79 protein-coding genes and 2 pseudogenes are annotated in these 85,313 nt (G+C 71.9%); 24 read left to right on the top strand and 57 right to left on the bottom strand.

Annotated features, from left to right (window positions below; translation table 11 throughout):
* The 14 genes from ACFYYJ_RS37520 to ACFYYJ_RS37455 all read right to left on the bottom strand — a co-directional run.
* Positions 1-1,169: homocysteine S-methyltransferase family protein (locus ACFYYJ_RS37520; protein WP_389138926.1), on the bottom strand; the 1,169-nt coding region annotated here is incomplete at its 3' end.
* Positions 1,166-2,158, bottom strand: a complete 993-nt coding sequence (locus ACFYYJ_RS37515; RefSeq protein ID WP_385126535.1) for a carbohydrate kinase family protein — start codon at positions 2,156-2,158, stop codon at positions 1,166-1,168. The genes ACFYYJ_RS37515 and ACFYYJ_RS37520, both read right to left, overlap by 4 nt.
* Positions 2,159-2,238: 80 nt before the next feature.
* On the bottom strand, positions 2,239-3,447 hold the full coding sequence (gene metK / locus ACFYYJ_RS37510) for a methionine adenosyltransferase (protein WP_385360275.1): 1,209 nt from the start codon (positions 3,445-3,447) through the stop codon (positions 2,239-2,241).
* Between the two features lies 1 nt (position 3,448).
* Complete coding sequence (locus ACFYYJ_RS37505; protein ID WP_389138923.1) at positions 3,449-5,383, bottom strand: condensation domain-containing protein; 1,935 nt, start codon at positions 5,381-5,383, stop codon at positions 3,449-3,451.
* A 58-nt stretch (positions 5,384-5,441) separates the two neighbouring features.
* Positions 5,442-6,290: a 4'-phosphopantetheinyl transferase family protein gene (locus tag ACFYYJ_RS37500; RefSeq protein WP_385126530.1), complete on the bottom strand. Its 849-nt coding sequence runs from the start codon at positions 6,288-6,290 to the stop codon at positions 5,442-5,444.
* Positions 6,287-8,068, bottom strand: coding sequence for an acyl-CoA dehydrogenase (locus ACFYYJ_RS37495; protein WP_389138921.1), 1,782 nt, complete (start codon positions 8,066-8,068; stop codon positions 6,287-6,289). The genes ACFYYJ_RS37500 and ACFYYJ_RS37495 overlap by 4 nt, the downstream gene beginning before the upstream one ends.
* A gap of 21 nt (positions 8,069-8,089) precedes the next feature.
* Positions 8,090-9,004 carry an aromatase/cyclase gene (locus tag ACFYYJ_RS37490; RefSeq protein WP_389138919.1) on the bottom strand — a complete coding sequence of 305 codons (915 nt, stop codon included), beginning with the start codon at positions 9,002-9,004 and terminating at the stop codon, positions 8,090-8,092.
* 187 nt (positions 9,005-9,191) lie between these two features.
* A complete protein-coding gene (locus tag ACFYYJ_RS37485; RefSeq protein WP_389138917.1) occupies positions 9,192-9,464 on the bottom strand; it encodes an acyl carrier protein in 273 nt (90 codons plus the stop codon).
* Positions 9,465-9,498: 34 nt separating this feature from the next.
* On the bottom strand, positions 9,499-10,728 hold the full coding sequence (locus tag ACFYYJ_RS37480; RefSeq protein ID WP_385126524.1) for a ketosynthase chain-length factor: 1,230 nt from the start codon (positions 10,726-10,728) through the stop codon (positions 9,499-9,501).
* The gene (locus ACFYYJ_RS37475) at positions 10,725-11,990 is read right to left on the bottom strand and encodes a beta-ketoacyl-[acyl-carrier-protein] synthase family protein (RefSeq protein WP_385126523.1); all 1,266 of its coding nucleotides are present in this window, start codon (positions 11,988-11,990) and stop codon (positions 10,725-10,727) included. The genes ACFYYJ_RS37480 and ACFYYJ_RS37475 overlap by 4 nt, the downstream gene beginning before the upstream one ends.
* Before the next feature lie 100 nt (positions 11,991-12,090).
* On the bottom strand, positions 12,091-13,047 hold the full coding sequence (locus ACFYYJ_RS37470; RefSeq protein ID WP_389138915.1) for an aromatase/cyclase: 957 nt from the start codon (positions 13,045-13,047) through the stop codon (positions 12,091-12,093).
* Positions 13,047-13,850: an SDR family NAD(P)-dependent oxidoreductase gene (locus ACFYYJ_RS37465; protein ID WP_385360289.1), complete on the bottom strand. Its 804-nt coding sequence runs from the start codon at positions 13,848-13,850 to the stop codon at positions 13,047-13,049. Before ACFYYJ_RS37465 ends, ACFYYJ_RS37470 begins: the two co-directional genes overlap by 1 nt.
* Positions 13,847-15,544 (bottom strand): FAD-dependent oxidoreductase, encoded by a 1,698-nt coding sequence (locus ACFYYJ_RS37460; protein ID WP_389138912.1) that lies wholly within the window; start codon positions 15,542-15,544, stop codon positions 13,847-13,849. Before ACFYYJ_RS37460 ends, ACFYYJ_RS37465 begins: the two co-directional genes overlap by 4 nt.
* 51 nt (positions 15,545-15,595) lie before the next feature.
* Entirely contained in the window at positions 15,596-17,152 is a 1,557-nt protein-coding gene (locus ACFYYJ_RS37455) for a class I adenylate-forming enzyme family protein (protein ID WP_389138910.1), read from the bottom strand.
* 105 nt (positions 17,153-17,257) lie between these two features.
* Between ACFYYJ_RS37455 and ACFYYJ_RS37450 the strand changes: the two genes are divergently transcribed.
* A complete protein-coding gene (locus ACFYYJ_RS37450; RefSeq protein WP_389138907.1) occupies positions 17,258-17,725 on the top strand; it encodes a nuclear transport factor 2 family protein in 468 nt (155 codons plus the stop codon).
* A gap of 6 nt (positions 17,726-17,731) precedes the next feature.
* On the opposite strand, the gene ACFYYJ_RS37445 is transcribed toward ACFYYJ_RS37450, so the two are convergent.
* The 11 genes from ACFYYJ_RS37445 to ACFYYJ_RS37395 form a co-directional block, all read right to left on the bottom strand.
* Positions 17,732-18,616: a hypothetical protein gene (locus ACFYYJ_RS37445; protein WP_389138906.1), complete on the bottom strand. Its 885-nt coding sequence runs from the start codon at positions 18,614-18,616 to the stop codon at positions 17,732-17,734.
* Positions 18,609-18,923 carry a hypothetical protein gene (locus ACFYYJ_RS37440; RefSeq protein WP_389138904.1) on the bottom strand — a complete coding sequence of 105 codons (315 nt, stop codon included), beginning with the start codon at positions 18,921-18,923 and terminating at the stop codon, positions 18,609-18,611. The genes ACFYYJ_RS37445 and ACFYYJ_RS37440 overlap by 8 nt, the downstream gene beginning before the upstream one ends.
* Before the next feature lie 1,091 nt (positions 18,924-20,014).
* On the bottom strand, positions 20,015-21,271 hold the full coding sequence (locus ACFYYJ_RS37435; protein WP_389138902.1) for a beta-ketoacyl-[acyl-carrier-protein] synthase family protein: 1,257 nt from the start codon (positions 21,269-21,271) through the stop codon (positions 20,015-20,017).
* Entirely contained in the window at positions 21,268-22,017 is a 750-nt protein-coding gene (locus tag ACFYYJ_RS37430; protein WP_389138900.1) for a thioesterase II family protein, read from the bottom strand. The genes ACFYYJ_RS37435 and ACFYYJ_RS37430 overlap by 4 nt, the downstream gene beginning before the upstream one ends.
* Before the next feature lie 33 nt (positions 22,018-22,050).
* Positions 22,051-22,872, bottom strand: coding sequence for a BTAD domain-containing putative transcriptional regulator (locus ACFYYJ_RS37425; RefSeq protein ID WP_385126508.1), 822 nt, complete (start codon positions 22,870-22,872; stop codon positions 22,051-22,053).
* 264 nt (positions 22,873-23,136) lie between these two features.
* On the bottom strand, positions 23,137-23,952 hold the full coding sequence (locus ACFYYJ_RS37420) for a 4'-phosphopantetheinyl transferase family protein (protein WP_389138897.1): 816 nt from the start codon (positions 23,950-23,952) through the stop codon (positions 23,137-23,139).
* A gap of 10 nt (positions 23,953-23,962) precedes the next feature.
* On the bottom strand, positions 23,963-25,747 hold the full coding sequence (locus ACFYYJ_RS37415) for a polyketide synthase (protein ID WP_389138895.1): 1,785 nt from the start codon (positions 25,745-25,747) through the stop codon (positions 23,963-23,965).
* Positions 25,748-25,763: 16 nt separating this feature from the next.
* Positions 25,764-26,480, bottom strand: a complete 717-nt coding sequence (locus ACFYYJ_RS37410) for a phosphopantetheine-binding protein (protein ID WP_389138893.1) — start codon at positions 26,478-26,480, stop codon at positions 25,764-25,766.
* A gap of 32 nt (positions 26,481-26,512) precedes the next feature.
* The gene (locus ACFYYJ_RS37405) at positions 26,513-27,352 is read right to left on the bottom strand and encodes a ScbR family autoregulator-binding transcription factor (protein WP_389138891.1); all 840 of its coding nucleotides are present in this window, start codon (positions 27,350-27,352) and stop codon (positions 26,513-26,515) included.
* Between the two features lie 13 nt (positions 27,353-27,365).
* Positions 27,366-28,217 (bottom strand): BTAD domain-containing putative transcriptional regulator, encoded by an 852-nt coding sequence (locus ACFYYJ_RS37400; protein ID WP_385126498.1) that lies wholly within the window; start codon positions 28,215-28,217, stop codon positions 27,366-27,368.
* A 238-nt stretch (positions 28,218-28,455) separates the two neighbouring features.
* A complete protein-coding gene (locus ACFYYJ_RS37395; protein ID WP_389138888.1) occupies positions 28,456-29,076 on the bottom strand; it encodes a ScbR family autoregulator-binding transcription factor in 621 nt (206 codons plus the stop codon).
* Between the two features lie 459 nt (positions 29,077-29,535).
* Here ACFYYJ_RS37395 and ACFYYJ_RS37390 point away from each other — a divergent pair, with 459 nt between their 5' ends.
* Positions 29,536-30,537, top strand: coding sequence for a ScbA/BarX family gamma-butyrolactone biosynthesis protein (locus ACFYYJ_RS37390; protein ID WP_389138886.1), 1,002 nt, complete (start codon positions 29,536-29,538; stop codon positions 30,535-30,537).
* A gap of 108 nt (positions 30,538-30,645) precedes the next feature.
* Here ACFYYJ_RS37390 and ACFYYJ_RS37385 read toward each other — a convergent pair whose 3' ends face one another.
* Positions 30,646-31,491, bottom strand: coding sequence for an NAD(P)H-binding protein (locus ACFYYJ_RS37385; protein ID WP_389138884.1), 846 nt, complete (start codon positions 31,489-31,491; stop codon positions 30,646-30,648).
* Between the two features lie 130 nt (positions 31,492-31,621).
* Here ACFYYJ_RS37385 and ACFYYJ_RS37380 point away from each other — a divergent pair, with 130 nt between their 5' ends.
* Complete coding sequence (locus ACFYYJ_RS37380; RefSeq protein ID WP_385360315.1) at positions 31,622-32,293, top strand: ScbR family autoregulator-binding transcription factor; 672 nt, start codon at positions 31,622-31,624, stop codon at positions 32,291-32,293.
* On the opposite strand, the gene ACFYYJ_RS37375 is transcribed toward ACFYYJ_RS37380, so the two are convergent.
* Complete coding sequence (locus ACFYYJ_RS37375) at positions 32,236-33,876, bottom strand: FAD-dependent monooxygenase (RefSeq protein ID WP_389138881.1); 1,641 nt, start codon at positions 33,874-33,876, stop codon at positions 32,236-32,238. The genes ACFYYJ_RS37380 and ACFYYJ_RS37375 overlap by 58 nt on opposite strands.
* 283 nt (positions 33,877-34,159) lie before the next feature.
* On the opposite strand from ACFYYJ_RS37375, the gene ACFYYJ_RS37370 reads away from it, so the two are divergent.
* Positions 34,160-34,657: a DUF1772 domain-containing protein gene (locus tag ACFYYJ_RS37370; RefSeq protein WP_384578511.1), complete on the top strand. Its 498-nt coding sequence runs from the start codon at positions 34,160-34,162 to the stop codon at positions 34,655-34,657.
* A 115-nt stretch (positions 34,658-34,772) separates the two neighbouring features.
* On the opposite strand, the gene ACFYYJ_RS37365 is transcribed toward ACFYYJ_RS37370, so the two are convergent.
* Both ACFYYJ_RS37365 and ACFYYJ_RS37360 read right to left on the bottom strand, forming a co-directional pair.
* The gene (locus tag ACFYYJ_RS37365) at positions 34,773-35,342 is read right to left on the bottom strand and encodes a DUF1772 domain-containing protein (protein ID WP_385360322.1); all 570 of its coding nucleotides are present in this window, start codon (positions 35,340-35,342) and stop codon (positions 34,773-34,775) included.
* A 284-nt stretch (positions 35,343-35,626) separates the two neighbouring features.
* Positions 35,627-37,075 (bottom strand): multicopper oxidase family protein, encoded by a 1,449-nt coding sequence (locus ACFYYJ_RS37360; protein WP_385126486.1) that lies wholly within the window; start codon positions 37,073-37,075, stop codon positions 35,627-35,629.
* Between the two features lie 201 nt (positions 37,076-37,276).
* Here ACFYYJ_RS37360 and ACFYYJ_RS37355 point away from each other — a divergent pair, with 201 nt between their 5' ends.
* From ACFYYJ_RS37355 to ACFYYJ_RS37345, 3 genes are read left to right on the top strand one after another with little or no spacing between them, the layout of a single operon-like run.
* The gene (locus tag ACFYYJ_RS37355; RefSeq protein WP_385360324.1) at positions 37,277-38,665 is read left to right on the top strand and encodes a pyridoxal phosphate-dependent decarboxylase family protein; all 1,389 of its coding nucleotides are present in this window, start codon (positions 37,277-37,279) and stop codon (positions 38,663-38,665) included.
* 44 nt (positions 38,666-38,709) lie between these two features.
* Positions 38,710-39,324: a hypothetical protein gene (locus ACFYYJ_RS37350; protein ID WP_385360326.1), complete on the top strand. Its 615-nt coding sequence runs from the start codon at positions 38,710-38,712 to the stop codon at positions 39,322-39,324.
* Positions 39,321-39,956, top strand: coding sequence for a DUF6875 domain-containing protein (locus ACFYYJ_RS37345; RefSeq protein ID WP_385126481.1), 636 nt, complete (start codon positions 39,321-39,323; stop codon positions 39,954-39,956). Before ACFYYJ_RS37350 ends, ACFYYJ_RS37345 begins: the two co-directional genes overlap by 4 nt.
* A gap of 617 nt (positions 39,957-40,573) precedes the next feature.
* On the opposite strand, the pseudogene ACFYYJ_RS37340 reads toward ACFYYJ_RS37345, so the two are convergent.
* Positions 40,574-41,430 (bottom strand): annotated as a pseudogene (locus ACFYYJ_RS37340) (helix-turn-helix domain-containing protein).
* A 14-nt stretch (positions 41,431-41,444) separates the two neighbouring features.
* A pseudogene (locus ACFYYJ_RS37335) lies at positions 41,445-41,843 on the bottom strand (DUF6879 family protein); the annotation flags it as partial.
* Between ACFYYJ_RS37335 and ACFYYJ_RS37330 the strand changes: the two are divergent.
* On the top strand, positions 41,816-42,334 hold the full coding sequence (locus ACFYYJ_RS37330; RefSeq protein WP_389138877.1) for a Uma2 family endonuclease: 519 nt from the start codon (positions 41,816-41,818) through the stop codon (positions 42,332-42,334). The pseudogene ACFYYJ_RS37335 and the gene ACFYYJ_RS37330 overlap by 28 nt on opposite strands.
* Here ACFYYJ_RS37330 and ACFYYJ_RS37325 read toward each other — a convergent pair.
* The 12 genes from ACFYYJ_RS37325 to ACFYYJ_RS37270 all read right to left on the bottom strand — a co-directional run bounded on the left by ACFYYJ_RS37325 (position 42,331) and on the right by ACFYYJ_RS37270 (position 53,509).
* Positions 42,331-43,185: an alpha/beta hydrolase gene (locus tag ACFYYJ_RS37325; protein ID WP_385126465.1), complete on the bottom strand. Its 855-nt coding sequence runs from the start codon at positions 43,183-43,185 to the stop codon at positions 42,331-42,333. The two genes, ACFYYJ_RS37330 and ACFYYJ_RS37325, sit on opposite strands and share 4 nt — an antisense overlap.
* The gene (locus tag ACFYYJ_RS37320; protein ID WP_384578519.1) at positions 43,182-43,904 is read right to left on the bottom strand and encodes an indole-3-glycerol-phosphate synthase; all 723 of its coding nucleotides are present in this window, start codon (positions 43,902-43,904) and stop codon (positions 43,182-43,184) included. The genes ACFYYJ_RS37325 and ACFYYJ_RS37320 overlap by 4 nt, the downstream gene beginning before the upstream one ends.
* Entirely contained in the window at positions 43,901-44,647 is a 747-nt protein-coding gene (locus tag ACFYYJ_RS37315; protein ID WP_389138874.1) for an N-(5'-phosphoribosyl)anthranilate isomerase, read from the bottom strand. Before ACFYYJ_RS37315 ends, ACFYYJ_RS37320 begins: the two co-directional genes overlap by 4 nt.
* Positions 44,644-45,789 (bottom strand): acyl-CoA dehydrogenase family protein, encoded by a 1,146-nt coding sequence (locus ACFYYJ_RS37310; RefSeq protein ID WP_385126461.1) that lies wholly within the window; start codon positions 45,787-45,789, stop codon positions 44,644-44,646. Before ACFYYJ_RS37310 ends, ACFYYJ_RS37315 begins: the two co-directional genes overlap by 4 nt.
* A gap of 76 nt (positions 45,790-45,865) precedes the next feature.
* Entirely contained in the window at positions 45,866-46,240 is a 375-nt protein-coding gene (locus ACFYYJ_RS37305) for an ectoine synthase (RefSeq protein ID WP_376656247.1), read from the bottom strand.
* A 92-nt stretch (positions 46,241-46,332) separates the two neighbouring features.
* Positions 46,333-47,208 (bottom strand): tryptophan synthase subunit alpha, encoded by an 876-nt coding sequence (gene trpA / locus ACFYYJ_RS37300; protein ID WP_385360336.1) that lies wholly within the window; start codon positions 47,206-47,208, stop codon positions 46,333-46,335.
* Complete coding sequence (locus tag ACFYYJ_RS37295; RefSeq protein ID WP_389138870.1) at positions 47,201-48,295, bottom strand: hypothetical protein; 1,095 nt, start codon at positions 48,293-48,295, stop codon at positions 47,201-47,203. Before ACFYYJ_RS37295 ends, trpA begins: the two co-directional genes overlap by 8 nt.
* A 45-nt stretch (positions 48,296-48,340) precedes the next feature.
* Complete coding sequence (locus ACFYYJ_RS37290) at positions 48,341-48,598, bottom strand: phosphopantetheine-binding protein (protein ID WP_376656250.1); 258 nt, start codon at positions 48,596-48,598, stop codon at positions 48,341-48,343.
* A gap of 11 nt (positions 48,599-48,609) precedes the next feature.
* Positions 48,610-50,148: an AMP-binding protein gene (locus ACFYYJ_RS37285; RefSeq protein ID WP_385360341.1), complete on the bottom strand. Its 1,539-nt coding sequence runs from the start codon at positions 50,146-50,148 to the stop codon at positions 48,610-48,612.
* Positions 50,145-51,002, bottom strand: a complete 858-nt coding sequence (locus ACFYYJ_RS37280; RefSeq protein ID WP_385126455.1) for a MaoC/PaaZ C-terminal domain-containing protein — start codon at positions 51,000-51,002, stop codon at positions 50,145-50,147. Before ACFYYJ_RS37280 ends, ACFYYJ_RS37285 begins: the two co-directional genes overlap by 4 nt.
* Complete coding sequence (locus tag ACFYYJ_RS37275; protein WP_389138868.1) at positions 50,999-52,252, bottom strand: beta-ketoacyl-[acyl-carrier-protein] synthase family protein; 1,254 nt, start codon at positions 52,250-52,252, stop codon at positions 50,999-51,001. Before ACFYYJ_RS37275 ends, ACFYYJ_RS37280 begins: the two co-directional genes overlap by 4 nt.
* Positions 52,253-52,297: 45 nt before the next feature.
* Positions 52,298-53,509 carry an aminotransferase class I/II-fold pyridoxal phosphate-dependent enzyme gene (locus tag ACFYYJ_RS37270; RefSeq protein ID WP_385360345.1) on the bottom strand — a complete coding sequence of 404 codons (1,212 nt, stop codon included), beginning with the start codon at positions 53,507-53,509 and terminating at the stop codon, positions 52,298-52,300.
* Positions 53,510-53,705: 196 nt separating this feature from the next.
* Between ACFYYJ_RS37270 and ACFYYJ_RS37265 the strand changes: the two genes are divergently transcribed.
* On the top strand, positions 53,706-54,599 hold the full coding sequence (locus tag ACFYYJ_RS37265) for a BTAD domain-containing putative transcriptional regulator (protein WP_385126451.1): 894 nt from the start codon (positions 53,706-53,708) through the stop codon (positions 54,597-54,599).
* A 181-nt stretch (positions 54,600-54,780) separates the two neighbouring features.
* Here ACFYYJ_RS37265 and ACFYYJ_RS37260 read toward each other — a convergent pair whose 3' ends face one another.
* The 3 genes from ACFYYJ_RS37260 to ACFYYJ_RS37250 are packed head-to-tail and all read right to left on the bottom strand — an operon-like array spanning position 54,781 to position 56,782.
* Entirely contained in the window at positions 54,781-55,533 is a 753-nt protein-coding gene (locus ACFYYJ_RS37260; protein ID WP_385126449.1) for an SDR family NAD(P)-dependent oxidoreductase, read from the bottom strand.
* Positions 55,530-56,516 (bottom strand): 3-oxoacyl-ACP synthase III family protein, encoded by a 987-nt coding sequence (locus ACFYYJ_RS37255; protein WP_385126447.1) that lies wholly within the window; start codon positions 56,514-56,516, stop codon positions 55,530-55,532. The genes ACFYYJ_RS37260 and ACFYYJ_RS37255 overlap by 4 nt, the downstream gene beginning before the upstream one ends.
* Before the next feature lie 11 nt (positions 56,517-56,527).
* The gene (locus ACFYYJ_RS37250; protein WP_219665194.1) at positions 56,528-56,782 is read right to left on the bottom strand and encodes a hypothetical protein; all 255 of its coding nucleotides are present in this window, start codon (positions 56,780-56,782) and stop codon (positions 56,528-56,530) included.
* 205 nt (positions 56,783-56,987) lie between these two features.
* Here ACFYYJ_RS37250 and ACFYYJ_RS37245 point away from each other — a divergent pair, with 205 nt between their 5' ends.
* The 6 genes from ACFYYJ_RS37245 (at position 56,988) to ACFYYJ_RS37220 (ending at position 63,048) form a co-directional block, all read left to right on the top strand.
* The gene (locus ACFYYJ_RS37245) at positions 56,988-57,884 is read left to right on the top strand and encodes a class I SAM-dependent methyltransferase (protein ID WP_385126445.1); all 897 of its coding nucleotides are present in this window, start codon (positions 56,988-56,990) and stop codon (positions 57,882-57,884) included.
* A gap of 19 nt (positions 57,885-57,903) precedes the next feature.
* The gene (locus ACFYYJ_RS37240; RefSeq protein WP_385363379.1) at positions 57,904-59,457 is read left to right on the top strand and encodes a flavin-containing monooxygenase; all 1,554 of its coding nucleotides are present in this window, start codon (positions 57,904-57,906) and stop codon (positions 59,455-59,457) included.
* Between the two features lie 13 nt (positions 59,458-59,470).
* A complete protein-coding gene (locus tag ACFYYJ_RS37235; RefSeq protein ID WP_389138863.1) occupies positions 59,471-60,994 on the top strand; it encodes an FAD-binding protein in 1,524 nt (507 codons plus the stop codon).
* Positions 60,995-61,094: 100 nt separating this feature from the next.
* The gene (locus tag ACFYYJ_RS37230; protein ID WP_385126441.1) at positions 61,095-61,568 is read left to right on the top strand and encodes an SRPBCC family protein; all 474 of its coding nucleotides are present in this window, start codon (positions 61,095-61,097) and stop codon (positions 61,566-61,568) included.
* Positions 61,565-62,401 (top strand): alpha/beta fold hydrolase, encoded by an 837-nt coding sequence (locus ACFYYJ_RS37225; protein ID WP_389138861.1) that lies wholly within the window; start codon positions 61,565-61,567, stop codon positions 62,399-62,401. Before ACFYYJ_RS37230 ends, ACFYYJ_RS37225 begins: the two co-directional genes overlap by 4 nt.
* Positions 62,398-63,048, top strand: a complete 651-nt coding sequence (locus tag ACFYYJ_RS37220; protein WP_385363376.1) for a 4'-phosphopantetheinyl transferase — start codon at positions 62,398-62,400, stop codon at positions 63,046-63,048. The genes ACFYYJ_RS37225 and ACFYYJ_RS37220 overlap by 4 nt, the downstream gene beginning before the upstream one ends.
* On the opposite strand, the gene ACFYYJ_RS37215 is transcribed toward ACFYYJ_RS37220, so the two are convergent.
* The 4 genes from ACFYYJ_RS37215 to ACFYYJ_RS37200 all read right to left on the bottom strand — a co-directional run bounded on the left by ACFYYJ_RS37215 (position 63,034) and on the right by ACFYYJ_RS37200 (position 66,222).
* Positions 63,034-64,032 carry an AraC family transcriptional regulator gene (locus tag ACFYYJ_RS37215; RefSeq protein WP_385126436.1) on the bottom strand — a complete coding sequence of 333 codons (999 nt, stop codon included), beginning with the start codon at positions 64,030-64,032 and terminating at the stop codon, positions 63,034-63,036. The genes ACFYYJ_RS37220 and ACFYYJ_RS37215 overlap by 15 nt on opposite strands.
* A 115-nt stretch (positions 64,033-64,147) precedes the next feature.
* Positions 64,148-64,642: a DUF1772 domain-containing protein gene (locus tag ACFYYJ_RS37210; protein WP_384749992.1), complete on the bottom strand. Its 495-nt coding sequence runs from the start codon at positions 64,640-64,642 to the stop codon at positions 64,148-64,150.
* On the bottom strand, positions 64,639-65,274 hold the full coding sequence (locus ACFYYJ_RS37205) for a hemerythrin domain-containing protein (RefSeq protein WP_385126434.1): 636 nt from the start codon (positions 65,272-65,274) through the stop codon (positions 64,639-64,641). Before ACFYYJ_RS37205 ends, ACFYYJ_RS37210 begins: the two co-directional genes overlap by 4 nt.
* 129 nt (positions 65,275-65,403) lie before the next feature.
* Positions 65,404-66,222 (bottom strand): NAD(P)H-binding protein, encoded by an 819-nt coding sequence (locus ACFYYJ_RS37200; protein ID WP_384589359.1) that lies wholly within the window; start codon positions 66,220-66,222, stop codon positions 65,404-65,406.
* Between the two features lie 356 nt (positions 66,223-66,578).
* Here ACFYYJ_RS37200 and ACFYYJ_RS37195 point away from each other — a divergent pair, with 356 nt between their 5' ends.
* Complete coding sequence (locus ACFYYJ_RS37195; RefSeq protein WP_389138857.1) at positions 66,579-67,571, top strand: AMP-binding protein; 993 nt, start codon at positions 66,579-66,581, stop codon at positions 67,569-67,571.
* An 88-nt stretch (positions 67,572-67,659) separates the two neighbouring features.
* On the opposite strand, the gene ACFYYJ_RS37190 is transcribed toward ACFYYJ_RS37195, so the two are convergent.
* Complete coding sequence (locus ACFYYJ_RS37190) at positions 67,660-68,466, bottom strand: SDR family NAD(P)-dependent oxidoreductase (RefSeq protein WP_385126429.1); 807 nt, start codon at positions 68,464-68,466, stop codon at positions 67,660-67,662.
* 80 nt (positions 68,467-68,546) lie between these two features.
* Positions 68,547-69,911 carry an NADP-specific glutamate dehydrogenase gene (gene gdhA, locus ACFYYJ_RS37185; protein WP_385126427.1) on the bottom strand — a complete coding sequence of 455 codons (1,365 nt, stop codon included), beginning with the start codon at positions 69,909-69,911 and terminating at the stop codon, positions 68,547-68,549.
* A gap of 295 nt (positions 69,912-70,206) precedes the next feature.
* Here gdhA and ACFYYJ_RS37180 point away from each other — a divergent pair, with 295 nt between their 5' ends.
* Together ACFYYJ_RS37180 and ACFYYJ_RS37175 are read left to right on the top strand one after the other, a co-directional pair.
* Positions 70,207-70,683, top strand: coding sequence for a GNAT family N-acetyltransferase (locus tag ACFYYJ_RS37180; RefSeq protein ID WP_385126425.1), 477 nt, complete (start codon positions 70,207-70,209; stop codon positions 70,681-70,683).
* A 38-nt stretch (positions 70,684-70,721) separates the two neighbouring features.
* On the top strand, positions 70,722-71,270 hold the full coding sequence (locus tag ACFYYJ_RS37175) for a flavoprotein (RefSeq protein ID WP_385363369.1): 549 nt from the start codon (positions 70,722-70,724) through the stop codon (positions 71,268-71,270).
* Here the strand turns inward: ACFYYJ_RS37175 and ACFYYJ_RS37170 are convergent.
* From ACFYYJ_RS37170 to ACFYYJ_RS37160, 3 genes are all read right to left on the bottom strand, one after another.
* Positions 71,267-72,421, bottom strand: coding sequence for an epoxide hydrolase family protein (locus tag ACFYYJ_RS37170; protein WP_389138853.1), 1,155 nt, complete (start codon positions 72,419-72,421; stop codon positions 71,267-71,269). The genes ACFYYJ_RS37175 and ACFYYJ_RS37170 overlap by 4 nt on opposite strands.
* Before the next feature lie 352 nt (positions 72,422-72,773).
* A complete protein-coding gene (locus tag ACFYYJ_RS37165) occupies positions 72,774-73,502 on the bottom strand; it encodes a GNAT family N-acetyltransferase (protein WP_385363367.1) in 729 nt (242 codons plus the stop codon).
* Positions 73,503-73,628: 126 nt separating this feature from the next.
* A complete protein-coding gene (locus tag ACFYYJ_RS37160) occupies positions 73,629-74,381 on the bottom strand; it encodes a TetR/AcrR family transcriptional regulator (protein WP_389138850.1) in 753 nt (250 codons plus the stop codon).
* Between the two features lie 250 nt (positions 74,382-74,631).
* Here ACFYYJ_RS37160 and ACFYYJ_RS37155 point away from each other — a divergent pair, with 250 nt between their 5' ends.
* The 6 genes from ACFYYJ_RS37155 to tpg all read left to right on the top strand — a co-directional run bounded on the left by ACFYYJ_RS37155 (position 74,632) and on the right by tpg (position 82,276).
* Positions 74,632-75,867 (top strand): FAD-dependent monooxygenase, encoded by a 1,236-nt coding sequence (locus tag ACFYYJ_RS37155; RefSeq protein WP_389138848.1) that lies wholly within the window; start codon positions 74,632-74,634, stop codon positions 75,865-75,867.
* A gap of 206 nt (positions 75,868-76,073) precedes the next feature.
* On the top strand, positions 76,074-76,727 hold the full coding sequence (locus tag ACFYYJ_RS37150) for a ScbR family autoregulator-binding transcription factor (RefSeq protein ID WP_389138846.1): 654 nt from the start codon (positions 76,074-76,076) through the stop codon (positions 76,725-76,727).
* A gap of 218 nt (positions 76,728-76,945) precedes the next feature.
* On the top strand, positions 76,946-78,202 hold the full coding sequence (locus ACFYYJ_RS37145) for an AAA family ATPase (RefSeq protein ID WP_385126416.1): 1,257 nt from the start codon (positions 76,946-76,948) through the stop codon (positions 78,200-78,202).
* Complete coding sequence (locus tag ACFYYJ_RS37140; protein WP_389138843.1) at positions 78,199-79,104, top strand: ParB/RepB/Spo0J family partition protein; 906 nt, start codon at positions 78,199-78,201, stop codon at positions 79,102-79,104. The genes ACFYYJ_RS37145 and ACFYYJ_RS37140 overlap by 4 nt, the downstream gene beginning before the upstream one ends.
* Positions 79,105-79,228: 124 nt before the next feature.
* Positions 79,229-81,715 carry a telomere-associated protein Tap gene (tap, locus tag ACFYYJ_RS37135; RefSeq protein ID WP_389138841.1) on the top strand — a complete coding sequence of 829 codons (2,487 nt, stop codon included), beginning with the start codon at positions 79,229-79,231 and terminating at the stop codon, positions 81,713-81,715.
* A gap of 6 nt (positions 81,716-81,721) precedes the next feature.
* Positions 81,722-82,276, top strand: a complete 555-nt coding sequence (gene tpg, locus ACFYYJ_RS37130) for a telomere-protecting terminal protein Tpg (protein ID WP_385126412.1) — start codon at positions 81,722-81,724, stop codon at positions 82,274-82,276.
* Positions 82,277-82,378: 102 nt separating this feature from the next.
* On the opposite strand, the gene ACFYYJ_RS37125 is transcribed toward tpg, so the two are convergent.
* Both ACFYYJ_RS37125 and ACFYYJ_RS37120 read right to left on the bottom strand, forming a co-directional pair.
* Positions 82,379-82,852 (bottom strand): MarR family transcriptional regulator, encoded by a 474-nt coding sequence (locus tag ACFYYJ_RS37125; RefSeq protein WP_384589314.1) that lies wholly within the window; start codon positions 82,850-82,852, stop codon positions 82,379-82,381.
* Positions 82,849-83,595 carry a hypothetical protein gene (locus tag ACFYYJ_RS37120; RefSeq protein WP_384589311.1) on the bottom strand — a complete coding sequence of 249 codons (747 nt, stop codon included), beginning with the start codon at positions 83,593-83,595 and terminating at the stop codon, positions 82,849-82,851. Before ACFYYJ_RS37120 ends, ACFYYJ_RS37125 begins: the two co-directional genes overlap by 4 nt.
* Positions 83,596-85,313 lie beyond the last annotated feature (1,718 nt).

Genomic DNA, 85,313 nt, shown 5'->3' with positions numbered 1-85,313 from the left:
TCACGGCCCACGTAGTCCACGCACAGGTCGAGCATGTGCGCGCCCTCGCGGATCTGATCGCGCGCCATCTCGACACAGTCGTCCCAGCGCGCCTCTAACATCGCCTCGCGGAACTTCTTCGACCCGTTCGCGTTCGTCCGCTCACCGATCGCCATGTACGAGGTGTCCTGCCGGAACGGCACCGTCTGGTACAGCGACGCCGCACCCGGCTCCGGACGCGGGGTCCGTGCGGTGATCGCCGCGCCGCGCACCCGGTCGACCACCTGGCGCAGGTGCTCGGGCGTCGTACCGCAGCAGCCGCCGACCAGCGAGAGCCCGTACTCGCGGACGAAGCTCTCCTGCGCATCGGCCATCTCGGAGGCCGACAGGGGGTAGTGCGCGCCGTCCTTCGTCAGTACGGGCAGGCCGGCGTTGGGCATGCAGGAGATCGGAACGCGCGAGTTACGGGCGAGGTAGCGCAGGTGCTCGCTCATCTCCGCCGGTCCGGTCGCGCAGTTCAGACCGATCATGTCGATGCCGAGCGGCTCCAGCGCGGTCAGCGCCGCACCGATCTCCGAGCCCAGCAGCATCGTGCCGGTGGTCTCCACCGTCACCGAGCAGATCAGCGGCACGGACACCCCGAGGGCGGCCATGGCGCGGTGGGCTCCGATGATGGCCGACTTCGTCTGGAGCAGGTCCTGCGTGGTCTCCACGAGGAGCGCGTCGGAGCCGCCGGACAGCAGACCCTCGGCGTTGACCTGGTAGGCGTCGCGGATCTTGTCGTACGTGATGTGCCCGAGCGTGGGCAGTTTCGTCCCCGGCCCCATGGAGCCGAGCACCCAGCGCTGCTGTCCGGTGGAGGCGGTGAACTCGTCGGCGACCTCGCGGGCGATCCGGGCGCCCGACTCGGACAGCTCGAAGTTGCGTTCGGCGATCTCGTACTCGGCGAGCGCCGCGTAGTTCGCACCGAAGGTGTTCGTCTCGACGCAGTCGACACCCACCGAGAAGTACGCCTCGTGGACCGTGCGCACGATGTCGGGCCGCGTCACGTTCAGGACCTCGTTACAGCCTTCGAGCTGCTGGAAGTCGTCCATCGAGGGGTCCTGCGCCTGGAGCATCGTCCCCATCGCCCCGTCGGCGACGACCACGCGCGTGGCGAACGCCTCTCGGAGGGCGTCGACCCGGTTCACGAGGTGCCTCCCCGCGGGCCCAGTACGGCTTCCAGCTGCTGCTCGGCCTCGCGCCCGTACACCGTCCGTACCGTGCGGAGCAGTTCGGCGGGGTCCGCTTCGTACGACTGAGAGCCGACGGCGCGCAGCACCAGGGCGGCCATCGCGCAGCCGAGGCGGGCGGCGGCCTCCAGCGGCAGGTCCTTGGCTGTAGCGGCGAGGAAGCCGGAGCGGAAGGCGTCCCCGACGCCGGTCGGGTCCTCGGCGGGCACGTCGGGGATGGCGTCCACGACGACGGTCGGGGCGCCCCGGCGTTCGATGCGCACGCCCTTCGAGCCGAGGGTGGTCACCCAGGTGTCGACGCGGGCGAGCACCTCCTCCGCCGTCCAGCCGGCGCGTTCGCGCAGCAGCGCGGACTCGTACTCGTTCGTGAAGAGCCAGCGGGCGCCCTCGACCAGGCTGCGCACCTCGTCGCCGGAGAGCCGGGCGAGCTGCTGGGAGGGGTCGGCGGCGAAGGGGATGCCGAGGGCGCGGCACTCCTCGGTGTGGCGGACCATCGCCGCCGGGTCGTTGGGGGAGACGAGGACGAGGTCCAGGGTGCCGCCGTCGGCGACGAGCCCCCGCAGGTCGATGTCGGCGGCCTCGGCCATGGCGCCGGCGTAGAAGGAGGCGATCTGGTTGGAGTCCTGGTCGGTCATGCACATGAAGCGGGCGGTCTGGTGGTCGGCGGAGACGTGCACTCCGCCGGTGTCCACACCGTGTTCCTTGAGCCAGACCTCGTACTCGCCGAAGTCCGGGCCCACGGCACCGACGAGCAGCGGGGCGAGCCCGAGCACTCCGAGGCCGTAGGAGATGTTGGCCGCCACCCCGCCCCGCCGGACCTCCAGGGAGTCGACGAGGAAGGACAGCGAGACGTGTTCCAGCTGGTCGGGAAGGAGCTGGTCGACGAACCGGCCCGGAAAGGCCATGAGGTGATCCGTCGCGATGGATCCTGTCACCGCAATACGCACGGGTTCTCCTGGGGCGTGTCGGGCCGGGCTCTCGCTGTCGGCGGGGTGGGGCGGCTGCGGATGGGGAGGAGGGTGGGCCGTCAGCGGCCGGCGGCGGCCTTGAGGGCCTCGGCGCGGTCGGTGCGCTCCCAGGTGAAGTCCGGCAGCTCGCGGCCGAAGTGGCCGTAGGCGGCGGTCTGGGCGTAGATCGGGCGCAGCAGGTCGAGATCGCGTATGATCGCGGCCGGGCGCAGGTCGAAGACCTCGGAGATCGCGGCCTGGATCTTGGTGATCTCGGTCTTCTCCGTGCCGAAGGTCTCGACGAAGAGGCCGACGGGCTCGGCCTTGCCGATGGCGTACGCGACCTGGACCTCGCAGCGCGAGGCGAGACCGGCGGCGACCACGTTCTTGGCGACCCAGCGCATCGCGTAGGCGGCGGAACGGTCGACCTTCGACGGGTCCTTGCCGGAGAACGCGCCGCCACCGTGGCGGGCCATGCCGCCGTAGGTGTCGATGATGATCTTGCGGCCGGTGAGGCCGGCGTCGCCCATCGGGCCGCCGATCTCGAAGCGGCCCGTCGGGTTGACCAGCAGGCGGTAGCCCTCGGTCTGGAGCTTGATGCCGTCCTCGGCGAGCTGGGCGAGGACGTACTCGACCACGTGCTCCTGCACGTCGGGGGCCAGCAGCCCCTCCAGATCGATGTCGGCGGCGTGCTGCGAGGAGACGACGACGGTGTCGAGGCGGACGGCCGTGTCGCCGTCGTACTCGATGGTGACCTGGGTCTTCCCGTCCGGGCGCAGGTAGGGCAGCGTGCCGTTCTTGCGGACCTCGGAGAGCCGGCGGGAGAGCCGGTGCGCGAGGTGAATGGGGAGGGGCATCAGCTCGGGTGTCTCGTCGGTGGCGTAGCCGAACATCAGGCCCTGGTCGCCCGCGCCCTGCTTGTCGAGCTCGTCCTCATCCCCCTCGACCCGGCTCTCGTACGCGGTGTCGACGCCCTGCGCGATGTCCGGGGACTGCGCGCCGATGGAGACGGACACGCCGCAGGAGGCGCCGTCGAAGCCCTTCTGCGAGGAGTCGTAGCCGATCTCCAGGACCTTCTCGCGGACGAGCTTGGCGATCGGCGCGTACGCCTTCGTCGTCACCTCGCCCGCTATGTGCACGAGGCCGGTGGTGATGAGGGTCTCCACCGCGACGCGCGAGGTCGGGTCCTCGGCGAGGAGCGCGTCGAGGATCGTGTCGCTGATCTGGTCGGCGATCTTGTCGGGGTGGCCCTCGGTCACGGACTCCGAGGTGAACAGACGGCGGGACATGTCACTCCTGGTGGTTGGGAACGGAGGGGACTGAGGGGGCTGAGGGGGCTGAGGGGTCCGGGGGCGGCACCGCTGGCACGGAGCCGGACGCCGGGGCGGTGGACGCGAAGCGCGGACTACACACCACGGCCGCCAGCGCACGGGCCAGCGTCCGCAGCGGGCCCGGGCCGCCGTCGGCGGACCCGGCGATGGCGACCGGCGGCGCGGGCCAACCGTGCGCGGCGACGCGTTCGGCGGCCTGCCGGGCGGCGTCGCCGGCTCCGGAGAAGCCGCCGAGCAGCACCGGTTCGCCCCGGGCGAGCGCGGGCCGCAGGGCCCGCAGGCACCGGACCGCGTCCTGCCCGTCGGGCGCGGTGCCCAGGGTGGCCAGGGCCTGTGGGCCGTCGTAGAGCTCGGGCAGCCCGTCGTAGCAGCCGGGCGGTGCACCCGGCGGCGGCAGCAGGCAGATCGTGCCCGCCCCGGGCCGGGCGGCCGCCCGCAGGATCCGCGCCGGAGCGGCCGGTCGGGGCCGTGCCAGGGGTACGGGCACGCCGTCGAGCAGTTCCAGGGCCCCGGCCACGTCCTGGGCGGTCCGCCCGTCGGGCAGGGAGCTCAGCAGCATGGCGGCCTGGGCGAGCAGGGCGGCCGCGGCGGTGTCCGGGAGGCCGTCGCGGTCGTGGATGCCGGTCAGGAGGAGCCCGCCCCCGGAGTCGTGGTGGGCGACGAGGGTGAAAGGCACCGCGGCGTGCCCTTCGATCACCTCGGGCGCGTCCACCCGCACGCCCTCGGCGGCGAGTTCGTGCGCGACGGCGTCGAGGGCGGCGTCGGTCCCGTAGCCCGGTTCGAGGACGACGAGGGACTCGACGGGCGGCGGCGTCGGCGCGGCCTCCGTGCCGTCGTGCCGGCCCGCCCACTCCTCGATCTGGCCCGCGGACACCCATTCGTACGCCGCCCGGTCCAGCGCCTGCCCGCCGAGCTCCTCCAGCAGCAGCGCCAGCGGCGTCGAGGCGCGCAGGCGCACCGACAGCGGGAGCGAGCTGCGCAGCGTTCCGGAGAGCAGCTCGGCGCCGGCGAGGCCGATGCCCCGGCCGGAGACGGCCGCGGAGAACGCGACGGGCACCGGGTCCGGGTGCCCGCCGTCGACGGCGGCCCGGTACAGCAGCAGCGCCCACACCGCGTGCAGGGCCGTCGACTCGCTCGCCCCCCGGCCCGCCGCCCAGGCCCGCAGCCGCTCGGCCTCGGACCGGGTGAGCCGTTCCCGGCTCCACCCGTGGCCGGCCCGGTCCGGCTCGCCCGCGAGCGCGGAGCGCAGCGCGGGCAGGGTCGCGGCCCCGGGCGGCGGGGCGGCGTGCGCCCAGAACTCCCGGGCGGCGGAGGTGTCCTGACGGGCCAGCCAGTGCGCGTGGTCGCGTACGTCGGGCCGGCGCTCGCCGCCCAGCGGACGGCCGTCGGCGGCGTAGGCGCGCAGGAACGCCCGCAGCAGCCCGCGCACGCTGCGCCCGTCGAGGAAGGCGTGGTGGTAGGTGAACAGGATCCGCGTGGCCCCGGGCGGCGCGGTCCCCTCCAGCAGCAGGATGCGCAGCTGCCCCGGCCGGCGCAGGTCGAACTCCCGCAGCCGCTCGGCCTGGACGAGGGTGTGCCAGTCGGCGCCGTCCGGGTCCGCGCGCGTGATACGGGGTTCGACCCGGGGGTGGACGGCCATCGCGGGCAGCCCGCCCGCGGGGTCGGCGAGCGCGGTGCGCAGGGCGGCGTCGGAGTCGTGGAGCGCCTGCCAGGCCGCGGTGAACCGGTCCGCGTCCAGGGGCCCGTACCAGCGCACCAGCAGCTGCCCGGTGTGGACGCCGGCGCCCGGGCGGACCAGCGTGTCGAGCAGCAGGTCCCGTTGGAGGGCCGAGGCGGGTACGGGCAGCGGGCGCGGGCCGGTGCCCGTGCGGAAGCTCTGTCTGGCCGCGCTCATCGCGTTCGTTCCTCCTCTCCTGTCGGGTACCTGGGGGGTGTCGGCGGTCTCGGGGGTGTCAGCCGGCTTCGAGTTCGGCCTCCACGGCTTGCATGAAGCCCTCGTCGAACATCGTGTCGACGGCCGTGTCCCCGGCGGGGTCCAGTCCCGCGTCGGAACAGGCCGTGCTGAGCAGGTACCGCCCCAGCACGCGGTGCGTGGCGAACCACCAGGAGGCCTCCCCCGCCGCCGGCCGGCCGTCCGGCCCGAGGAACGCGCCGTCGGACAGGCCGAAGCCGAACTCCGTGAACCCCAGCCTCAGTCCCTGTCCCAGGGCCTTGGTGTAGGCCTCCTTGAGGGTCCACAGCCGGAGCATCTCGGCGGCCTGCCGGTCCGGGGGCATCCGGCCGAGTTCGGCGGCCTCGGAGGGGATGCACACGCGGTCCCGCAGCAGTTCGAAGGACATCCGCCGGCCGGCCGGTTCCACGTCCACGCCGATCCGGCCGACCCGGCTGAGCCCCACGGCGATGATGTCCTCGGTGTGGCTGAGGCTGAGGTCGATCTGGCTCATGCCGCGGATGTACGGGCGCCCGCCGATCCGGTACGAGAGGTCGAGCGCGGCCGGTTCGGTGCGCAGCGCCGCGGCCGCCGTGTACTTGACGACCATGCGCGAGGTGACGAAGCGGTAGCGGACCGCCGCGTCGGGGGTGCGCCGGTAGCGCTGCCAGTCCCGGCCGAGCAACGGGCGCAGCGAGGTGTCGGCGAGGGCGGCGGTCAGCCACTCCCCCCAGGTCGCGTACACGACGACGCTACCGCGCGCCTCCAGCCCTGCGGAGACCTCTTCCCAGGGCCCGCCCGGGCCGGTTACGTGCACGGGCGGCGCCGCCGCCGGGTTGACCGGTGCCGGATCGACGGGTGCGGGGTTCATCGGATGAGCTCCGTCCCGTCCAGGTCGTAGCTGCGGCCCGCGAGGTGGCGGCGGATCAGCTCGTCGAGCACCTGGGCGAGGCAGCCCTCGGGCAGGTCGGGCACGGCGATGCCGAGGCGGCTGCCGATCCGGGTGAGCGCGAGCACCGCCCACGCCGGGTCGGCGAGGAAGGGGTCGGAGCCGTCCTGCGCCTCCCAGATGCCGAGGACCGAGGCGGCCGCCAAGACCAGCGCGTACCGGTCGGCGAGCACCGCCACTCCGGGGCCGGCCTGCGTGGCCCGGCCCGCCGGCAGGGCCGCGCACCGGGTGCGCAGTTCGCGCAGCTCGCCGACGAACCCGTCGGCGAGTTCGGCGAGCGCGGCCATCTGGCCGCCGAACGACCGGGCCCCGCCGAGCCGGTCGGCGGCGCCGACGAGGGTCGCCGCGAGGAAGTCGTCGCCGCCGGCGATGCCCAGCTGCCGGTAGTCCAGGGCGGGCAGCTGCGCCCCGCCGCCGAAGAGGCCGGGCGGCGGCTCGGGCATGCGGAACCAGGAGCGTTCGGCGAGGGTGCGCAGCTGGGGCACGATGACGGCCTGGCAGGCGGCGGTCCCGGCGTGGCCGAGGCCGGCCACCGGCAGGTCGCGCACCAGCTTGTCGAGGGCCCCGTACTGGGCGTCGCCGCGCACGTAGCCGTGGCCGCCGAGGACACCGGCCAGCTCCTCCAGGTCCTCCCGGATCATGTCGGGTACGACGTACTTGACGGCCGCGGCCAGTACGTTGACGTGCTCGGGCAGCAGGCCGAGGGCGCGCAGCGACACGGTGGCCATGCTGTCGGCGGCCAGCAGGTCGGCGAACACCCCGGCGAGCGGCTTGTGCCAGCGCCGGGCCAGGGGCGCGGTGCGGCCCTCGGTGACGGCCCGTACGGCGGAGTGCAGGACGGTGTCCGCCGCGGCGACGGCCAGGGAGGGGATCAGGCAGCGGTTGACCTGGAAGGTGCGCAGTGCCAGGGCCACGCCCTGGCCCTCGGCGCCCACCAGGGCGTTCCCGGGCAGCGGGAAGTCCTCGAACCGCAGTCCGGAGAAGAGGCCCCCGCGCATGCCGTTCATGGGGACGCGGGGCAGATGGGTGAGCCGGCCCGCCGCGCGGGCGTCCGCGATGGCGTCCGTGCCGAGCAGGAAGACGGAGTGGCTGCGCGGGCCTCGGGCCGGGGCGGTGCGCGCGTAGACGACGTACGCCCCGGAGCGGGCCGCGTTGAGGATGACGTCCTTGCTGCCGCCGAGCCGGTAGCCGGCGGGCTCCGGTTCGGCGGTGAACTCGTCGCGCAGGATGCCGTTGGCGTGGGCGAGCTCGTGGTGCACGATCGACGCCCGGCCCCCGCCCAGCAGCACCGCCGCGAGTTCCGCGCGCTGCTCGGGGCCGCCCTCGGCCCATACGGGGGCGGCGGCGAACAGCGAGGTGATGCCGTACCCGAAGCCGAGGGCCACGTCGCGCCGGAACACGGGGCGCAGCACCTGCGCGAGCAGGTCGGCGCGGGTGAGCCGGCCGCCGTCCCCGGCGGGCACGAACTCGGCGCCGAGCCGCGCCCCGGCGAGCAGTTCCTCGGTGGCGGCCGGGGGCGTGCGCCGGGAGTCGGCTTCGGCGAGGGCCGCGATCCCGTGCGGGTTCGCCGGGTCGTGCGGGTCGCCGAGGAGCGTTTCGAGGCGGGCCGCCCGGGCGGCCGCCTCGGGGGCGCCCAGCTGCCCGGCGACGGTGACGGGCGGGCCGGCGTGCGGGCCGGCGGGGGCCAGGGAGGTCGTCATGTGCGGAGGTCAACTCCCCGTTCAGAGGCTGCGGACGGCGGATTCCGCGTGCTGTGCGGCGACGGCCAGCGTGGCCGTGCTGTCGCGGCCGAGTGCCTGGCGGACGTACGCGCGGGCGTCGGCGAGGTTCGCACCGGGGCCGAAGACAGACTCGACGGCTTCCTCGCGCAGCAGGACGCTGTGCCGGGAGACGGCGGTGACGCCGGTCTCGTCGGGGAACAGCGCCCACTCGCCGGTGTGCGCGGCGAACAGCGGGGTGGCCGGGGTCTCCTTCCAGACGAGCCGGTAGGCGGCCGGGAAGCAGATCCGTACGGATTCGGTGGTCTGGCGGACGCCGTCGGCGCCGAGGGTGTCGGTGGTGAGGTGCTGGATGCCGGGGGCGTCCTCGGTGACCTCGGCGCGGGTGACGTGGGACAGGTGCGCGGGCCAGGCGTCGACCCGGTACAGGAAGTCGTAGACGAGCTCAGGCGGCGCCTGGACCTTGATCTCGTCCTCGAAGGTGAGGACCAGGTCGTCGAGGCGCTCCCAGCGCTCGGCGGCCTCCTTGATCCGGTCGAGTTCGGCGCGGCTGTTGGTGTCGGTGGCGAGGCCCACCCAGGCGGCGTCGTCGGGCCGGTCCTCCGCCACGGTGAAGTCGTGGTCGAGGGTGAGGCGGGACCGGCCGGTGCCGAGCTCCTCGACGGTCCAGCGGCCGCCGAGGCTGAGCGCGGGCGCCGCGGGGGTCTCCTGGCGGAACTCGACGCGCCGGCCCACGGGGTCCATGGCCCGGCGGGAGAACCACGACTTCACCTCGCCGTTGGCGGTGACCCACATCTGGAACCGGTCCTCGGTCCCGTCGAAGTCGAGCCGCTCCACGTGCACGCTCGGCGGCATGAGCAGGGGCCACTGGGTGGTGTCGGCGATCAGTCCGTACACCACGCCGGCGGGTGCGTCCATGTCCACCGTGTAAGCCCTGTGATGTGTCCGCTCGAGTGACATCGGTCCACCTCTCTCGCCCTGGGGTCACGAATGTGCCGGAGCGCGCCGGAAGGCGGCTGGAAGGCCGCTTGAGGACCGTTCGGGGAGGGGTCGACGGGTTGCCGGGCCGACCCGGCGGTCGGTGCGGTCGGTGCGGTCGGTGCGCTCAGACGGCGGCCCGCGAGGCGGCCAGTGCCCGGTTGACCATGTCGAGGTAGCGGCGCGGGGTGTACGCCTCGTCGAGCTCCTCCTCGTCGAGCACGACGGCGTGGTCGCGCTCGACGCGGCCGGTGGTCTCCAGCATCGCCAGCGAGTCGTAGCCGAGGTCCCCGAACGACGCGTCGAGGATGTCGCCGTCGAGGTCGGCCCCCTCGGCCTCGCCCGCGCATTCGCGCAGCAGCCTGACCAGGTCCGCCAGTTCGAACCGCTCCTGTCCCATGGAACTGCCTCTCTTCCGTTGCGTGTGTCGTGTGTCAGGCGGCGCGGACGACGGCCGCCGCGTTGAAGCCGCCCCGGCCCCGGGCCAGCACCAGCGCGGTGCGCAGCGCCTTCCCGGTGCGCGGGGTGCCGGTGACCAGGTCCACTGGGCAGTCGGCGGCGGGCCGCACGGTACCGGTGGTCGGCGGGACCACCTGGTCGCGCAGGGCGAGCAGGGCGGCCGCGAGGTCGAGGGCGGCTCCGCCCGAGGAGAGCCGTCCGGCCATGCTCTTGGGCGCGGTGACGGGCACCGCGTACGGGCCGAACACGGCGGCGATGGCCTCGGCCTCGGCCCGGTCGGCCGCCCGTTCGCCCGCGGCGTCCGCGAAGACCATGTCGACGTGGGCCGGTCCGATCCCGGCGTCGGCGAGCGCGAGCCGTGCGGCGTCGGCGAGGCGCGGCTCGTGCGGGGAGGCGTCGAAGGTGGCCGCGTGCCCGGCGAGGCTGCCGTAGACGCGGGCGCCGCGGGCGGCGGCGCTCGCGGCGTCCTCCATGACGAGCAGCGCGCCGCCCTCGCCGACCACGTGGCCGGAGGCGTCCTCGTCGAAGGGCAGGTAGGCCCGGGCGGGGTCGGGGACGGTGCTCATGGAGCCGCCGGCGAGGTGGGCGGCCCAGCCCCAGGGGCACAGGGTGGAGTCGAGGCCGCCGGTCACCACGAGTCGGGCTCCCTTGCGGAGCTGGCGGCGGGCGTGCGCCACCGCGTCGAGGCCGCCGGCCTGTTCGGAGACGACGACGCCGGAGGCACCGCGCAGCCCGTGCTTGATGGAGATCTGGCCGCTGTTGACGGCGTAGAACCAGGCGAAGGACTGGTACGCGCTGACGTGCTGCGGGCCCTGGCTCCACAGGGCCTGGAGTTCGCGGTGGCCGAACTCGAAGCCGCCGGAGGAGTTCGCGGTGACCACGCCCGCCGCGTACGGGGGCAGGGCGGCGATCTCGGCGCCGGAGTCGTCGATGGCCTCCTGCGCTGCGGCCAGCGACAGCCTGGTCACCCGGTCGGTCTGTGGCAGGAGCCGGCTGGAGACGTGGTCCTCGTCGACGAAGCCGGGCACTTCCCCGGCGATGCGGACGGGGTACGGGGAGGCGTCGAAGCGGGTGACGGGGCCGATGCCGCTCTCGCCGCGCAGGACGGCGGCCCACCAGGCCGCGGTGCCGAGCCCTCCGGGGGCCGCGACTCCGATCCCGGTGAAGACGGCGGTGGTCGCGGGCGCTGCGAGGACGGCGTTCATGCGGCTGCCTTCAGGCTCGGGCGGGTCAGGATCATGGCGCTCTGGAAGCCGCCGAAGCCGCTGCCGACCGTCAGGACGGTGTCCGTGCGCTGTTCGCGGGCGGTGAGCGGGGTGTAGTCGAGGTCGCAGGCCGGGTCGGGCTCGTGCAGGTTCGCGGTCGGCGGGACGACGCCGTGCTCGATGGTGAGGGCGCAGGCGGCCACTTCGAGGGCGCCGACCGCGCCGAGGGAGTGCCCGATCATCGACTTGATCGAGCTGACGGGTACCTGGTGGGCGCGTTCGCCGAGGCTGCGCTTGAAGGCGTCGGTCTCGTGCCGGTCGTTCTGCTTGGTGCCGGAGCCGTGCGCGTTGACGTAGTCGACGGCGCCCGGGTCCAGCCGTGCCTCGTCGAGCGCGAGGCGGATCGCCTCGGCCATCTCCGTGCCCTCGGGGCGCAGTCCGGTCATGTGGTAGGCGTTGCTGCGGGAGGCGAAACCGGCGATCTCGGCGTAGACGTGCGCGCCGCGCCGCCGGGCGTGTTCCAGTTCCTCGACGACGAGGACGGCCGCGCCCTCGCCGAGCACGAATCCGTTGCGGGTGCGGTCGAAGGGCCGTGAGGCGCCGGCCGGGTCGTCGTTGCGGGGCGTGGTCGCCTTGATCGCGTCGAAGCAGGCCAGGCTGATGGGTGAGATCGGCGCCTCGGCGGCCCCGGTGACCATCACGTCGGCGCTGCCCTCGCGGACCAGGTCGACGGCGTGCCCGATGGCGTCCAGGCCGGAGGTGCAGCCGGTGGAGACGAGGGAGACCGGCCCCCGGGCCCCGGCGGCGCGGGCGACCTCGGCCGCCATCGAGGAGGGCACGAAGAAGTCGTAGAGCTGCTCGGCGGCCCGGGCGTGGTCCACGAGCCACCGTTCGCCGCGGTCGCTGACGGTGGCGTACTCGCGTTCCAGGCCGGTGGTGCAGCCCAGCGCGCTGCCCAGGGTCACCCCGCACCGGGTGGGGTCGAGCGACCCCGCCACCCCGCTGTCGGCCAGCGCCTCGCGCGCGCTGACCAGGGCGAACTGCGCCGCCCGGTCGAGCCGATGGACATCCGACGGTCCGAAGCCGTGCTCCAGCGGGTCGAAGTCTGCCTCGGCGGCGACCTGAGAGCGGTAGGGGGCGGGGTCGAGGAGGGTGATGGTGCGGGTCGCGGTGCGCCCGGAGGTCAGCAGGGACCAGAACTCCTTGGTACCGGGCTTGCCCGGGGCGACGACCCCGATGCCGGTGATGACCACGCGTCTCATCGCTGCCCCCCGCGAGTTGGTTGCCCGTACCGGTCTTCGAGCGTCGACGACCGCACTGGAGGACGGCTGGAGCCGCCGCCGCCCTCCGGCAACAGACCCGCTAGCGGTCCTCTGCGTACCGCTTCGCGAAATTGAGCGTGGCGGTGCTGTTGCGGCCCAGTGCCGTACGGACGTAGGAGCGCGCCGAGCGCAGATCGGCGTCCTCGCCGAGCACGGCGGTGATGTTGTCCTCGCGCAGGACGACGCTGTGCCGGGAGGTGGCGGCGGTGCCGTGCGCGTCGCCGGTCACGGTCCAGGAGCCGGTGTGGGCCTCCATCAGGGCGGGGGTGCGGGTCTGCTTGTAGACGATGCGGCCGGCCTCGGGGAAGCAGACGCGCACCGAGTCGGTGGTGTGCGCGGAGCCGTCGGCGGTCAGCGTGTCCATCGACATCACCTGCACCGGGCCGTCCTGCGTCACGTCGAGCCGGGAGACGTGCGGGAGCAGCTTCGGCCACTCGCCGACGTTCTCCAGGAAGGCGTAGACGTCCCCGGGGGGCGCCGCCACGTGGACGGTGTCCTCGAAGGACATGACGAGCGCGTCGAGCCGGCCCCAGCGCTCCCCGAGGCGGGCGATGTTGCCCAGCTCGGCGCGGCTGTTGGTGTCGGTGGCCCGGTTCACCCAGTCCACGTCCTCGGACCGGTCGCCGGCCACGGAGAACTCGTGGAGCAGGGTCAGCCGGGAGCGTTCGGCGCCCAGCGCCTCCACGCCCCAGGTGCCGGTCATCGCCGACAGCGGGGCGGCGGGCACCTCCTGCCGGAACTCGATCCGGCGGGCGGCCGCGTCGAGGACGCGGCGGGAGGTCCACGACGTGGTCCGGCCGTTGGCGGTGGCCCACACGGCGAGGTGCTCGTTCACCCCGTCGAAGGCGAGCCGCTCCACGTGGACGTTGGGCGGGAAGTACAGCGGCCACTTGGCGGCGTCCGCGATCAGGCCGTAGACCACGCCCGCGGGGGCGGCGACCTCGATCGCGTGCGAGGTGCGGTGCAGGCGCCCGGTCTCCGGGAGGGAGGTGGTCATCAGAAGTTCCCCAGCCCGCCGCAGACGTTGAGCGCCTGGGCCGTGATCGATGCCGCGAGCGGCGTGGTCAGGTAGCCGACGAGGGCCGCGACCTCCTCGGGGGTCGAGTAGCGGCCCAGCGGGATCTTCGCCTCGAACTCCTCCAGGACCTCCTCCTCGGTCTTGTTCCAGACGCCCGCGTACCCGGCGCGCACCCGGGCGGCCATCGGCGTCTCGACGTATCCCGGGCAGACCGCGTTGACGGTGGTGCCGGTGGTGGCGAGTTCCTTGCCGAGGGACTTGGTGAAGCCGACGACGGCGTGCTTGGAGGCCGTGTACGGGGCGCCGAGCACCACGCCCTGCTTGCCCGCGGTGGAGGCGATGTTGATGATCCGGCCGTACGGGCCGCTGCCGAGTCCGCCGCCCCGCAGCGCCTCGCGGGTCACCAGGAAGACGCTGTTGAGGTTGGTGTCGATGATGTCGTACCAGAGGTCGTCGGCGATGTCGGCGGTGCGGCCGCCACCGCTTCGACCGGCGTTGTTGACCAGGACGCTCAGGGGGCCGAAGGTCTCGACGGCCGCCGCGACGAGCCGTACGACGTCCTCCTTGACGCGGACGTCGGCGGCCGTGCCCTCGACCTCCAGGCCCTCCGCGCGCAGGTCCTCGACGGTCTGCTTGACGGCCACCCGGTCGCGGGCGCACAGGAACACCCGGTGGCCGCGCCGGCCCAGGTCACGGGCCACGGCCAGGCCGATCCCGCTGGTCGCACCGGTGACCAGGGCCACGGGGGTGGCGGGCACCGCGTCGTCAGTCGTCGCCGTCATCGTCGTCCCTCCAGGACTCGGGTGGTTGTCCTGACCGTGTCCCGATCCGCTGGGGAGGCGTTCGAGGAGCGGTGGAGGAGCGCTGGACCGAGCACCGCCAGGGCGTCCTCCAGCCGCCGCGCGGTGAGGCTGCGGCCGCCGGCGGCGAGGTAGCCGTCGGGGCGGATCAGCACCCAGCCGCCGGAGGCCAGGCCCAGTGCGTCGCGCAGCCTGCCGTCGGGGTCGGGCAGCGGCCAGGGCGCGCTGCCGGCGCCGGCGCCGACGGCCCGGACCGAGAGCCAGTCCCGGGCGGTGGCGGCGGCGCCCTCGGCGGCGGCGCTCGCCTCGTCGCCGTCGGGCGCGTACAGCAGGGTCCAGCGGATGTCGCGGAGTTCGGCGTGCAGCGCGGTGGCCGCCGGGCCGGCGGGGAGGGCGGCCGCGACGGCGGCGGCACGCGATCCGGCGGGGACCCGCAGCTCCTCGTCACCGGCCGCGTTCAGGGAGGAGTCGGGGTAGCCGAGGAGCAGCCCGGACATCCCGCCGAGGACCTTGCGCTGGATCTTGCGGCGCAGCGGCGGCGCGCTCCGTACGACGGAGAAGAGGGCCGGGAGCATCACCCCGGCCAGGTTGTTCTTGAGCTGGACGAGGAAGGTCGCCTGCTTGGTGGAGCCGAGGAGCCTGCGCCCGACGGGGACGCGTTCCTCCGAGTACGTGTCGAGCAGTGCCCGCCCCGCGCGGCCGTGCGCGGTCATGGCGAGCTTCCAGGCGAGGTTGTAGGCCTCCTGGATGCCGGTGTTCATGCCCTGGCCGGAGGCGGGGCTGTGGACGTGCGCGGCGTCGCCGGCGACGAAGACGCGGCCTTCGTGCATGCGGGGCACCATGCGCTGCTGGAAGGTGAAGACGGAGGTCCACTCGGGCCGGCCGACGCGTACCTCGCGGCCGAGGCCGGCGCTGAGCCGGGCGGAGAATCGTTCGGCGCTCGCGAGGTCGTGGGCGGCGCCGGTGGTGCCGGCGCGGGCGGTGGGCGCGGTGTCGAGGAGGCGCCAGTGGCCGTCGCGCAGGTAGGGCACCATCATCAGGGCCTGGCCGCCGGTGTGCACCCAGTAGATGGTGTCGGGCGGCAGGTCGAAGTCGACCTGGGCGTCGGCCAGTTCCCAGGTCTCGCTGGATTCGCCGATGAGCTCCAGCCCGATCTCCTTGCGGACGGTGCTGTGGCCGCCGTCGCAGCCGACGAGCCAGCCGGTCGCGTACTCCTCGGTCCGGCCGTCCGCGTGTTCCAGGCGGGCCCGCACTCCGTGCTCGTCCTGGCGCAGGCCGGTCAGCCGCACTCCCCATTCGGGGGTGACGCCGAGCCGTCCGCAGGCCTCGCGCAGCAGTTCCTCGGTGCGGGTCTGCTCGATGACGACGGTGAACGGGAAGCGGGTGGGCATCGAGGAGTAGTCGGCTTCGAGCCGCACCAGGCGCCGCCCGCCGGCGTACATGGTGAAGGCCTTGTTGTGGCGGCCGCTCTCCAGCACCGGCCCGACCACGCCCATCTGGTCGAAGGTCTCCAGGGTGCGCGGGTGGACGGCGACCGCGCGACTGGTCGCGGCCGGTCCGGGCGCCGCGTCGACGAGCCGTACGCGGATGCCCCGGCGGGCCAGTTCGTGGGCGGCGGTGAGGCCGACGGGCCCCGCTCCCACGACGAGCACCGAGGTCTGGTCGGACATCACCATGGCGGTCCCTCTCTCTCGGGGCGGTGCTTGTGGCACGTGCTGCGGAACGGCTCAGACGGCGGCTTCGAGGGCGGCCCGGCTGTGCAGGGCCTGCCGCAGCCGGCGCCGCTCCGGCTTGCCGACGGGGGTGCGGGGCACGGCGTCGACGACCTCGACACGGCGGATCCGCTCGAAGCGGGCCAGGCGCCGGTTGGCGCCGTCGACGATCGAGTCGAGGGTGTCGAGGAGGCGTGGTGCGTACGGTTCGCGCAGCACGATCCCGGCCCAGGTGACGGCGCCGTGGACGGGGTCGGGCCAGCCCGTGACCACGCAGTCGGCGACCCGCGGGTCCTCGGCGAGGACGCTCTCGACGGTGGTGGGCGAGACGAGTTCGTTGTCGTACTTGAAGACGTCCCCGATCCGGTCGACGAGGAACAGCTCGCCGTGCTCGTCGACGTATCCGATGTCCCCGGTGGACAGCCAGCCCTCGGCGTCGACCCCGGAGTCCTCGGCGGGGTCCAGGTATCCGGCCATCAGCTGGGGTCCGCGGACCTGGACCTCGCCGGTGGCGCACACGCCCAGCGGCCGGCGGCCCTCCAGGTCCACGACCCGGCATTCGGTGCCGGGCACGGCCCGGCCGACGGAGCCCGCCGGGCCGCCGTCGGTGCTCTGGCTGTGCGAGAGCGGCGACAGTTCGGCCATCCCGTAGCCCTGGACGACGGGTACGCCGAGCCGAGCGGAGAGCGCCGCGGCCGTGGCGGGCGCGAGGGCGGTGCCGCCGGAGAGGACCGCCGTCAGCGCGGGCCCGGCGGGCACCCCCTCGGCCCCCGGGCCGGCCTGCGCGAGCTGCCCGGCGAGCCGGTGCAGCCGGGCGGGCAGCCCGTAGTAGTGGGTGGCTCCCGTACGGGCGGCCAGCGCGAGGGAGGCCAGCGGGTCGGGGCTGGTGCACAGCACCTGGGTGGCGCCCGCGAACACGGCCGAGTTCAGGTGCATGGTGTGGAAGAGCGGCAGGTGGTTGAGGGTGACCGAGCCGCCGTCCAGCCGGTGCGCGGCGGCGGTCTGCGCGGCGTTCGCCACCAGGTTGCGGTGGCTGAGCCGGACCCCGCGGGGCCGTCCCGTCGTACCGGTGGTGAACTGCACGCAGGCGTCCGCGCCCGGATCGGCCACCGGGAACCTCGCCCCGGTGAGCCCGCCCGGAAGCCCGTCCGCCTCCGGCCCGACCACCACCACCGCACGCAGCGCCGGCAGCCGCTCGCGCAACCCGCCGAGCAGTTCCGCGGTGGCGGCGGGCACGAAGGCGACCTCGACGGCGGCGGCCGAGAAGACGTGCAGCAGCCCCGCCTCCTTGATGAGCGGGTTGACGAGCACGGCCGTGCCACCGCCGCGCACGGCCCCGTAGTAGGCGGCGGGGAACTCCGGCCCGAGGGTGTTGGCCACCCCGATCCGGGCCCCCGGCCGCCCTGTCAGATGCGCGACGCACGCCGCGAACCGGTCGGTGAGCGCGTCGAGTTCGGCGAACGTGAGCGCGCCCTCGGCGGTCCTGAGGGCGCAGCCGTCCGGATCGCGCTCGGCGGCCCGGCGCAGCAGCCCGTCGAGGGGCAACCGCGGGAACGTGATGGAACTCTGCACGGCAGGGCCCTCCTCATCCTCCTCATCGGACGTGCCCCACCCTCGGCGGGGTCGCTTGAGAAGGATTCGAAGCGGGCTCGATGTCCGGTGCAGAAGCTGTGCACCATGACCCCGACCACGACGATCGACGCGATGGACCGGTCCGCGCGGGAACAGGTGGAGTTCGGCGTCCTCTATGCCGAGATCCAGCAGTTCTACGCGCACCAGATGCAGCTCTTCGATTCGTTCCGGGCCGAACCGTGGGCCGCGACCTTCACCGAGGAGGCCGTCTTCGACGTCCCGACCCTCCCGGAGCCGGTCCGCGGGCGGGCCGAGCTGGCCGCGTGCGTACGCCACAACGAAGAGGTGGCGCGGCGCACGGGCGAACGGCTGCGGCACTGGCTCGGCATGCTCGACGTACAGCCCCGCCCCGACGGCACGGTCCGCACGCGCGCCTACGCGCTGGTGTACATGACCCCGCCGAACGGCATCCCGAAGGTGCACCGGGTGTGCGTCATGGAGGACACCCTGGTCCGCTCCCGCGGCCACTGGCGCACCGCCCACCGCCTGGTCTCCCGCGACGACCTGCCGTAGGGGGTCTCAGCGTGAGGTGCCACGGCGACGCCGGACCAGGGCGCAGGCCCACACCCCTGCCAGGCCCAGAACGGTGGCGGCGCCGATGAGCCAGGGTGCCCGTCCGCCGGCCGGTGCGAACGCGGACTCCGCGGCCTGGGCGGCCTGGCAGGAGAGGCGGTCCGCGGTGTCGATCGGCGTCACCCGGTAGCGGGCCCAGACCTCGCCCCCGCCCGCCCAGCGCACCTCGTACAGCCCGGGTTCGGCATCGCAGCGGATCGTCACCGTCCCCTTCAGGCCCTTGCTCCCGCGCATGACGGGCCGGCTGACGAAGCCCCGCGAAGTGAGGGGCTCGCCGAACCTCGGTTCCCCGTCCGAGTACCCGACCGTCCCCCGTTCACCGGGCCGGAACGTCGCCACGTCCCAGGGCGACCGCGGCCAATCGTCAACCCCCGCCACCCAGTGCTCCTCCTGCTCGACCGGGGGCAGGGCAGCCACCTTCGCGGGGCAGGCCCTGCGTTCGGCCTCGCCGATGTCCGCGACCTCGACGGTCACCCAGGTGTCACTCGTGGAGCCGTCACCAGGACCACGGGGACCGGTCCGCACGACCGGATAGACGCCCGGAGGGGTGTCACAGGCAACGGTGGCCTCGGCGGTGATGAGCGGGTCGTTCATCCTCAGCGTCCCGTGCTCGACGAAGACGTCGGAGACGACCCAGTCCCCGTTCATGCCCGGCAGGTACGAGGCCACCGAGAGCGTGAGCCGTTCGCCGGGGCGCGCGGACAACCGGGCCCCGTCGACCGTCGGGGCCGGCGGCCCCGGGGCCGGCGCCGCAAAGGCGCTCCCGGCGGTCTGTATCAGCAGCAGCGCCAGCACAGCGACCCCGCCGACCCTCGTCTCCACGTCAGCCACGCGCCCGCCGCAGAGGAACGATCACGCGCCGACCGGTGGCTTTGGCCCCCAAACGGAAGAACTTCACCTGGCCCTGCTTGTGCGTGAACTCCATCCACCCCTCCAGCTCCAGCTCGCGCCGGCTTCGGGAGAAGTGCGAAGCGGGAACGCCGACGATCTCGGCCAGCTCGGCGGCCGTCACCTCCACGGAGTGCTCCATCCCGCCGAAGATCGCGTACGTCATCAGCAGGTTCTGCTTGAGGTGCGACAGACCGCTTATCCGCAGACGCAGAGCTTCGAGCTCGGGGTACGGGCTTCGGCGTGACATGGCGTTCGTCCTTCGCTGCTGCGCCGGGTCTCCCCGGGAGAGTCGGCAGGTGGTAGGCGGCTGCTGCTTCCGACTGTTCTTCGCCGGTGAGGCTGGACACGATGTGGGGGCTGGTCCGGTACTTGATCGTGCGGCCCACGGTCTCGGCGACGAGCAAAATCTTGTTCTCTGCCAGCTTCTTCGCGATCCTCCTCGTTCCCTGAGGCGTCAGCCCAAGGTACGCGGCGGTCTCGATCGCCGTGGCCCCGCCCTGCTCGTAGGTCTGGATCGCGCAGTAGAAGAACACCCGCAAGTCGTCACCGGTCAGACCGGAGTCCTTGCCCAGCATGGCCATGACCCGGGCGAAGGAGAACTGCCCGAACCGGCCGCCGAGGTTGTACGAGCGGCGCGAAGTCTCGTCTTCCCACAGCTCGTGCAGTTCACCGGTCTGCCTGTTGACCAGCTCCCGGCGGGTGCTGCGTGGATTCCTCGGCAATTCCGACCCCCGACCTGTGCGATCCGAACTCTTTGAACATTACTGCAGACGTCATGTCGCCAGTGGTAACCGAACGAATCCCGAAGTTCCCTCCATTACGACCGAGGACATGACCACACGCGCCATGTAATGGCATCCTAGGGTGCCGATATAGGCATCCTAGGATGCCTATACTTTCCGAGTTTCCGCAGGTCAAAGCCCTGCGGGGGCTGCGCCCTCTATGGGCGTCATCAGGAACAGGAACACCTGTCGAGCCGTCACGGGCCGGGGTTCGCGAGGTCCGGCCCCGCATACCAGCCGGAGCTACGACACCAGTCGGCGGTGGCTGCTCGCCCTATCGCTCCGCGACAGCGCTCCCAGGTGGGTCCACAGCCCGGCAGTCACCAGGGCCCTCCACCGGGGCTGGGGAGCACGAGCAAAACATGGCGTGGCTGATACCGGGGCTGGCTGATGCCCACATTGCCACCGGTACCCGCATGGCGGGCATCGTCGTGGCTCGCTTTCTGTGGCTGCTGTTCCGACTTGGCCCACGGCGGTCCGAATGCTGCGGGAGGTGGCAGGCTGAGCACCGTACGCGGGCAGGATCTCCTTCGACGGCCTCGCGGGCGTCCCGGACTCAAACCCGGGTCACCAGCAGCGCGCTGTGCGTGCCCGCGAAGCCGCTGCCCACCGTGAGGGCCGCCCCGACGCGCTGTTCGCGGGCGGTGACCGGGGTGTAGTCGAGGTCGCAGACCGGGTCGGGTTCGTGCAGGTTCGCCGTCGGCGGGACCACGCCGTGCCGGACGGCCAGCAGGCAGGCGGCCACGGCGAGGGCGCCGAGCGCGCCCAGCGAGTAGCCGATCATCGAGGCGACCGCGCTGACCGGCACCCGGTGGGCGTGGGCGCCGAGGGCCCGCTTGAGGGCGACCGTCTCGTGCACGTCGCCGCTGCGGGTGCCCGAGCCGTGCGCGGCCACGTGGTCGACGGCGGCCGGGTCGAGGCGGGCCTCGTCGAGGGCGGCCCGGACGGCTTCCGCGAGGTCGGCGCCGCCGGTGCGCAGCGCGGTCATGTGGAAGGCGCTGCTGCGCGAGCCGAACCCGGCGATCTCGCCGTACGCGCGGGCCCCGCGGCGCCGCGCGTGTTCGAGTTCCTCGACGACGAACAGGGCCGCGCCCTCGCCCAGTACGAACCCGTCGCGGGTGCGGTCGAAGGGCCGGGCGGCGGCCGCCGGGTCGTCGTTGCGGTGGTGGGAGGCGATGCGGACGGCGTCGAAGGAGGCCAGCGTCATCGGGGAGATCGGCGCCTCGCTCGCCCCGGCGACCACCACGTCGGCGATGCCCTCGCGGATCAGGTCGAGGGCGTGCCCGAGGGCGTCCAGGCCGGAGGTGCAGCCGGTGGACAGCAGGGACACCGGGCCCTGCGCGCCGACGGCGCGGGCCACTTCCGCGGCCATCGAGGAGGGCACGAAGTAGTCGTGGAGCCGCTCCGCCGCACGCGCGTGGCCGAAGGCCGTACCGGCGGCCGTCGCGGCGGCGGCGAACTCCCGGTCCAGGGAGCTCGCGCAGCCGAGGGCGCTGCCCAGCGACACCGCGCGGCGCGTCGGATCCGCGGCCCCGGCGGGGCCGGCGAGCCCGCTGTCGATCAGCGCCTCCCGCGCGCCCGCCACCGCGAACTGCGCCACGCGGTCGAGCCGCAGCGCCTCCGTCAGGCTGAGCCCGCGGCCCAGTTCGTCGAACTCGGCCTCCGCGGCGACCCGTGAGCGGAACCCGGACGGGTCGAAGCGGGTCAGCGCTCCCGTGGCGGTGCGCCCGGCGGTGAGCAGGTCCCAGTAGCCCCGCACCCCGGTCCCGCCCGGGGCCACGACGCCCAGGCCGGTGACGACGGCCCGCCTCACCGGCTCCTCACCACGGCGGACGCGGGCCCCGTGACCCGCTCCACGACCCGCGCGGCCCGCCCGATCAGCCCCGGCAGGACCCGGTCGCGTACGAAGAAGTGCCCGCCCGGCACCGTGCGGTGGACGAACGGGCCCGTGGTCCAGCGGGCCCAGCCCGCCACCACCTCGGGGGTGACCAGCGGATCCTCGCGTCCCGAGACCGCCAGGACCGGCACCGGCAGCGGATTCCCGTCCTCCCGGGCCGCGGTGCGCAGGGCGGCGGCGAGCCGGAGGTCGTCGCGCAGGACGGGGAAGACCATGCGGTGCCAGAGGTCTCCGGGTTCGGTGCCGTCCGGCACCGCGTCGAAGGTGTCGAGCAGCCCGAGCAGGGCCGCGTCGGGCAGGTCGGCGGAGGCCGCGAGCGCGGCGGGCCAGTCGGGCGGCGGCACGGCGCCGAGGGCCAGCAGGGCCGGCAGCGGCAGTCCGCGCTCGTACAGGTGCCGGGTGAGGGTGTGGGCGACGATCCCGCCGAGACTGTGCCCGTACAGCACGTACGGTTCCGCCGACCGCGCGAGCGACGCGACGAGCGGCGCGAGGTCCTCCAGGAGCGCGGCCCGGTCGGTGACCCGTGCCTCGCGGCGGCGCCGGTCCCGCCCGGGCAGCGGCCACGCGTCGGGCTCCACGCCCGGCCCGAGCAGCCTCGGCCAGTGGTGGAAGGCCGAAACCCCGGCCCCCGCGTGCGCGAAGCACCACACCCGTACGCCCATCCTCGTGCCCCCTCCCGTGCCGGATCGGGCCGCTCAGGCCGCGTACAGGTTGAAGGTCGAGCCTCCCCGCGGTCCGGCGGCCACGTCGAGCGCCGGGTCGACGGCGAGCATCGCGTGGTGCAGCCGCTGGAGCTGCGGCGAGGGCTCCACCCCGAGGTCCTCTATCAGCCGGGCCCGCATTCTGCGGTAGATGTCGAGGCCGGTGGCCTGGCGGCCCGAGCGGTAGAAGGCCACCATCGCCTGCGAGTGCAGCCCCTCGTGCTGCGGATGACGGGCGATCAGCTCCTTCAGTTCGGCGAGGAGTTCGGTGTGCCGGCCCAGGCGCAGGTCGGCGTCGATGCGCCGCTCGGTGGTGACGAGCCGGCTCTCCTCCAGGCGCATGACCTCGATCTCCAGGATCGGCCCCACGCGCACGTCGACGAGCGCGTTGCCGTTCCACAGGCCGAGGGCCTGGCGCAGCAGGGTGGCCGCGGTCTCGTCGTCCCCCTGTTCGAAGGCGCTCTGGCCGCGCGTCACGAGCTGCTCGTACTCGTGGACGTCGACGGACTCGGGCGCGATCTGCAGGAGGTATCCGCCGTGGCGGGTGGCGAGCACCTCCTTGGCGTTGCCCGGGGCCCCCGGACCCATGGCGGTGCCGAGGCGCCGGCGCAGCTGGAGTATGTAGGTCTGGAGGGTGGTGAGCGCGCTGTGCGGCAGCTGCGTCCCCCATATCTCCTCCATCAGTGTCGGTACGGGCATGACCCGGCCGGGGTACAGCGCGAGCAGTGCGAGGATCTGGCGCGGCTTGCGGGCGGTCGGAACAATCGAGCCCCCGTTGACCTCGGCGCTCAAGGGACCCAGAACCTGAATCTGCATGGTCTCCTCCGTCACTTTCGTCGAGTTCCCCTCGATTTCCAGCCTTGACCCGTGCACGGTAGCGGGACTCCGCGAATAACCTCCGGAAGCTTGAGCAGCCGTCGAGTGCGCTTCCAATTGCCCTGTCAGATAAGGGAGTTGATGCTGGCGAAGGCCGTATGTGCAAGGGCCCGCACCCCGATTCCGCATTGCCACGAGCCGTTCGAACGACGCTTGAATGCCCCTGGAACGAGGGGCTGTTTCCAGTCACGCGAGCGATGCAGGTCAGGTCAGGCGCAGCACCCGGGACGCCGGGCGCGCCCAGGGGAATCCCTGCCTCAGGTGCACGGCCGGCGGGCCGCCCGCCGGTCGCTCGATCCGCACGGCGACCGCGGCGAGCGTCTCCGGCACCGGCTCGAACTCCAGGAAGCACCACCGGTCCGCGTCGCCCTCCCCCCGCCCGTCCACGGTGAAGGCGAACGTGCCGCCCTCGTCGGCGCGCGTGAAGGTGTACGTCGACGGGGGCGCGGCCGCGTCCGGTCCGGCGCCGCCCTCCGCGCCGCGCTCCGCCGCGCCGCCCTCGGCGTCGCACGCCTTCGCGTACGCCTGCCGCAGCGTCCACAGCCGCAGGGCTCGGCGGGTGCGCGCCCGGCCCCGGGGCGCCGCGCCGATCCAGTCGCGCTCCGCCCGCGGGAAGCCCTCGACGATGCCGTCCAGGGCCGCAGCGCCCCGACCGAGGTGTTCCACGTCCACTCCGATGCGGTGGCCGCGGGCCACGCCGACGAGGGTGTGGCCGGGCGTACGGGCAAGGTTGAAGTCCAGCGCGGCGCCGCCGCGCGGGAGTCCGCCCGGCGGCGGCTGGAGGTGGGGCCTGCCGTAAGGGGAGCGCCGCAGGACGGCCTCCGCCTCGGGGATCCCGGTCTCCATGGCCAGCACCCGGCGCAGCAGGGTGTGCGCCACGAGGTACTGGCGCCGGTCCCGTTCGAAGAGGAAGCGGGAGGCGGTCTCCCTTTCCCGCTCGTCGAGCCAGTGCGCGGCGAGGGTCGCCGAGACCGCCGGGGCGAGGTCGGCGTCGGGGCAGAACCAGAGGCTGATGCTCACCGGCCGACTCTCACCGCGCCGGCAGCCACAGCGCGGTGCGCAGCAGGGCGGACGGCGGGATCGGGACCGACACGGCCGCGGCGCCCGACGCCGCCTCCAGCGCGGCCCAGTCCACGTCCACACCGGTCAGCCACAGGTCGCGCAGCTGCCCGAGCCGGCCGCCGTGCCACAGGGCGGCGAGGTAGTCGGCGCTCTCGGGGGCCTCGCCGAGGCGCATCGGGTCCCGGCGCCCGCCGCGCAGGTCCGCGCACGGTGCTTCCGCCTCCTCCAGGAGCCGTACGAGTTCCTCCACGCCGTGGACGACGAAGGCGAGCCGGCAGTCCATGGCCGCGCGCCCGGTCCGCAGTCCGCGCGCCACCGCCGCGAGGCCGGGCACCTCACCGCCCCCCGGCACTTCGCACCCCGACACTTCACGGCCCGGGGCCCCCCGGCCCGCCCGCAGCCACGCCCCGAGCCGCCGTGCCGTGGCCCGCGCGTGCTCCGGAGTGGGTCCGGACACCAGTACGAGTTCCGCACGCCCGGTCGGGAGCACCTGGACCGGCGGCACCGGAGCCGCGTACTCCTCCAGCACCACCTGCGCGTCCACTCCGCCCGCGCCGCGCAGGCCCGCGACCACCCGGCGGGGTACCGCGGGGTCCGTCGGGTCGGGACGGCCCCAGGGTTCGGCGGCCTCGCGGCCCGGCGCGGGGAGCAGGACGCCGTGGCACAGCTGGAGGACGGCCCGGGTCAGCAGCGCCAGTCCGGTGGCCGGGCCGCCGTCCCCGACGGAGGGCCGCGCGCACGGCGCGGTCTCCCGCAGGCCCGGTTCCTGCTCGGCGAGCCCGGCCCGGTCCAGGGCCGCCGCGAGGGCCGCCCCGCCCCGGGCGTGGGCCGCCGCGCTACCCCGGACGACGGCGTGCACGGTGTCGCCGTCCGCGAGGGCCCGGTCCAGCGGCTTCAACAGCAGTGCCCCCACCGCCTCGCCAACGCCCGGCCGTCGGCTCCGGGGGTGCAGCATCAGGTGGACGCCTCCGACGAGGGCGGCCGTGCACTCCCCGCGTTCCAGGGCGGCGAGCGCGAGGTGCAGCGCCGTCGGCACGGAGGCCTCGGCGGTGTCCACGCACTGGCTGGGGCCCGTCAGGCCGAGCACCCGGGACACCCCGTTGGCGATGTCCCACTGGCCGCCCCGCGAGTCCGTACCCGCCTCGGCGGCGAGCAGCGGCCAGTCGCCCGCTCCCGCGCCGACGAACACCCCGACGTTGCGGGGCGTCCCGTCCGCGGCGCGCAGCGCGTCGAGCCGGCTGCCGGTGCATCCGCCGTCCTCGAAGGCCTCCCAGGCGGTCTCCAGCAGCAGCCGCTCCCGGGGGTCGGTCAGCGCGGCCTCCTTCGGGTCGAGCCCGAAGAACTCCGCGTCGAACTCCCCGACCCGCTCCAGGTAGTGCCCCGGTTCACCGCCGGGCCGGCCGGGCGGCGGCGCCGCGACCGTATCGCGGCCGTCGCGCAGCAGGCGCCAGAACGTGGTCAGGTCGGGGGCCCCGGGGTAGCGGCCGGCCATCCCCACGACGGCCACGGGGGCTGCCCGCGGGGGCAGTTCGCGCACCGCAGGCCCGTACGGCGGCGAAGGCTCGACCGTCACGACCATGCCGTCGGCACCGCCGAAGGCGTCGAGGGCGTTAACGCCGTTAACGCCGTTAACGCCGTCGGCGGTCATCCCGAACGTGCCGACCGGGCCGACGGCCGGCGCCAACAGGGCGACCGCCTGTCTCCGGTCCAGGGTCCCGTCCTTGAACCGGGTGAGAATCTCCCGCTCGTCCATCCCGGCCCGTCTCCCGTCAGACCTGGGCTCGACGCGGCAGCAGCAGGAGCGCCTCGGCGACGCTGAGCCGCCCGTCCTGTAGGGCGTCCAGCAGCAGTTCGAGCTCACGGACGGCCGGTGGGGCGGTCCGGACCCCGGTCTGCCGGCCCACGTACGCCGCGAGCGCGTCCAGCGTCTGGTACTCGTGCAGCACCACGGCCCGCTCGCTCAGCCCGAAGACCCGGTTGACGACGGAGACGAACTCCGCGCCGAGGAGCGAGTCCACTCCCAGCCGCGGGAACGGCGTGTCCGCGTCCACGTCCCAGCTGTCGCAGCACAGGATCGCGGTGAGCTGCTCGCGCAGTACGTCGACGATCTCCGTGCCCGGAACCACCGGATTCCACGGAGCCGGCACGACCGGAGTGACCGGCACGACCGGCGTGACCGTCGGAGCGAGGGGAACGGCCGGAACGACCTGCAGCGCCACCGGCTCGGCCGCCCGCACCACCTCCCGCGCGAAGGCCGCCGGAGTGGGGTGGTCGTAGAGGTCGCTCGGGCACAGGGCGGTCCCGTAACGGGCGTTGACCACGGCCACGAACTCCGCGATCAGCAGCGAGCCGAGGCCGAGGAACTGGAAGGTCTGCTCGGGGTCGATCTTCTGCGGGTCCACCTTCAACACGTCGCCGAGCACCCGGATGATGTCGGGCAGCACGTCGGCGGAGCGTGGCGGAGCGGAAGAACGGTCGTTCGTCATCGGTGACTCCTCCAAACCGGCGCCGCCGGGGGTCAGCCGGCGCTGCCCGAGAATCCGTGTGCGTACGCGGCCCTCGGCGCCGCCGTACGGAAGCCGTCCGCCGTGCCCTCGGGTACGAGGCCGGGCAGCAGCAACGTCCACAACGCGGCCACCCTGCGCTGGAGCTCCGCGCCGGGCATTCCGGTGCCCGCCATCACCTCGATCCCGCACACGGTCGCGGCAACGAGCGATTCGGCGCTCTCCCAGGAGCACCCCTCGCGAAGTTCGCCCGCGTCCCGGGCCCGGCGCAGCAGCCCGCAGGCCGCCGAGACCCAGACGCGGTGGAAGTCGGCGAGGCTCGGCAGGGTGTCCGCGCACTCCTTGGTGAGGCGGAAGCTGGCGGGCACGGCCGGCTCGTCGAGCAGGGACCGGGCCAGCCAGTGCGTCGCGTCGACCAGCGACTGGAGCGGGGAGAGCCCGGACGCCTCCAGGGCCCGCAGTGATTCGTCGAGCAGGGCGCGGCCCCGCTCCTGGACGGCCACGGCGAGTTCGTCCTTGGAGGCGAAGTGGAAGTACAGCGCCCCCTTGGTCACTCCGGCCGAGCCGGCGATCCCGCTGAGCGTGGCGTTCGCGTAGCCGTGGCGGTGGAACCATTCGGCTCCCGCGTGCACGAGCTTGCGGCGGGTCCGTTCCGACCGCTCCTGCACGATGCTGCCGTCCCGGCCCGCGCTCCGGCCCCGGGGCCGTGCCGCGACGCGGACCGCGGTCCGGGCCGTCGTACGGGTCGTCGTCGGGGATGTCGTACGGGCAGCCGTCCGGTCCGCAGGCCGGTCCGACGTACGGTCCGCGGTGCGGTCCGCCGTGCGGTCCGCCGTCTGAGGTGTCGCCCTCACGCGCGCGGCCATGTCAGCCCACGCGTACCAGTCGTCCGCCACCCGCCTCCGGCACCTCTGCCAGGCCGTCGGGGCTGGCCATGAGGATGGAGCGCTGGAGCCGGCGCAGCGAGGTGGAGGGTTCGAGGCCCAGTTCCCGTACGAGCGTCGCGCGCAGCCGCTGGTAGACGTCGAGGGCCTCGCCCCGGCGGCCGGAGCGGTGCAGGGCCAGCATGAATTGGCCGTGCAGGTTCTCGTGCGTGCGGTACTGGCTGACGAGCACGGTCAGCTCGGCGAGCAGCTCGCGGTGCCGGCCGAGTCGCAGGTCCGCCTCGATGCGCTGGTCGAGGGCGCAGAGCCTGGTCTCCTCCAGCCGCCGGGTCTCCATGTCCAGCTGGATCCCGCCCTGTACGTCGGCGAAGGCGGGGCCGGACCACAGTGCCAGCGCCTCGCGCAGCTTGCGGGCCGCGCCGGGGAAGTCTCCGGCGTCCATGGCCCGGTAGCCCATTCCGGAGAGCCGTTCGAACTCGCGTATGTCGCTGAGGCCGCCGCCGCTGTCGAGCAGGTAGCCGCCGGGCAGGGTGACGAGCACGTCCTTGGCCGTGCGCCGCCGGCCCCCGTCCCCGTCCTCGCCCTCGACGGGCGGGCTCTGCTCCAGGGCCGTCGCGATGAGCGTCCTCAACTGCAGTACGTAGGTCTGGAGCGTGGTGCGGGCGCTGCGCGGCGGGGTGCCCGCCCACAGCTCCTCGATCAGTGCCGACACCGGGACCACCTGGTCGGCATGGAGCGCCAGTATCGCCAGTACCTGTCGCGGCTTCGGGGCGGTCGGCGTGACGGAGATCCCCTGTTCCCGCACGGCCAGTGTGCCCAGTACTTCGATGTCCACGCCGTACTCCCCTGTCCTTGGATGAGCCGATCTCAGTTAAAAACAGGACCCACGGTTTGTCAATACAAAACCGACCGTGCTGTTTTGAGTTCATCACCCATCGATCACCGCCCCAAACATGGCTCTGACCTGCAAAGATCCAAGCCGATCAGGGTTCGACGACCCCCACAGGAAGACTCCAGGGCCGCTCCAGAACAGGCCTATACAGTGGGAAAACAAACCGGCTGCGCCGTACTGTCTACGGGGTGCCGGTCCCGGCGGCCTCCAGGTCGGCGAGCAGCGCCGGCGTCACCAGCGTCGGCAGCAGCAGGCGCCAGAACCGGGTGACCGTCCCGGCCGAGAGCCACTCCGCGTCCCGGGCCCCGAGCACCTCCAGGCCCACGGTCGCGGCCACCACGGCACCACCCGCGTCACCCGCGGCCACCTCGGGACGCAACTCGCCCCCGGCATCGGCCCGTTCCAGGGTCTCCTCGACCCAGTGCCGCCACCGTCCGCGCAGATCGACCCGGGGCGAGCGCGACACCTCGCCGCTCAGCTCGAATCCGGCCCGCAGGACGACGTCCCCGCGCAGCGCGCCGGCCAACCCGTGGGTGACGTCCACGAGGAGTTGCACCCGGCTCGCCCCGCTCGCGGGCTCGGCTCCGGTGACGGCCAGCAGCCTGGTCAGCGCCGCCCCCTCGACGGCGTCGGCCAGCACCGCCTTGCTGGCGAAGTGGAAGTGCAGCGCCCCGTTGCTCACTCCGGCCAGCGAGCTGATCGCGGTGAGCGACGCGACCGGGAAGCCGTCGCGGTCGAAGACCTCGGCGGCCGACCGGATCAGGGAGTCGCGCGTGCGCGCGGCACGTTCCTGCTTGACCATGGGCTGCTCCGTCACTGCGAGAGAGGGCGCGCCCGAGAGGCGGGCAGGGCAAAGGTGCCGCGGAGCTGCGCGAGGAGGCGGTCCCGCTCAACGGGACACTATAACAAACCGCCTGTGCGGTTTTTGTGTGGGCGGGCCACGGTCCGTTGTGACTCGGCTACGGGGAGCCGCCCGGCCGAGGGCGTCCGGCCACCTTCGACACCGGCGCTCAAGACCGGCTCGCGCCCCGCTAGAGCGGCCTATGCCCGCAGCAATCCCTGAATTCGGGAAGGAAGTCGGGGCCGAAGGGGGGACAAGCCGCCCGACCAGGAGTAAGAGGTAACCAAGAGAAGATCCCTCCACTTCACCCGATAGCGGATGGTCGGGTACCGCTAGAGATTAAACCGGCTGGTCTGTATCTTCCTGGCCCAGAGACACCGAGGCACAAGCCCTTCTCGCCAGCGCAGCCTAGGGGGAGCCATGTCCGCCAGCACGTTTCGCGTCGAGTCCACGGTCAACACCGCAGCGGGAGAGTCCTCTTCTCTCCTGACCCTCCAGAACGGCTTCCGGTTCCCGTCCCTCACGGTCACCGTTCCGAAGGAACTCGTCCACCGGGCGTCCGTCGCCGAGGTCGTGCTCACCGACTGGCAGCGGCTGACGGAGGACCGCTTCCTCGTGTCCGCCCAATGGCCCCGCGCCCACAGCTTCTTCACCCCCGTGGCGGACGGCTACCACGATCCGCTCATCATGTGCGAGACGGTGCGCCAGTACAGCATCCTGCTCGCCCACGCCGAGTTCGGGGTCCCGCTGGGCCACCAGTTCATCATGTGGGACCTCGGCATCACGGTCCGGCCCGAGCACCTGCGCGTGGGCTGGGAACCCGCCTCGCTCGACATCGAGATCACCTGCACCGAGGTGGAGCGGCGCGGCAAGAACATCTCGAAGCTCCGCTTCGAGTCGGTCGTATGGCGCGACGGCTACGTCGTCGCCACCGGAGGCGGCTCGTGCTCCTGCATGCCGCCGGCGGTCTACCGGCGCATACGGGGCGCGCAGGCCCTCGGCGAGGACTGGCACCAGCTCCCGCTCACCAGCCCGGCGGCCCCGCAGAGCGTGGGACGCATGTCCCCCATGGACGTCGTCCTCTCCCCCACGGCCGAGCCGGACCGCTGGCAGTTGAGAGTGGACACCCGCCACCCCGTCCTCTTCGAACACGCCGTGGACCACGTCCCGGGCATGCTGCTCCTGGAAGCCGCCCGGCAGGCCACGGCCGCCCTGCTCGGCCGCTCCTCCTACCTCCCGCTCTCTGTCGAGAGCCAGTTCATGCGCTACGCCGAGCTGAACTCCCCCTGCATGATCGAGGCCCGCAGGATCCCCGGCGCCGCCTCCGCGTCCGCCGACGAGGAGACCGTGCTGGTCACCGCGCACCAGGACGGCGTCCTCGTCTTCAGCGCCACGGTGACGGCGGGCACGCACGGCTGCTGACCGCGCGCACGCCCCGCGCGTGTCCGTGCCGGTGCCCCTGCGCACCCCTCCGCACACCGTTCCGCACATCGTTCCGCATGCCCCTCCGCATGCCGTCGCGTTCGTGCCTCACGAGGCCCCGAACGCCCCCAGGTGATCACCGGCCCACGACCGGAAGGATCCGGCCGGCCGGCCGAGCAGGGCGGGAACCGTGTCCTCGACCCGCCCCTTCCCGGCCTGGACCTGACGCCCCGCCCGGTACACGAGGGCGTCGGCCACGGCCTCGGGGTGGACCCGGCGCAGCGCGGTGCGCGCCTGCTCCGGCTCCAGTGCCGCACAGCGCAGCGGGCGGCCCAGCAACTCGGCGAGCTGGGCCGTCTGCTCGACGGCCGTGAGCGCCTCGGGTCCGGTCAGCGTGTAGGTCCGACCCGCGTGCCCGTCCTCGGTGAGCGCCCGCACCGCCACCTCCGCCACGTCCCGCGGATCGACACAGGCGACGGACGCCTCCGGGTGCAGGGCCCGGACCACTCCGTCCTGCCGCACGGACGCGGCCCAGGACAGGCTGTTGGACATGTACGCGCGGGGGCGCAGCAGCGTCCACTCCATGCCGGAGCCGCGCACCTCCTCCTCCTGGGCGCGCTGGCCCCGGGAGACCACGTCGTCGGCTCCGGCGTCCGTGACGGCGGCGGCGGACAGCTTCACCACGTGGCGCACCCCGGCCGACCGCGCGGCCCGCACGATGCGGGCGTCGTCCTCTCCCATCCGGTTGGTGACCAGGAAGAGGGCCGTCACCCCGGTCAGCGCCGACGCGAGCGACCGCGGGTCCTCGTAGTCCCCGTAGACGGTCCGGGCCCGCCGCGGGGCACCCGTGACCCGCTCCGGATCCCTGGCCATGATGCGGACCGGCCGGTCGGCGGGGAGCCTCCGGACGACCTCGCGCCCGATCGTCCCGGTGGCCCCAGTGACGAGGATCATGCTTCTCCTCCCGCATTCAACATCTTGTGCCCCATGGATCGGACGTAGACCATTGGCTTCTGTAAGATACGAACTGAGCGGTTTTTTTTATTGACCCCGAGATCACGACCCCGGGGAAGGGAGAGCCGGCGTGGCAGAACAACTCCGAGCCGTCCGTACACGTCAGGCGATCCTGATGGCGGCGGCGAAGATCTTCGAGGAGTACGGGTACCAGGCTGCGACGATTTCGCAGATCCTCAGCGAGGCGGGGGTGACCAAGGGCGCCCTGTACTTCCACTTCCAGTCGAAGGAGGACCTGGCGCAGGGGGTGCTCGCCGAGCAGGACCAGAACCTGGTCCCGCCCAACCGGGCCACCAAGATCCAGGAGCTCGTCGACGCGGTGATGCTCCAGGCGCATCGCCTGGCGACCGAACCCATCGTGCGCGCGGGCGTCCGCCTGACGATGGACCAGCGGGCGCAGGGCCTGGACCGCAGCGGACCGTTCCTGCGCTGGAGCGAGGTCGGCGTCCACTTCCTCCAGCAGGCGCAGGAGCAGGGCGAGCTGCTGCCCCACGTCGTGCCGGCCGAGACCGCGGACGTCATCGTGGGCTCCTTCGCCGGCGTGCAGTCCATGTCCCAGGCCATCTGCGACTACTCCGACCTGGTGCGCCGGGTCTCCGCGCTGATGCGGCACGTGCTGCCCAGCGTGGTGGTGCCGTCCATCCTCGCCTCGCTCGACCTCTCCGAGACCCGGGGTGCCACGGTCTACGCCGAGGCGCTGAAGGCGGCCGAGGAGCAGGAACTCGCGGGCGCCGTCGGCTGACCCCCCGGGCCCGGCCGAACCCCCGGGCCCGGCTTCGCCTCCCCACCGGGCCGTCCCTCCGCACCGGGCCGCCCCGCCACGCCCGGCCGCACCTCCGAGGCCGGGCCTCCCGCCGCGCCCGGTCGTCCGACGTACTGCGACACCGCGGCCGACAGTTCCGTGGTCCCCGGCGTCCACGCGAGGTAGCCGTCGGGTCTCACCAGCAGCGCGTCGTACGGCACTTCGGGCGTGGGGAGCGCCCGCACCACGTGCAGCGCCCCCTCCCACGCACGCGCCTCCGCCTCCCGGGAGGCGCTCTGCTCTCCCAGCAGCAGGAGCAGCGGGCGGCCGTCGCGCAGGAGCCCGATCACATCCGTCGCCCCGGTCCGCGTGTGCAGCGGCGCGTTGTAGAGAAACGTTCCGGCGTCGGTCGAGGCACGCTCGGCGGAGACCGGGAGCACCGTGTCCTGGGCGCTGATCATGCCGCTGAGCCGGCCCTGACCGCCGCCCGCGGCCAGCAGCTCGGTGAACACCGTGCGCAGGGCGTCCGGTTCGGGTCCCGGCCGCATCAGGGCGAGCTGGGCCCGGGTGTTGCCGATGACCCGCTCGGCGGCCGGCCTGCGCTCCGCGTCGTAGGTGTCGAGCAGCTCCCCGGACGCCCTGCCGTGCACGGCGAGCGCCAGCTTCCAGCCGAGGTTCAGGGCGTCCAGGACCCCGGTGCTGAGGCCCTGGCCGCCGATCGGGAAGTGCACGTGCGCCGCGTCCCCCGCCAGGAAGACCCGGCCCGCCCGGAAGGCCCTGGCCAGCTTGGTCGCATCGCCGAACCTGCTCAGCCAGCGCGGGTCCGCCATGGCGACCTCGTGGCCGGCGATCCGGGACACCTCCCCCCGTAACTCCTCCAGGGTGGGCTCCCGGTGCCGGTCGCCATGGGCTGCGGCGCAGTCGAGGGTGCGGATGTGGGTCCTGCCCTCCGGGTCGCGCTTGGAGACGATCCAGCCCCGTTCCGTACGGAGCCAGCCCTGCGGCAGCGCGTCCGGGTCCGCGAGCGTGACCGTGCCCATCAGCGAGGCGACCGTGGCCGGACGGACGTCGGAGGCGATGCCCGCCCCCTCGCGGACCGTACTGCGCGCCCCGTCCGCCCCCACCACGTATTCGGCGCTGCAGCTGACCGGCCCCTGCGGCCCGTGCGCCGTGACCAGCGCCCCCTCCGGGTCCTGGAAGACCTCCGTCACCCGCGTCCCGCGCACGATCCTCGTCCCCGCCGCCCGGGCCCGTCCCTCGAAGTGGCGTTCCAGCTCCGCCTGCGGACACTTGAGGATCGGCTGGGGCTCGGTCCGGGGAGCGGCGATGAGCAGGCCCGAGAGCCCCCCGAAGTGGAAGGGGGCGGGCCCGGCCGCGCCCTCGGGCCGGACACCGGGTTCGGGCAGGTGGCCCCGCCTGGCCAGGCACTGCACCGCCCTGGCGTGCAGCGTGGTCGCCTTGGGCCGGTCCGAGACCCGGGTCTGCGGTTCGAACAGGACGGTGTCGACCCCGTACGAGGCCAGCTCGGCGGCGACGAGCATCCCGACCGGCCCCCCGCCGACCACGACCACCTGCGCCTGCATGTGACGTAACCCCTGCACAGCGGTGCCCTCCCCATCGACAGCCCGTGCGTCCATCCTGCGGGCCGAAAATATACCGGCGGCCCCGTTTGTTTTCCAGGTGCCGGGTCCACAGGATTCACACAACTCCCCTCCCTTCAGGGGGAGTTCGGACAGAGCCGCTCAAGGCGCGCTGGAAAGTCGCTCGAATCCTCCGCGCCCCATGAGACCTACCCCCGTATAGTCGCCATGCCTTGACTATTTGATGACCCGTTCCCGAAGAACCGATGACCCAGGGGGAGACCGTATGGAGACCGCACGCCTGGCCTCGCTCATCGCCGCGACCGTCACCATGGGCCTGGTCAGCGGCTTGTTCTACGGCTTTTCCGTCTCCGTGATGCCCGGTCTGAAGCGCACCGACGACCGCACCGTCATCGAGGTCATGCAGCACATCAACAAGGCCATCCTCAACGGCTGGTTCGTCCTCGGCTACATCGGCGCGTTCCTCTTCACCGCCCTGGCCCTGGCCCTGCACGTCCCGTCCGACGGCCGTGACGTACTGCCGCCGCTGATCGCGGCCCTCGTCTGCTACATCGTCTCGATGGGCGTCACCAACAAGGTGAACATCCCGCTGAACAACGCCCTGGAGAAGGCCGGCCCGGTCGCCCGGATCGCCGACCCCGCCGCCGTCCGGCGCGCCTTCGAGGGCCCCTGGGTCCGCGCCAACGTCTGGCGCACCCTGCTGTGCACCGCCGCCGTCGGCTTCCTGGCCTGGGCCCTGTACCTGAACGGCCAGACCGTCTGAGCCGGCCGGCCCGCCCCGGCCGGACGACGCCCGTACGCACGAAGTCCCCCGGTCGGGTGGGCCGGGGGACTTCGTTCTGCTGCGTGGGGGGATCGGGACCGGCGGGGTCGGTGGATCAGCGGGTGGCCCGGCCGAAGAGGATCAGGGCGCGGGCCATGGCGGTCAGGCCCAACGTGCACAGCAGGGTGCGCAGGATGTTGGTGGAGACCCAGGTGGTCTTGAACTTCTCGACGATCGAGAAGTCCGTCAGCTTCGCAGCGTCACCGACGTCGGCGAGCTCGTTGTTGAGCGGGATGTTCACGGAGAAGGTGATCATCAGGACGACGAAGTAGGCCACGGCCGCGATCCCGACCCAGATCGCCACGTTGCGGCGGCCCTTGCGGAACTCGATGACCGCGGCGGCGGCGGACGCGAGCAGGGCGACGATGAACGCCATGCCGAAGAGCCCGTTGCCGTCGATCTTGGAGTTGAAGTTCTGCATGGCGGTGACGTACGTGTGCTCGTCGCCCGCGGCCAGACCCGGCATGACCGAGACGTCGAAGGCGAAGAACAGGCCCGCCATCAGACCGATGAGGACCGTCGAGACGATCAGCAGGGAGGTGGCGAGCCCGGAACGCTCGGCGGACGCCGGCGCGGGCTGCTGGGGCGGGGCGTAGTAGCCGCTACCGGCCGGATTGGAGTTCATGGGAGATCCTCGTCTGGGGTGGTGGGAGTAGTGCTCGCCCTCGGCACGGACATCCGATCGTGGCACTCCCCGGAATGCCCTGCCATGGGTTTCCACCAGTGCTTGAGCGGGGCTCAAGCGGCCGTACTCGTACACGTGGACTCATGCGGAGATCCGTGGGGGACACGGCCGGACATGGTCTGTTGCACAGGATTCTTGCGACGCTCCCTCGGCTCGCCCTTGAGCGTTCGTCGAGCGGGGCGACAGCACGGCCGCGCGCCCCGCCGGACGGCGGCCGCGCGGGCTCAGCGCACGCGGAAGTTCGCCATCATCCCCATCGCCGAGTGGTCCAGCAGGTGGCAGTGGTAGACGTACGTCCCCTTGTACGTGTCGAAGGTGGCGTGGAGCTTCACCGTCTCGCCGGGGAACAGCCGGACGGTGTCCTTCAGCCCGGCCTCGGCCGGGGCCACGGGGGCGCCGTTGCGCTCCAGCACCCGGAACTGGATCAGGTGCATGTGGAAGTTGTGCGGGATGATCTTGTTGGCGTTGGTGACGGTCCAGATCTCCGACGTGCCGTGCGCGATCGTCTGGTCGATGCGCTGGTAGTCCCACTCCTGCCCGTCCATCAGGCCCCTCGGCTCCGCGCGGCCGTCCTCGTCCATGCTGAGGACGATGTTGCGCTGGACCGTGGCCGTCCGCATCGCCGGCAGGGTGCGCAGCTGGTCGGGGACCCGGCTCGGGTCGGCGGCCGTGCGCACGACGTCGAAGCGCAGCACCTTGCCCACCTGGTCGGGCGTCCCCGGTCCCAGGGTGTTCTCCAGGACGATCTTCGTGCCGACCGGGTAGCGGGAGAAGTCGATGACCACGTCCGCGCGCTCCGCCGGGGACAGCCCGACGGTGTCCGTGGGGAAGGGGCGCTCCAGCAGTCCGCCGTCCGTGCCGATCTGGATCATCTGCCCGCCGTCCGACAGGCGCAGCTGGAAGAAGCGCATGTTGGAGGAGTTGAGCAGCCGGAAGCGGTACTTGCGCGCGGCGACCTCGACATAGGGGGACGGGCGGCCGTTGGCGAGGATCGTGGTCCGGCCGAAGACGTCGTCCATCTGGTAGACGAGCTGTCCGGCCTCGTCGAAGCGGGCGTCGCGCAGCGCGATCGGGACCTCGTACTGTCCGGCCGGCAGCGGCAGCGCGCGCTCGGTCTCGTCCGAGAGCAGGTACATGCCCGACAGGCCGCGGAAGACGTGCTCCGACTCCATGTGGTGCGCGTGGTCGTGGAACCAGAGCGCGGCGCCCGGCTGCTGGTTGGGGTAGCTGTACGTGCGCGAGGTGCCCGGCCCGAAGGTGTCCATCGGGCCGCCGTCGTTCTCCGGTGAGACGCTGCCGCCGTGCAGGTGGACCGAGACCGGCATGGTCAGGTTGTTGCGGTGCCGGATCGACACCTTCCGACCGCTGCGGGCCCGCAGCACCGGCCCGGGGAAGTAGCCGTCGTAGGTGAGGACCTTCGTCTGCACCCCGGGGATGATCTCGCGCGCCACCTCCTTCATGGTGACGGTGTACGTGTCCTGGCCGCCCAGCACGGACGTCGGCGAGAGCACCGGCAGGGTGGGCATCCGCACGGTGAACGGCGCCGGGACGGCGACCGCCTCCGTGGCCTGCGCGGACCCGGCTTTGAGCAGCGGCGCCAGCCCGCCGGTGGTGAGCAGGCCCGCACCGGCCGCTCCTATGGCGCCGCCGAGCACGCTGCGTCTGGTGACCATGGGTTTCCTCCTGGGACGGGTGGGGACCGCGCGGGTATCGCGCCGCGAGTGGAACAGAGCCGCCTCGCAGGTCGCTCGAGCCCGGATGGGGTCAGGTTGCGCGGGCCTTGCGGGGGCCGGGCAACCCTTACTCGTGCGTACGTACGACCTCGTACGCCCGACTTGTGCCGCCCTGCCCGGCGGCCGCTGGGGGAGGCTCCCGTGGACCTGAACGACCTGCACGACTTACGCGGCTGGCTGCCGCGAGCACTCGGGGTGGCCGAACGCTGGGGCGGCCAGTTCGGTCCCTACGAGACCCACGACGCCCACCGGACCGACCCCGACGCGTTCACCGAGGCCTTCGAGCGCCTCGCGAAGCGGATGGACCACAACTATCCGTTCTTCCACCCGCGTTACGCCGGACAGATGGTCAAGCCCCCGCATCCGGCGGCCGTCACCGGCTACCTCACCGCGATGCTCTTCAACCCGAACAACCACGCCGCGGAGGGCGGCCCCGCGACCACCGAGATGGAACGCGAGGCGGTCGCCGAACTGGCCGCCATGTTCGGCCTCCCCGCCCACGTCGGGCACCTCACCACCAGCGGCACGATGGCCAACCTGGAGGCCCTGTACGTCGCCCGGCAGCTGCACCCGGACCGCGGGATCGCGTACAGCGGCGAGTGCCACTACACGCACGAGCGGATGTGCCACGTCCTCGGCATGGAGGGCCACCGCATCCCCGCCGACGCCCACGGCCGCATCGACCTCGACGCCCTGGAGGACGCCCTGCGCGGCGGCCGGATCGGCACGGTCGTCGTCACCACGGGCACCACGGGCCTCGGCGCGGTCGACCCGGTCCACGAAGTCCTCGTGCTCGCCCGCCGGTACGGAGCACGCGTCCACGTCGACGCCGCGTACGGCGGCTTCTACGCGATCCTGGGCCGCGCCGCCGCCGCCGACATCGACCCGGCCCCCTGGCGCGCGATCGCCGAATGCGACTCGGTCGTCGTCGACCCGCACAAGCAGGGCCTCCAGCCCTACGGCTGCGGAGCGGTCCTCTTCCCGGACCCCCGGGCCGGCCGGCACTTCGCGCACGACTCGCCGTACACGTACTTCACCGACTCCGACCTGCACCTGGGCGAGATCAGCCTGGAGTGCTCACGCGCGGGCGCCGCGGCGGCGGCCCTCTGGCTGACCCTCCAGCTCCTCCCCCTCACCCCGGACGGTTTCGGCCGCATCCTCGCGGCGAACCGCCGCGCCGCCCTGAACTGGTCGGACCTCATCACCACCTCCCCCTCCCTCACCCTCTACCAGCGCCCGGACCTCGACATCGTCACCTACTTCCCGACGACCGCCGACGGTTCCCTCTCCTCCATCGACGCCGCCTCGGACCGGCTGCTGCGCGACGGCATGACGGCCGAGGCCGACCCCGTGTTCCTGAGCGTGCTGCGCGCGGACGCGGACGCGTTCGTACGACGCCACCCCCACGCGATCCGCGACGCGGACGCGGCCCGGGTGATCCGCAGCGTCCTGATCAAGCCGGAGCACGAGCACTACCTGCCGGTGCTCCACGCCCGCGTGGCGGAACTCGCCGCGCAGGGCCGCGCCTGACCGAACGAGCCCTCCCGTCCCACCCATCCCACAGGAGGCCAACCTTGTCCCCGACCTTGTCCCCGACCGTCCTCACCCCGACGCCCACCCGGCTGACCCGCTCGCAGATCACCCACCTCTCCACCCTCCTCGCGACCACCTTCCACGAGGACGCGTTGACCCGCTGGATGATCCCCGACGAGCGCCTGCGAGCCGAGCTCCTCCCCGGGTTCTTCCGCGTGTTCGTCGAGCTCTCCGCCTCGTACGACGCGGTGCTCACCACCCCGGACGGCGACGCGGTGTTGCTCTTCCTCCCACCCGGCGCCGAGCCCGACGACGCGGCCCTGGACGCCGCCTTCGCCGAGGCCCTGGGCGAGCACGCGGACGCCCTGGGCACGATCGCCCGCCTCCAGGCGGAACACCACCCGCACGACCCGCCGCACTACTACATCTCCTTCGGCGCGGTCCGCCCGGGCCGCCAGCAGGGCGGCCTGATGACGGAACTCCTGGGCGAAGTCATAGCCCGCGCGGACGCCGAAGCCGCACCCGTCTACGCGGAAGCCAGCTCCCCGGGCGGCGAGGCCGCCTGCCGCCGCCTCGGCTTCGAGCGCCTGGGCGGAGACATCACGCTCCCCTCGAACGGCCCCGCACTCCGACCGATGTGGAGGAACCCCCGATGAGGGGCGACGACCTGATCCAGTCCTGGACCGCGGGCGAGATCGCGCGCGGCGAGGTGCCGGCCGACGCGATCGGCCCGCTCCTCCAAGTCCTCATGTGGAGCCGGGACTTCCTGGTCTCCAGCCACCCGGAACTGGGCCGCTCCGGCCCCGTCTGCCCCTATACCCAACCTTCGCTCCGCAAGGAACTCTTCCACCTGGCCCTCCCCTCCCCCGACTGCGAGGACCTGAGCCAGGCGGTCGACTCCCTCCGCACCCGCCACGCGACCCTCTCCGAGCCCCTCTCCCCGGAGGACCGCGAGCTCCTGACGATCCTCCTGGTCCTCCCGGCCTTCGACCCGACGGACTCGGTCGAACTGGACGAACTCCAGCGCAAGGCCAAGGACGAGTTCGTGGCGGAGGGCCTGATGATCGGCCAGTTCCACCCGGTGTGCGAGGAGCCCGGCCTCTACAACGAGTCCTTCCGCCCCCTCCGCGCCCCGCTCCCCCTCCTGGCGGTCCGCAAGCTCCTGGTCTTCGACCTCCCGTTCCTGGTCGGCGACGACTCCCACATGGACCACTACCTCCAACGCTTCGCCCCGGAAATCCCGTCCCGCATCCGAGACCAACTGGTGAGCCGAGTGGTCGCGGCCTGACGGTTCGACACCGCCCCCAACTCCGGCCCCGGGTGCGACACGCACCGGGGGCCGGAGCACGTACCAACCGATCCGGCTCTCATCGCCCTACGCCCCGCCCCCACCGATCCCCATCCCACCCCCGCCTCAAGACCGCTGAACTACGCGCAACCCGGTCAACCCGAGCCACAGAAGGTGCGCCCCGACGAAACCCGAGTGGGGTCACCGGCCCTTCGGGACTCGCGCAACCACCCACCGGCATCAACCACGCTGCGAGCTTTTCAACCCCGACGGTGCCGCAGGCCGCCCACGGCGGACGTGAACCCAGTGGGGGCTCGTCGGGCCCCCGGGCCCGTCGGGACCACACCCTGCCGCGCATATCCGAAAGCTCCTGAGCGCCAGGCCCAAGACGCGCCGCACCGTACAGACGGCCGGCTGAGGGGTGGTGGCGTAGACCGTTCCCACGGCGCGCGTACTTTCCTCATAAGAGCGCGATCAGCCCATACCCGAGCTGACCTGCACCGATGCGCCAAGAGACTGTAACCCTAGGGTTACAGTCTGACGCCCTAGGGTTACAGTCTCCGCCCCGTCACCCCGCTACGCCCCGTCGGCTGACGAGTCCCACCCCGGGTGGGCATTCACCCTTCGGCCGGCGCCAGGGCTGCGATGGCTTCCATGATCAGCGATCTGGCTTCGGCGCCGTACACCGCCAACTGCTGGAGCCCGGCGAAGGCCTTCTCGTAGAGCTCGATCTCGGAGGGCTGTGTCACCGTGACCCGGGCTGACAGCAGTTCTACGGAGACGAGCGTGTCGTCGTACATGTGGAAGGTCTCCACCGGCCCCGTCCGCGGGACGCCATGGGGATGATGCCGAGACTGACGGACGGCATGGCGCCCACCGTCATGAGGTGACCCAGCTGAGCTGCCATGGCCTCCGTGTCAGCCAACTGGTACCTGAGGGCGGCCTCCTCGACGAGCAGGACGAAACGCCGGCCCGGCTCCCTCAGGATCTCGTTGCGCTGCATGCGAGCGGTGACCGCCTCGTCGACGTCGTCGGGGATCTCCCGGAACCGGCTGATCGCCGTCAGCAGGCCGGAGGCGTAGCCCTCGGTCTGCACGAAGTGCGGCAGCAGCGTGGCCGAGTAGACGCGGAAAAGGCGAGTGGACCGGAAGAGGGGGACGTAGCTGTTCTGCAACTGCTTCAGACCGCTGCGGACCCGCCGTCGCCACTCCAAGTAGAGCGACTCGGCGTTCTGGGACTGGGCGATGATGTCCGCTGTCTGGTTTTGGGCGCCGCACGCATCGCACCAGCGGCGGATGTCGTCCGGCGTAGGTGGGGTCTTCGCATTCTCGATGCGCGAGGACTTGGAATGCGTCCAGCCACAACGGTCGCCCAGCTCGCTCCCGCTGATCCCCGCCTCCATACGGAGTTCACGCAGCCGGTGCGCGACGCTGCGACGAGCGGCCTGCGCCGCGGAGGACGGGGATACGGGCATGAACTGGGCTCCGGCTATCTGATCACGTAGTCGTCGTGCGGGGTCGCGCGGCTCCAGACAGCCTCGAAGGCATCCGCGCACAGCTTCACTGCCACCGGATCCTCGCTCATCTCACCACCTGCGGACGCCCCTTCACCGGTGAAGTGGTTCCACCGGACGAGCCGCCCGTCGACGAGCCAGAAATCGGTGCCGGGCAGAGCGATGGCGCTGGCTTCCCGACGAGCCAGCCAGCGCACGTCCTCGCCGGCCGCGACGTTCGTGAACGTCGTGTCGTGGAGGAAGCGCGTGTACTCACTGACCGGCTCGGACACGATGCGGGCCCGGCGCACGGAAACGCCTCGGGCCACCGTGCCCGCAACGAGGTCCAGCCAAGGCCGCCACCAGGATGCCCGGTCCTCAGGATCGTGGCGGTAAGCGCATGGCCGACGATCACGTCGAGGTGGTCGAAGGGTGGATCGTGTGCCAGTCCCGGCCGTGGGGTGACGAAGCGGCCGTTGCCGTGGTGAGACGGGCGATCCAGGGCCGGGTCGATGAGCTGGGTTGCTGCATGGGGTCAGGAGACCTCGACCTGCCCGGGTCCTCCAACTGGTACGTCCCCGACATCGCCGTCGTACCGAGGGAACTGGCGAAGGGCGGCGGGGCCCTCCTGCCCGATCAGACGCTGCTCATCGTCGAGGTGACCTCGGAGTCCGACGCCGAGACCGACCGGGTCGTCAAGCGGAAGCGGTACGCCGAGTACGGCGCACCGCTGTACCTCCTCATCGACCGGGTCGAAGAGACCGTCACCCTCTTCTCCGGACCCGGCCGGCTCGGGTACACCCGCACCGAAGGGCCGCACCCCTTCGGTGCGGCCCTTCGGCTGCCCGAGCCGTTCGGGATCGTGCTCGACACCTCCGAGCTCTAGGCGCCCGCCGGCGGCAGGCATTCCTCCAGGAACATCAGCACCCGCAGGTGGTACGCCGCCGCCGCGTGGCCGAGGCTGATGTTGTGGCCCGCCGCCGGGAGGTGTTCCAGGGCCACCCGCGGGGACGAGGTGAGGCGGGCGGCCATCGCCGTCAGGACGGTCGGGTCCAGGTCCCACCAGGCCTCGTGTTCGGCGAAGGTGAGCCGGACGGGGATGCGCACGCGGTCCGCCAGGTCCTCGTACTGGCCCGGCCAGCGCAGGGTTTCGGCCGACTCCCGCGGTGGGGTGGGGGACAGGAGCGCGCGGCTGGCCTGGAAGGTGCCGCGCGGGTAGAGGGGCAGGGGGCCCCAGTTGAGTTTGGTGGCGCCGCCGCCGAGGGTGGACGGGAAGTGCAGGGCCTCGGGGTTGTATCGGTAGCCGACGCCCGAGGCGTCCAGGCCCAGCAGCGGAACGCCGCCGTCCGTGGCCGCCGTGTGGAGCGCGACTTTGCCGCCGTCCGAGTGACCCAGGAGGAAGACTCCGGCGCCGATGTCGTGCGTGGCCGCGTGTTCCTTGAGGGCCGCGTGGAGGGTCTCCGCCTGGGCGGCCAGGCCCTGGCCCTCCGGCAGCAGGTTCGCCGAGTCGCCGTAACCCGGCCGGTCGACCGCCAGGACCGCGTGGCCCAGGCTGGTGGCGAGGGGGATGAAGGAGTTCCAGTAGGCCGCCCGCATGCCCCGGCCGTGGATGGCCAGGATCGTCGAGCGGGGCGCAGCACCGTCGGCCGCGCCTTCCGGCAGGGACAGGATCGCCGACAGCGGGATGCCCGCCGCGTTCAGGGTGTAGGGGCGTACTCCGCCGAGCAGTGTGGTCATCGGACCGCCAGTTCCTTCCGTGCCGAGGCCATCGCGTCCACCCACGCCGTCGGGGATCCGGTGCGCAGCAGCGAGGTGCCGACCAGCAGGCCGCCGAAGCCGGCGTCGAGGAGTTCGGCGGCGTTCGCCGGGCCCTCGATGCCGCTGGCGCTGACGGGGCAGGCGGTGCCGATCGCGCGGAGCGCCGGGAGCAGGTCCAGGGAGCGGCCGAGGTCGCCGGCGCCGCGCTCGCGCGTCTTGATGTCCTTGTTGTTGACCGCGATCACGCACTCCTCGGGGTGGTGGACCGCTTCGAGTTCGGATTCGTCGGTGACCTCCACGAAGGGGGTGAGGCCGGTCAGCAGGCATTCCGTGACCAGCGTTCGCATGCTCGACGCGGGCAGCAGGGCCGCCGTCAGCAGCACCGCGGAGGCGCCGAGCTCCTTGGCCGTACGGATCTGGTCCTTCCTCGTGATGAAGTCCTTCTGGAGGAGCGGGAGGTCGGTCAGCGCCGCCACGTCCCGCAGCAGGGCGGGCGAGCCGCCGAACCATCGGCCCGTCACCACGGAGATGCAGGGCGCGCCCGCGAGTTCGTACGACCCCACGATCGCGGCCGGGGTTCTGCCGCCGACCAGGTCGTACCCGTGCGCGTCGCGCCGCTTCACCTCCATCACGACTGGGGTGGGGGAGGCCTGGAGGGCCTCGAGAAAAGGGAAGCCGGTCCGGTTCTGCTTCGTCATCGCGAAAGCTCCAGTCGAGGGTCGTCGGTGAGGTGTGGGACGGGGGAGTCGGTGCGCCAGGCGCGGGCCAGGGCGGCGATCTCCGGGACGCCGAAGCGGCCGGTCGTCAGGTCGCGCGCCGCCGTGTCCACGTCGATGCCGCGGAACCCGGGGTGGTGCACGACCTCCTCGTAGGCGGCCCGGTTGGCCGGGGACAGGCCTCCGGCCAGCAGGAACGGCCTGGTCAGCCGGGGCAACAGGGCGGTGAGGCGGGCCGGGTCGAGGGTGCGTCCGGTGCTGCCGATCCGGCCGTCCCCAGTGGCCGTGTCGAGGAGGAACAGGTCGGTGCCGGCCCGTTCGTACGCGCCGATCAGCGGGCGTTCCACGCAGCCGCCGCGCTCCTCGACGTGCAGCACCTTGACGATGCCGGTCTCGGCGGGCAGTTGCTCGCGCAGCGCCCGTACGACGGCCGGCGGCTGGTAGGCGTGGAGCTGGACCCAGCCGGCCCCGGTGCGCCGGACGAGCCCGGCGATTTCGGCGGGGTCGGCCAGGAAGGTCACCAGGACCGGGAGGAGCCCGGCCGAGCGGGCCGCCGCCGCGAGGGCGGCGAACCCGTCCCGGTCCAGTTCCGACGGGCCGCCGGGTACGCCGTGCCAGAGCCCGACGCAGTCGGCCCCGGCGGCCGCCGCCGCCTCGATGTCCTGCGGGACCGTGGCCCCGCAGACCTTCAGCAGCGTCTGGGACAGCGGGCGGGCGGTGGTCACTTGCCCAGTCCCAGCGTGGAGGCGATGCGGTTGTACTGGATCTCGTTGGAGCCGGAGTAGATGGTGCCTCCGACGGCGTTGCGCACTTCCTGTTCGAGGCCGAACTCCGACATGTAGCCGTGGCCGCCGAAGATCTGTACGGCGCTGATGCTGCCGGCCAGGTTGGCCTCGCTGGTGACGAGCTTGGCGATGGCGAGGTCCTGGGTGACGTTCTCGCCGGCCTGGAGCCTCTCACCCGTGTCGTAGAGCCACTTGCGGGCGGTCTCCAGCTGGATCTTCATGTCGACGATCTTGTTGGCGATCGTCTGGTACGAACCGATCGCCTTTCCGAACGACTTACGCGTCTTCGCGTATTCGACACACCGCTCCAGCCGGTGCTGCATCTCGCCCACGTTGACGATGAAGGAGAAGAGGATCTCCCGCTTCATCACGTAGTCCATGACCATGAACCCGCCGCCGACCCTGCCGAGCACCGCGCTCCTGGGCACCCGTACGTCGTCGAAGAACAGCTCGCTGATCGGCGAGGTCCTCAGGCCCATCTTCTTGATGGGCTTGCCGGCGCTGATCCCGGGGGTGTTGCGGTCCACCAGGAACGCCGTCGTTCCGAGCGGCCCGCCGTCCGGGTGGGTCCGGGCGTAGACCACGACCAGGTCGGCGACCGGTCCGTTGCTGACGAAGACCTTGCTGCCGTTGATGACGAAGTCGTCCCCGTCACGAATGGCCCTGGTGCCCATCGCCATGGCGTCCGAACCGCCCTCGGCCTCGGTGATGGCGTGGGCGCCGATCGCCTCGCCCGAGCAGATCAGGGGCAGGTAGCGCTCCTTCTGCTCGACGGTGCCGAACTTCTGGAGCGGGATTCCGGTCGAGCAGATGGACGTGGTGACCGAGAAGCTGAGGCCCGCGTCGCGGTTGTACTCGCCGAGCCCCTCCAGCACGTACATGGTGGTGAGGATCGACTGTCCGAGGCCTCCGAAGTCCTCGTCGAAGGGCAGTGAGAGGATCCCGGTCTTCTGGACGAGCTTCCACTTGTCCTCCGAGAAGGCGGACTGCTCGTCGAGCTCGATGTGGTCTGCGCTGAGTGCGTCTCCCCACCGCTCCAGGCTGTCGCGCAGCTCGGCCTGGTCGGCGTTCCAACGGATCACGACGGACCCCTTTGTTTCGGTGGCGGTGCTTCGGATGAGTGGCGCTCCGGGTGGGCGCCGGGTGCGCCGGGGCGCCTCAGTAGGCGGAGGAGGTGTGGGCGTCGAGGCTGTGGACCTCGTCGCCGCGCAGGGCCGGCGAGAAGACGCAGACCAGGCGCAGGTCCTCGTGCGGGCTGGCGACGAGGTAGTGCGCGTCGTGCTGGTCGAGGGCGTACATCCGGCCCGGGACGATCTCGTGCGAGGTGCCGTCGAGCTCGATGACCTCGCCGGAGCCCGCGATGCAGTAGCAGGCCTCCAGGTGGTTGACGTACTCCAGGCGGGACTTGGTGCCGGCCAGGACGAGGGTGTCGGTGAGCGAGTAGCCCAGGCCGTCGGAGGCGAGGAGGAAGCGGCGGCTGAGGCCGTTGCCCCACTCGACGGTCTTCACGGACTCGATGTCGCGAACGATCATGACGGTCTCCCGGTGTGATGGTGGTGCGCGGATGTTCCGGATGAGGGGTGGAGCCTTCTTCTGGCGGATCGTGGATCGTGGATCGGTACCGGTCAGGCGGTGCGGTGCGGTTCCCGCGGCAGGACCGAGCGGACGAACTCGCGGAAGGCCTCGGTCACGTCGCGACCGGCCTCCTGCGCCCGCTCCACGGCCGCCACCGCGGCGGAGCCGATGATCGCGGCGTCGGCGCCGGCCGCGCCGACCGCCTCGACGTCCTGCCGTGTGCTGACCCCGAAGCCGACTGCGATCGGGGAGTCGGAGTGCGCCCGGAGGTCGGTGACCGTCCGCGCCAACCCGGCATGGCCTTCGGCGGGTGCGGTGCCGCTGCGTCCGTAGTGGGCGACGAGGTAGAGGTAGGCCGAGGCGTGTGCGGCGGCCAGCGCCTGCGTCTCGGGGTCGCTCTTGGCGTAACAGGTGGTGACGACCGGGAGGCCCGCCGCCGCGGCGGACTCCAGGTGTTCGGCGCGCAGCCTCGGCGGCAGCCCGTGCACGAGCAGTCCGTCCGCTCCCGACGCGGCGATCTCGCGGGTGGTGGCGGCCAGGTCCCGGTGCTTGAGGGAGTGGCTCCAGTCGGCGAGCAGGGCGATCCGCAGGTGCGACAGGTGCGGCCGTACGTCCGCGATGAAGGCGAGTACGTCGTCCAGTCCGGCCCCGCCGCGGTCCAGGGCGCGGCGCGCGGAGCGCCGTACGACCGGGCCGTCGGTGAACGAGTCGGGGAACGGGACGGCCAGTTCCAGGCAGTCCACGCCCTCCTCGTCGAGCATCAGGACCAGGTCCCGCAGGACCGGCAGGGGCGGGTCGCCCGCGTTGAGGAACAGCGCCAGTCCGGGCACCCCGCCGGGGGCGCGGCGGGCGAAGAAGGGAGCGGGGGCGGGAGCGACAGCCGCGGTCGGGGCCGCGAGGGTCCCCGCCGCCGTGAGGCTAGACACTGGACACCGCCAGGGTGCGCGGAGCCGTGGCGGGAGCCGGAGCCGTGGCGGGAGCCTTCCCCGGAGCCGCGGCCGCTGCCGCCGCCGCGAGGCGCCGCGCCAGGTCGTGGGCCGCGCCGGAGCGGACGGCCTCCTCCGCGAGAGAGACCGCGGAGGGCCAGTCCCGGCGGGTGCCGGCGGCGACCACCAGGGCGGCCGCGCCGAGGCAGACCGTACGGGTGGCCACCCGGCCCGCCGTCCCGGAGAGGACCGAGAGGAAGTGGTCGACGGCCCCGGCCGGGTCGGCGGCCGGTCGCAGGTCGCCGAAGGAACCGTCCCCGGGGGTGAGTTCGCCCGGCCGGATGATCCGGGTCAGGGAGCGGTCCCCGTGGATGGTGTTGGTGGCGAAGGGGAGCAGTTCGTCCGCGCCGGTGTCGTTGGTGGTGAGCCAGATGCGGCGGGTCGTGGTGGTCGCGGCGAGCTCCCGCAGGGTGTCGATCGGTGCGGCGGCCGAGACCCCGGTGACCTGGGCGGTCACCGGCAGGTCGGCGAGGAAGGGTCCCAGGGCGTTCAGGAACCGGCCGAAGGGCTTCATGCTCGTCGGGGCCACCGTCCGGGCCAGCCGGGTCAGCTGCGCCGGGTAGACGAACGGCCCGGCGAAGGCGATCCCGAAGGCGGCGAGGGTGTCCTCGGTCTGGGCGTACGAGGAGGTGAGACGGACTCCGAGCCGTTCCAGCAGGTCGACGGAGCCGAGCGAGCTGGTGTAGGCCCGGGAGCCGGTTTTGACGACCTTGACCCCTGCGGCCGCGGCGACGAACGCCGAGGCGGTGGAGATGTTGAAGGTCTTGGGCCCGCCGCCGGTGCCGACGACGTTCACGGTGCCTTCCCAAGGGGTGGTCACCGTGGCCGCCGGCCGGCGCTCGGCGAGCGAGTCCAGCAGGTGGCGCAGGGTCTCGTGGTCGGGGAGCCGGCTGGTCAGGGAGGCCAGCAGGGCGAGGACCTCGGCCTTGTCGAGGCCTCCCGCGCCCAGCTGGTCCCACCAGGACCGCCAGGTCTCGCGGTCGACCGGAGCCTTCTGCTCCAGCAGACCGGTGAGTGCGTCGTGCACGGTCGTCTCCGTCTCGTCTCCGTGGGGGTGCCGTGGGTGGTTGGCCTAGGCGGCGGCCGTGCTGCGGGCCTGGCTGATGAAGGTGTCGATCGCCTCGACGCTGCGGAAGTTGTTGGGGTCCAGGTCCTCGTCGCCGATGGCGAGCTCGAAGCGGTCCTCGACCCAGGCGATCAGCTTGAGGACGCCCAGGCTGTCGATGACCCCGTCGTTCAGGAGGTCGTGCTCGACGGCCAGCTCGGAGGCCGGGGTGCCCGGGAGGAACTCGGTGATGACGAAGTTCTTGATGGTGTCGACGTTGCTCATGGCTGCATTCCTTAGACGAGGGGTGAGGCGACGGGTGTGGTGGTGAGGCTCAGCTGGTCGAGCCGGTCGAGCGCCTTGCGGTCGACCTTTCCGGTGGCCGTCTTCGGCAACGGCGCGTCGGTGAGGGTGAGCTGGTGGGGCACGGCGGCCCTGGGCAGGTGCCGGGCGCAGTGCGTACGGAGCTGCAGGCCGGTCAGGGTGGATCCGGGGGCCCGCTGGACTCCGGCGACGAGCCGCTTGCCGGCGATCGGGTCGGGCAGGGCGGCGACGCCCGCTTCGAGGACCTCGGGGTGTTCCTGGAGGACCCGTTCGATCTCGGCGGTGTTGACGGCGACCCCGCGCACCTTGACCTGGAAGTCGGTGCGGCCGGTCAGGTGCAGGGTGCCGGCGGCGTCGCGCCGTACGAGGTCGCCGGTGCGGAACCAGCGGCGGTCGTCGAGGCCGAGCGGGTGGCCGGTGAACTTGTCGGCGTGCCGGGTCCGGTCGAGGTATCCGCGGGTCTGGAAGGGCGTGGAGACGAACAGCTCTCCGCTGCCGGGCCCTTCGACGGGGGCGAGGGTGTCGGGGTCGAGGACGAGGGTCTGCACGCCCGGCAGCGGGCGGCCGATGGGGACGGGCGGGAAGGAGGTGGCCGACGTGTCGACCTCGTGGATGAAGCTGTCGTTGGTCTCCGTGCAGCCGTAGATGTTGTGGATCCGGGCCTTGGGGAAGAGGGCGGGCAGGGCGGCGAAGGTGCGGTCGGGGATGGCGTCCCCGGTGAACATCACGTGCTCGACGCCGGGGAAGGTGTCGCCGGTCTTGGCGGCGGCGTCCTGGAGGAGCCCGAAGGCCATCGGCACGGCCTGCACCACGTGCACGTCGTGGCGCCGGACCAGGTCGCTGAGGTGGCGGCCGTGGGCGGCCAGTGCCGGGTCGACGAGGACCACGCGTCCGCCGCGGGCGAGGGTGGTCCACACGTCGAGGAGGCAGAGGTCGAAGTTGAGGGGGGCGTAGTTGAGGACGGTCCGGTCGGGGCCGATCTCGAAGGCGTTGCCCGCCCACCGGGTGAAGCGGTCCACCGCGTCCAGGGTGATCGGGACGATCTTCGGGAGGCTGGTGGAGCCGGAGGTGGTGAGCATGAAGGCGGTGTCGGCGGCCTCGTCGGCCGGCAGCGGCTGGGCCGCGACGTCCGGGTTGGGTGCGACGCGGGCGCTCTCCCCGCCGGGGGCGAGGACGTGGGCGCATCCGGCCTGGGCGAAGAGATCGGCGAGCAGGGTGTCGGCGAGGGCGGGGGACGGGAGCAGCAGCGGCCGGCGGGAGAGCAGGCATCCGAGTACGAGCGCCACGGTGGCGGGGGACTTGTCGGCGAGGACGCCGACCGGCACTCCGGGGGCGAGTCCGAGCCGGGCGAGCCGGTCCCGCTCCTGCCCCGCCAGCTCGTACAGCTCGCGGTAGGTGGTCTCCTCGCCGTTGAAGACGAGGGCGGTGGCGTGCGGCCGGTCGCGGACCTGGGTCAGGAAGCCGCCCAAGAGGCCGAGTTCGACGGCGGGGGTGGTCGGGATCCCGGTCACGGCGCCTCACCCGCCCCCTGCGCGGCCGGCCGGTCGAACTCGATCCAGCCGCTCTTGACGGCGGCGCCCTTGGGCGTCTTGCAGGTGAAGCGGACGACGCGGGCCTCGGCGTCGGGCTGGAGGGTGATCTCCAGCGGGATGCCGGGCGGCACCGGGGCCGAGAAGCGGCAGCCGAGGCCGCGCACCTTGGCGGAGTCGCCGTCCGCGAAGCGGTCGACCGCCTCCTCCACGGCGAGGGCGACGACGCTCATGCCGTGCGCGATGACGGTGTCGAAGCCGGCCCCGCGGGCCGCGTCCTCGTCGAGGTGGATGGGGTTCAGGTCGCCGGAGGCGTGGGCGTACGTGCTGATCCAGTCGGTGGTCAGCTCGTGCACCGCGGTCTGCGGCTCGCCCGCCCCGAGCGGGGTGGGGGCGGCGGGGCCGCCGGCGATGTCGCCGAAGGGCTCCAGCAGGGTCGCGCCGACCAACAGGGCGGAGATGACGAGTTCCGCGAAGGGCTCCGGGCCGTCCTCGCCGATGAGGCGGACCCGCAGCGCGATCCGGGCGCCGCGCGGCTCCTTGCGTATGCCGAGCACGTCCAGGCGTACGGTCACCTCCTCGCCGGGCCGGACGGGGCGGACGGTGCGGATGTCCTGGCCGAGGTGGACCACGGACACCGGGCCCGGCTCGGCCTCGGTCAGCGCGGCGACGGTCTGCTCGGCCACGGTGTGGGCGAGGACGAAGGTGTGGACGGGCGAGGCCTGGCCGGGGCGGGCGGTGGTCAGCCCGCGCCGGGCGGCGCCGCGGTAGTCGGTGATCTGGGGCTCGGTGACGGTGAGCGTGCGGACCGGGGAGGGCAGCGACAGGAGCGTCATACCGGCGTCACCACCACGGAGGAGTTGTGGCCGCCGAACCCGAAGGAGTTCGTGATCGCGGGTCCCGAGGGCACGGCGCGGGGTGCGCCGTGGACGACGTCGATGTCCATTCCTGGCTCCAGCTGTTCGTGGTTGGCGGTGGGCGGCACCTCGCAGTGCCGCATGGCCTGCACGGTGGCGATGAGTTCGACGGCCCCGGCGGCGCCGATGAGGTGGCCGATGACCGACTTCGGTGCGGTGACGGGCGGCTGGGAGGTGCCGAACACCTTCCGCAGGGCCGCCGCCTCGGACCGGTCGTTGTGCGGGGTCGAGGTGCCGTGGGCGTTGACGTGCACGATGTCGGAGGGGGCGAGGCCGGCGTCGGCGATGGCGGCGGACATGGCGTCCGCGGCGCCTGCGCCGTCGGGCAGCGGCATCGCGAGGTGGTGGGCGTCGGCGGTGGCCGCGTACCCGGCGACCAGGCCGTACGTCTTCGCGCCGCGGGCCAGCGCGTCGTCCAGCCGTTCCAGTACGACGAACCCGGCGCCCTCCCCCATCACGAAGCCGTCGCGGTCCTTGTCGAAGGGGCGCGAGGCGTGCTCCGGGTCGTCGTTGCGGAAGGAGACCGCGTTGAGGTTCCCGAAGCCGGCCAGGGTGACCGGGGTGAGCGTGTGCTCGGCTCCGCCGGCGATGACGAGGTCGGCGCGGCCCGTCTGCAGGAGCATCAGGGCGTGTCCGATGGCGTCGGCGCCGCTGGCGCAGGTGTTGGCGACGGTGAGGGCGGGGCCCGTCCAGCCGAGCCGGATGGCGATGTGCGCGGCGGCCGCGTTGGGCATCGTCATCAGCGGCATCAGCGGGTTGACCTTGGCCGGGCCGCCTTCGGTGAAGTGGGCGGACTCCAGGTCGCTGGTGGCGCGCCCGCCGACGGCGTTGCCGACGACGATGGCGGTGCGGCCGGCTTCGGCGGTGGGCGATCCCGCGTCGAAGTGGGCGGCGAGGGCCGCGGCCGTTCCGTAATGGGCGAAGGGATCCATGCGGCGGGCTTCCTTGGCCGGGACGAGCCCGGCGAGGCCGTCGAGGCCGCGGACGCGGCAGCCGATCTTCACCCGGTGGCGGCTGAGGTCGAAGTGGGTGAGCTCGGCGGCGGTGGACCGGCCGGCCCGCAGCGTCTGCCACAGCTCGTCCGGGGTGCACCCGCCGGGGGTGACCACGCCCATGCCGGTGATGGCTACGGGCGGCCGGGCCGAACTGCCCCTGGACGGTCCAGGCATTGTCTGCTCCCTAAGGCGTGTGGACGGTCGTCGTCGTGAGGGCGGTCAGATGATCCGGCACTCGCGCGCCGACTTGATGAAGGCCTCGGCCGCGAAGTCGAGGTCGGCCTCGGTGTGGGCGGCGGTGATGGCGATGCGCAGCCGGGCCAGGTCGTTGGGGACGGCCGGGGTGACCACGGGGAGGCCGATGACTCCGTTCTTGCGGGCGACGGTCGCGAGGTCGTAGGCGGCGTCGTCGGAGCCGGCGATGACGGGGACGACCGCGGTCTCACTGTCGACGGTGCTGATCCCGGCGTCGTTGAGGGTGTCGCGGAAGCGCTGGGACTGCTTCTGGATGAACTCCACCCGCCACGGCTCCCGCTGCAGGATCCGCAGGGACTCCAGGGCCGCGCCGGTCTGGGCGCCGCCGAGGGCCGCGGAGAAGAGGAAGGGGCGGGCCGCGTAGCGCAGGTGGTGGATGAACTCGGCGGAGCCGGCGACCCAGCCGCCCATGGAGGGGATGGCCTTGGAGAGGGTGCCGAGCTTGACGTCGACCTTCACCTCGTGGTTGAAGTGCTCCTCGATGCCCTTGCCGGTGGCGCCGATGACGCCGAGCGCGTGGGCCTCGTCGACCATCAGCAGCGCGTTGTGGGCGTCGCAGACCTTGCGCAGGTCGACCAGGGGGGCGATGTCGCCGTCCATGGAGTAGACGCTGTCGACGATGACGAGGCGGACGCCGGTGTCGGGGGCGGTCGCGAGGCGGCGCTCCAGGTGGGCGACGTCGTTGTGGCGGAAGCGGACGACCTTGGCCCCGGAGAGCTTGCAGCCGTCGACGATGCTCGCGTGGTCGTACTTGTCGATGAAGACGGTGTCGCCGGGGCCGACGATCGCGCCGACGGTGCCGGTGTTCGCGGCGTAGCCGGAGCCGAAGACCAGGGCCTTCTCGCGGCCGGCCACCTTGGCGACCTCCGCCTCCAGCTCCTCGTGCAGGGGGGTCGTGCCGGCCAGGGCGCGGACGCCGTGGTTGCCGGTGCCGTAGAGGTCGACGGCGGCCTTGGCGGCCGCGACGACGCGCTCGTCGCCGGCGAGGCCGAGGTAGGAGTAACCCGACATCATCAGCAGCCGGCGGCCGTCCTGGTCGGCGTACGCGGAGTCCCGCTCGGCCGTGTAGGCGACGAAGCTGTTCTTCCGGTTGGGCTCGTATTCCAGCTGCGCGACGCGGTCGCGGAAATACGCCAGCTTCGGCTCCAAGCGCTTCCAGGCAGCGGATGAGTTCACGTTCTTCTCCTCGTCGTGATCGTCCGGCTGACCCGGAACTCCATCGTTGCTCCGCCGTTTTTCCGGCTCGGCTCTAGTGGAATTCCATTAAGGCTCGGGGGGCGCAAGAGCGACGCAAGAGCAGTCCGCCGCTATTCTCTGAATCGCACGAACTTGGGGGACTCGGCCGGATGACGACCGTTTCGGAGAGTGCATAGTGCTGATCAGACTCGTAGGCCTTGTCACGATCGAGCCGGACGGAGCACCGCCACAACACCTGTCGAGCGCCCAGGCCCAGGTGGCCTTCGCACGACTGCTCATGGAGCGAGCCGGGGGCACGGATCGTGACCAACTGGCCGAAACCATCTGGCCCGAGGGCCTGCCGGACACCTGGGCTTCCGCGCTGCGCAGCCTCGTGAGCCGGGTCCGTACGTTCGTCACGACGCCCGGTGACCAGCCGGGGGTCACTCCGCTCATCGCGCAGGGCGGCCGCTACATCCTGCGACTGCCGCAGGACGCGGCCGTGGACGTGGAGTGCGCGGAGATAGCCGTGACCGAGGCCACGGAGGCGTACGCGACGGGGGCCTACGCGGTCTCCCAGCAGCTCGCGGCCGGCGCGGTGTCGAACCTGCGCGGCTCGTTCCTGCCCTCCCACGAGGGCGAATGGGTCGACGCGATGCGCGAGCAGCTCGAAGAACTGCGCCTGAAGGCGCTGGAGATCGCGAGCCTGTCCTCCTCGGCCCTGGGCGACGAGCACCACTCCCTGCGCTACGCGGAGGAGGCGGTGCGACGCGCCCCGTTCCGGGAGAGCGCCTACCGCTGCCGGATGACGGCCCACTCCAGGGCCGGCAACCGCGCGGAGGCGCTGCGCAGCTACCAGCAGCTGCGCGAGGTACTGGCCGAGGAGCTCGGCATCGACCCGGCCCCGGAGACGGAGGCGGCCTACCTGGAGTTGCTGCGCACTCCGGAGCCCAGGCCGGCCCCGCGCTCGTGCACCTGCCTGGACCCGGTGCTGATGGGGGTCTTCGAGGTGGACCACCGCGCGCCCGGCACCCGTTCACGGGCCACCGGCTGCGTCACGCACCGGGTGGCCTCCTCCCCCGCCGCCTGAACCGTCCGTCCCTGCCACGACGTACGAAAGGCCGCCGCCGCGGAGTCTCCGCGGCGGCGGCCTTTCGTACACCTGCGAACGGACAGGAAGACAGGCGGACGGACAGGCACGCACGTACGACGAACGGCTCCGGCCTCCCCGGGGGGTGGGAGGCCGGAGCCGAGGGGGACGACCCCGGGGGTCAGGTGATGGACACCCCGCTGTCGATGCTGATGACCTGGCCCGTCATGCAGTCCTGGTCCAGGAAGAGCCCGACGCTGCGCGCGACCTCCTCGACCGTGACGAACCGCGGGATGGGGGCCTTGTCCTCCATGCCCTCGATCACCCGGTCCGGAAGGGTGTTCGTCATACCCGTGATCATGAAGCCGGGCGAGAGCGCGTTGACCGTGACTCCACGCCGACCGCACTCGGACGCGAGGGTCCGCGTGAAGCCGATCAGACCGGCCTTGGACGCCGAGTACGCCGTCTGTCCGGCCGTCGCGATGATGCCGGACGGGGACACGATGTTGATGACGCGGCCCCACCGCTGCCGCAGCATGTACGGCACCGATACGCGGGCGGTGTGGAAGGAGCCGATCAGGTTGGTCTGGATGACCTGCGCCCAGTCCGCCGGGTTCTGCATGGCCATCAGGCTGTCCTTGCGGATGGCCCCGTTGTTGACGAGGACGTCCACCGGCCCGAGTTCGTCGGAGATCTGCTGGTAGAGGGCCTGGGTGGCCTCCCACGAACCGACGTCACCGGTGACCAGCACCGACGGGTTGGTCAGCTTCTCGGCGACCGCCTCGGCTCCCTCCCGGGAGCTGTTGTAGTGGACCGCGACCCGACACCCCAGCGCGTCCAGCTCCAGCGCCAGGGCCTGGCCGAGGCCGCCCGAGGCACCGGTCACGAGCGCGACCGGGGACTCCGGCCGCACACCCGCACTGTTCTTGCTCATGCCGCGACACCGCCCCATTCCATCAGGATCGAACCCCATGTCATGCCGGCTCCGAAGCCGGCCAGCAGGACCTTGTCGCCGGCCTTGATCCGGCCCTCCTCCAGGGCCTCGGTCAGCGCGATCGGGATCGACGCCGAGGCCGTGTTGCCGTACTTCTGGAGGTTGGTGATCAGGGCCTCCTGGCGGAGCCCGGTGTGCGACAGGATCGAGTTGATGATCCTGATGTTCGCCTGGTGCGGTACGACGTGGTCGATGTCGGCCGCGTCCACCTTGGCGTTCTCCAGCGTCTCGCGCACCGTGCGGACGGTGTAGCGGACGGCGTTGAGGTAGATCTCATTGCCGTTGATCTGCGCGTAGTGGAGGCCCGCGTCCAGCGTCTCCTGCGTGGTGGGCATCCGGCTGCCGCCGGCGAGCACCTTGAGGGAGCCGGTGCAGGAGCCGTCCGCGCCCAGGTTCCAGGCCTTGACCCGGTTCTCGGAGCCCGGCTGCAGGACGATCGCGCCCGCGCCGTCGCCGACGAGGATGGACAGGTCCCGGTCGGCCGGGTTGGCCGTCAGGGTGTGGGTGTCGGAGCCGATCAGCAGGATCGGACGGGGGTCGATGGCGATCAGCGCCATCGCGGACACCAGCCCGTAGACGAAGCCGGCGCACTCGGAGTTGACGTCGTGCGCGCTTCCCGCGATGCCGAGCTCGTGGTGGACGAACGCGGAGGTCGCGGGGGACGGCTGCTCGGGCGTGGCGGTCGCGACGATGAGGTGGGCGATGTCGGCGCCGGTCAGGCCGGCCTTGTCCAGCGCACGCCGGCCGGCCTCGACGGCCAGGGAGGCGGTGGTCTGACCCGGGTCGACCGCCCGCCGCTCGCGGATGCCGCAGCGGCTGGTGATCCAGTGCTCGTCCACGCCGAAGCGTTCGGCGAGTTCGGCACTGGTGACGATGCGTTCGGGTACGGACATGCCCCACCCGGTGATGTCGAAGCCGGTCACGTCACCCCTCGCTACGCCTGAGCCGGGACGAGCTCGACGATCTTCGCGTACACGTCACGCAGCGTGGTCGTGTCGTCGAGGTCGGCGAAGAGGGACTCGTCGGCCGGGATGTGCGGGTACTGGTTCTGGAATCCGTACAGCCACTCCATCAGGTCCAGCGAGTCGACGTCCGCGATGTGCTGGAGCGGGGCGTCGGGGCTGACCTCCGCGGCACCCGAAACGGCCTCGAGCTGGCTCGCCAGTTCTTCGATGGTGGGCAGCGACATGGGGTCGGTCCTCTCTCGGCAATGCAACTCGGCAGTGCGTGTCTGGTTTTCGAGAGCGATAAAAGCCGCGCCCCCGCAAGGAAGGCGCAACACCGGACGGTGGCGTGAAACCGGCCCGTCTTGCGCACGCCTTGCGGGGCATCCGGTTTTCTCTGACGCGAATTCGGAAATACGGCCCGCCGGACACGCAGGAAAGAGGATCAGGATGACAACGGTCGCCCCCAAGTCGGTGGACCCCGAGGTCGATGCGATCAGGCACCACTACGAGGTCAGCAACGATTTCTACCGGCTCCTGCTGGGCCCCACGATGATGTACTCCGGCGGCTACTGGGAGGACGGCGAGGACCTCGTCGCCACCCTGGACGAGGCCCAGGAGCGCAAGCTCGACAAGTTCGCCGAGCTCGCGGGCGTCCGCGCCGGCTCCACCAAGCGCGTCCTGGACGTCGGCTGCGGCTGGGGCACCATGCTCAACCGCCTCACCACCGTGCACGGCGCGGAGCAGGCCGTCGGCCTGACCCTGTCCCGCACCCAGGAAGCGTTCATCGACGGGCTCAACAACCCGAAGATCACCACGCTGGTCCAGAGCTGGGCGGACTACAAGGTCGCCGACGACAGCGAGAAGTACGACGCGGCGTTCTGCATCAACGCGCTGGAGCACTTCGTCTCCTCGAACCTGCCGCCGAAGGAGCGCACCAAGCGCTACCGCTACTTCTTCCAGCAGATCGCGAACGCCCTGAACCCGGGCGCCAAGTTCGTGCTGCACACCATGACCGCCGAGGCGCTGCCGATGAACCGCGCGCTCCTCGACGACCTGAAGTTCCTGCAGCGCTCCGAGTTCGAGGGCTGCCACATCCCGCACCTGCACGAGCTGAGCTCCGCCGCCGAGGGTCTCTTCGAGATCGACGAGATCGTCAACGAGCGCGAGTCCTTCGCGATGGCCTGCCGCGCCTGGCTGGTCCTCCTGGCCGAGCGCCGGGACGAGGCCGTGGCCATGGAGGGCGAAGAGGTCGTCTCCCGCTTCGAGCGCTACCTCGACATCTTCGCGTACACGCTCGAGGACAAGTTCTTCAACAACTTCCGCGTCACCATCACGCGCCGTTAAGGAGGCCGACGTGGCGAGCATTCTCAACCCGGCCACCGACGGCGGGGCGCTGACCGGCACGGCAGCCGCTCCCGGCGGCGGCGGCCCGACCCGGCACCTGCGGGTCGCGGTCATCGGCACCGGCTTCTCGGGCCTGGGCACCGCCATCCGACTGCTGCAGTCCGGCATCGACGACTTCCTGGTGTTCGAGCGGGCCGACGAGGTCGGCGGCACCTGGCGCGACAACAGCTATCCGGGTTGTGCGTGCGACGTCATGTCCCACCTCTACTCGTTCTCGTTCGCCCGGAACCCGAACTGGAAGTCGACGTTCGCCTCCCGCGACGAGCTGTACGCGTACCTGCGCGATACGGCCGACCGCTTCGGCGTGCGCCCGCACATCCGGTTCGGGCACGAACTGGAGGCCGCCCGCTGGGACGAGGGCGAGCGGCACTGGAAGATCCAGACCTCGCAGGGGCAGTACACCGCGCAGTTCCTGGTGACCGGCACCGGCTACCTCAGCGAGGCGGCCGTACCGAACATCAAGGGCCTGTCGGAGTTCGAGGGGAAGGTCTTCCACTCCTCGAACTGGGACCACGACCACGAGCTGGCCGGCCGCCGCGTCGCCGTCATCGGTACGGGCGCCTCGGCGATCCAGTTCGTCCCCGCGATCCAGCCCGAGGTCGGTCACCTGGACCTCTACCAGCGCACCCCCGCCTGGATCGGCCCCAAGCCGGACAAGCCCAACACCCCGCGGCACACCGCGATGCTGCGCTCGGTCCCCGGCTACCAGCAGTTCCGGCGCGGCTTCAACATGTGGGGCCGGGAGATCCTGGCGTTCTTCTGGAAGCGCCCCAAGCTCGCCGAGAAGGTCCAGAAGATGGCGAGCGACCACCTGGAGAAGTCGGTGAAGGACGAGGCGCTGCGCAAGCGCCTGACGCCGGACTACCTGGTGGCCTGCAAGCGGCTGCTGTTCTCGAACACCTGGTACCCGGCGATCCAGCAGCCGAACGTGGAGATCGTCACCGACGGCATCGCGGAGGTCCGCGCCAAGTCCATCGTCGGTACGGACGGCGTCGAGCGCGAGGTCGACACCATCATCCTGGGCACCGGTTTCCAGGCCACCGACCGCCCGGTCGCGCGCCGCATCTGGGGCAAGGGCGGCGTGCAGCTGCGCGAGACCTGGAAGGACGGCATGTCCGCGCACCGCGGCACCACCATCGCCGGCTTCCCCAACCTCTTCATGCTGCTGGGCCCGAACACGGCCCTGGGCCACTCCTCGCAGACCGTGATGATCGAGGCGCAGGTCCAGTACATCGTGGACGCCCTCCAGCAGGCCGAGAAGCGGGGCCTGGCCAGCATCGAGGTCCGGCAGGAGGCGCAGGACGCCTACAACCGCAAGCTCGACCAGCACCTCGAGGGCACGGTCTGGATGTCCGGCGGCTGCAAGAGCTGGTACCTGGACGCCAACGGCCGCAACACCTCGATCTTCCCCACGTACACCTGGCGCTTCCGCCGCGGCACCAAGCGCCTGGACCTGAGCGAGTACCAGCTCGCCTCCCGGGTGCGCAGCACCAAGCCGGTACCTCACCAGTAGGAGACGTACGCAGATGAGCAGCACCCAGAGAAACGCCGCGGGCACCGCCGCCGAGCCGTCCCGTCGCCGGGTCCTCGGCGGGATCGCCACCACGGCCGTGGCGATCGTCGGCTGGAACACCGTCTCCCAGACCTGGGCGACGGCCGCCGAGGCCGGCAGCTCCGACGTCGTCCCGGTGCCGGGGCTGGTCGGCACCCTGGAGACGGCGCCGGCCACGGTCGAGGCCTTCGCCAACGACTTCGGCCACCTCTTCGACGGTGCGCCGAGCAAGCCGTGGGCCGTGCTGCGGCCTGGCGGCGTGGACGACATCGTCAAGATCGTCAACTACGCCCGCGCCAACGGCATCAAGGTCGCCGTCAACGGTCAGGGCGGCACCGGCAACGACATCGAGTCGCACTCGGTGTACGGGCAGGCGCGCGTCCCGGGCGGCATCTCCATCGACGCCAAGGGCATGTCGAAGATCCTCACGATCGGCAGCGACCACGCGGTCGTCGAGGCCGGCGTGACCTGGGGTCAGCTGACCGACGCCACCCTGAAGGTGGGCAAGACCCCGCCGGCGCTCCCCGACTACCTGTACATCTCGGTCGGCGGCACCATCAGCATCGGTGGCATCGGCGGCACCGTGCAGCGGTACGGCCTGCTGTGCGACACCGTGCAGTCCATCGACATCATCACGGGCGACGGCAAGCTGGTCACCGCCACCGCGACGACGCGTCCCGAGCTGTTCAACGCGGCCCTGTCGGGCGGCGGCCAGGTCGGCATCATCGTCCGCGTCAAGGTCAAGCTGATCCCGGCGCCGAAGCGCTCCGTCATCTTCAGCCTGTTCTACGCGAACGTCGAGACGTACCTCGCGGACTCGGAGAAGGTGCTGGCCGAGGGCCGGTTCCAGGTCCACGCGGGCGAGATGCTGCAGAAGCCGGACGGGTCGGGCTGGCGCTACAAGCTGGAGGTCGGCGCCACCTACAACACCACCCCGCCGGACCGTGAGGCGCTCCTGTGCGGCCTGCAGGACGTCCGCGCGGACGCGGTCATCGAGGACGTGTCCTTCCGGGACTACATGTTCCGCCTCGACGGCTACGAGGCGGTGCTGAAGGAGGGCGGCCACTGGTACACGCCCAAGCCGTGGCTGAGCATGTTCCTGCCGGCGTCGAAGACCAAGCAGTTCATGAAGCTGGTCGAGCAGGAGCTGGACGCGACGTCGCTCGGCGGCGGGTTCCTGCTCTTCTACCCGTTCTTCACCTCGAAGATCAAGCGGCCGCTGGCGATGATGCCCAACGAGTCCGTGGTCTACCTCTTCGACCTGCTGCGCTTCCCCAACCCGGGCGAGCCCAACATCCAGGGCATGATCGACCAGAACCGTCGCCTGTACGACATCGCGGTGGGCCTGGGCGCCAAGCGCTACCTGGTGGGCTCCATCCCGATGTCCGGCGCCGACTGGCAGAAGCACTTCGGCAACCGCTGGACCGGCTTCGTGAACGCCAAGAAGAAGTTCGACCCCAACAACATCTTCACCCCCGGCCAGGGTTTCTTCGCCTGACAGCAGGAACCTGACCAGGCGTGGAGCACCGGCGGCGGGGGCGGGGAGAACGATCCCGCCCCCGCCACTTCCTTTTCCCCCTTCCACTGGAGGCTTCGGCATGACGACGTACGACCTGATCGACGAGGCGGTGATCGACGCTCCGGCGGACGCCGTCTGGGACGCGCTCCTCTCGGAGTTCCGCGGCGGGGAGAAGTGGTGGGTCCCGGCCAACACCTTCAAGACGATCTCCGGCGCCCCCGACGAGGTCGGCGGCCTGGTGGGCGTCACCGTGCACACCAAGGGCTCCGACAAGGGCGGGCTGAAGCTGCGCTTCACCTCGCGCACCGTGGCCGTGGAGCCGGGCCGCCGGCTGGACATCGAGTACGTGGACGGCGTCTTCCGGGGACCGAGCAGCTTCCGTCTCGAACCCCTCGCGGACGGCCGCACCCGGATCTCCATGCACTTCGTCGGCACCCCGCACGGCTGGCTGAAGGTCCTCTCCAAGGTCGCGGACCTGGGCGCGGAGCACTCCAAGGGCACCCTGGCGGCCTTCGAGTCGCTGGACCGTCAGCTCTCGGCGGTCCCGCGGTGACCACGGCTCCCGACCTCACCCACGAACTGACGGTCCGCACGGACGACGGCGCCGACCTGGCCGTCACCGTCCTCGCCCCGCTGTCGGGCACCCCTTCGGCGGGCGACGTCGTCCTCGTCCACGGCTGGGCGCACGCGCGCCGGGCCTGGGGCACGGTCGCCGACCGGTTGATCCGGGCCAGCCACCGGGTGGTGCTCTACGACCAGCGCGGCCACGGCGCCTCCACCGAGGGCCGCACCCCGGTGTCGGTGGAACGCCTCGGCTCCGACCTGGCCGCGGTGCTCGCCGAGACGGGCGCCCGCGAAGCGGTGGTCGTCGGCCACTCGGGCGGCGGCTTCGCGGCCCTGTCGTACGCGACGACCTCGCCGTCGGCGGGCCGGCTGCGCGGGCTGGTGCTGCTCGGTACGGCCGCGCACGGCCAGGACACCCCGGACAGCGAAGTGAAGATGATGGGCAACCCCCTCTTCACCAAGGCCCTGCGCCGCCCGTGGCTGGGCCGCAAGCTGCTTGGCTCCACCATGGGCAAGGGTGTCGACCCCGTCCTGCTGGACGTGAACCGCCAGATGTTCGCGGCGACCCTCCCCCGGGTCCGGGCGGACTTCTTCCGCTGCACCCGCGGCTGGGACCTGCGCGGGGCCCTCGCCTCGGTCACCATCCCCGCGGTCGTCCTGCACGGCGAGGGCGACAAGGTCATCGACATCGACCTGGCCGAGATCCTCGCGAACGCCCTCCCCGACGCCCGCTTCGAGAAGATCTCCGACACCGGCCACATGCTCCCCCTGGAACGCCCCCTGCTCGCCGTCTCCGCGGTGGCCGAGCTCGCATCGCGATGATCGAGGAACTCCTGCCCCCGGGCGTCACGTCATCGGAAGCCTTCGACGACGCGGCGCCCGCTCCTCTGTTCCCGGCCGAGGCGGCCCTGATGGAGGGCCGCCGGGCGCGCCGCCGCCGCCAGTTCGCGACGGCCCGCGCCTGCGCCCGCCGCTGCCTCACCCAGCTGGGCCGCCGCCCCGTCCCCCTCCTCCCGGGGCCGGGCGGCGCCCCCCAGTGGCCGTCGGGCGTGGTCGGCAGCATCACCCACTGCGACGGCTACCGGGGCGCGGTGGCGGCCCGCTCGTCCTCCCTGTCGGCCCTGGGCATCGACGCGGAACCGGCCGGCCCGCTCCCGAAGGGCGTCCTGAACCTGATCACCTCCGAGGAGGAACGCGCCCGCCTCGGCGACCTCACCGCGGCCGATCCCTCCCTGCCCTGGGACCGGATCTTCTTCTCCGCGAAGGAGGCCGCGTACAAGGCCTGGTACCCGGCCACCGGCATCTGGCTGGGCTTCCGCGACGCCACCCTGCTGCTCTCCCCCGACGGCACCTTCACGACCACCCTGCGCCCACCGGTCCCCCCGCCCGTGGACCCGGTGTACGAGGGCCGCTGGCTGGCCGGCCCCGACCTCGTCCTGACGGCCGTGGCCCGCTCAGCCGGCCGGTAGCACCACCGTGCGCGGCGGCTGCGCCGCCTCCGGCGCGGCGGCCGGGCCGGCGCCCGTCCGGAACTCCTGGGGGCTGACCCCCCGTACCCGCTTGAAGGCCGTCGAGAGGGCGAAGGCCGAGCCGTAGCCCACGCGCCGGGCCACCGTCGCGACCGTGGCGTCCGGTTCGCGCAGCAGGTCGGAGGCGAGCGCGAGGCGCCACCCGGTCAGGTAGGCCACCGGTGCCTCGCCGACGACCTCGGTGAACCGGCGGGCCAGCGAGGCCCGCGAGACCCCCACCTTCAGGGCGAGTTCGGCGACCGTCCAACCGTGCGCCGGGTTCTCGTGCAGCAGCCGCAGCGCGGGGCCGACCACCGGGTCGCTCTGGGCGCGGTACCAGGCGGGCGCGCCACTGCCGGGCACCGCCAGCCAGGTCCGCAGGACCCCGATGAGCAGCAGGTCCAGGAGCCGGTCCAGGACGATCTCCTGGCCCGGTTCGTCCTTGGAGATCTCTGCTGTCAGCAGGGTGACCAGGGTGTTGTCGGCGGCCTCGGCCGGCCGCACGAGGATGGTCGGCAGCGCGTTCAGCAGCCTCCGGCCGATCTCGCTGGGCGCCTGGTACGTGCCGCTGAGCATCACCGCGGAACCGGCGTCCTGGAAGCCGGCGCCCCAGGTGCGTACGCCGAGCGCCATGGTCTCGGTGACGTCCTCGCCGTCCTCCGTGCTGCACCGCTGCTCCGGGCCGACGGTGATCTGCACCGGTGTGTCCGGGGCGTCGGCGACCGTGTAGCACTCGGGGCCCCGTACGACGGCCACGTCACCGGGCCGGATGCGCACCGGCTCCCCGTGGTCGGGCAGCAGCCAGGCGTCGCCGTGCACCATCGTCACGACGGACAGCGGGGCCCGGTCCTCGACGCGCAGCGACCAGGGCGGGTTGAAGACGGATTTGAGGAGGAAGGCCCCCCGGGCCTTGGGCCCTTCGAGCAGCCCGGTCAGCGTGTCCATGCGTAGATCCTCTCCGAACTGTCCGCGGGCACCCCGAAGCGCCCGCTCTGCCGCGGGGGACGGAGAGAGAGCGGGCGCCGTTCACGGGGGTGGAACCGGTCGTGCACCGGGCTGCCTACGCGGCCGATCCGCGGCCGTGGAGGGTCAGCACGCGTCCCAGCGCGGCGAGGGCCGCCGTACAGGCCACCGTGCGCACGACGTTGCCGGAGGTCCAGCGGCCGCCGAAACGGGTACGGGCCGCCGAGACGTCCGCTCCGGCCCGCGCGAGCTGGTTGTTGAGGGGGATGTTCACGATCGCCGTCACGAGCAGCGACAGCCCGTACAGCGCGAAGGCCACCCAGCCCCAGCGCGCCGCGTCGGGCCTGCCGCCGCGCTGCTGCTGCGTGGCCGCGACCCCGGTCGCCAGGAAGGCGCCCAGGAACAGCAGGCCGAACAGGCCGTTGTCGATGGCCTCGTTCATGTTCCGCATCGCGGTCACGTAGGTGTGGTCGTCGCCGCGGCCGAGGCCCGGCATCACCGAGATGTCGAACGCGAAGTAGAGGCCGGCCATCAGGCCGGTGCCCACCGTCGCCGCCACCAGGGTCACGGATTGCGTCGTCGTGCTGGTCACTTCAGGATTCCCTTCAGCGTGCGCTCGTACCGCCTCTTCAACAGCGTCGCACCGATCAGCCGGACGGGCGGCGGAATCGTCTCGGAGACGTAGGCGACGGAGCGGCTGCCCGCACCGTCGAACATCCACGGCTGGAGGTACGTCATCACGCGCATGGGGGCGCTGGAGATCAGCTTGCGTTCCTCGGCCAGGTAGGCGCGTTCGCCGAGCCGGTCGAAGACGGGGAAGACGATCCGCTCCTCGTCGCGCAGGTGGTCGCGCAGCACGCCCTCGAAGGTCGCCGCCGCCCGGACGAGGTCCTCGCCGCGGCGGTCGATCGCCGTCGACACGGCCGCCATGGCCGCGTCCAGTTCCTCGTGGTCATCGTGCAGTTCGCGCGCCTGCGCGTCGAAGTCGGCGTCGCGGCGGCGCAGTCCCGGCCACAGGACGTCGTCCTCGCTGATGTGGTGCCATTCGACGACCTCGCGGAACCGCTGCCACCACTCGGCTCCCGAACCCTTCCACGCGGGTGCGGCGGCGCGCAGCCGGGCCGCGTCGCGTCGCATCGCGATGTGCATCAGGGCGAAGCCGTGGAAGTGCGGGGGTAGTGAGTCCAGTCCGTGTTCGCTGGAGAACGACTTGGGAGTGGGCACAGGAGCCTCCTGCCGGTCGGTCGTACGTCGTACGCGGTTGCCTTGCCCAAGGCCCTGCGCACCGGGCGGCGGCCGTACCAGAGTCGCCGCCCGGCAGGCGGGTGGTGGGCAAAGCACTCGTGGAGCGGGTCAGACGTTCCAGACCCCGCTGGCGGCAGCCTCGTGGGCGAACTCGGCGAAGTCCTTGGGCTTGCGGCCCAGGGCCTCCTCGACACCGTGCACCAAGTGCGCGTTGCGACCGTCGAGGATCATGGTGAAGAGGTCGGCGAACTCCTCCGGGAGGTCGTTCTCGCGCAGGACCGCGCGGTACTCCTCATTGGTGACGGAGATGTACTTGATCTCGCGCCCGGTGGCCTTCGACAGCTCCGCGGCGACGTCCGTGTAGCTGAGCAGGCGGGGACCCGACAGCTCGTAGGTCTTGCCGATGTGCTTGTCATCGGTCAGCGCGGCCACCACGACGTCCGCGATGTCGTCGGCATCGACGAAGGCCTCCACGGCGTCCCCGGTCGGCAGGGCGATCTCGCCGGCCAGGACGGGCTCCAGGAAGAAGCTCTCGGAGAAGTTCTGGTTGAACCAGCTGGCGCGGACGATGGTCCAGTCGGCGCCGGAGGCCTTCAGGTTCTCCTCGCTGACCTCGGCGGCCTCCTCACCACGGCCGGACAGCAGCACCAGACGGCGCGCGCCGTTCGCCACGGCCACCTTGGAGAATTCGGCGACCTGCTCGGCGGCGCCGGGGAAGGCGAGGTCGGGGAAGTAGGTGACGTATACCCGGTCGACGCCCTCGAGCGCCGGCACCCAGGTGGAGGGTTCGTGCCAGTCGAAGGCGGGCACACCGCTGCGGGAGCCGATACGGACCTCGCGGCCCTGGGCGGAAAGCTTCTCGGCGACGCGGCGGCCGGTCTTGCCGTTTCCGCCGATGACGAGGGTGATGTTCGTGTTCTGAGTCATGAGTACAGTCAATTCCAGTCTCGTGAGACGGGCCATAGCCACAAAGCTCAGTTCCATGTGCGTGCGTCTACGAGTGGTCCGCTCGGAGCACGACCGGGAAAGTGCGGCTTCGGTATGAGCCCGAGAATCGTAGGCACGCGCCAGGGGGCCCGGCCAGGTCGTCCCGAGCCGCCCTCGACCCCGTGCGCACCCGCCTTCCAGCGGTTCTCAAGCACCTTCGGACGAGCCCCGTACGGGCCCCTGACCTGCCCCCGACCCTCCCCTGACCGGTCCTGTACGGCAGGCCTTGAGCGTTTCTCCGGTGCCGCCCGACACCATCGGGCATTGGAGTAACGACCCGCCCGCTGGGAGGCCGCATGAACGCCACTCCGGACCGTCCGGAGCTTGACCAGTTGTCCGCCGACCTGGCCGGTCTGCTCGGACGGATCGGGCTCGACCCGGCCGGCGAGTGGCCCGTGGGCCGGGATCGCATCGACGTCCGTTTCGCGGCCGCGGCCGCCCGCCACCCGGGCCGGGTCGCCGCCCAGGACGCGGAGGAGAAGGCGACCTACCTCGAACTGGAATGGGCCGCGGACGACATCGCCCGCCGCCTGTCGGGGCGGGCCGGCCCCGGCGCGGCCGTCGCCGTGCGGGCGCAGCGCTCGTGCATGGCGTCGTCCGCCGTGGTGGGCGCGCTGCGCACCGGGGCGGCGGTGCTGCCCCTGGAGCCCGGGCACAACGCGGGGCTGCAGGAGTTCCTGATGCGCGACGCCGGCGCCGAGATGGTCGTCTCGGACAGTGGACTGCTGCGCGACGAGATCCCGGTGGCCAAGGCGGGCCGGTTCGTCATCGCGATGCGGCCCGAGGTGGCGATGCACCGCGAGGTCCCGCCGCACACGGCCTTCCTGGCGCTCCCCTCGGGCGGCGACCCGGGCCGGGCGGTGGCCGTGCGGCCGGTGTCCCACCTCGACGTGCTGTCGTGGGTGGACGGCTGCGTCCCGATGCTGGAGACCGGCCCGGACGACGTGTGGTCGTACTTCCACTCCATGAGCCTGGACCTCGGCATGCGCGAGATGTGGGGGCCGCTGCTCACGGGCGGCCGGGCCGTGGTCGTGGACCGGGAGACGGCGTCCGACGCGCACGCCTTCACCCGGCTGCTGGCCGAGCGGGAGGTGACGGTGGTGACGCAGTTGCCGTCCGCCTTCGCCCGGCTGACCTCGGCGGCACGCGGCAGCAGCCTGCCGGCCCTGCGGCACGTGCTGCTGGCGGACGAGCGGGTGGACCCGGAGGTACTGGCCGCGTGGCGGGCCACCGGAATCGCTCCGCAGGCCGTCGTACGGGATGTGACGGGGTCGCCGACCGTCCTGTGAACAGCACCGCACGAAGCACACGCCAGGGACGTACGCGAGGGCCCCGACCGAAGAATCCGGCCGGGGCCCTCTCCTGTGCGTCCGCGGTTCAGTAGTTCCCGAGGCCACCGCACACGTTGAGCGCCTGGGCGGTGATGGAGGCGGCCAGGTCCGTGGTCAGGTAGCCGACCAGACCCGCGACCTCCTCGGAGGTGGAGTAGCGGCCGAGCGGGATCTTCGCCTCGAACTGCTCCTGGATGTACTCCTCGGTGGTGTCCCACGCCTGCGCGTAGCCGGTGCGCACGCGCGCCGCCATCGGCGTCTCGACGTAGCCGGGGCAGACCGCGTTGACGGTGGTCCCGGTCGTCGCGAGTTCCTTCCCGAGCGACTTGGTGAAACCGATCACCGCGTGCTTGGAGGCCGAGTAGGGCGCCCCGAGCAGGACCCCGTGCTTGCCCGCGGTGGAGGCGATGTTGACGATGCGCCCCCAGGGCTCGGCGCCGAGGCCACCGCTGGTCAACACCTCACGGGTCAGCAGGAAGACGCTGTTCAGGTTGGTGTCGATGACGTCGTGCCACAGCTCGTCGGTGATGCCGGCGGTGGCGCCGCCGCCGCTGCGGCCCGCGTTGTTGACGAGGATGCTGACGGGCGAGCCGTACGCGGTCACGGCCGCCGCGACCAGCGCCTCCACGGCGGCGCGGTCGCGCACGTCGGCGGCCGCGCCCTCCGCGGTCAGTCCTTCGGCCCGCAGGTCCTCCACGGTCTGCTTGACCACGGACTCGGTGCGGGCACAGAGGAACACCCGATGGCCGCGGGCTCCCAGGTCCCGGGCGACGGCCAGCCCGATCCCGCTGGTGGCCCCGGTCACCAGCGCCACGGGCCTCTCCGGAGCCTTGCCCATCGCCTTCACCGTCATCGTCAGCCCTCCATCGCTCGCATGGACGCGTCGAGCGTGTCCCAGCCAACTCGGGCCGCGACGGAAGTGGGATGGAGGCGTCAGATCAGGCCTTGCGCCAGCATCGCGTCGGCCACCCGCTCGAAGCCGGCCAGGTTGGCGCCCGCGACGTAGTCGCCGGGGCGGCCGTAGCGCTCGGCGGTCTCGTACGCCGTGTCGTGGATGCTCCGCATGACGCCGGCCAGCTCCTCCTCGACCCGGGCGAACGGCCACGCGTCGCGCGCCGCGTTCTGGCTCATCTCCAGGGCGCTGGTCGCAACCCCGCCCGCGTTCGCGGCCTTTCCGGGGCCGAAGGCGACGCCCGCCTCCTGGAGGACGCGCACCGCCTCGGGCGTGGTCGGCATGTTCGCGCCTTCCGACACGGCCTTGACCCCGCCGCGCACCAGGTTCAGCGCGTCGGCCTCGGTCAGCTCGTTCTGCGTGGCGGACGGCAGCGCCACGTCGCTCGGCACGTCCCAGACGCTGCCGCCCTCGACGTAGCGGGCGGAGCCTCCGCGGCGCTCGGCGTACTCGCTGATCCGGCCCCGCTCGACCTCCTTGATCTGCTTGAGCAGCTCCAGGTCGAGCCCCTTCTCGTCGACGACGTAGCCGCCGGAGTCCGACACGGTCAGCACCTGCGCACCGAGCGCCTGCGCCTTCTCCACCGTGTAGATGGCGACGTTGCCGGAGCCGGAGACGGTGACCCGCTGCCCGTCCAGGTCCTCGCCGCGCACCTTGAGCATCTCGGCGGTGAACAGCACGTTGCCGTAGCCGGTGGCCTCCGTACGGGCGTGGGAGCCGCCCCAGCCGGTGCCCTTGCCGGTGAGGACGCCGGCCTCCCAGCGGTTGGTGATGCGCCGGTACTGCCCGAAGAGGTAGCCGATCTCGCGGCCACCCACGCCGATGTCACCGGCCGGGACGTCCGTGTGCTCGCCGAGGTGCCGGTGCAGCTCGGTCATGAAGGCCTGGCAGAACCGCATGACTTCGGCGTCGGAACGCCCGCGCGGGTCGAAGTCGCTGCCGCCCTTGCCGCCGCCGATCCCGAGCCCGGTCAGCGCGTTCTTGAAGATCTGCTCGAACCCGAGGAACTTCACGATCCCGAGGTTCACGGACGGGTGGAAGCGCAGGCCGCCCTTGTAGGGGCCGAGCGCGCTGTTGAACTCGACCCGGAACCCGCGGTTGACCTGCGTACGGCCCTGGTCGTCCTGCCACACCACCCGGAAGAGGATCTGCCGCTCGGGCTCGGCGATCCGCTCCATCACCCTGGCCTCGCGCAGTTCGGGGCGCGCGTCGAAGACCGGCGCGAGCGTCTCCAGCACCTCCCGCACGGCTTGGTGGAACTCCGGCTCACCGGGGTCACGGCGCTCGATCCGCTGCTCCAGCGATGCGAGCCAGGCGGTCGTGGTGGTGGTGGAGGTCGACGGCATCAGGGCGGTTCCTCTTCTCTGAGTCCGGGAGACGCAAGGAGCTGGACACATGGAACTGGACGGATCGAGCTGGGCACATGGAGCTGAACGTATGGAACTGGCCGAACGGACTTGGACGAATGGAGCCGGCCACGCGGCCGGCCACACGGCTCGCCACACAGCCGGCCGCACGGCCCGCCACATGCGGCCGACGCGCCCGATGATGCCCCCCTCCCCTTGAGCGGCGGATGTGCGCGGCCTTTGCCACACCGACCCAGGCCCCCTGACCAGCCCAAAGACCGCCTAGACTCCCCCCATGACCACCCCCGCCCCCCTCCGCTTGGAGCCCGTGACCGCCGACAACTTCGACGCGGTGTGCGCGGTACAGGTCCGCCCCGACCAGAACCATCTGGTCTCCCCCGTGATGAAGTCGCTGGCCGAGGCGTACGTGCACGGCGAAACCGCCTGGCCGCGCGCCATCGTCGACGGTGACGAAGTGGTCGGCTTCGTCATGGCGTTCCTCGACATCGCCTGGAACCCCGACGTGGACCCGGCCGACCTGCGCTCCGGCATCTGGCGCCTGAACATCGCCGCCGGCCACCAGGGCAAGGGCTACGGCCGTTTCGCGGTCCGGGCGGTCAACGAGGAGATCCGCGGCCGGGGCACCTCGCGGGCGTACGTCACCTGGCACCTGGGCGAGGGCAGTCCCGAGCCGTTCTACCTGGGTTTGGGCTTCCAGCGCACCGGCGAGCTCAGCGGCGACGAGCCCGTGGGAGTCCTCCGGCTGACCTGATCGACAGCCGAGGTCGCGCAATATGATCATATTGCGCCATGACCACGAAGACCCTGTACCTGCTCTGCTCCGCCGCTCCGCCCGTCTTCGACGTGGCCCACGTGGTCGAGGACGCCCAGGCCCGCGGCTGGGACGTCTGCCTGGGCCTCACGCCGACCGCGGCCCACTGGCTGTCCGAGAGCCTCGACGGACTGGCCGCCCTGACCGGCCACCCGGTGCGCTGGCAGTACAAGTTCCCCGGCGAGGCCGACGTATGGCCCGTGGCCGACGCCCTGCTCTTCGCCCCCGCCACGTTCAACTCGGTCAACGCCTGGGCCCTCGGCCTGACCGACCGCTTCGTGGTGGGGGTCGCCGCCGAGGCCGTCGGCAAGGGCACCCCGGTCGTCGCCATGCCCTGCACGAACGCCGCCCTCGCCGCGCACCCCCAGTTCGACCAGTCCCTGGCCGTCCTGCGCACCGCAGGGGTACAGGTCCTCTACGGCGAGACCGGCTTCACCCCCGGCCCGGCCGGCCCCGACGCCCCGCCCCACTTCCCGTGGCAGCTGGCCCTCGAAGCGGTGGACCGCCGCCCGACCCCCGAGTCCTAGGCCCTCAACTCGCCGAAAAAGGCCCGCACGTCCGCCACCAGCAACTCCGGCACCTCCATGGCGGCGAAGTGCCCACCCCGGTCGTACGAGGTCCACCGCACGACGGAGTCCGTCCGCGCGGCCACGTGCCGCAGCGGAATGAAGTTGTCGTTCGGGAAGTCGGCCACCGCCGTGGGCGTCGTCGACACCGCGACCGCCTCCCCCGCGTACCCCGCGTGCGCCCTCTCGTAGTAGATCCGGGCAGCGGACCCCACCGTCCCCGTCAGCCAGTACAACATCACGTTGGTCAGCATCTGATCCCGGTCGATCGGGCACCGGGGGTCGCTCCACTCCGCGAACTTCTCCCCGATCCAGGCGAGCAGCCCGACCGGTGAATCGTTCAGCCCGTACGCGAGGGTCTGCGGCCGGGTCGCCTGGATGTCGGCGTAGCCCTGCCGCTCACGCGCCCACACCCGGTACCGCTCCCAAGAGGCCCACGTCCGCTCCCTCTCCTCGGGACTCAGCGCGGCCAGCTCCTCCGCCCCGGGCTCGGCGGTGGCACCACCCCCCGGCAACAAATTCAGATGCACCCCCATCACACTCTCCGGCCGCACCCGCCCGAGCTCCCGCGAGACGGCGGCCCCCCAGTCCCCGCCCTGCACCCCGTACTCCGCGTACCCGAGCCGCTCCATCAACGTCCCGAAGGCCCGCGCCACCCTCTTGAACTCCCACCCCACCTCGGTGGTCGGCCCGGACAACGCGAACCCGGGGATGTGCGGCATCACCACATGGAACGCGTCCTCGGCATCTCCCCCGTAAGCCCGAGGATCGGTCAACGGCCCCACAACCCGCTGGAACTCAACAAACGACCCCGGCCACCCATGGGTCATCAACAACGGCGTAGCCCCCGCCTCCGCCGATCGAACATGCGCAAAATGCACCCGCGCCCCGTCAATGACGGTCACGAACTGCGGCCATTCATTCAACCGCGCCTCAGCCGCACGCCAGTCGTACTCGTCCCGCCAGTACCGCACGAGTTCCCGCACCTCGCCCACCGGAATCCCGTAGTCCCACCCCACCCCCTCCAACCCCTCAACCCACCGCACCCGCCCCAACCGCTCCCACAGGTCATCCAACTCCCCCTGCGGCACATCAAGCCGAAACCCATCCATCCCCGCATGCTAGGCACCGACCACCCGGACCCATCACACACGGCACTCCCCTCAAGCCCCCGCCCCACCGACCCTCGAAGGAGCGAGGTCCAGGACAGAACCCCGCACTCCAGCCCCACCGGCGTTTGAGGCGCGAGGCCCCGAACAGAACCCCACACTCCAGCCCCACCGGCGTTTGAGGCGCGGGGTCCGGGGCGGAGCCCCGGGAAACGGAGAAAGGGCGGGTCGGGGACCAGCTCCGCGCAGCGGCACACCCCCACCGCCGACGCCCGGTCGGTACGGGACACGCCCCGCGCCCGATCCAAGGCGCCGGCACGACCTCGCCCCGCCCAAGAACCCTCGCCACAACCACTCAAGCGATCTCGACGCTGAGCTGCACACCCAACTCCTGAAAGCCCAACGCGCCCGCAACAACCCGGGAGGCCCGGGACCGCGCACGCCACTGCGGCAACATCCCCACCTCGAGAGCATGAGCAACCACCGCCGACCCCACCACCCGGGCCAACCCCCGCCCCCGCACTTCCGGAGCCGTCAGTACGCCGATCTGAGCCGTCCGCCTCGGCCAGGCGCAATAGCCCGCGGCGGCAACCACCCGCCCCCGCACCCGCTCACGCACCACGAACGCCGGCGACGTGATCTCGTCCAGGGCAGCCTCACCGGCATCCTCACGCCCGGCCAGCCGCTCCAGACTCCGCAGGTCCGGATGAGCAGCCGGTAGCCGCTCCACGCCCAACGCACCGACTTCCACCGGCCGGAAGCCCGCCGGGGACACGTACGACAGCGCCGCCGGCCCGAGCACCCGAGCCACCGGAAGGACCCGCCGGACCAGAGCGGCATCGGTGACGGCCTCCACCGGCAGTCTCCGCAGTACGTCACGAACGAGCACGGCGACACCGTCGCTCGGCGCGGTGACGATCGCCGATCCCCCCAGAGCCACCGCCCCGACCCAGCCGTCAGGGCACAGCCCGGACCGGGGAGAGACCACCACGTCCACACCACCCGACGGGGCGAACGACACCGGCACCCGGGCCAGGCCCTCCCACAGCGCACGGGCTCGGACAACCAGAGGATCCATCGACATGGCCCGATCGTGCCAGAGGCTGCAGCCCGCCCCCTGACGGTTGCCGACCACAAGAGAGACCGCACACCCCAAACCGACCGCCGCCCCCTCTCAACAACGTTAACGGCGTTAACGCCGTTAACGCCGTTAAGACCGCCCCCCACTCACCCGCCGCGCAACGAGCAACCCAAGCCCGTCCAGGATCCGGTCGAGCCCGAACTCCAACGCCTCGTCATGCCCCCCGTGCTCCGCCACCGAAGCCATCGCGGCCCCGAGCGCCGGGAACTCCTCCCCCCGCACCCGCATGACCTCCCCCAGCATCACCGCAAGCTGCGCATCGGGCCCCGCACCTCCATCCGGCGTCACCCCGGCGGCCCGCCCCTGCTCCGCGATCCCCCGTACATGCCCGGCGACCAACACCACCGCATCCATCGCCTCGGCCCCGCTCAACCCGCACCCGTCCAGCGCGGACAGCGCCCGCTCCATCCATCCCAACTCCCGCGGCCCCATCACCCGCACCCCGACCGTCGCCTCCAGCAACCACGGATGCCGCCGGAACCCCGCGTACAGCTCCCGCGCCCACACCCCCAACTGCTCGCGCCACCCGCCCTCCAACGGCTCGGCCGACGCGTCCGGAACCGGCAACGCCCCCTCCACCATCAGCGCGACCAGCTCCGCCTTCCCCGGCACGTACCGGTACAGCGCCATCTTCGTGACGCCCAACTCACCGGCCACCCGCTGCATCGACACCGCGCCCAGCCCCTCGGCGTCGGCGATCCCGATCCCCGTCCGAGCGATCGCCTCCAGCGTGAGCCCCCGCTTCGGCCCCCGCGCGGGCTTGGCCGACGGCTCCGGCCCCCACAACAACCGCACGGCCGCACCCCACTGCTCATCCGCCATCGGACCAAATCCCCTTGCGCTCGCACGAAAACCGCGTCTACCGTACACACTAATTCTTCAGTCTCCACCGGACACAATTAACGGCGTTAACGCCGACCCGGCAGCCCGTATACCCGCGCCGGCGTTAACGCCGTTAACGCCACCCCCCTCCCGCAGCCCCCGAACCAGCAGCGTTAACGCCGTTAACGCCCAGCCCCCACCCCAGCACCCAGACCCCCGCCCCCAACCCCAACACCCAGGAGAAGCCCAAATGCCCCGCACCGTCCTCATCTCCGGCGCCGGCATCGCCGGCCCCGCCCTGGCCCACTGGCTCGTCCGCCACCACGTCCGCCCCACCGTCGTCGAACTCGCCGCCTCCCTCCGCCCCGGCGGCCAGGCCGTCGACTTCCGCGGTGAGACCCACCTGTCCGTCCTCCACCGCATGGGCGTCCTCGAAGACCTCCGCCGCGTCCGGACCACCGGCTCCCCCATGACCTTCGTCGACGCCCACGACAGACCACTCCTCCACCTCCCCACGGAGTTCGCCGGCGGGGACATCGAGGTCCTGCGCGGCGACCTCTCCCGCATCCTCCACGAGTCCTCCCTCCCCTCCACCGAGTACCTCTTCGGCGACACGGTCACCTCCCTCACCGAATCCACCACCGGCGTGGACGTCACCTTCCGCCACGCCCCGCCCCGCACCTTCGACCTCGTCGTAGGCGCCGACGGCATCCACTCGCACATCCGCCGTCTCGCCTTCGGCCCGGAAGCCGACTACGTCGCCCACCTGGGCCACTACGCCGCCGGCTGGAGCCTCCCCAACCACCTGAACCTCCGCCCCGGCACGGGAACCTTCGCCCACAACACCCCCGGCCGCTTCGCCGGCGTCGGCGCCGACCACACCGACCCCACCCGCGCCCGCGCCTTCCTCGTCTTCGCCTCCCCGGAACTCGCCTACGACCGCCAGGACGCCGAGACCCAGAAGCAGCTCCTCCGACAGGCCTTCACCGGCCTGCCCTGGCACGTGGACCACCTCCTCGACTCCCTCTCCTCCGCCGACGACCTCTACTTCGACTCCATCAGCCGCGTCGACGTACCCACCTGGTCGTCCGGCCGGATCGCCCTCCTCGGCGACGCCGCCTGCGGCGCGACCATCGGCGGCATGGGCACCGGCACCGGGATCGTGGCCGCGTACGTCCTTGCGGGCGAGCTCTCCCGCTCCCCCGAGGACCATCGGGGAGCCTTCGCCCGCTACGAATCCCTCGTGCGCCCCTACGCCCAGGGCTGCCAGAAGAACGGAGCGCGTACGGGTTCCTTCCTCGCCCCCGCCTCAAAGCTCGGCCTCGGCCTCCGCAACGGCCTGCTCGGACGCCGCCGCATCCTCGACCTCATGCTGAAGGCCGGCGAGCACACCTCCACGCTCCCCCTCCCCTCCTATGCGACGCCCCCACCCGCCCACAGCGTTAACGGCGTTAACGCCACCCCGCCCACCCCTCACCCCCGTTAACGGCGTTAACGCCGTTAACGCCCAGCCCCAGCCCCAGCCCCGGGCCCAGGCCCAGGACCAGGCCCAGGCCCAGGTCAGGCCGGCCCAGGCCCAAAAAATACTGGTCGACAGGTTTCCTTCCCCCGTAACCTGCCTCCATCGACGCCACACTCCGCAGCGACCACCCCGCGGACGGCGCCAAGCCGACACCCAGGGGGAACACGCACGTGGCGAGGATCAGGCAGCAGCGGGCCGAGATCACCCGGGAGGCCATCCTCAACGGCGCGGCCGTCGCCTTCGACGCCGCCGGCTTCGGCGGCACCAGCCTCAGCGAGGTGGTCAGGAACGCCGGAGTCACCAAGGGCGCGCTGTACTTCCACTTCCCGTCCAAGGAAGCCCTCGCCCGCACCCTGATCGAAGAGCAGTTCCAGGTCTCCTCCGACGTACCCGCCCTCAAGTCACCCGGCCTGCAGACCGTCATCGACCTGAGCCACCGCATGGCCTCCGGGCTGCGCGACAACGTCCGCGTCCGAGCCGCCATCCGCCTCGTCATCGAGTTCGGCTCCTTCACCGACCCGGACCCGTCCCCGTACAACACCTGGATCGAGACCTGCCGCACCTGTCTGACGCCGGCCCAGGCGCGCGGTGACGTCAAGCCGTCGCTGGACGTCGACGACGTCGCGACCTTCCTCGTCGGTTCGTTCACCGGCATCCAGGTCACCTCGCACGTCCGCACCCACCGCGAGGACCTGCACGCACGGATCACCGACCTGTGGGACTTCCTCCTCCCGGGCATCGTGCCCGCGGGCCGCGTCCCCCGCTTCGTCCCGGCCGGCTCGCCCGAGTGCCGGGCCGAACTCGGTCTCGCGCCCGCCGCCTGACGACGAGTTCGGGGCGGCCTCGCACCCCGCCTCGCACACCCAGTGGTGAACGACGATGGTGCTCGCCAGGACCCGCGCGAGGCCACCCCGAACCGTTGACGGCGTTAACGCCGTTAACGCCCTGGGCGAGCCCTCCCCACCCCCATCTCTCCCACTTCGTTAGCAAAACTCAAGCGTGGCGCCCACGAACACCCCTGAACGTTAGTAAAGTCCCTCTCATGACTTCGCCCTCGTCTCAGAGCGACCGAGAGAAGGTCGTCTCCAAGCTCCCCCCGTGGCTGCGCCAGGAGTTGAAAATCCGCACGGCTCAGCTGCGGGTGGACATCCAGGACGCCGTCCACCAGGGCATCGCCCACTGGAGCGCACTCGCCTCGGCCCCCTCCCCCGTCGACACCTCCGGCGCCGAATCGTTCTCCACCTGGCTGCCCGCCGGCCAGTGGGAGTCCTTCCGCGCCGACTCCAAGGACCGGGGCGTCTCCCTCATCCAGGGACTCGCCCAGGCCGTCCACCTCTGGCTGGAGCTGAACCCGGCCCCCACGGTCAAGCGTCCCTCCGTGGTCCGCCGCATCATCGTGTGCAACCAGAAGGGCGGAGTCGGCAAGACCGCCATCACCGCGGGCACCGCCGAGGCCCTCGCCGAGGACCCGTCGACCCTCCACCCGGTCCGCGTCGCCCGCCAACTGGCCCGCCTCTCGTCCTCCGAGGACGAACCCCACACGGACCCGGGCACCCCCCTGGACCTGGAGGACCTGCCCGGCCTCGGCATGCGCGTCCTGCTGATCGACTTCGACCCGCAGGGCCACCTCACCAAGCAGCTCGGCCAGCAGCCGCTGCCCATCGGCGGCGACAGCCTCACCAGCCACATGGCCGGCGAGGCCAAGGGCCCCCTCAAGGACCTCATCGTGCCCATCGAGCACGACCGGTTCGGGGACCGCCTCCACCTCCTCCCCGCCTGCACGGACGCCTTCCTCCTCGACGTCCGCCTCTCCACGGTCCGCGCCCGCGAGGCCGCCCTGGAACGGGCCCTCACCCCCGTCGAGTCCGACTACGACGTCATCCTGGTCGACTGCCCTCCGAGCCTCGGCCTCAGCATGGACGCGGCCATCTACTACGGCCGCCGCCGCGACGCCGAGCAGCCCGGCGCCTCCGGCGCGCTGATCGTCGTACAGGCGGAGGACTCGTCCGCCGACGCGTACGACCTCCTCACCTCCCAGATCAACGACCTCCGCGACGACCTCAGCCTCGACATCGACTACCTGGGCCTCGTGGTCAACCTCTACGACGGCCGCCGTGGCTACATCGCGACCTCCTCCCTCCAGGCCTGGATGGACATAAAGGATCCGCGCGTCGTCGCCGTCGTACCGGACCTCAAGGAACAGCGCGAAGCAGTCCGTGTGAAGCAGCCCCTCTTCGTCTACGCACCCAAGGGCGACCAGGCCGTGGCCCTGCGCGCCCTCGCCCGGGAGATCTCATGAGCAGCAAGGCAGACAAGCTCGGCGTCTCGGCCTCCTTCGCCCGGGCCCAGCCGGTCGGGGTGAGCTCCCGCCGCGCGGCCATCGCCGAAGCCACGGGCGCCCCCACCTCCGGAGTGGTCCCCCCGTCCGAGGTTCCCATCGAGGCCCTCGCCCACAATCCGTTCAACCTCCGCGAAGACCTCACCGAACTCGACGAACTGGCCGCGTCCCTCGTCGCCCGCGGACAGCTCCAGCCCCTCGCGGTCGCCACCCGCATGGCCTTCATGGAGGCCCACCCGGGCGCCACCGACGGCCTGGGTCGTGCTCCGTACGTCGTGATCGACGGCAACCGCCGACTGGCGGCGGCCCACCTGGCCGGCCTCAAGACGATGCACATCCACGTGAACGACGCCCTCTCGGCGTCCTCCTCGGACATCCTCGAATCGGCTCTGATCGCCAACATCCACCGGGTCGACGTGGCCCCCATGGACCAGGCCCGCGCCCTCCAGGAACTCGTCGACGTACACGGCTCCCAGGCGCAGGTCGCCAAGCGGCTCGGCAAGACGGGCGCCTGGGTCTCCCAGCGCCTGGCGCTCCTCAACCTGACCCCCGAACTCCAGGACAAGGTCGAATCGGGCGAGCTCAAGGTGGAACCGGCCCGCCGCATCGGCCGCCTCCCCCAGGAAGCCCAGGAGGCGGCGGCGGACGAATCCCTCAACGCCGTCAACCCGCCCCGCCAGCGCACCCACCCCGTTAACGCCGTTAACGCCACACCCGCCCCCTCCACCCCGCCCGCCCCGCCCGCCTCCCCCCGCATCACCATCTCCACGAACTCCCCGGAGACGATCGCGGACGCCCTCACCGCGCACCTCACGCCGGACGACCTCAAGGCCGTCACGGAGCTCCTCATGACGCGAATCTGAGCCACGCACCCGCCGGGGGCATTAACGCCGTTAACACCATCACCGTTAACGCCGTTAACGCCCCCACGTGCGTTTCATGTGCGTTTAACGGTGCGTTTCACATAGGCTGCCTTCGGAGGTACCGATGCCCAACGAACAAGAGAGCCTCTTCGCAGCGGTCGACGCCCTGCTGGAAGAAGCAGCCGCCAAGGACGCGCTCCCGCACCCGGACGAGCGCAAGCGCCTCCGCGAGGCCGCCGGCCTGAGCCAGGACCAGATCGCGAAGGCCCTCTCCGTCCGCCGCGAAACGGTCACCTCCTGGGAGATCGGCCGTACGGCCCCCCGCCCCCCGAAGCGCGCCGCCTACGCCCGCCTCCTGGAAGGGCTCGCCACCCTCCACCCCGTCAACGGCGTCACCACCGAGCCCGCGCCAGCCCCCGCCCGGCCCACCTCCTCGCGCGCGACAACGCCCGAGCCAGAGCCCGTCGAGCCCAACCCCACCGTTAACGCCGTTAACGCGCCCGAGCCTGAGCCCAAGACCGAGGCCGACCCCGACCAGCGCACGCCCGCCGGCACCGCCACACCGGAAGCCCCCCGGCCCACCGCCACCGTCAACGGCGTTGACGCCCTCCAGCCCAAGGCCCAGCCCGGGGCCGAACCAGACGACCCCACGCCCACCGGCACGGCCACACCGGAGGCGGCCGAGGCCCCCCAGCCCCCGCCCCCCGTTAACGCCGTTAACGCCGTTAACGCCGTTAACGCCCCCGCCCCCGCCCCCGCCCCCGCAGCGGACCCCGAACAACCCACTCCCCTCAACACCACCACGCCGGAAGCCAAGGCCCAGCCCGACCGGCCGCTCTCCCCCCACACGGCCGGCCCCACCCACCCCGCACCCGCCACGACCCCCACAGCCCCCAGGCCGACCGCACAGCCCCGCCCCCGCGAGGCGACAGCCAGGGGAACCCTGGAAGGCAACGGCCCCCTCGCAGTCCTGGACGGCACCGGCCACGCCTACGCCGCCGCCGGCCTCATCCTCGACCACCCCACCACCAACCTCCCCGACCTCGTCACCTGGGCCCTCACCGAGGCGAACCTCCGCTCCCCCCGCCTCCACCGCAACGGCCGCGACGGCGACCCCCTCCTCGTCCTCACCGCCCCCGCCGTGGAACGGCTCGGCCTCCCCCCGACCCTGGAAGACCGCCGCGCCCTCCGCCTCCCCGACAACCACCCCACCCTCAAGCAGCTCACCAAGAGCAAATGGCAGCTGACCCGCCGCGGCTTCGGCCCCTGGCCCCGCATCTACCGCCCGGCCACCCCCACCACCGGCCGCCAGTGCGTGCAGCTCGCGATCCTCCCCTGGGGCGCCCTCGACCCCCGCGCCTGGGGCGAGGACACCGCCGACCTCTCCGCCCCCGAACTGGCCGAGCTCCTCACCACCTACGCCGCCCGCGTCCTCACCCCCCGCGGCTCCACCGCCGTCACCGGCCTCGAACTCATGACGGCCCTGCGCCCGCCCACCCGCGCCGCACGCGACGAAGCGACGAACACCTGGGTGCCGGCCCCGGTCCCCGGCTCCCTCACCCGCCCCGTCGACCCCGCTCCCCCGGAGGCCCCGGACGAGCACCCGGTCGTCGCCGCCCTCTACCCCCGCTCCCACCAGCGGACCCCGGACCAGGTCCTCGACGAAGAGGCCTACGACTGGATCCGCGACCCGGAGCTCCTCACCGACGACGAGTGCACCCGCACCCACGCCGTCGGCATCGACGTGAACATGGCCTTCGCCGCAGCCGCCAACCGCCTCCCGGTCGGCCTCGGCAGCGCCACCCACGTCACCGCCCCCCGCTTCGACCCCAAGACCCCCGGCTGCTGGCTCGCGGACCTCTCCACCCTGTCCCTCGACCCCCGCCTGCCCAGCCCCTTCACCCCCCACGGCCGGCCCCCGACCGGCCCCGCCTGGTACGCCACCCCGACCCTCGCCTACGCGCAGGAGCTCGGCCACGACGTCCACCCCACCGAAGCCTGGATCCGCGAAGACCACGGCCCGTACCTGGACGCCTGGTACACCCGCCTCCGCGACGCCTACATGGCGACAATGGCGGACCTCGGCGTCACCCCGTCCCTCTCGGAACCCGACTTCCTCACCGCGATGTCCGGCCACAAAGAAGGCAACCCACCCAGCGCGGCAGTCCTCTCCGCCATCAAATCAACGGTGAAGGGCGGCATCGGCAAGCTCCGCGAGCGCCCCCAGGGCGCCGCCTACCGCCCCGGCGAAGCCTGGCCCGCCCTCGAACGTCCCACCTGGCGCCCCGACATCCGCGCCGCCGTCATCGCCACGGCCCGCGTCAACATGCACCGCAAGATGCAGAAGCTGGCCACGGCGGCGGGCCTGCACCCCATCGCGGTCCTCTCCGACTGCGCGGTGTACCTTTCCGACGGCCCGAGCCCCCTCGACTTCCTCCCCCACACCCCCGAGGGCAAGCCCCTCCCCGGCGGCTTCCGCCTCGGCGTCAGCCCCGGCATGGTCAAGCACGAGGGCACCCAGCCCCTCCTCTGGGCCGTCCAGATGCTCGACGAACACCTCAACCCCGCCCGCCACATCAAGGGCCACGACGCTGCGGCAGACGGCGAGTAACGAAGAATGTCCGACATCTCCGACAGCCTGACCAGGGCCGACGAACAGCACTTCACCCGCCCCATCCCCAAATCCGCGGGCGCCCAGATGCGCTACCTGCTCAAACAGCTCAAATCCACCAAAGCGGTGGCAGCAACCCTCGCCATCTCCCAACGCACGGTCGAGCGCTACGTCAAAAACGAGATCAAGCAGCCCAAACCGGCCCTGGCCGCCCGCCTCGAATCAGAGGTACGCCGCCGCTGGCAGCCCCTGGTCCGCAAGCGCGCCCGCGACCAGGCGGCCCGCACCACCGGCCTCGTGATCGAGACCCGCGCCCGCTTCGGCTTCACCGCGGCCCCCGGCACCACCGACGACGGCCGCATGCGCCGCATCACCCAGCACCTCCCCCCGGAGTACGCGTCCCGGCTCTTCGCAGCCCAGGAGGCCGGCGCCACCGAGTCCCAACTCCGCCACATCGCGGCCGAAGGCCTCCAGGAGCTCTACTTCAAGGACAACGGCTCCCGCGCCACGAGCCTCCTGGTCGAGTTCACGGACATCGACTACGTGGACTTCGCGTTCTGACGAAAGTCCCCAGGGCCGCCCACAGCCCCAAAATCAAAGGTCCCGGGGGGAAACCACCCCGGGACCCTCAAAAGCCCTCACAGGCCCGTCCAGACGTCCGCATCACCCCACGGCGTGCAACGTCCTACGCCGCTTCGACTCGGCAGCCTTCTTCGCGGCCGCCTGCGCGGCCCGCTTCTTCCGCTGCTCGGCCAGCTGGTCCTGATACTCCGCCACCGCCTGGTGGTAGCTGGCGACATAGCCCCGCGCGTCGAGCCTCTCGTCGGGAGCCATCGCGTTGACGGCGGCGACGGCGTCCTCGAAGGAGTTGTACCCGGCCAGCATCGGGTTGATCTGGTACACCCCGTTCCTGACCTTCCGCACCAGCTTCGCGAGCTCCAGGCTCCGCAGCGCGGCATTGACACTCGGCCGGCTCAGCTCCAGCAGCCCACCCACGGTGGCCTGGTCGATGAGGATCCGCCCGCCCGGCTCGCTCAGCGAACGCAGCTTCAGCAGCACACGGTAGGCCGCAGGCGGGAGGTCGAGGTCGGAGAGAAGCCCGTCGGCGTTGACCGCAGCGAATCGCAAGGTGCTCACTGAGCTGTCCCTTCTTCCGTGCGCTTCGCTCGGCTAAGCCGACGCGCAGCGCGCTCTTTGGCCCGTTCGGCCCGCAGTTCCGCGATGGCCTGACGCATGTGATCCAGTGACGGGAAGCGCACCAGATCAGGCAGGCTCGTATCGCTACGAATCTGCGAGATGGTGCTGTGCTGCTCCACCTTCACGAACTCACCCGTCATCTCCGTACCCGGGATGAACTCAGCCACCCGGTAACTGTAGGGCGGGTTGAACTGGTAGACACCCCGCCGCACCTTGAAGACGATCCCATGAGACATGACGGTGTGCAGCGCCTCCGACGTCTTTGTCCGGCTGACGTCCAGGATCGTAGCCATCTCCTCCTGTGTAAGAGGAATCCGGCCCCCCGCTCGTTGGCACGCGATGAGCAGCAGGATCAGCCTCAACGGCAAGGCTTCCCGGAAGTACTGGGCGATCACCAGGAAAAACTCGAGGCTGTCCATCGAAAACGCGTTTGGCTGACTTTGAGTCCCGTAGAACTCCAGCGGCTTGCGTTCTCCGTCCAGCGTGAGCTTCCGGCTGGGGTACCGCCGGGCCAGACTGTCCAGATCCTTGACCGGAGCCAGCGGCTGACTCCACGCCGAGATCGCGTCATCAACGGGGAGATCAGGACGCGGCGCGCGCGGCGGACTCGGCCGACGGCGCTGTGGCTCTGATGACACGAGGATGCTCTCCACTTCGTTGATCTGCAGCAGAGAGTATGTCAACAAGGGTGACACAAGTGTCACGCTCGTTGACGTTCGGCGTGTCTTATGTAACCCCACAGGTGACATATCTCAGCCACACACTCCCCGCCGGCCAGTCCCCGCCCGGCCCCCAACCGCTCCCCGCCCCCGAGCAGTTCAGGGACACATCTCCAGCAAAACGTCAGCCTCGCAGACGTTTCAGCCCAAAAAGCGTCAGTACCATTGACGTTTTGCGCTCGTTCTGTCCCCCCACCAGCGACACATCCCCCGAGTTATGTCCCTTCTGAGGGGACATAACTTTCCCCCCCAACCCCCTCTGACCTGCGGCAACGCATCTCCGTACCTTCTATAGGCCGTCTCCTGCCGCGCTGCGCGTACTCAACGCCGCCTCCAACCCGCCCGAAGTCACGACTTCCTGACGTTCCAACACCCATCCCCAACCCCCACCAACACCCCTCCCCCCACACCGAAACTGACTGAATCCCGTCTCTATCCACTTCTCACTTTGAATCACCCACCCCATCACCGTTAACGGCGTTAACGCCGTTAACGCAAAACCCGAGCCCCCACTCGCCACCAAAAGCTCACAAACAGCCAAAAAACACCACTCAGCGCCGCGGTTGCAAACCCCTCGCCCATACCCCCTCACAAAGGGCACCTAAGAAGTACAGAATTAGCCCGCTTGCAACGAGGCCCTGAACCCTCCCAACCCAGAGCAAAACCCAAGGCCAGGGGCCGGAGCGAAACGAACACAACCTTGCTGAAAGCTTGCTCCTGGACTCGAAGCTGCCGTCCGCCAAGCTCAGCAAGACAGGTCTCTGGGCTGGAACAAAGCGAAGCCCACCCTCCTCAAAACAGTCTCCGAGCCACGAAGCAGCGCTGCGCCGAGTACCACGAGGCAGGTTCAGACCCCGGAGGAAAACCGAGGCCAACTCTGAAGACAGCTCTAGGCCCGCGGAGCGGCCGTCTCTCAAACCTGGTGAGGGGTTTCCCAAGGCTGAGCGAAACCAAGGCCTCCCTGCCGAAGCCCAGCTCCTGGCCGCGAAGCGGCCCCCTCCAAGCACCAGGAGACTGCTTGCCAGGACCAGAGCGAAGCGGAGGCCACCTCCCCAAAGGAGGGTTCAAGAGGCGGAGCACCCCTCTGCTGAGCGCAGCGAGGAGGGTCTTTGGCCGGAGCGAAGCGGAGGCCACCCGGCCAAAGGCCGGCCTCTGGGCCGCGGAGCGGCCCGCCCCCGAACGCAGCAAGGGGGTTCTCAAGGCCGGAGCGAAGCGGAGGCGACCCCGTCGAAGGCGCGCTCTGGGCCCCGAAGCACTCTGGCCCCGAGCGCAGGGGGGTTCTTTGACCGGAGCAAAGCGAAGGCCACCCCCTCGAAGGCGGGCTCTGGGCCGCGAAGCGGCCCGCCCACCGAGCGCAGCGAGGAGTTCTTTGGCCGGAGCGAAGCGGAGGCGACCCGCCCAAAGGGCCGCTCTGGGCCACAGAGCGGCCCGTCCCCGAGCGCAGCGAAGGGAGTTCATTGGCCGGAGCGAAGCGGAGGCGACCCGCCCAAAGGACCGCTCTGAGCCACAGAGCGGCCCGTCCCCGAGCGCAGCGAAGGGAGTTCATTGACCGGAGCGAAGCGGAGGCCACCCCGCCAAAGGCCGGCTCTAGGCCGCCAAGCGGCCCGCCCCGAGCGCAGCGAGGGGGAATCCTTAGGCCAAAGCGAAGCGGAGGCCACCCCGCCAAAGGCGGGCTCTGGGCG

Origin of the sequence: Streptomyces sp. NPDC002467 (assembly GCF_042889825.1) — a bacterium.
Taxonomy (GTDB): domain Bacteria; phylum Actinomycetota; class Actinomycetes; order Streptomycetales; family Streptomycetaceae; genus Streptomyces.
Note: the sequence above shows the minus strand (reverse complement) of the source record. Positions and strands in the feature narration are given on the sequence as shown.

Bases quoted from the DNA above. Each gene is read 5' to 3' on its own strand.
- metK (WP_385360275.1), bottom strand. From the start codon at position 3,447: ATGTCCCGCCGTCTGTTCACCTCGGAGTCCGTGACCGAGGGCCACCCC.
- ACFYYJ_RS37505 (WP_389138923.1), bottom strand. From the start codon at position 5,383: ATGAGCGCGGCCAGACAGAGCTTCCGCACGGGCACCGGCCCGCGCCCG.
- ACFYYJ_RS37500 (WP_385126530.1), bottom strand. From the start codon at position 6,290: ATGAACCCCGCACCCGTCGATCCGGCACCGGTCAACCCGGCGGCGGCG.
- ACFYYJ_RS37495 (WP_389138921.1), bottom strand. From the start codon at position 8,068: ATGACGACCTCCCTGGCCCCCGCCGGCCCGCACGCCGGCCCGCCCGTC.
- ACFYYJ_RS37490 (WP_389138919.1), bottom strand. From the start codon at position 9,004: ATGGACGCACCCGCCGGCGTGGTGTACGGACTGATCGCCGACACCACC.
- ACFYYJ_RS37485 (WP_389138917.1), bottom strand. From the start codon at position 9,464: ATGGGACAGGAGCGGTTCGAACTGGCGGACCTGGTCAGGCTGCTGCGC.
- ACFYYJ_RS37480 (WP_385126524.1), bottom strand. From the start codon at position 10,728: ATGAACGCCGTCCTCGCAGCGCCCGCGACCACCGCCGTCTTCACCGGG.
- ACFYYJ_RS37475 (WP_385126523.1), bottom strand. From the start codon at position 11,990: ATGAGACGCGTGGTCATCACCGGCATCGGGGTCGTCGCCCCGGGCAAG.
- ACFYYJ_RS37470 (WP_389138915.1), bottom strand. From the start codon at position 13,047: ATGACCACCTCCCTCCCGGAGACCGGGCGCCTGCACCGCACCTCGCAC.
- ACFYYJ_RS37465 (WP_385360289.1), bottom strand. From the start codon at position 13,850: ATGACGGCGACGACTGACGACGCGGTGCCCGCCACCCCCGTGGCCCTG.
- ACFYYJ_RS37460 (WP_389138912.1), bottom strand. From the start codon at position 15,544: ATGGTGATGTCCGACCAGACCTCGGTGCTCGTCGTGGGAGCGGGGCCC.
- ACFYYJ_RS37450 (WP_389138907.1), top strand. From the start codon at position 17,258: ATGACCCCGACCACGACGATCGACGCGATGGACCGGTCCGCGCGGGAA.
- ACFYYJ_RS37440 (WP_389138904.1), bottom strand. From the start codon at position 18,923: ATGTCACGCCGAAGCCCGTACCCCGAGCTCGAAGCTCTGCGTCTGCGG.
- ACFYYJ_RS37430 (WP_389138900.1), bottom strand. From the start codon at position 22,017: ATGGGCGTACGGGTGTGGTGCTTCGCGCACGCGGGGGCCGGGGTTTCG.
- ACFYYJ_RS37425 (WP_385126508.1), bottom strand. From the start codon at position 22,872: ATGCAGATTCAGGTTCTGGGTCCCTTGAGCGCCGAGGTCAACGGGGGC.
- ACFYYJ_RS37415 (WP_389138895.1), bottom strand. From the start codon at position 25,747: ATGGACGAGCGGGAGATTCTCACCCGGTTCAAGGACGGGACCCTGGAC.
- ACFYYJ_RS37410 (WP_389138893.1), bottom strand. From the start codon at position 26,480: ATGACGAACGACCGTTCTTCCGCTCCGCCACGCTCCGCCGACGTGCTG.
- ACFYYJ_RS37395 (WP_389138888.1), bottom strand. From the start codon at position 29,076: ATGGTCAAGCAGGAACGTGCCGCGCGCACGCGCGACTCCCTGATCCGG.
- ACFYYJ_RS37390 (WP_389138886.1), top strand. From the start codon at position 29,536: ATGTCCGCCAGCACGTTTCGCGTCGAGTCCACGGTCAACACCGCAGCG.
- ACFYYJ_RS37385 (WP_389138884.1), bottom strand. From the start codon at position 31,491: ATGATCCTCGTCACTGGGGCCACCGGGACGATCGGGCGCGAGGTCGTC.
- ACFYYJ_RS37375 (WP_389138881.1), bottom strand. From the start codon at position 33,876: ATGCAGGCGCAGGTGGTCGTGGTCGGCGGGGGGCCGGTCGGGATGCTC.
- ACFYYJ_RS37370 (WP_384578511.1), top strand. From the start codon at position 34,160: ATGGAGACCGCACGCCTGGCCTCGCTCATCGCCGCGACCGTCACCATG.
- ACFYYJ_RS37365 (WP_385360322.1), bottom strand. From the start codon at position 35,342: ATGAACTCCAATCCGGCCGGTAGCGGCTACTACGCCCCGCCCCAGCAG.
- ACFYYJ_RS37360 (WP_385126486.1), bottom strand. From the start codon at position 37,075: ATGGTCACCAGACGCAGCGTGCTCGGCGGCGCCATAGGAGCGGCCGGT.
- ACFYYJ_RS37345 (WP_385126481.1), top strand. From the start codon at position 39,321: ATGAGGGGCGACGACCTGATCCAGTCCTGGACCGCGGGCGAGATCGCG.
- ACFYYJ_RS37330 (WP_389138877.1), top strand. From the start codon at position 41,816: ATGCCCGGTCCTCAGGATCGTGGCGGTAAGCGCATGGCCGACGATCAC.
- ACFYYJ_RS37325 (WP_385126465.1), bottom strand. From the start codon at position 43,185: ATGACCACACTGCTCGGCGGAGTACGCCCCTACACCCTGAACGCGGCG.
- ACFYYJ_RS37320 (WP_384578519.1), bottom strand. From the start codon at position 43,904: ATGACGAAGCAGAACCGGACCGGCTTCCCTTTTCTCGAGGCCCTCCAG.
- ACFYYJ_RS37305 (WP_376656247.1), bottom strand. From the start codon at position 46,240: ATGATCGTTCGCGACATCGAGTCCGTGAAGACCGTCGAGTGGGGCAAC.
- ACFYYJ_RS37290 (WP_376656250.1), bottom strand. From the start codon at position 48,598: ATGAGCAACGTCGACACCATCAAGAACTTCGTCATCACCGAGTTCCTC.
- ACFYYJ_RS37280 (WP_385126455.1), bottom strand. From the start codon at position 51,002: ATGACGCTCCTGTCGCTGCCCTCCCCGGTCCGCACGCTCACCGTCACC.
- ACFYYJ_RS37275 (WP_389138868.1), bottom strand. From the start codon at position 52,252: ATGCCTGGACCGTCCAGGGGCAGTTCGGCCCGGCCGCCCGTAGCCATC.
- ACFYYJ_RS37260 (WP_385126449.1), bottom strand. From the start codon at position 55,533: ATGAGCAAGAACAGTGCGGGTGTGCGGCCGGAGTCCCCGGTCGCGCTC.
- ACFYYJ_RS37250 (WP_219665194.1), bottom strand. From the start codon at position 56,782: ATGTCGCTGCCCACCATCGAAGAACTGGCGAGCCAGCTCGAGGCCGTT.
- ACFYYJ_RS37245 (WP_385126445.1), top strand. From the start codon at position 56,988: ATGACAACGGTCGCCCCCAAGTCGGTGGACCCCGAGGTCGATGCGATC.
- ACFYYJ_RS37235 (WP_389138863.1), top strand. From the start codon at position 59,471: ATGAGCAGCACCCAGAGAAACGCCGCGGGCACCGCCGCCGAGCCGTCC.
- ACFYYJ_RS37230 (WP_385126441.1), top strand. From the start codon at position 61,095: ATGACGACGTACGACCTGATCGACGAGGCGGTGATCGACGCTCCGGCG.
- ACFYYJ_RS37220 (WP_385363376.1), top strand. From the start codon at position 62,398: ATGATCGAGGAACTCCTGCCCCCGGGCGTCACGTCATCGGAAGCCTTC.
- ACFYYJ_RS37215 (WP_385126436.1), bottom strand. From the start codon at position 64,032: ATGGACACGCTGACCGGGCTGCTCGAAGGGCCCAAGGCCCGGGGGGCC.
- ACFYYJ_RS37200 (WP_384589359.1), bottom strand. From the start codon at position 66,222: ATGACTCAGAACACGAACATCACCCTCGTCATCGGCGGAAACGGCAAG.
- ACFYYJ_RS37195 (WP_389138857.1), top strand. From the start codon at position 66,579: ATGAACGCCACTCCGGACCGTCCGGAGCTTGACCAGTTGTCCGCCGAC.
- ACFYYJ_RS37190 (WP_385126429.1), bottom strand. From the start codon at position 68,466: ATGACGGTGAAGGCGATGGGCAAGGCTCCGGAGAGGCCCGTGGCGCTG.
- gdhA (WP_385126427.1), bottom strand. From the start codon at position 69,911: ATGCCGTCGACCTCCACCACCACCACGACCGCCTGGCTCGCATCGCTG.
- ACFYYJ_RS37180 (WP_385126425.1), top strand. From the start codon at position 70,207: ATGACCACCCCCGCCCCCCTCCGCTTGGAGCCCGTGACCGCCGACAAC.
- ACFYYJ_RS37175 (WP_385363369.1), top strand. From the start codon at position 70,722: ATGACCACGAAGACCCTGTACCTGCTCTGCTCCGCCGCTCCGCCCGTC.
- ACFYYJ_RS37170 (WP_389138853.1), bottom strand. From the start codon at position 72,421: ATGGATGGGTTTCGGCTTGATGTGCCGCAGGGGGAGTTGGATGACCTG.
- ACFYYJ_RS37165 (WP_385363367.1), bottom strand. From the start codon at position 73,502: ATGTCGATGGATCCTCTGGTTGTCCGAGCCCGTGCGCTGTGGGAGGGC.
- ACFYYJ_RS37160 (WP_389138850.1), bottom strand. From the start codon at position 74,381: ATGGCGGATGAGCAGTGGGGTGCGGCCGTGCGGTTGTTGTGGGGGCCG.
- ACFYYJ_RS37155 (WP_389138848.1), top strand. From the start codon at position 74,632: ATGCCCCGCACCGTCCTCATCTCCGGCGCCGGCATCGCCGGCCCCGCC.
- ACFYYJ_RS37145 (WP_385126416.1), top strand. From the start codon at position 76,946: ATGACTTCGCCCTCGTCTCAGAGCGACCGAGAGAAGGTCGTCTCCAAG.
- ACFYYJ_RS37140 (WP_389138843.1), top strand. From the start codon at position 78,199: ATGAGCAGCAAGGCAGACAAGCTCGGCGTCTCGGCCTCCTTCGCCCGG.
- tap (WP_389138841.1), top strand. From the start codon at position 79,229: ATGCCCAACGAACAAGAGAGCCTCTTCGCAGCGGTCGACGCCCTGCTG.
- tpg (WP_385126412.1), top strand. From the start codon at position 81,722: ATGTCCGACATCTCCGACAGCCTGACCAGGGCCGACGAACAGCACTTC.